107 protein-coding genes and 2 tRNA genes (1 of these 109 running past the window's edge) are annotated in these 115,343 nt (G+C 74.3%); 67 read left to right on the top strand and 42 right to left on the bottom strand.

Features of this window, described 5'->3' with window-relative positions; translation table 11 throughout:
• Positions 1-234, bottom strand: the start of a protein-coding gene (locus ACI79V_RS11100; RefSeq protein WP_456889185.1) for a DUF429 domain-containing protein. 435 nt of this gene lie to the left of the window's left edge; the window shows 234 of its 669 coding nt (coding positions 1-234); the start codon lies at positions 232-234; its stop codon lies beyond the left edge, outside the window.
• Positions 235-259: 25 nt separating this feature from the next.
• Between ACI79V_RS11100 and ACI79V_RS11095 the strand changes: the two genes are divergently transcribed.
• Complete coding sequence (locus ACI79V_RS11095; protein ID WP_456889183.1) at positions 260-751, top strand: ribose-5-phosphate isomerase; 492 nt, start codon at positions 260-262, stop codon at positions 749-751.
• Between the two features lie 3 nt (positions 752-754).
• Here the strand turns inward: ACI79V_RS11095 and ACI79V_RS11090 are convergent, their stop codons facing one another.
• On the bottom strand, positions 755-1,993 hold the full coding sequence (locus ACI79V_RS11090) for a GNAT family N-acetyltransferase (protein WP_456889181.1): 1,239 nt from the start codon (positions 1,991-1,993) through the stop codon (positions 755-757).
• A gap of 64 nt (positions 1,994-2,057) precedes the next feature.
• Here ACI79V_RS11090 and ACI79V_RS11085 point away from each other — a divergent pair, with 64 nt between their 5' ends.
• Positions 2,058-2,486, top strand: coding sequence for a hypothetical protein (locus ACI79V_RS11085; RefSeq protein WP_456889179.1), 429 nt, complete (start codon positions 2,058-2,060; stop codon positions 2,484-2,486).
• Here ACI79V_RS11085 and ACI79V_RS11080 read toward each other — a convergent pair.
• Together ACI79V_RS11080 and ACI79V_RS11075 are read right to left on the bottom strand one after the other, a co-directional pair.
• Positions 2,471-3,136, bottom strand: a complete 666-nt coding sequence (locus tag ACI79V_RS11080) for a response regulator (protein ID WP_456889178.1) — start codon at positions 3,134-3,136, stop codon at positions 2,471-2,473. The genes ACI79V_RS11085 and ACI79V_RS11080 overlap by 16 nt on opposite strands.
• The gene (locus tag ACI79V_RS11075) at positions 3,133-4,467 is read right to left on the bottom strand and encodes a sensor histidine kinase (protein ID WP_456889176.1); all 1,335 of its coding nucleotides are present in this window, start codon (positions 4,465-4,467) and stop codon (positions 3,133-3,135) included. The genes ACI79V_RS11080 and ACI79V_RS11075 overlap by 4 nt, the downstream gene beginning before the upstream one ends.
• 247 nt (positions 4,468-4,714) lie before the next feature.
• Between ACI79V_RS11075 and ACI79V_RS11070 the strand changes: the two genes are divergently transcribed.
• The 3 genes from ACI79V_RS11070 (at position 4,715) to ACI79V_RS11060 (ending at position 9,321) form a co-directional block, all read left to right on the top strand.
• Positions 4,715-6,331: a hypothetical protein gene (locus tag ACI79V_RS11070; protein WP_456889174.1), complete on the top strand. Its 1,617-nt coding sequence runs from the start codon at positions 4,715-4,717 to the stop codon at positions 6,329-6,331.
• 93 nt (positions 6,332-6,424) lie between these two features.
• On the top strand, positions 6,425-8,197 hold the full coding sequence (locus ACI79V_RS11065) for a bifunctional metallophosphatase/5'-nucleotidase (RefSeq protein ID WP_456889172.1): 1,773 nt from the start codon (positions 6,425-6,427) through the stop codon (positions 8,195-8,197).
• Between the two features lie 122 nt (positions 8,198-8,319).
• Positions 8,320-9,321, top strand: coding sequence for a sigma-70 family RNA polymerase sigma factor (locus ACI79V_RS11060; protein ID WP_456889170.1), 1,002 nt, complete (start codon positions 8,320-8,322; stop codon positions 9,319-9,321).
• 10 nt (positions 9,322-9,331) lie between these two features.
• Here ACI79V_RS11060 and ACI79V_RS11055 read toward each other — a convergent pair whose 3' ends face one another.
• Together ACI79V_RS11055 and ACI79V_RS11050 are read right to left on the bottom strand one after the other, a co-directional pair.
• Positions 9,332-10,435 carry a sensor histidine kinase gene (locus tag ACI79V_RS11055; protein ID WP_456889169.1) on the bottom strand — a complete coding sequence of 368 codons (1,104 nt, stop codon included), beginning with the start codon at positions 10,433-10,435 and terminating at the stop codon, positions 9,332-9,334.
• Positions 10,436-10,509: 74 nt separating this feature from the next.
• On the bottom strand, positions 10,510-11,238 hold the full coding sequence (locus ACI79V_RS11050; protein ID WP_456889166.1) for a response regulator transcription factor: 729 nt from the start codon (positions 11,236-11,238) through the stop codon (positions 10,510-10,512).
• A 162-nt stretch (positions 11,239-11,400) separates the two neighbouring features.
• Between ACI79V_RS11050 and ACI79V_RS11045 the strand changes: the two genes are divergently transcribed.
• Genes ACI79V_RS11045 through ACI79V_RS11035 form a run of 3 tightly spaced genes read left to right on the top strand, consistent with a single transcriptional unit; the run spans position 11,401 to position 13,138 of the window.
• Positions 11,401-12,381, top strand: a complete 981-nt coding sequence (locus tag ACI79V_RS11045; RefSeq protein ID WP_456889163.1) for a CPBP family intramembrane glutamic endopeptidase — start codon at positions 11,401-11,403, stop codon at positions 12,379-12,381.
• A complete protein-coding gene (locus ACI79V_RS11040; RefSeq protein ID WP_456889161.1) occupies positions 12,378-12,590 on the top strand; it encodes a hypothetical protein in 213 nt (70 codons plus the stop codon). The genes ACI79V_RS11045 and ACI79V_RS11040 overlap by 4 nt, the downstream gene beginning before the upstream one ends.
• Before the next feature lie 47 nt (positions 12,591-12,637).
• Positions 12,638-13,138: a DUF4396 domain-containing protein gene (locus ACI79V_RS11035; protein WP_456889158.1), complete on the top strand. Its 501-nt coding sequence runs from the start codon at positions 12,638-12,640 to the stop codon at positions 13,136-13,138.
• Between the two features lie 70 nt (positions 13,139-13,208).
• Here the strand turns inward: ACI79V_RS11035 and ACI79V_RS11030 are convergent, their stop codons facing one another.
• On the bottom strand, positions 13,209-13,493 hold the full coding sequence (locus ACI79V_RS11030) for a lipopolysaccharide assembly protein LapA domain-containing protein (RefSeq protein ID WP_456889156.1): 285 nt from the start codon (positions 13,491-13,493) through the stop codon (positions 13,209-13,211).
• Positions 13,494-13,513: 20 nt separating this feature from the next.
• Entirely contained in the window at positions 13,514-14,425 is a 912-nt protein-coding gene (locus ACI79V_RS11025; RefSeq protein WP_456889154.1) for a YhjD/YihY/BrkB family envelope integrity protein, read from the bottom strand.
• A gap of 428 nt (positions 14,426-14,853) precedes the next feature.
• Between ACI79V_RS11025 and ACI79V_RS11020 the strand changes: the two genes are divergently transcribed.
• From ACI79V_RS11020 to ACI79V_RS10985, 8 genes are all read left to right on the top strand, one after another.
• Positions 14,854-15,351: a response regulator transcription factor gene (locus ACI79V_RS11020; protein WP_456889150.1), complete on the top strand. Its 498-nt coding sequence runs from the start codon at positions 14,854-14,856 to the stop codon at positions 15,349-15,351.
• Positions 15,352-15,416: 65 nt separating this feature from the next.
• Entirely contained in the window at positions 15,417-16,385 is a 969-nt protein-coding gene (locus tag ACI79V_RS11015; protein WP_456889146.1) for a hypothetical protein, read from the top strand.
• Positions 16,386-16,406: 21 nt separating this feature from the next.
• Complete coding sequence (locus tag ACI79V_RS11010) at positions 16,407-17,021, top strand: hypothetical protein (protein ID WP_456889144.1); 615 nt, start codon at positions 16,407-16,409, stop codon at positions 17,019-17,021.
• A 36-nt stretch (positions 17,022-17,057) separates the two neighbouring features.
• Complete coding sequence (locus ACI79V_RS11005; RefSeq protein WP_456889140.1) at positions 17,058-18,380, top strand: hypothetical protein; 1,323 nt, start codon at positions 17,058-17,060, stop codon at positions 18,378-18,380.
• Positions 18,381-18,385: 5 nt separating this feature from the next.
• Positions 18,386-18,886, top strand: a complete 501-nt coding sequence (locus ACI79V_RS11000; RefSeq protein ID WP_456889138.1) for a hypothetical protein — start codon at positions 18,386-18,388, stop codon at positions 18,884-18,886.
• Positions 18,883-20,370: a hypothetical protein gene (locus tag ACI79V_RS10995; protein ID WP_456889136.1), complete on the top strand. Its 1,488-nt coding sequence runs from the start codon at positions 18,883-18,885 to the stop codon at positions 20,368-20,370. Before ACI79V_RS11000 ends, ACI79V_RS10995 begins: the two co-directional genes overlap by 4 nt.
• The gene (locus tag ACI79V_RS10990) at positions 20,370-21,518 is read left to right on the top strand and encodes a hypothetical protein (protein ID WP_456889134.1); all 1,149 of its coding nucleotides are present in this window, start codon (positions 20,370-20,372) and stop codon (positions 21,516-21,518) included. The genes ACI79V_RS10995 and ACI79V_RS10990 overlap by 1 nt, the downstream gene beginning before the upstream one ends.
• A gap of 15 nt (positions 21,519-21,533) precedes the next feature.
• On the top strand, positions 21,534-22,793 hold the full coding sequence (locus ACI79V_RS10985) for a DUF2272 domain-containing protein (protein ID WP_456889132.1): 1,260 nt from the start codon (positions 21,534-21,536) through the stop codon (positions 22,791-22,793).
• A 216-nt stretch (positions 22,794-23,009) separates the two neighbouring features.
• Here the strand turns inward: ACI79V_RS10985 and ACI79V_RS10980 are convergent, their stop codons facing one another.
• Entirely contained in the window at positions 23,010-23,951 is a 942-nt protein-coding gene (locus tag ACI79V_RS10980; RefSeq protein WP_456889131.1) for a sugar phosphate isomerase/epimerase family protein, read from the bottom strand.
• A gap of 1,223 nt (positions 23,952-25,174) precedes the next feature.
• Here ACI79V_RS10980 and ACI79V_RS10975 point away from each other — a divergent pair.
• A complete protein-coding gene (locus ACI79V_RS10975; protein WP_456889129.1) occupies positions 25,175-26,512 on the top strand; it encodes a hypothetical protein in 1,338 nt (445 codons plus the stop codon).
• A 305-nt stretch (positions 26,513-26,817) separates the two neighbouring features.
• On the opposite strand, the gene ACI79V_RS10970 is transcribed toward ACI79V_RS10975, so the two are convergent.
• On the bottom strand, positions 26,818-27,291 hold the full coding sequence (locus ACI79V_RS10970) for a hypothetical protein (protein ID WP_456889128.1): 474 nt from the start codon (positions 27,289-27,291) through the stop codon (positions 26,818-26,820).
• 241 nt (positions 27,292-27,532) lie between these two features.
• Here ACI79V_RS10970 and ACI79V_RS10965 point away from each other — a divergent pair, with 241 nt between their 5' ends.
• On the top strand, positions 27,533-29,059 hold the full coding sequence (locus ACI79V_RS10965) for a serine hydrolase domain-containing protein (protein WP_456889127.1): 1,527 nt from the start codon (positions 27,533-27,535) through the stop codon (positions 29,057-29,059).
• On the opposite strand, the gene ACI79V_RS10960 is transcribed toward ACI79V_RS10965, so the two are convergent.
• From ACI79V_RS10960 to ACI79V_RS10950, 3 genes are all read right to left on the bottom strand, one after another.
• Positions 29,060-30,262, bottom strand: a complete 1,203-nt coding sequence (locus ACI79V_RS10960; RefSeq protein WP_456889126.1) for a metallophosphoesterase — start codon at positions 30,260-30,262, stop codon at positions 29,060-29,062.
• A gap of 137 nt (positions 30,263-30,399) precedes the next feature.
• Positions 30,400-30,888, bottom strand: a complete 489-nt coding sequence (locus ACI79V_RS10955; RefSeq protein WP_456889124.1) for a DUF4231 domain-containing protein — start codon at positions 30,886-30,888, stop codon at positions 30,400-30,402.
• A gap of 90 nt (positions 30,889-30,978) precedes the next feature.
• Positions 30,979-31,986, bottom strand: coding sequence for a toll/interleukin-1 receptor domain-containing protein (locus tag ACI79V_RS10950; RefSeq protein ID WP_456889122.1), 1,008 nt, complete (start codon positions 31,984-31,986; stop codon positions 30,979-30,981).
• 128 nt (positions 31,987-32,114) lie between these two features.
• Between ACI79V_RS10950 and ACI79V_RS10945 the strand changes: the two genes are divergently transcribed.
• From ACI79V_RS10945 to ACI79V_RS10935, 3 genes are read left to right on the top strand one after another with little or no spacing between them, the layout of a single operon-like run.
• Complete coding sequence (locus tag ACI79V_RS10945) at positions 32,115-32,405, top strand: hypothetical protein (protein ID WP_456889120.1); 291 nt, start codon at positions 32,115-32,117, stop codon at positions 32,403-32,405.
• Entirely contained in the window at positions 32,398-32,676 is a 279-nt protein-coding gene (locus ACI79V_RS10940) for an SH3-like domain-containing protein (RefSeq protein WP_456889118.1), read from the top strand. Before ACI79V_RS10945 ends, ACI79V_RS10940 begins: the two co-directional genes overlap by 8 nt.
• The gene (locus tag ACI79V_RS10935; protein ID WP_456889117.1) at positions 32,673-33,263 is read left to right on the top strand and encodes a nitrile hydratase subunit alpha; all 591 of its coding nucleotides are present in this window, start codon (positions 32,673-32,675) and stop codon (positions 33,261-33,263) included. The genes ACI79V_RS10940 and ACI79V_RS10935 overlap by 4 nt, the downstream gene beginning before the upstream one ends.
• A 31-nt stretch (positions 33,264-33,294) precedes the next feature.
• Here the strand turns inward: ACI79V_RS10935 and ACI79V_RS10930 are convergent, their stop codons facing one another.
• The 12 genes from ACI79V_RS10930 to ACI79V_RS10875 form a co-directional block, all read right to left on the bottom strand.
• Positions 33,295-33,675: a RidA family protein gene (locus tag ACI79V_RS10930; protein WP_456889115.1), complete on the bottom strand. Its 381-nt coding sequence runs from the start codon at positions 33,673-33,675 to the stop codon at positions 33,295-33,297.
• 624 nt (positions 33,676-34,299) lie between these two features.
• Entirely contained in the window at positions 34,300-35,661 is a 1,362-nt protein-coding gene (locus ACI79V_RS10925; RefSeq protein WP_456889113.1) for a hypothetical protein, read from the bottom strand.
• Between the two features lie 20 nt (positions 35,662-35,681).
• Positions 35,682-36,356, bottom strand: a complete 675-nt coding sequence (locus ACI79V_RS10920) for an ABC transporter ATP-binding protein (protein ID WP_456889110.1) — start codon at positions 36,354-36,356, stop codon at positions 35,682-35,684.
• Positions 36,353-36,904, bottom strand: coding sequence for a PadR family transcriptional regulator (locus tag ACI79V_RS10915; protein WP_456889109.1), 552 nt, complete (start codon positions 36,902-36,904; stop codon positions 36,353-36,355). The genes ACI79V_RS10920 and ACI79V_RS10915 overlap by 4 nt, the downstream gene beginning before the upstream one ends.
• A gap of 948 nt (positions 36,905-37,852) precedes the next feature.
• Entirely contained in the window at positions 37,853-39,070 is a 1,218-nt protein-coding gene (locus ACI79V_RS10910) for a tyrosine-type recombinase/integrase (protein WP_456889107.1), read from the bottom strand.
• 41 nt (positions 39,071-39,111) lie between these two features.
• On the bottom strand, positions 39,112-39,327 hold the full coding sequence (locus ACI79V_RS10905; RefSeq protein ID WP_456889105.1) for a helix-turn-helix domain-containing protein: 216 nt from the start codon (positions 39,325-39,327) through the stop codon (positions 39,112-39,114).
• A 134-nt stretch (positions 39,328-39,461) separates the two neighbouring features.
• Positions 39,462-39,710, bottom strand: a complete 249-nt coding sequence (locus tag ACI79V_RS10900; RefSeq protein WP_456889102.1) for a hypothetical protein — start codon at positions 39,708-39,710, stop codon at positions 39,462-39,464.
• A 52-nt stretch (positions 39,711-39,762) separates the two neighbouring features.
• A complete protein-coding gene (locus tag ACI79V_RS10895; RefSeq protein ID WP_456889101.1) occupies positions 39,763-40,500 on the bottom strand; it encodes a hypothetical protein in 738 nt (245 codons plus the stop codon).
• Between the two features lie 1,785 nt (positions 40,501-42,285).
• A complete protein-coding gene (locus ACI79V_RS10890; RefSeq protein ID WP_456889099.1) occupies positions 42,286-42,915 on the bottom strand; it encodes a terminase small subunit in 630 nt (209 codons plus the stop codon).
• A 267-nt stretch (positions 42,916-43,182) separates the two neighbouring features.
• Positions 43,183-43,629, bottom strand: a complete 447-nt coding sequence (locus tag ACI79V_RS10885; RefSeq protein WP_456889098.1) for a hypothetical protein — start codon at positions 43,627-43,629, stop codon at positions 43,183-43,185.
• Between the two features lie 102 nt (positions 43,630-43,731).
• A complete protein-coding gene (locus tag ACI79V_RS10880) occupies positions 43,732-44,256 on the bottom strand; it encodes a hypothetical protein (protein ID WP_456889096.1) in 525 nt (174 codons plus the stop codon).
• Between the two features lie 1,674 nt (positions 44,257-45,930).
• Complete coding sequence (locus ACI79V_RS10875; protein ID WP_456889095.1) at positions 45,931-46,323, bottom strand: hypothetical protein; 393 nt, start codon at positions 46,321-46,323, stop codon at positions 45,931-45,933.
• A 328-nt stretch (positions 46,324-46,651) separates the two neighbouring features.
• On the opposite strand from ACI79V_RS10875, the gene ACI79V_RS10870 reads away from it, so the two are divergent.
• On the top strand, positions 46,652-47,014 hold the full coding sequence (locus tag ACI79V_RS10870) for a hypothetical protein (protein ID WP_456889093.1): 363 nt from the start codon (positions 46,652-46,654) through the stop codon (positions 47,012-47,014).
• 28 nt (positions 47,015-47,042) lie between these two features.
• On the opposite strand, the gene ACI79V_RS10865 is transcribed toward ACI79V_RS10870, so the two are convergent.
• The 4 genes from ACI79V_RS10865 to ACI79V_RS10850 form a co-directional block, all read right to left on the bottom strand.
• A complete protein-coding gene (locus tag ACI79V_RS10865) occupies positions 47,043-47,408 on the bottom strand; it encodes a hypothetical protein (protein ID WP_456889092.1) in 366 nt (121 codons plus the stop codon).
• A gap of 146 nt (positions 47,409-47,554) precedes the next feature.
• On the bottom strand, positions 47,555-47,704 hold the full coding sequence (locus ACI79V_RS10860; protein ID WP_456889090.1) for a hypothetical protein: 150 nt from the start codon (positions 47,702-47,704) through the stop codon (positions 47,555-47,557).
• Positions 47,705-48,252: 548 nt separating this feature from the next.
• Entirely contained in the window at positions 48,253-49,110 is an 858-nt protein-coding gene (locus tag ACI79V_RS10855; protein ID WP_456889089.1) for a class I SAM-dependent methyltransferase, read from the bottom strand.
• Positions 49,111-49,744: 634 nt separating this feature from the next.
• A complete protein-coding gene (locus tag ACI79V_RS10850) occupies positions 49,745-49,948 on the bottom strand; it encodes a hypothetical protein (RefSeq protein ID WP_456889087.1) in 204 nt (67 codons plus the stop codon).
• Positions 49,949-50,828: 880 nt separating this feature from the next.
• On the opposite strand from ACI79V_RS10850, the gene ACI79V_RS10845 reads away from it, so the two are divergent.
• Positions 50,829-51,293, top strand: a complete 465-nt coding sequence (locus ACI79V_RS10845; protein ID WP_456889086.1) for a hypothetical protein — start codon at positions 50,829-50,831, stop codon at positions 51,291-51,293.
• 11 nt (positions 51,294-51,304) lie between these two features.
• Positions 51,305-52,162, top strand: a complete 858-nt coding sequence (locus ACI79V_RS10840) for a class F sortase (RefSeq protein ID WP_456889084.1) — start codon at positions 51,305-51,307, stop codon at positions 52,160-52,162.
• Positions 52,163-52,419: 257 nt separating this feature from the next.
• On the opposite strand, the gene ACI79V_RS10835 is transcribed toward ACI79V_RS10840, so the two are convergent.
• Positions 52,420-52,493: transfer RNA gene (locus tag ACI79V_RS10835), tRNA-Gly, on the bottom strand.
• A 284-nt stretch (positions 52,494-52,777) separates the two neighbouring features.
• Positions 52,778-53,284, bottom strand: a complete 507-nt coding sequence (locus ACI79V_RS10830) for an ester cyclase (RefSeq protein ID WP_456889083.1) — start codon at positions 53,282-53,284, stop codon at positions 52,778-52,780.
• 131 nt (positions 53,285-53,415) lie between these two features.
• On the opposite strand from ACI79V_RS10830, the gene ACI79V_RS10825 reads away from it, so the two are divergent.
• The 8 genes from ACI79V_RS10825 to ACI79V_RS10790 all read left to right on the top strand — a co-directional run bounded on the left by ACI79V_RS10825 (position 53,416) and on the right by ACI79V_RS10790 (position 61,858).
• Complete coding sequence (locus ACI79V_RS10825) at positions 53,416-54,861, top strand: amidase (RefSeq protein ID WP_456889082.1); 1,446 nt, start codon at positions 53,416-53,418, stop codon at positions 54,859-54,861.
• 38 nt (positions 54,862-54,899) lie between these two features.
• Positions 54,900-54,973, top strand: a tRNA-Pro gene (locus ACI79V_RS10820).
• A gap of 87 nt (positions 54,974-55,060) precedes the next feature.
• Positions 55,061-56,590, top strand: coding sequence for a trigger factor (gene tig / locus ACI79V_RS10815; RefSeq protein ID WP_456889081.1), 1,530 nt, complete (start codon positions 55,061-55,063; stop codon positions 56,588-56,590).
• A gap of 252 nt (positions 56,591-56,842) precedes the next feature.
• Complete coding sequence (locus tag ACI79V_RS10810) at positions 56,843-57,478, top strand: ATP-dependent Clp protease proteolytic subunit (protein WP_456875617.1); 636 nt, start codon at positions 56,843-56,845, stop codon at positions 57,476-57,478.
• A gap of 20 nt (positions 57,479-57,498) precedes the next feature.
• Positions 57,499-58,125: an ATP-dependent Clp protease proteolytic subunit gene (locus ACI79V_RS10805; RefSeq protein WP_456875616.1), complete on the top strand. Its 627-nt coding sequence runs from the start codon at positions 57,499-57,501 to the stop codon at positions 58,123-58,125.
• Positions 58,126-58,434: 309 nt separating this feature from the next.
• Positions 58,435-59,709 (top strand): ATP-dependent Clp protease ATP-binding subunit ClpX, encoded by a 1,275-nt coding sequence (gene clpX, locus ACI79V_RS10800; protein ID WP_456875615.1) that lies wholly within the window; start codon positions 58,435-58,437, stop codon positions 59,707-59,709.
• A gap of 212 nt (positions 59,710-59,921) precedes the next feature.
• Positions 59,922-60,839 carry a DUF559 domain-containing protein gene (locus tag ACI79V_RS10795; protein ID WP_456889080.1) on the top strand — a complete coding sequence of 306 codons (918 nt, stop codon included), beginning with the start codon at positions 59,922-59,924 and terminating at the stop codon, positions 60,837-60,839.
• Positions 60,840-60,928: 89 nt separating this feature from the next.
• Positions 60,929-61,858, top strand: coding sequence for an oxygenase MpaB family protein (locus ACI79V_RS10790; protein ID WP_456889078.1), 930 nt, complete (start codon positions 60,929-60,931; stop codon positions 61,856-61,858).
• 14 nt (positions 61,859-61,872) lie between these two features.
• Here ACI79V_RS10790 and valS read toward each other — a convergent pair whose 3' ends face one another.
• Positions 61,873-64,452: a valine--tRNA ligase gene (valS, locus tag ACI79V_RS10785; protein ID WP_456889077.1), complete on the bottom strand. Its 2,580-nt coding sequence runs from the start codon at positions 64,450-64,452 to the stop codon at positions 61,873-61,875.
• 42 nt (positions 64,453-64,494) lie between these two features.
• On the opposite strand from valS, the gene ACI79V_RS10780 reads away from it, so the two are divergent.
• The 4 genes from ACI79V_RS10780 to ndk are packed head-to-tail and all read left to right on the top strand — an operon-like array spanning position 64,495 to position 67,570.
• On the top strand, positions 64,495-65,835 hold the full coding sequence (locus ACI79V_RS10780; RefSeq protein ID WP_456889075.1) for a bifunctional folylpolyglutamate synthase/dihydrofolate synthase: 1,341 nt from the start codon (positions 64,495-64,497) through the stop codon (positions 65,833-65,835).
• Entirely contained in the window at positions 65,832-66,227 is a 396-nt protein-coding gene (locus ACI79V_RS10775; RefSeq protein WP_456889072.1) for a DUF4233 domain-containing protein, read from the top strand. Before ACI79V_RS10780 ends, ACI79V_RS10775 begins: the two co-directional genes overlap by 4 nt.
• 28 nt (positions 66,228-66,255) lie before the next feature.
• Positions 66,256-67,134, top strand: a complete 879-nt coding sequence (locus ACI79V_RS10770; protein WP_456889071.1) for a proline dehydrogenase family protein — start codon at positions 66,256-66,258, stop codon at positions 67,132-67,134.
• Positions 67,135-67,159: 25 nt separating this feature from the next.
• Positions 67,160-67,570 (top strand): nucleoside-diphosphate kinase, encoded by a 411-nt coding sequence (ndk, locus tag ACI79V_RS10765; RefSeq protein ID WP_456875608.1) that lies wholly within the window; start codon positions 67,160-67,162, stop codon positions 67,568-67,570.
• A gap of 73 nt (positions 67,571-67,643) precedes the next feature.
• Here ndk and ACI79V_RS10760 read toward each other — a convergent pair whose 3' ends face one another.
• The gene (locus tag ACI79V_RS10760) at positions 67,644-69,998 is read right to left on the bottom strand and encodes a putative bifunctional diguanylate cyclase/phosphodiesterase (RefSeq protein ID WP_456889069.1); all 2,355 of its coding nucleotides are present in this window, start codon (positions 69,996-69,998) and stop codon (positions 67,644-67,646) included.
• A 116-nt stretch (positions 69,999-70,114) separates the two neighbouring features.
• Here ACI79V_RS10760 and ACI79V_RS10755 point away from each other — a divergent pair, with 116 nt between their 5' ends.
• The 9 genes from ACI79V_RS10755 to ACI79V_RS10715 all read left to right on the top strand — a co-directional run bounded on the left by ACI79V_RS10755 (position 70,115) and on the right by ACI79V_RS10715 (position 81,008).
• On the top strand, positions 70,115-72,043 hold the full coding sequence (locus ACI79V_RS10755) for a TIGR03960 family B12-binding radical SAM protein (RefSeq protein ID WP_456889068.1): 1,929 nt from the start codon (positions 70,115-70,117) through the stop codon (positions 72,041-72,043).
• 3 nt (positions 72,044-72,046) lie between these two features.
• Positions 72,047-72,814 (top strand): TIGR03936 family radical SAM-associated protein, encoded by a 768-nt coding sequence (locus ACI79V_RS10750; protein ID WP_456889067.1) that lies wholly within the window; start codon positions 72,047-72,049, stop codon positions 72,812-72,814.
• Between the two features lie 296 nt (positions 72,815-73,110).
• Complete coding sequence (locus ACI79V_RS10745; protein ID WP_456889065.1) at positions 73,111-76,191, top strand: Rne/Rng family ribonuclease; 3,081 nt, start codon at positions 73,111-73,113, stop codon at positions 76,189-76,191.
• 195 nt (positions 76,192-76,386) lie between these two features.
• On the top strand, positions 76,387-76,698 hold the full coding sequence (gene rplU / locus ACI79V_RS10740) for a 50S ribosomal protein L21 (RefSeq protein WP_456875603.1): 312 nt from the start codon (positions 76,387-76,389) through the stop codon (positions 76,696-76,698).
• 7 nt (positions 76,699-76,705) lie between these two features.
• Positions 76,706-76,957: a 50S ribosomal protein L27 gene (gene rpmA, locus ACI79V_RS10735; RefSeq protein ID WP_456875602.1), complete on the top strand. Its 252-nt coding sequence runs from the start codon at positions 76,706-76,708 to the stop codon at positions 76,955-76,957.
• Between the two features lie 141 nt (positions 76,958-77,098).
• Positions 77,099-78,589 (top strand): GTPase ObgE, encoded by a 1,491-nt coding sequence (gene obgE / locus ACI79V_RS10730; RefSeq protein ID WP_456889063.1) that lies wholly within the window; start codon positions 77,099-77,101, stop codon positions 78,587-78,589.
• Positions 78,586-79,722, top strand: a complete 1,137-nt coding sequence (gene proB, locus ACI79V_RS10725; protein WP_456889061.1) for a glutamate 5-kinase — start codon at positions 78,586-78,588, stop codon at positions 79,720-79,722. Before obgE ends, proB begins: the two co-directional genes overlap by 4 nt.
• Positions 79,719-80,201, top strand: a complete 483-nt coding sequence (gene def / locus ACI79V_RS10720; RefSeq protein ID WP_456889059.1) for a peptide deformylase — start codon at positions 79,719-79,721, stop codon at positions 80,199-80,201. Before proB ends, def begins: the two co-directional genes overlap by 4 nt.
• 24 nt (positions 80,202-80,225) lie before the next feature.
• A complete protein-coding gene (locus tag ACI79V_RS10715) occupies positions 80,226-81,008 on the top strand; it encodes an isocitrate lyase/PEP mutase family protein (RefSeq protein ID WP_456889057.1) in 783 nt (260 codons plus the stop codon).
• A gap of 9 nt (positions 81,009-81,017) precedes the next feature.
• Here the strand turns inward: ACI79V_RS10715 and ACI79V_RS10710 are convergent, their stop codons facing one another.
• Genes ACI79V_RS10710 through ACI79V_RS10700 form a run of 3 tightly spaced genes read right to left on the bottom strand, consistent with a single transcriptional unit; the run spans position 81,018 to position 82,315 of the window.
• A complete protein-coding gene (locus ACI79V_RS10710; RefSeq protein WP_456889055.1) occupies positions 81,018-81,323 on the bottom strand; it encodes a hypothetical protein in 306 nt (101 codons plus the stop codon).
• Between the two features lie 33 nt (positions 81,324-81,356).
• Entirely contained in the window at positions 81,357-81,662 is a 306-nt protein-coding gene (locus ACI79V_RS10705; RefSeq protein ID WP_456889054.1) for a hypothetical protein, read from the bottom strand.
• Positions 81,659-82,315: a maleylpyruvate isomerase family mycothiol-dependent enzyme gene (locus ACI79V_RS10700; RefSeq protein WP_456889052.1), complete on the bottom strand. Its 657-nt coding sequence runs from the start codon at positions 82,313-82,315 to the stop codon at positions 81,659-81,661. Before ACI79V_RS10700 ends, ACI79V_RS10705 begins: the two co-directional genes overlap by 4 nt.
• 72 nt (positions 82,316-82,387) lie before the next feature.
• On the opposite strand from ACI79V_RS10700, the gene ACI79V_RS10695 reads away from it, so the two are divergent.
• A complete protein-coding gene (locus ACI79V_RS10695) occupies positions 82,388-82,864 on the top strand; it encodes a MarR family winged helix-turn-helix transcriptional regulator (RefSeq protein WP_456889050.1) in 477 nt (158 codons plus the stop codon).
• Here the strand turns inward: ACI79V_RS10695 and ACI79V_RS10690 are convergent.
• From ACI79V_RS10690 to ACI79V_RS10675, 4 genes are read right to left on the bottom strand one after another with little or no spacing between them, the layout of a single operon-like run.
• Entirely contained in the window at positions 82,855-83,265 is a 411-nt protein-coding gene (locus ACI79V_RS10690) for a Fur family transcriptional regulator (protein ID WP_456889048.1), read from the bottom strand. The two genes, ACI79V_RS10695 and ACI79V_RS10690, sit on opposite strands and share 10 nt — an antisense overlap.
• Positions 83,262-84,323: a metal ABC transporter permease gene (locus ACI79V_RS10685; RefSeq protein ID WP_456889047.1), complete on the bottom strand. Its 1,062-nt coding sequence runs from the start codon at positions 84,321-84,323 to the stop codon at positions 83,262-83,264. The genes ACI79V_RS10690 and ACI79V_RS10685 overlap by 4 nt, the downstream gene beginning before the upstream one ends.
• Positions 84,307-85,113 carry a metal ABC transporter ATP-binding protein gene (locus ACI79V_RS10680; RefSeq protein WP_456889046.1) on the bottom strand — a complete coding sequence of 269 codons (807 nt, stop codon included), beginning with the start codon at positions 85,111-85,113 and terminating at the stop codon, positions 84,307-84,309. Before ACI79V_RS10680 ends, ACI79V_RS10685 begins: the two co-directional genes overlap by 17 nt.
• On the bottom strand, positions 85,110-86,072 hold the full coding sequence (locus ACI79V_RS10675; protein WP_456889044.1) for a metal ABC transporter substrate-binding protein: 963 nt from the start codon (positions 86,070-86,072) through the stop codon (positions 85,110-85,112). The genes ACI79V_RS10680 and ACI79V_RS10675 overlap by 4 nt, the downstream gene beginning before the upstream one ends.
• A gap of 65 nt (positions 86,073-86,137) precedes the next feature.
• Here ACI79V_RS10675 and ACI79V_RS10670 point away from each other — a divergent pair, with 65 nt between their 5' ends.
• The 14 genes from ACI79V_RS10670 (at position 86,138) to holA (ending at position 102,577) form a co-directional block, all read left to right on the top strand.
• Positions 86,138-87,391 (top strand): glutamate-5-semialdehyde dehydrogenase, encoded by a 1,254-nt coding sequence (locus ACI79V_RS10670; RefSeq protein WP_456889043.1) that lies wholly within the window; start codon positions 86,138-86,140, stop codon positions 87,389-87,391.
• Between the two features lie 44 nt (positions 87,392-87,435).
• Positions 87,436-88,323: an AAA family ATPase gene (locus ACI79V_RS10665; protein WP_456889041.1), complete on the top strand. Its 888-nt coding sequence runs from the start codon at positions 87,436-87,438 to the stop codon at positions 88,321-88,323.
• A complete protein-coding gene (locus ACI79V_RS10660; RefSeq protein ID WP_456889040.1) occupies positions 88,323-89,771 on the top strand; it encodes a vWA domain-containing protein in 1,449 nt (482 codons plus the stop codon). Before ACI79V_RS10665 ends, ACI79V_RS10660 begins: the two co-directional genes overlap by 1 nt.
• Positions 89,772-89,949: 178 nt before the next feature.
• Positions 89,950-90,633: a nicotinate-nucleotide adenylyltransferase gene (nadD, locus tag ACI79V_RS10655; RefSeq protein ID WP_456889039.1), complete on the top strand. Its 684-nt coding sequence runs from the start codon at positions 89,950-89,952 to the stop codon at positions 90,631-90,633.
• On the top strand, positions 90,630-91,208 hold the full coding sequence (gene rsfS / locus ACI79V_RS10650) for a ribosome silencing factor (protein WP_456889037.1): 579 nt from the start codon (positions 90,630-90,632) through the stop codon (positions 91,206-91,208). Before nadD ends, rsfS begins: the two co-directional genes overlap by 4 nt.
• Positions 91,205-91,942 (top strand): histidine phosphatase family protein, encoded by a 738-nt coding sequence (locus ACI79V_RS10645; protein ID WP_456889036.1) that lies wholly within the window; start codon positions 91,205-91,207, stop codon positions 91,940-91,942. The genes rsfS and ACI79V_RS10645 overlap by 4 nt, the downstream gene beginning before the upstream one ends.
• A 65-nt stretch (positions 91,943-92,007) precedes the next feature.
• Positions 92,008-92,910, top strand: coding sequence for a DegV family protein (locus ACI79V_RS10640; protein ID WP_456889035.1), 903 nt, complete (start codon positions 92,008-92,010; stop codon positions 92,908-92,910).
• 138 nt (positions 92,911-93,048) lie between these two features.
• Positions 93,049-93,882 carry a ComEA family DNA-binding protein gene (locus ACI79V_RS10635; RefSeq protein ID WP_456889033.1) on the top strand — a complete coding sequence of 278 codons (834 nt, stop codon included), beginning with the start codon at positions 93,049-93,051 and terminating at the stop codon, positions 93,880-93,882.
• Positions 93,879-96,206: a ComEC/Rec2 family competence protein gene (locus ACI79V_RS10630; RefSeq protein ID WP_456889030.1), complete on the top strand. Its 2,328-nt coding sequence runs from the start codon at positions 93,879-93,881 to the stop codon at positions 96,204-96,206. The genes ACI79V_RS10635 and ACI79V_RS10630 overlap by 4 nt, the downstream gene beginning before the upstream one ends.
• A 58-nt stretch (positions 96,207-96,264) precedes the next feature.
• Positions 96,265-97,617 (top strand): ABC transporter substrate-binding protein, encoded by a 1,353-nt coding sequence (locus ACI79V_RS10625; protein ID WP_456889028.1) that lies wholly within the window; start codon positions 96,265-96,267, stop codon positions 97,615-97,617.
• Positions 97,618-97,630: 13 nt separating this feature from the next.
• Positions 97,631-98,575, top strand: a complete 945-nt coding sequence (locus ACI79V_RS10620) for a carbohydrate ABC transporter permease (protein ID WP_456889026.1) — start codon at positions 97,631-97,633, stop codon at positions 98,573-98,575.
• A 5-nt stretch (positions 98,576-98,580) separates the two neighbouring features.
• Positions 98,581-99,489 (top strand): carbohydrate ABC transporter permease, encoded by a 909-nt coding sequence (locus ACI79V_RS10615; RefSeq protein WP_456889023.1) that lies wholly within the window; start codon positions 98,581-98,583, stop codon positions 99,487-99,489.
• On the top strand, positions 99,486-101,516 hold the full coding sequence (locus ACI79V_RS10610; protein WP_456889021.1) for a beta-galactosidase: 2,031 nt from the start codon (positions 99,486-99,488) through the stop codon (positions 101,514-101,516). The genes ACI79V_RS10615 and ACI79V_RS10610 overlap by 4 nt, the downstream gene beginning before the upstream one ends.
• A gap of 56 nt (positions 101,517-101,572) precedes the next feature.
• Complete coding sequence (gene holA, locus ACI79V_RS10605) at positions 101,573-102,577, top strand: DNA polymerase III subunit delta (RefSeq protein WP_456889020.1); 1,005 nt, start codon at positions 101,573-101,575, stop codon at positions 102,575-102,577.
• A 67-nt stretch (positions 102,578-102,644) separates the two neighbouring features.
• Here the strand turns inward: holA and rpsT are convergent, their stop codons facing one another.
• The gene (gene rpsT, locus ACI79V_RS10600) at positions 102,645-102,905 is read right to left on the bottom strand and encodes a 30S ribosomal protein S20 (protein ID WP_456889019.1); all 261 of its coding nucleotides are present in this window, start codon (positions 102,903-102,905) and stop codon (positions 102,645-102,647) included.
• Positions 102,906-103,085: 180 nt separating this feature from the next.
• On the opposite strand from rpsT, the gene lepA reads away from it, so the two are divergent.
• Together lepA and ACI79V_RS10590 are read left to right on the top strand one after the other, a co-directional pair.
• Entirely contained in the window at positions 103,086-104,915 is a 1,830-nt protein-coding gene (gene lepA / locus ACI79V_RS10595) for a translation elongation factor 4 (protein WP_456889017.1), read from the top strand.
• Positions 104,912-105,601 (top strand): MOSC domain-containing protein, encoded by a 690-nt coding sequence (locus ACI79V_RS10590; RefSeq protein ID WP_456889015.1) that lies wholly within the window; start codon positions 104,912-104,914, stop codon positions 105,599-105,601. Before lepA ends, ACI79V_RS10590 begins: the two co-directional genes overlap by 4 nt.
• Here the strand turns inward: ACI79V_RS10590 and ACI79V_RS10585 are convergent.
• Positions 105,580-105,990 (bottom strand): hypothetical protein, encoded by a 411-nt coding sequence (locus ACI79V_RS10585; RefSeq protein ID WP_456889013.1) that lies wholly within the window; start codon positions 105,988-105,990, stop codon positions 105,580-105,582. The two genes, ACI79V_RS10590 and ACI79V_RS10585, sit on opposite strands and share 22 nt — an antisense overlap.
• Positions 105,991-106,102: 112 nt before the next feature.
• Between ACI79V_RS10585 and ACI79V_RS10580 the strand changes: the two genes are divergently transcribed.
• The 5 genes from ACI79V_RS10580 (at position 106,103) to ACI79V_RS10560 (ending at position 115,064) form a co-directional block, all read left to right on the top strand.
• Complete coding sequence (locus tag ACI79V_RS10580; protein WP_456889012.1) at positions 106,103-106,795, top strand: LppX_LprAFG lipoprotein; 693 nt, start codon at positions 106,103-106,105, stop codon at positions 106,793-106,795.
• A 16-nt stretch (positions 106,796-106,811) separates the two neighbouring features.
• Positions 106,812-108,494, top strand: coding sequence for an MFS transporter (locus tag ACI79V_RS10575; RefSeq protein ID WP_456889011.1), 1,683 nt, complete (start codon positions 106,812-106,814; stop codon positions 108,492-108,494).
• Between the two features lie 52 nt (positions 108,495-108,546).
• Positions 108,547-112,164, top strand: a complete 3,618-nt coding sequence (locus ACI79V_RS10570) for a BTAD domain-containing putative transcriptional regulator (RefSeq protein WP_456889010.1) — start codon at positions 108,547-108,549, stop codon at positions 112,162-112,164.
• Positions 112,161-113,561, top strand: a complete 1,401-nt coding sequence (locus tag ACI79V_RS10565; protein ID WP_456889009.1) for an FAD-binding oxidoreductase — start codon at positions 112,161-112,163, stop codon at positions 113,559-113,561. The genes ACI79V_RS10570 and ACI79V_RS10565 overlap by 4 nt, the downstream gene beginning before the upstream one ends.
• An 87-nt stretch (positions 113,562-113,648) precedes the next feature.
• Positions 113,649-115,064 carry an FAD-binding oxidoreductase gene (locus ACI79V_RS10560; RefSeq protein WP_456889008.1) on the top strand — a complete coding sequence of 472 codons (1,416 nt, stop codon included), beginning with the start codon at positions 113,649-113,651 and terminating at the stop codon, positions 115,062-115,064.
• Positions 115,065-115,343 lie beyond the last annotated feature (279 nt).

The following is a 115,343-nucleotide window of genomic DNA, read 5'->3' as shown; positions in this document are numbered from 1 at the left end:
GGGGGCCGGGAACACCGAGCTGCCGGCCCGCCCGAGGCGGGCGCGGGCGGCGACGTCGCAGGCGCGCGGGCCGTCGTCGGACAGCCCGATCGGCATGTCGACGGCGACCACCTCGACACCGGGCACCGCGAGCACCGCGGCGGCGTCGGGCAGGTCGAGCAGCCGCACCGACCGGCCCTCGAGCAGGGCCCCGACCCAGCGCCCGCGCCAGCCGTCGACCCCGAGCACCGCCACGGGCCGACCCTGACAGACTCGCGCCATGCGCGTCTTCGTGGGCACCGACCATGCCGGGCTGGAGTTCAAGGAGCACCTGAAGCAGGCGCTCGCCGACGCCGGGCACGAGCCGGTCGACTGCGGCGCCTTCGACTACGACCCGCAGGACGACTACCCGCCGTTCTGCTTCGAGGTGGGCGAGCGCGTCGTCGTCGAGCCGGGCAGCCTCGGCGTCGTCATCGGCGGGTCGGGCAACGGCGAGCAGATGGCGGCGAACAAGGTGCCCGGCGTGCGCGCCGCGCTGGTGTGGAACACCGCGACGGCCCAGCTCGCCCGCCAGCACAACGACGCCAACGTCGTCTCCATCGGCGCCCGCCAGCACTCCGTCGAGGAGGCCACCGAGCTGGTGCTGGAGTTCCTGCGGACGCCGTTCAGCGAGGACGAGCGGCACGTCCGCCGGATCGGGCTGATCCACGACTACGAGCAGAACCGGCACCGCCCCGCCGGCGGCCTGCCGACCCGGGGCGACGCCGTCTGACGCTCAGAACTCGTCCGGGCACCAGGGGGTGACCGGCCAGCGGAACGCGGTGCTCGCCTGGGTCACCGCCCCCGGGCTGACCTCGGTGACCCGGCCGGCCGCCTGCAGCGTCGCCAGCGAGACGCCGCCGAGGTAGGCCGCGCCCAGCGCCTCGACGTCGACCACCAGGTCGGGGTCGGCCTCGGTACGGGCGCACCACGCCCCGGCGGGGTGGCCCCGCAGCCACCAGCGCCCGTCGTTCCACGGGCAGGAGGAGTCACGCACCTCGACGACCAGCTCGACCACGGCGGGGTAGCGGCGGGCGGCCAGGGCGCGGCCGACGTCGACCAGCCGGACCCACAGCGCGTCGACGGGCTGCGAGCGCAGCGCCCGCGGCTCGGCCAGCAGGTGCCGCAGCGGCTCGTCCGGCGAGGCGCCCGGCGCGCGCACGGTGCGCACCAGGTCCAGCGACAGCACGAACCGCCACAGCGCCGCGTACGCCGTGGGTGAGGCGCCGCGCAGCTCCTCGACCTCGGCGGTGCCGTCGGGCTGGCCGTCGTCGGTCCACCGCCCCTTCACCCGGTAGGCGGCGTAGCCGGTGACCGTCCCGTTGGTCTCGGTGTGCAGGAGGTACCGCCGCTCGGTGGCGCCGCGGCGCTGGCCGGGGTCGTCCTCGAGCAGGCGGCTCCACCAGCGGTCGTCGCGGGCCAGGTTGCCCGGCACCGTCCGCCGCAGCCGGTCGTGCAGGCCCACGACGGCCGCGCGGTAGGCGTCGGCGTCCACCCGGTCCACCCGCCCGGTGCCCGGGTCGACGTCGGGCCGCAGCCGCATCCGCGCGACGTCGCCGGACAGGCCGCCGCGCCAGGTGGCCGGCGCGTAGCCGAAGCGGCCGTAGATGGCCGACTCCGACGCCCACAGCGCCGCCACCGGCTCCCGCTCCTGCTCGTGCAGCTCGGTGAGCTGCCGCCGCATGATCGCCGTCAGCACCCCGCGCCGCCGGTGGGTCGGGGCGACGCTCACCCAGGTGACCCCGGCGCAGGGGACGACGCCGCCGGGCACGGTCAGCTCCCGGCTGTAGACGCCCGAGGTCGCCACCACCCGGTCGCCCTCCCACAGCCCCAGCGACCGGTCGAGCTCGGCGGTCACGGGGACGGTGTCGACGAACGAGGCCGGGGGGTCCTCGCCGAAGGTGTCGAACAGGGCGCGGCCGAAGGCCGGCCACTCCTCGGCGGTGGCGGGGCGGAGGTCGGCGGGGTCGGTCACCCCTGCTGTCTACCGGGCGGGGACGACCGTCCGCGACCGCGTTCCGCGGTGCCACGATGCCCCCGTGCAGGGTCAGGGACGGGTGGGGTGGTGGGCCAGGCGGCTCGACGAGCTGCTCGAGCAGGGCCTCGACGGCGTCGTCGCGGGGGAGGGGCTGACCCGGCGGCACTGGCAGCTGCTGCAGTCGGCGGCGGACGGGCCGGTGTCCCGCACGGACCTGCACACCGCGCTGGGCGGCTTCGCCGGTCCGCGGGCCCTCGACGCCGTGCTCGCCGACCTGGCCGCGCGGGGGTGGCTGGCCGACGACGGCGGGACGCTGTCGCTGACCGCGGAGGGGCGGACCGCGCACGGCCGGCTGGCCGGTGCGGTCGCGGCGTTCCGCCGCCGCGTGGCCGACGGGATGACCGCCGAGGAGTACGCGCAGGTCGTCGCGGGGCTGGCGCGGATGGTGGGCAACCTCGAGCGGGCGCTCGGGGATCAGCCGCGCAGGTAGGCCAGCGTCGCCATCACCCGGCTGTTGCGGTCCTCGTCGGGCGCCAGGCCCAGCTTGGCGAAGATCCGCTGGGTGTGCTTCTCCACCGCGCCGGGGGTGACCACCAGCAGCCGGGCGATCGCGGTGTTGGAGTGCCCCTCGGCGATGAGTCCGAGCACCTCGCGCTCCCGCGGCGTCAGCCGGCGCACCGGGTCGTCGGCGCGGCGGCGGGCGAACAGCTGGGCGACCACCTGCGGGTCGAGCACCGTCCCGCCGGCGACGACGTCGTCGAGCGCGGCCAGCAGCTGGTCGAGGTCGGTCACCCGGTCCTTGAGCAGGTAGCCCGCGCCACCCCGGCCGTCGGCGAGCAGCTCGTCGGCGTAGGCGACCTCGACGTACTGCGAGAGGACCAGCACCGCCGTCCCCGGCACCGCCCGGCGCACCTCCACGGCGGCGCGCAGCCCCTCGTCGGTGTGCGTCGGCGGCATCCGCACGTCGACGACGGCGACGTCGGGACGCAGCTCGGTGACCGCGCGCACCAGCGACGGGCCGTCGCCGACCGCGGCCACCACGGTGGTGCCGGCCTCCTCGAGCAACCGGACCAGCCCCTCGCGGAGCAGGACCGAGTCCTCGCCGAGCACCACCCGCAGCGGCCGGTCGGCCGGGCTCACGCCCACGGCAGCTCGGCGGTGGTCCGGGTCGGGCCGCCGCGCGGGCTGTCCACGGTGAGCACGCCGTCCACCGCGCGCAGCCGGTCGGCCAGCCCCGCCAGGCCGTGGCCGGGCACCAGCAGCGCCCCGCCGTCGCCGTCGTCCTCGACGACGACCCGCAGCAGGTCCCCGGCCCGGCCCATCTCGACCCGGCACACCCTCGCCCCGCTGTGCTTGGCCACGTTGGCCAGCGCCTCGCTGACGACGAAGTAGGCGGTGTTCTCGGTGACCGGCGCCAGCCGCTGCTCGGGCAGGTCGACGGCGAGTTCGACGGGCACCGGCGAGCGGGCGGCCAGCGCGGCCAGGGCGGCGGTCAGGCCGCGGTCGGCCAGCACCGGCGGGGCGATGCCGCGGGACAGCGCGCGCAGCTCCTCCAGCGCCTCGCGGGCGAGGACGCCGGCCTCGGCGATCGTGGTGCGGGCGGCGGCGGGATCGCGGTCGAGCTGCCGCTGCGCGCGGGAGAGGTCCATGCCCAGCCGCACCAGGTGCTGCTGCGGGCCGTCGTGGATGTCGCGCTCGAGCCGGCGCAGCGCCACCGCCTCGGCGGCGACCGCGGCGTCGCGGCCGCGCGACAGCCGGCCGATCTCGGCCTGCGCGGCGGCGCGGGAGGTCAGCAGCGCCCGGCCCAGCTGCGCCTGCAGCAGGGCGACGGCGCGGACGACGAACGGCAGCGCCACCGCGGCCAGCAGGCCGATCACGGTGTAGCCGAGGATGCGCAGGCCGGGGGAGGACTCGAGGCCGAGCAGCTCGAACAGGTCGTGGTTGTCGGGGTCGGCGGAGGGGTCCGGCAGCGCCCAGTCCCAGGCGCCGTAGGTGATGCCGCCCAGTGCCAGCGCCCAGAACGTGACGGTGACCGAGAAGGCGAGCACGCCCAGCGGCAGGCGGAGCACCGCGTGCAGCGCGTCCAGCCAGGACTGTGGGTCGCGCAGGGGGGTGAGCAGCCGGCGCACCCGCCCGCCCTCGGGCCTCAGGTAGGCCGGCCGGGGGACCGGGCGCCCCAGGACCGCGGGCAGCTGCGCCCGCTCCAGGCCGGCGAGACCGCGGGCGGCGAGCAGGGTGCCGGCGAGGACCGCGACCCCGACCCAGATCACCAGCGTGCCGACGCCGAGGGCCACGCCGGTGACCACGACGACGAAGGCGAGCACGCCGAGCGGCAGGGACAGCAGCGCGTAGCCGGAGTCGACGAGCGCCTGGCGCACGAGGCGCGAGCGGGAGTGCGGCGGCGCGGTCACGGAGGGCACGGGGAGGGTCTCGCCGATCGGGGTGTCGCTGGTCAGGGTCTCGCTGGTCATGGGACGAGCCTGGCGACGCGGCGCCGTCCGGCCGATCCCGTCACCCGGTCGATCCGCTGTCGGGCTGGCCCGACACCCGCTGCTGCACCGTCCATGTCGGCCGCCGATGCTCCCGGCGCGCGCGGGCGGTGTCCAGGACCTCGTTACTGTCGGGCGAGCCGGGTGCGCCGCCGTCGTCACGTCCTCCCGTGACCGGGTGCCCGGCGGACGGAGGTGCCGCGTGCGCCATCGGGCCGCCCCCCTCGCCGTGAGCGCTGTCCTGCTGGTCGCCGGGTGCACCTCGTCGGCCGCCGACGAGGGCGGGGGCGACGGCGGACCGGCGCAGGCCGCCACCGCGGCTCCCGGCGAGAAGCTGACCGTGGTCGCCGACGGCGAGCCCGCCGCCGCGGCGGTGAGCACCAGCCGGGCGCTGTTCGAGCAGTCCGGCGTCGTCGTGGTCGCCCCGGACGGCGACGCCGCCGCCACGCTGCTGGGCGCCTCGGCCGCCGTCGGCCTGGGCGTGCCGCTGCTGCTCGACCCCGAGGGCGAGGGCTCCGCCGACGACGCGGTCGCCGCCGAGATCGACCGGCTCGGCGCGGGCACCGTCCTCGCGGTGGGCGCCGACACCGCGCCCGGGGACGCCGAGGTGGTCTCCGCCCCGGCGACCGCCGACGCCGTCGCCGCGGCCACCGGCCTCGATCTCGCCGGCGCCGATCCCGTGCCGGACGGCGGCGAGGTGGCCGCCGTGGCCGCCCTCGACCCCGACGCGCCCGCCGCGCTGCAGCCCGAGGACGCCGGCGACCCGGGCGAGGGCGAGGCGTCGGGCGAGCTGCCCGAGGTCGAGCGCGCCGAGCCGCTCCAGGGCACCGTCGTCCTGGCCGACGGCGACCCCGCGGCGCTGGCCGGCGTGGCCACCGCCCGGGCCGCCGGCGCGCAGGTGCAGGTCACCGACGGCCGGACCGACCCGCGGGCCTCGGGCGACGTCGTCGAGGCGGTGTCGGGCGCGGACACCGTCGTCGCGCTGGGCGCCGGCTTCGGCGCCGAGGACGGGCTGGACTGGAAGCTCGAGACCGCCGCCACGGGCACCCAGCTGCCCGCTGGCGGGCAGGTGCTGTTCCCCGAGCACTTCCTGGTCGCCCTCTACGGCCACCCCGGCACCGGCGCGCTCGGCGTGCTGGGGGAGCAGGACGTCGACGCGGCGGTCCAGCGCGCCCGCGACCACGCCGCGCCCTACGAGCCGCTGGTGCCGGACGCGACCGTCGTCCCCGCCTTCGAGATCATCGCCACCGTCGCCTCGGAGTTCCCGACCGAGGGCAACGACTACTCCTACGAGGCGCCGCTGGAGCAGCTGCGGCCGTGGGTGGAGGCGGCCGGCGCCGCGGGCCTCTACGTGGTGCTCGACCTGCAGCCCGGGCGCACCGACTTCGTCACCCAGGCCGAGCTGTACCGGCCGCTGCTGGAGCTGCCCCACGTCGGCCTGGCGCTGGACCCGGAGTGGCGGCTGGCCCCGAACCAGGTGCACCTGACCCAGATCGGCTCGGTCTCCATCGAGGAGGTCAACCGGGTGGTCACCTGGCTGGCCGACCTCACCCGCGAGAACCGGCTGCCGCAGAAGCTGCTGGTCCTGCACCAGTTCCGGGTGGACATGATCCCCGGCCGCGAGCAGGTCGACCTGTCCCGCGACGAGGTGGCCGTCATGGTGCACGCCGACGGGCAGGGGCCCCAGGGCAGCAAGCAGGACACCTGGCGGGTGCTGCAGGGCGTCGGTCCCGAGGGGCTGGCGTGGGGCTGGAAGAACTTCTACGACGAGGACGCGCCGATGCTCACCCCCGAGGAGACCATCGCGCAGGTCTCGCCGCGCCCGCAGCTGATCAGCTACCAGTAACGCGCCGGGTACGTGGCGGAACCCTCCGTCACGGGTTACCGTCCCCCGGCGCCCGCGACCGCCGGGCGGCACCGCGAGGGGGACGACATCCACATGCCACGACGCAGGTACTGGGCCGTGAGCGCGGCCGTGCTCGCCGTGACCGCCGGGGCGGCGACGCCCGCGGCGGCGGCGCCGCCCGGCCCGTCCGACGAGCTCGACATCACCCTGCTGGCCACCACCGACCTGCACGGCCGGGTGCAGGACTGGGACTACTTCAAGAACGCGGCCTACACCGAGCGCTCCGGCGACGCCACCGGCCTGGCGCGGGTCGGCACGGTCGTCGACCGGGTGCGCGCCGAGCAGGGCGAGGAGAGCGTGCTCGTCGTCGACAACGGCGACTTCCTGCAGGGCACGCCGCTGAGCTACTACTACGCGCGGCAGGAGCCGGTCACCGAGACCGGCGCCGAGCACCCGATGGCCGCCGCCTACGACGCGATCGGCTACGACGCCCAGGTCGTCGGCAACCACGAGTTCAACTACGGCCTGGACCTGCTCCAGGCCTACGCCGGCGACGTCGACCACCCGGTGCTCGGCGCTAACGTGGTCGACGCCGTGACCGGTGAGCCGTACCTGCCGCCCTACACCCTCCAGAAGATGGAGGTGCCCGGGCACAAGCCGGTCACCGTGGGCATCCTGGGCCTGACCACGCCGGGCTCGGCGATCTGGGACCGCGGCAACGTCGAGGGCCGGGTCGAGTTCCAGGACATGGTCGAGGCGGCGCGGCGCTGGGTGCCGATCGTCGACCGGCAGGCCGACGTCGTCGTGGTCCTGTCGCACGCCGGCGTCGGCGGGACGTCGTCCTACGGGCCCGACGCCGCGCCGACCGAGAACCCCAGCGACGTCATCGCGCGCACGGTGCCCGGGATCGACGCGATGGTGGTCGGCCACTCGCACCGTGACGTGCCCTCGCAGGTCGTCGAGAACGAGGTGACCGGCGACGACGTGGTGCTCACCCAGCCCTACCGCTGGGGTGCCACCGTCAGCCGGGTCGACGTCTCGCTGGCCAAGACCCGCGGGCAGTGGGACGTCACCGGCGTCACCGCGGCGGCGCTGCGCACCAAGGGCGTCCCCGAGGACCCCGACGTCCTCGCCGTGACCGACGAGGCGCACCGGACGACGGTCGACTACGTCAACCAGGTGGTGGCCCGGTCCACCGAGGAGCTCTCGGCGGCGACCAGCCGGTACGAGGACACGGCGATCCTCGACTTCATCCAGCAGGTGCAGACCGAGACCGTCGACGTCGCGCTCGAGGGCACGCCGCAGGCCGACCTGCCGGTGCTGTCGATCGCCGCGCCGTTCAGCCGCGACGCGGTCTTCCCGCAGGGGGACGTGACGATCCGGGACATCGCCGGGCTCTACGTCTACGACAACACCCTGCAGGCGGTGGAGCTGACCGGCGCCGAGGTGCGCGCGTACCTCGAGTTCTCGGCGAAGTACTTCGCCCAGGTGCCGGCCACCGGTGACGTCGACCCGGAGACCATCACCGGTGCCGGGAGCACGCCGGACTACAACTACGACGTCCTGTCCGGCGTCGACTACGACCTCGACGTGTCCAAGCCGGTCGGGCAGCGGGTCACCCGGCTCGAGGTCGACGGTGTCGCGGTTGCCGACGGCGACCGGTTCGTCGTGGCGGTGAACAACTACCGCCGCTCCGGCGGGGGGAACTTCCCCGGCATCGCGGCCGCGCCGCTCATCTACGACGAGCAGCAGGAGATCCGCCAGCTGCTCATCGACTGGGCGCAGGAGCGCGGCGTCATCGACCCGGCGGACTTCGCCGTCGACAACTGGCGCCTCGTGCGCGACGGCCAGCCGCTGCTGCCGTGAGCAGGACGCTCCCCGCCCACCCGGGCGGGGAGCGGTCCTCGCGGGTCTCCCGTTCCGTCGGTCCCGCGTGGTGGACTGTCGCCCCAGTCGACGGGGATGCCGAACGAGGAGGGTGGTCCGGGGTGACCAGCGTGCTGAGCGGGGTGTCCGGTGAGATCGACCCGCGGTTGCTCGAGCACCGGCGCGAGCTGACGGGGTACTGCTACCGGATGCTCGGGTCGAGCTTCGACGCCGACGACGCGGTGCAGGAGACGCTGGTCCGCGCGTGGAAGAGCCTGGCCGACTTCGAGGGCCGCTCCTCGCTGCGGTCCTGGCTCTACCGGATCGCCACCAACGTCTGCCTCGACCAGCTCGCCGGCCGCCGGCGCCGGGCCCTGCCGATGGACCTCTCCGGGCAGTCGTGGTCGCCGGTGGAGGCGTCGCTGGCGGCCAAGCGGCCGGCCGAGGCCTGGGTGGAGCCGGTGCTCGACCGGCAGGTCCTGCCCGAGGACGGCGACCCGGCCGAGCGCGCGGTGGCCCGGGAGTCGGTGCGGCTGGCGTTCGTCGCCGCGCTGCAGCACCTGCCGCCGCGGCAGCGCGCCGTGCTGCTGCTGCGCGACGTGCTGCGCTGGCGGGCCGACGAGGTGGCCGACCTGCTCGACAACACGGTCGCCTCGGTCAACAGCGCGCTGCAGCGGGCCCGGGCCACGCTGGCCGCGATGGGCGGCACCCCCGAGGAACGGCCGCTCGACGCCGACCACCGCGACCTGCTCGCCCGCTACCTCGACGCCTTCGAGCGCTACGACATCGACGCCTTCGTCGCGCTGCTGCACGAGGACGCCACCCAGCACATGCCGCCGTTCGAGATGTGGCTGGGCAGCGCCGCCGACATCGGCACCTGGATGCTGGGCCCCGGCAGCGGCTGCCGGAACTCGCGGTTCGTGCAGACGGAGGCCAACGGCAGCCCGGCGGTGGCCCAGTACCGGCCGACCGCCGAGGGTGGCCACGCCCCGTGGGCCCTGCACGTGCTGGAGATCGAGGGCGACCGGATCCGGCACATCACGAGCTTCCTCGACCTCGACAACGACCTGTTCGCCCGGCTCGGCCTGCCCGCCGCCGAGGAGCTGGACGCGGCACGGGCCTGACGGCCGGCGGTCACCGCCCCGGATCGGCCGGGAGGCGGACGTCGAACTCGGCGCCGCCGGTGGGCTGGCCCCGTGCCCGCACCCGGCCGCCGTGCGCCTCGACCAGGACCCGGACGACGGCGAGCCCCTGACCGGTCCCGCCCGTGTCCCGTGACCGGGACGGACCGGCCCGCCAGAAGCGGTCGAAGACGTGCGCCGCGTCCTCGGGAGTCAGGCCCGCCCCGGTGTCCCGGACGGTGAGGCGGACCTCGCCGTCGCGCCGGTCGAGCCCGACGTCGACCCGGCCGCCCGCCGGGGTGTGGCGCAGCGCGTTGTCGAGGAGGTTGCCGAGCACCTGGGTGAGCCGCTCGGGGTCCGCGGCGACCTCGAGGGCCCCGGTCCCGTCCCGGGGCGGGTCCAGGTGCAGTCCGATCCCGGCGTCGACGGCGCGGGCGCGGAAGCCGGCGAGCACGGTGGCGGCGAGCGCGGCGAGGTCGACCGGACGCCGCCGCAGGGAGAGCTGACCGGCGTCGGCCAGGCTGAGGGTCTTGAGGTCCTCGACGAGCCGGGCGAGGGTGCGGGTCTGCTGCACCAGTCCGGCGAGGCCCGCGGCGTCGAGGGGCAGCACGCCGTCCCGCACCGCCTCCAGGCGGCCCTGCAGGATGGTCAGCGGGGTGCGCAGCTCGTGGGCGACCGCGGCCGCGGTGACCCGCCGCTCGGTGTCCAGCCGCTCGAGTGCGGCGGCCATGCCGTCGAAGTCGCCGACCAGCCGGGCAGCCTCGTCGCGGGCGTCCGCCGGGGCCGCCCGGGGCCGCCACCGTCGCCGGCCGCCCGCGGGCAGCAGGGGCCCGGCCCGGGCGGAGAGGTCACCGGCGGCGACCCGGCGGGCCGCGGCGGAGACCGCCTGCAGCGGGCGGGCCAGCCGCCGGGCGACGAGCAGGCCGAGCAGTGCCCCGAGCCCCGCGGTGAGGGCGGTGAGCAGGGCCAGCTCGGCCGCGCCGTCGAAGTCGCTGCCGCGGATCTGGGCCTCGACGAGGTCGGCGGTCTCCGGCGGCAGCCGCCGCTCGAAGTAGACCAGCGTCACCGGCAGGGCGAGCAGCGCGGTGAACGCCGCGACGGCCGCCATGGCCGTCATCAGCCGCACGGCGATGCTGCGCCGCGGCCACCGGAGCCGGCGTCGGGGTCCCGGGGAGGCCGCGTCGTCCGGGTTCACGGCGGTGGCGGCGCGGGTGCGCGGCGCAGCCGGTAGCCCGCGCCGCGCACCGTCTCCAGCAGCCGGTCCTCGCCCGCGGCGGCCAGCTTGCGGCGCAGGTTGGACAGGTGCGCGTCGACGACGCGGTCGAGCGCGGCCGACCCCGGCAGGGCGGCGTCGAGCAGCTGCGCGCGGGTGAGGACCCGGCCCGCGGACCGGGCCAGGTGCTCCAGCAGCCGGTACTCGCTCAGCGTGAGCGGCAGCGGCCGGCCGCCGACGGTGGCGGTCAGCGCGGCGGGGTCGACCTCCAGCGGGCCCACCCGCAGCACCCGCGGCGGTCGCGGGCCCGGTGCGGCCCGGCGGAGGACGGCCCGCACCCGGGCGACGACCTCGGGCGGGCTGAACGGCTTGAGCACGTAGTCGTCGGCGCCCATGTGCAGCCCGAGCAGCTTGTCGACGTCCTCGTCCCTCGCGGTCACCATGATCACCGGGGTGGGTGCCGACGCGCGGATGCGGCGGAGCACCTCGAAGCCGTCGAGGCCGGGCAGCCGCACGTCGAGCAGGACCAGGTCCGGGCGCAGGCCCCGGTGGCGTTCCACGGCGCTGACCCCGTCGGCGGCGCGGGCGGTGCGGTACCCGTCGCGGTGCAGGTAGGCCTCGAGGACCTCGGCGATCTGCGGCTCGTCCTCGACGACGAGCACCAGGGGTTCCGGCCCGGCCGGCGGGGCGGTCGCGGGGACGCTCACGGCAGCGACCGTAGCGACCGGCCAGGCCCGCCGGAGGTCCGCGACGGCCGTCTTCACCGGGCCTTGACACGGTCTTCGACCGGCCTCGACGCGCCGTCCCCACGCTTCCTCCCGTCCCTGCCGCGGAGCGGTCGCGGCGGGCCGAGGCGAGGGGAGGACCGGGTGGTGCGACGGGTCTTCCGGCGGCACCCGGTGGCGTCGCTGTGGACGGTGGCGGTGCTGCTGGAGGTGGCGCTGATCGCCGCGTTCCTGCTCAACGGCGCGCAGGCGACGGCGGACCGGGCGCTCGAGGAGTCGGGCATCGGGTTCAACACCGACCTGGTGACCGCCGTGCGGCTGGTGGTGGAGGCCCCCTACGCGGCAGGCGCGGTCGGGCTGGCGATCGCCCAGGTCGCCGCGCCGGACCTCGCCCTGCTCGTCGTCGCCGGCCTCGGCTTCGGCTCGGCCGGCCTGCTGGCCGTGCGGCGCCGCTGGCGGCCGTGGTCGCGTGAGGTGGGACGGCGGCGCGGGCTGCGGGTCTGGGTGGTGACGGTCGTGGTGTTCTCGGCGATGAACCTGGCCTCGGCGGGACTGCACTGGCTGACGCTGCGCGACGCCGGGTTCGTCCACTCGCCGCCGTCGCTGTCGCTGTCGTTCGCCGCGGCGTTCCTGGTGGCGATGTTCCTCGACGCCGGTGCGGTGTTCGAGGAGAGCGCCTGGCGGGGGTTCGCGCTGCCGCTGCTGCAGGCCCGGTACGCGCGGGTGGCCGCCTCCGTGGTGCTCGGGGTGCTGTGGTCGGCGTGGCACGTGCCGGTGAAGTTCGACCTGGCGCTGCTCTACGGGCCGGGTGGCTTCGCGGGCCTGTTCGCGGTGCTGACCGTGAAGTTCGTGCTGCTCAGCCTGGTCATGGCGTACTTCTGCAACCGCGTCGGGATCAGCGTCCCGCTGGCTGTCGTCATGCACGGGCTGTCCAACGACTCGGTGCGCCTGGGCGGGTTCGTCGACACCGACGTCTACGCCCACGTGCTGCTGAGCGAGGTGGACCTGATCGTCCCGATGGCGGTCGTCGCGGCCGTGCTGGTGTGGCGCACCCGGGGCCGGCTGGGCCTGCCCGCCGAGCCGGCCGCGGTCCGGGCCCCGCTCACGGCGGGAGCCCGACGGTGAGGGACCGCGCCGATGCCGTCCGGGCGCTGGAGGAGGCCGCCGCCGCGGCTCGCGCGGCCCTGATGACCGTGCCGGCGGCTCCCGCCGGCGACGGCATCCGGGAACGGCGGGCGCAGGATGACCGGCTGCGTGACGCCGCCGACCTGGTGGGGTCGTGGGCAGACGCCGTGGACGCGCTCGCCGACGTCGTGGAGGAGGGCGTTGACTAATACCCCCGTGGGGTATACAACGGGCGACGTCGACGGAGGAGGCCGAGATGACGACGCACACGGCGCACGAGAACGGCACCCACCAGACGCCGCCTGCTCCGGGCCGGGTCCCCTGGGCCGCGGCGGTGCAGGCGACGCTGCACTGCCTCACCGGCTGCGCCATCGGCGAGGTGCTCGGCGTGGTCATCGGCACGTTGCTGGGGTGGTCCACCGCGGCGACCGTCGTCCTGGCGGTCGCGCTGGCGTTCGTCTTCGGCTACGCGCTGACGATGCGCGGGGTGCTGCTGGCCGGCCTGCCGTTCCGCCGGGCGCTGCGGGTAGCGCTGGCCGCCGACACCGTCTCGATCGCGGTGATGGAGCTGGTCGACAACGGCGTCCTGGTCAGCGTCCCGGGTGCGATGGAGGCCGGCCTGACCTCGGCGTTCTTCTGGCTCTCGCTGGCCGCCGCCCTCGCTGTGGCGTTCGTCGTCACCCTGCCGATCAACCGCTGGATGATGAGCCGCGGCCGCGGGCACGCCGTCGTCCACGCGTCCCACGTCCACCACTGAGCGCGGGAGCGGCGACGCGGTGGGGACCGCCCGGGGACGGCGATCGCTCCTCCTGCCGGCTGGCTGCGCCTCAGTCGGCCCGGGCTGCCCGCCGCGCCTTCCGGCGGCGGTGGCGCCGGAGGACGCCCACCCCGATCCACACGACCCCGCCGAGCACCGCGCTCACGAGCACGAGCAGCCACAGCGGCCAGGTAGAGCTCCAGAAGAGGAACCGCACCGTCACGTCGTCGCGGTTCTGCACCATGAAGGCGACCAGCAGCCCGCCGCCCGCCAGGGCGGCGATGGTCGCGCCGCTGAGACGTGCACCGTCGCGACGCGTACCGTCCGGGCTGCTGATCTCCGCCTGTCGGGCCATGACGTCCCTCCTCGGCGCCATCAGACCCCGGGTCGGGCTCGGGCGGCATCCTCCTCGGAGGACGAGGCCGGGCGCCCCGGTCCGGGACCACCGGCCGGGTCCGTCGCCGGTCCGAGCGCGGCTCGGAGCCGCCGGGCCCAGGGTTCGGGTGCGCGGTCGAGCTCGGCCCCGACGATCGTCGTGACCACGATGATGACCGCGACGCAGAGCAGCCAGCCCACCAGCGCGAGGGTCACGCCGAAGAGGCCGTACCTGCGGCTGTAGGACTCCATGAGCAGCGGCATGTAGACCGCCGTGGCCAGTGCGTAGGCGGCCGAGCAGACGGCCGCCAGGACGCCCGTGGGCAGCAGCCGGCGCCACGGGAGGCGGCCGCCGAGCAGCAGCCAGGGGATCGCGGCCCACAGCAGGCAGCCCGCCAGCACGTGGCCGGTCCAGCCCAGCACCCGGGGGACGGCTCCGGGAGCCGCCACCCCGTGCAGGAACGACAGCAGCAGGATCGTCAGGACCAGGGCCGCGATGCCCAGCAGCGCGTCGACCGACGCGCGGAGGCCGGCGCGTGCCGGGAGGCGCCAGGCCTGCTCGTACAGCCGCTGCAGCCGGCGGGCCAGCGAGACGCCGGAGAACACGAGCAGGACGACGCTCAGCGCGCCGGTGCCGGCGTCGCCGGCCACCGCGAACACCTGTCGCACGTCCTCGGCGGCCGCACCGCTCAGCCGGAACCGCTCGATCACCCCGTCGGCGACCAGGGAACCGTCGTCCCCCGGGGCCAACAGGGACGCCAGCAGGAGCAGCGGGATCAGCGCGGTGAAGGACTGGGCGGAGACGGCCATGGCCCGGTCGACGCCGCGCTGCTCCAGGAAGGCGGTGACGCAGCGGCCGGTGAACGTCGTCTCCAGCCGCCGGAGGACCGCCCCGGACCCGCGGACGACCACGCCGGCTCACCCCCGCGCGGCGGGCAGGGAGCGGGTCGGGACGAGGCACCGCGGGACGACGGGCGGCTCCCAGTGCGTCACCGGTCGACCCTGACCACTGCCGCGAGGCCGGCGCATCGTCCCGGCCGCATGATCCGGCGGACGGTCCCGCCAGGGAGCGCGGGAGCGGTGACGCGGTGGTGACGCTCCGGTGACGGCGGCGGTGCATCCTCGCCGGGCGGACCGTCGCGCTGTCGGCCGGGGCCGGTTCCCGACCTGCCCGGGAATGGCGGCGCGATCCATTTCGTGCGTGCCTGGAAATCGAGCCGGAATGGTCGCCGCGGGCCCACGAGAACGGGCGGGTCCCGAAGACGTGTGACACGAGGTCGCATTACCCCGCGGGATACCGTCGGCGCCGTCCGACCGGAGCGAGCCGAGCGGAGGCCGGGGTGCGAGCGACCGCAGCAGCCAGCCGGACACCGGAGCCCCCGCTCGCCCCTGCCGACGTCGGGCCGTCCGCGGCGGTCGTACCAGGACCCCTCCCCGAGGACGACGACCCGACCGCCGCGGCCGTGGGCGAGCTGCGCCGCGCCGTCCGCGCGCTCCTGCGCCAGCGGTCCGGCGCGGGCGGGGAGATCCTGGTCCGCTTCGACGTCGACGGCCTGACCTGCCAGGTCGTGGTGGACCACGGTCCCGCGGAGCCCGGCGGGGTGTCGCTCAGCCCCCGCGAGGAGGAGATCGTCCGCATGGTGGCCCGCGGGTGCACCAACCGCATGATCGCGTCGGTCCTCGACATCAGCGAGTGGACGGTCGGGACCCACCTGCGCCGCGTGTTCTCCAAGCTCGAGGTGAACTCCCGGGCCGCCATGGTCGCCCGCCTCCTCGCCGACGGCGGCCGGCGTCCCCCGTCCGAGCGACGTGGGGACGTGCGACCCGGGAACGTGTGAATGGGCCGGCAAAGGCGTCCTCCTTAGTCTCGGGCGGCCAGGAATGCACGATGAGGGAGGGCCTCATGAGCGTTTCGCAGGACGGCGCGGTCGGGTTCGAGGCGCTCGATCCGGAACTGGCGGGCGAGCCCGAGGACGAGTTCGAGGACGAGATGTTCGGCGAGCCGTCGACGGAGAGCCCGCTCGGCGAGTACGAGGACGAGTTCGAGGACGAGGGCGAGGAGTTCCTCGGCGGACTGCTCAAGGGCATCGGCGGCGCGCTCGGCCTGGGCGGCGACGGGGAGCTCGAGGACGAGTACGAGGACGAGTACGAGGACGAGGTCCTCGGCGGGCTCCCGGCGGTCCAGCAGGAGTACGAGGACGAGCAGTTCCTCCCGCTCCTGGCCGCGGCGGCGCCCCTCGCCGCCAAGGCCCTGCCCCTGGCCGCCAAGTTCCTGCCCGGCGCCATGAGCGCCATCAGCGGCCTGTTCGGCCGCCGCCGCAGGCGGGTCCGTCGCCGCGAGGGTGAGTACGAGGGCGAGTACGAGGACGAGCTGGAGTACGAGCTGGAGTACGAGGACGAGTCCCCGGCCGCGCCCATGACGAAGAACGAGGCGATCGCCCAGACGATGGCCGCGGCGGCCGCCCGGACGCCGTCGACCCACGAGGCGGAGGCGCTGATCGGGGCCGCGACGGTCATGATGATCACGCCGCGCGAGCAGGCCGTGCTGCAGCGGCTGGTCCCCGACATCGTGCCCAAGCTGGTGCAGGTCAACAGCATCCTCACCCGCATGGCGCGGCGGCGGCAGGGGACCCAGCCGATCGTCACGATCCTGCCGACGGCGGTGACCCGCGCGACCGTCCGGCCGCTGGTGCGCCGTGCCCGGCGCGGGCAGCCGGTGACCCGGAGCACCGTCGGCCGCGTCGTCCAGACGCAGACCCGGCGGGCGCTGACCCAGCCGACGGTGGCCGCCCGCGCCGCGCAGCGCAACCAGCGGGCCGTCCGCCGGATGACCCAGCCCCCTCGTGCGCGCCGCGGCGCGCTGACCGGCTGACGACCCCGAGGAGACGCGGCGATGTCGATCACGATGGAGGACCTCCTCCCGGCCGCCGGCGAGCTCGAGCCCTACGGCGACCCCGAGGACGAGCTCTTCGGCGACCAGGAGTACGAGGCGGGGACGTCACCGGCCGCCGAGATCCGGCTCATGGAGCACCTGGCGGCCATGGCGGCGCAGACGGAGTCCGAGTCGGAGGCCGAGGCCTTCCTCGGCGCGCTGCCGGCGCTGGCGGCCCGGCTCGCCCCCGCGGCGGCCCGCTGGGTCCCGGAGCTGACCAAGCGGGCGGTGCAGCTGGGCCGGCAGCTGTGGAACAGCCCGGCGGCCAAGCCCTACGTCCAGGCGCTGCCGCACGTCGTCCGCCGCACCACGGCCGATGTCGCGGGGCGGTACTCGCGCGGCGCCCCGGTGTCCCTGGACCTGGTGAGCCGCCGGTTCGCCCACCACGCCTCCCAGGCGCTGCGGCACCCCGACCGGCGCCGCCGGGTGATCCAGCGGGCCCGCCGGGCGGACCAGGCGTGGCTCGCGGAGGCCCGCCGGCGCGCCGCGCAGGCCAACGGCGGGGGACCGGGTCGCCCGCCCGGTGTCCCGCGCCGGTCGATCGTCGTCAACGGGCAGCGCTGGTGCCGGTGCTGAGACGCACCCGGCCGGGTCCAGTCGAGGAGCGTGGTCATGAGCGCGCCAGCCGCAGCGGCGACGCACCGCGGGCGGGGGAGCGACCCCCGCCCGTCGCCGCCGCGGCCGCCCGCGGTCCTCGGCCGGTGGACCAGCGCGCAGGCCCGCAACCTCGAACGCCACGCGCTGGCGCTGCGCCCGTTCACCCGTGAGGAGTTCGGCACCGGGCACGCCGCACCCACCCAGGGGCACGTGGAGGCGGTCAACGCGCTAATCACCCGGCTGCGCGAGCCGCTGCTGACGCTCAACCGGCGGGTCGCGGCCCTCGCCTCGCGGGCGCAGGCCGACCCGACCCCGGAGCGGCTGCGGCGGCTGGTCGCGGCCGGGGAGGTCGCGCACGAGCACGTGCGGGCGGTGGAGCGGGTCTGGGACTTCTACATGGCGTTCTTCGGCCAGCGGCAGGGCCGGTTCGGCGAGTGGCTGCTCGGCTGCGACCGGATCGCGCTCGACTGCTACCAGGACGCCTTCCTGGGCCTGGGCACCGCCCGGTCGGTCCCGCAGCCGGCGCCGATGTGCTGCATGGAGGCCGGACCCACCCCGGCCACCTTCCGGCGGGACGTCCGGCTGCGGCGGCTGGGGTTCCAGCGCAACCCCTTCCCGCAGATCCAGCTGCCCTACCACCGGCTGGTGAACCCCTGGACGCTGGGCGCGGTCCTCCACGAGGTCAGCCACAACCTGCAGAACGAGCTCGGCCTCGCCCGGGTGGTCCCGGAGACCCTCGAGCGCCGGCTGGTCGAGGCGGGGCACCAGCCCGAGGTCGCCCGGGTGTGGCGTCGGTGGAACCGGGAGACCTTCGCCGACCTGTGCGGCCTGCTCCTGGGCGGTCCCGCCGTCGTCGCCTCGCTGATGGACATCCTGGCCCGCGGCCCGGTCAGCGTCTGGACCTACAACCCGACGGCGGTGCACCCGACGCCGTACCTGCGGCTGTTCATCAGCGCCGAGCTGCTGACGCGGATGGGTTTCCCCGAGGAGGCCGAGGGCTCGCGGCGGGCGTGGCGGCGCACCTACGGCCGGCGTGCGGCGCCGTTCCCGCAGGCGCTGCTGGAGTCGGCCGACGACGCCGTGCGCCTCGTCGTCGACACCATGTGCTTCCGGCCGTACGAGGCCCTCGGCCGCCGGTCGCTGGCCCAGGTGATCCGCTTCGCCCCCAAGGAGCAGCAGATGATCGAGGAGGCCGCGGGGCGCCTGGCCCGGGGGATCGACCCGGGCATCCTCCCGGAGCGGTTCCTCATCGGGGCCGCCCGGCTGGCCTTCGACCGGCGGCTGGCCCCGCCCGAGGTCGTCACCCGCCACTTCTACCGCGACCTCGCCCGGCGGTGAGCGCGATGAGTGTCCCGACCGCGCTCGCCGAGCTCACCGAGGGCTGCCGGCAGCTCCGCGCCGAGCTCCGCTCGCTCGGGTTGACGCTGGGCGAGGACGCGCCGGCGGACCTGTCGGTCGTGGACCGGCTCGGGCGGGCCGTGGACGACCTCGACGGGCGCGCCGAGGAGGCGTACTACAGCACGCTGCTCGCGTCCGAGGCCGCGGAGCGGCTCGACCTGGTCGGCGCCCAGCGCCAGCTGGCGGCGGCGCAGACGGCGCTGACCGTGCTCGCCGACCGCTTCCGGGACGACCTCGTCTCCTACGACGCCCTGGAACCGGTCGCCGCGCTGCGGCACCGCGGGGGTGCGTGGCCGGCCTGGGTGCGGGTGGTCCGGCAGGGGATCGACCGCTGCCGGCCGCGGGTCGCCGCGGTCCAGGAGGCGCAGTGCCGGTGCTGGCAGGAGCTCGCTGACCGCGCCCCGGTGGGGCCGGTCTACGTACACACGCCGGGGAGGACGGGATGAACTACCCAGCCGGGAACGGGAGAGGGGACAAGGAGCTGGCCGATGCCCTGCGCCAGTTCCTGGCCTACCCGGTGCAGACGACCGCCACGGCGCCTGCCCGCGAGCGGGAGGAGGGCGGAACCGGCGACCTCCAGGACTCCGTCGACCGCGTGATCGGCAACGTCCTGGGCTGGCGGCGCCGGCCCACCCGCATCGACGGTGTCCTGTCCGCGCTGGAGCAGGCCTTCGAGCCGTACGAGAAACACGGGCGGGTGCTCTATCGCCACAAGCCCGGCATCGCCAGCTTCCACAGCGAGCTGGAGGGCGGGGTCGTGGGCGCGCAGGCGAGCCTCCACGTCCGGGCCACGGAGTCACTGAGTCGTTCCGTCGGCCTCCTGCGAGACCTCGCTCCCCTCCTCGAGACCACGGACGACGAGGTCTGCGCCGCGTTGAAGAGCGTCATCGAGACCGAGTTCCGCGAGCTGGTGGAGGAGCTCGGCCGGTTGGGCGGGCCCCGCGTACCGCGCGTGGACCAGCTCTGGCGGGTCCTCCTCGGCTACGAGAGCACGGCGGTCACCGATCCCGACCTCGTGGAGGGCCGGCTGGGGGAGCTCCGAGAGGAACTGGGCCTGCGGCAGGCCGGCTCGGACGACCGGGTCAACAACGCCGCAGAGGAACAGCAGTTGACCAGCTTCCGCATCATCGTCGACGACCTCGTGTCCCTGCGGACGAGCTGGGACCGGGACAAGCGCTTCTTCGGGGGAGGGGACGACAACCCCTTCCTGGGACTCCAGCTGGTTCGGCTCGAGCGCCAGCTGTCCGTCGTGGCCGGCTCGGTCGACGAGCTGCGCGCGGCGCTCGATGCGGTGCTCATCGACGTCGACGAGCGCCGGACGTTCCGGATCCCCATCTCCGGCGGCAGCATCATCCTCGAGGACCTGCTGGACTGGGCCGTGGACCTCGCCACGCAGGAGGGCCCGCACCTCATCCGCGGTGGTGGCCGCCTGGCGATCCCGAGGGCGCTGCTCCCGGCTGCACTCGAGCTGCGTGACCTCGTGGACCAGGCCATCGACGACGAGGGCGACCAGGACGGCGACCTGGGAATCCACTCGGTGCGTGTCCAGGAGGCACTGCGGTCACTGTGTCGTCACCTCCACGAGGTGGTCCTCGCGTCCTCCCAGGCGACACCGGACACGAAGCTCCCCCCGACGTACGTGATCAAGGGAGGTGGAGCGCGGATGGGCAACTGGCGGGGACAGATCCGGATGTACCGGGGCGCGGACGGCCTCTACCGGTCAAAGCGCCTGGACCTGCCCATGGGGGCAGTCCAGTACAAGGTCCACCGCCTGGAGTCCGACGGCGGCGTGACCGAGTACCCCGAGCAGGGCCCTCGTAAGGACTATTCGGGTGTCGTCGGGACCGAGGGACCGCACGTCATCACCTTCGATCCACGAGCGGCCGAGACCACGCCCTATACAGCCTCTAGCGTGAGGCAGGTCTTCTGATGGCGACCGAAGCGCAGTACCAGGCTCTCCTCGACCGGTTCGCCCAGCTGCGTCAGGACGCGATCGACCAGCTGGGTGTCGACCTGCTCGAGACCCCGCGGCTGGCCGACGCCCTCGTCGACCAGATCGACGACTACGTGCGTCAGGCGGAGGAGGCCGACAAGGCCGCGCCGATCCCGCCGGACAGCGGCCTGGCCCAGCTGGTCGGACTCGGCCCGGAGGCCGCGCGGCAGTTCGGTCAGACGCGCATCCCCCAGGGGGTCGAGCACTACGACGAGACGGTCACGTCCGAGCGGATCATCGCGATCGGCGACCTCTACTACATCTACCAGCACGAGCGCGTCGGGGTGTTCCGCGTCGTCCGCAAGCTGCGGGAGCTGTTCCGCAACGGCGCCGTCCGGCTGTCGTCGGGACCGGGCGCCTACGGGCTGTACCAGTTCGACCGGCGGGAGGTCCTGCGCGGGACCCGGTACGAGCGGGCCGCCGCGTACCGGCGGGCGTTCGGCTACGGGGTGAGGACGCCGCAGGGCGACGCCCGCCCGAACCGGGAGTTCCACCCGCTGTTCACGCTGTTCAACCGGCACGTCGCCCAGTACTGGCGGGACAAGCGCATCTCGGACGTGATCCGCGACCGCGCCAACGACCCGACGTTCGGCAGCATCGCCGTCGTCCGGCGGGCCGGCCTCGACCTGCGCAACAACCTGAAGTTCGTGTCCTACGGCAACATCAACGTGCTCCGCGTCGAGGTCATGCAGCTGCTCGAGGAGGCCTTCCGCATCCTCGACGCCGACGACGTCAAGCGCGTCTTCGGGGCCGACAACGCGTGGGACGTCGTGGAGGAGGTCCTGACGCGCTACTTCCACGAGCCCCTGATGACCTCGCCGCGGCAGCGGATGGCGGTCACCGGCCGGGAGATCCTGCGCTGGCTGGCCCAGCCGCACGTGCTGCAGAGCGGCCGCACGGAGTTCGAGGCGCTGCTGCTGCAGGTCGCCGAGGACTCGGAGGAGTGGCTGACCAGCGCCCAGGCGATCGGTGTGGTCACCGACCGGGCGGCGCCGCAGGTCACCGCCCTGCCGGCGCAGGATCGCCGGCCGCGCCCGGTGGCCCCGGTGCGATCCGGCCGGCGTCGCGACCTGGCACTCGGGTGACGGGGGAGGAGCACCGTGCACCAGCAGACGCTGCCGGGGCGGCGGGACCACTGGTACGCCGCCGAGTCCCAGGCTCGGACCCGGGCGGTGCGCCGGGCGCGGGCCCTCGGGCCGGGGTGGACCGTCGTCCACGATCCCCAGCCGCGGCCGCACTACCACCTCGCCCGGCTGACCCGTCGTGCGGACGGCCGGCTGGCTCGGCGGCGGGTGGGGACGCGCTGGTTCTACGGCGGACGGTCTCCGTACGTCGACATCGCGTCCACCGACCGGGCCGAGGAGGCCGAGCCGGGCAGAGGAACGGGAGCGTTACCGGTCGACACGGGGCTCGCGCTCGTGGAGGCGCTCAGCGAGGCCGGGGGCGGCAACACCGTCGAGATCGCCGCGTTCGCGTTCGGGGACGCACCGCTCCGTCGCGGGTCCCGCGGTCCCGGCGTCGTGGCGCTGCAGAGGGCGCTGACCACCCTCGGCACGCCGCTGACCGCCGACGGCGTGTTCGGCCCCGCCACCGAACGTGCGGTGCGCGACTTCCAGGCATCGGCCGGCCTCGTCGTCGACGGCGTCGTGGGGTCGGGGACGAGGGCCGCGCTGGCCGGCGCACTGGCTCGTCGAGGCGTCGGGCCGGCCCCGGCGCCCAGACCGGCGGCGGGGTCATTGGCGGTGGCCATCGCGCGCGTCGCCGAGGCGGAACACGCCCGCTGGCGACCCGGAGGGGGTCCGGCGCTGGTGGAGACCGACCGGGCGGCCGGGCCGATCCTGCAGGAGTACTACCGGACCGGGGTCGGCATGGAGGTCCCCCTGGCCCAGCTGGCGCGCGCCGCCCATCAGCAGGGCAACCCGTGGAGCGCCGTGTTCGTCTCCTACGTCATGCGGACCGCCGGTGCCGGAGGGCACTTCGCCTACTCCCGGGCGCACCAGACCTACATCCGCGCTGCTCGGCGCAACCGGCTCGACCGCAACGCCGGCAACCCGTTCTGGGCGTACCGGGTCACCGAGATCGCGCCGCAGGTCGGCGACCTCGTCTGCGCCGAACGGAGCAACAGCGGCGCCACCTACGACAACATCGGTGACGCCACGATCCGGGCCACGCACTGCGACATCGTCACCGCCGTCCGGCCGGGGCGGGTGTGCACCATCGGGGGCAACGTGTCGCAGACCGTCGGACACAAGTGGGTCCGCACGCGCCCCGACGGGCGGCTGCAGACCGACGGCAACCAACGGCGCTACTTCGCCGTCATCAGCAGTTCGGGGAGCCGAGCCGTGGCCCGGCCGGCATAGCCGCCCCTTCGGCGCCACCCGTCAGGGACCTGCTCGACGTGTCGTGTCGTTGCTCGCCACGGCGGTAGCGCGGATGGCCGAGGCGGCACCGGCCGGACTGACGGTCCACGACCGAGGGAGTGGTCCGTGACGGGTGCACCGGGCCGCGCCTCCCCCGGCACGCGCGAGGGGACGGCCCCGGCGAACCGGGACCGTCCCCAACGGGGCGCTACTCCCTCAGTAGGTCGTGCAGGTGAGGTACTCGAGGCCCACCCGCGCGGCCTCGAAGGGGTCGAACGTCAGGTCGTCGAAGCGCGGGTCGTGCTCGACGACGAAGTAGCGGGTGCTGCCACCGGCAGCGGCGAAGATCGACGGGAACTCGATGGTGCCGCGGCCGACGATCTCGATCCGCCGGTCGCCCGCCCGCATGTCCTTGACGTGGAACAGCTGGATCCGGTTGCCGTACTCCTCGATCACATCGACCGGATCGAGCCCGGCGTAGGACACCCAGTAGAGGTCGAGCTGCGAGACGACGTTCTTCGCCTGGGTGTGCTGCATCAGGATGTCGAAGGCGGTGCGGTCGCCGAAGGCGGTCGTGAACTCGAAGTCGTGGTTGTGGATCATCAGGGTCTGACCGGCCTTGCGCGCCTGCTCGCCGACGGCGTCCAGGTACTCGGCGTAGGCGACCCAGTCGGCCTCGGTCGGCAGCGGTTGGGTCCACGGAGCCCCGGCGCTGCTGCCGGAGCCGAAGTACTTGATGCCGAGGACGCGGTTCTCCTCGAGGATCTGCCCGATGTCCGCGGGGTCGGTGTGCGTGCCGACCTCGACGTGGCGGGCCGACGCCTTGAGGCCGTACTCGTCCAGGACGGCCGCGTACTCCTCGGCGGTCCAGCCGCTCAGCGTGAACGGCTCGACGTTGCGGTAGCCCATCTCCGCGAGGGAGCGCAGGACGTCCTCGTGGCGTGCCTGCGTGTCGGCGTCGGCACCGAAGCCGATGTGATCGGCGAAGGTGTACAGCTGGATCGAGATCTTGCTGAGCGGCACGCCGCGGCCGGCGCAGTCGGAGGCACCCTGGGCCTGGGCGGGCGGGGCGGCGCTCGCCGTGCCGGCGAGGCCGACGAACACCAGCGCCGACAGGGCGGCAACGAGGACGGCCCGCAGGCCGGTCGTCAAGTTCATGGAGCTCCCTTGGCTCGTCACGTGGGTGCACGTCATCGCCGCAGGAGCGGTCACCTCAGGTCCCGGGGTGGTTGCTCTGCGTCGACTGTGTGCGGTGCCTCACAACGTAGCGGGACTTAAGCGCCTCGCAAAGCAGAAGTTCGCCCAAGGCAGGGCGCAAGACCTCCAGGCGCCTGACTGGTGCGGCGACCGCCCCCGGCGGCTCCATCGGTCGTGCTGGACCACGCGGCCCGCATCGGGCGAGGACTGTCCGGTGTCCACCTGCACGAGGTGCCCGCGCGCGACCGGGTCGAGCACCACGACACCGAGCGCGCCCGTACGCCGACGCCTGCCGGCAAGGGCACCCGAGGGCTCACTCGGCTCCGCGGTGCTGGACGGCGGCCGACCGGGCCGCCGCACTGCGCACACTGCGCCACCGGCACCCGTGGCCGGGCAGCTGGCGGTGCCGGTGGGCGAGATGGCTCGGCGGGTCGCTGTCCAGCGCGGCCCAGGTTCACTGCCTGGTCGAAGGGCGCTGCAAGGGGGCCGCAGGGTCCTGCGGTCGAGTGCCCCACGGTGCTCCCCGGCGGCCGGCGTCGAGAGCGACTGTCCGCTGCGGGCGCCCTCGGCGTACTCCCGGACGAGCTCTCGCTTGGGCCGGAACCGCCAGTCCCCGCGCGCCAGCTCTTCCATGAGGCCGAACGCGTGAGCCGGCATGGGTGTGTTCCGGACACCTGGGCCTCCCCGAGGTCGTGCAGCCGGGGCCTGCGGCCCGGTATGCCGGCTGCTGTCCCACCGGTTCGGGGGGAGGGCAGTACTGACCCCGATCCGGTCCCCAGCCCGTCACCCTGCGTAGTTCTCCTCGGCGTACCGATGCCTCAGGGGACTGCCGGACAGACGGACCCACGGGTCGAGTGTGTTCCGGTTCTACGGTGGATCGGTGGTGACCCAGCAGCGGGTCGCGAGCGAGAGTCCACCCCCGTCGGCGGGCCGCCGACCACGACGGGGTGCGCTGCTCCTCGGGGCCGCGATCTACCTGCTCGGCTCCCTCGCCCTCCATCGGGACCTGCTGGGCCGGATGACGACCGCGACGGCGGGTTGGGTGTCGGCCGACTCGGACGCCTTCGTCTGGTGGCTCCAGTGGTTCCCGACCGCCCTGGAGCGCGGCGAGGACCCCCTGGTCACGACCTACCTGCGTTTCCCCGAGGGCGTCAACGGCATGTGGAACACCACGGTGCCCGGTGTTGAGCGCCCTGATGGCACCGGTGACGCTCACGGCCGGCCCAGTGGCCGCGTACAACGTCGCGATGGTGCTCGGGCCGGTGGTCTCCGGGGTGCTCATGGCGGTGGCCCTGGTCCCCTGGACGCAGCGCTGGACCTCCCGCCTCGTCGCGGGCGGCCTCTACGCCTTCTCCCCGTTCCAGGTCGCCCACCTGTCGGTGGGACACGTCAACGTCGTCTGGGCCGTCCTGCCACCGTTGGTCCTCGTCGCCGTGCGGGCCCTGGCCGTGGAGACGCCGCACCGTCCGACCCGGGCCGGAGTGCTGGCCGGGGGCGTCCTGGCGGTCCAGACCGGCCTGTACACACAGACGCTCGCGCTGACGGCGCTCGTCCTCGCGCTGGTCACGGTGGTTCTCGCCGTGCGGTGGCCGCACGGCCTGCTCACCCGGGGGCCCGCCGCGGCCCGGATGACGGTGGCCTGCGTCGTCACCTACCTCGTGCTGTGCGCCTATCCGCTGTACCTCGTGCTGTTCGGTCCAACCCGCCCGGGTGGGCCCATCCACCCGGCCGTCGACGTCCGCGCCGATCCGCTGAACGCCGTCATCCCCACGTCGCTGACCGCCACCGGTGGCGGTTCCACGACCGCCGGGCAGCTGAACTCGTACACCGGCGAGCAGGGCGGCTACGTCGGCGTGGTGGTGCTCCTGCTGCTGGTCGTCGCCTGCCTCGGGGCCCGGTCCACCGTCGCCCGAGTCGTGACGGTCGTCGGTCTGCTCGCATTCACCTTCTCCCTCGGGTCGAGCCTGACGACGCGGAAGCAGGACCTGGAGGTGTGGCTGCCGTGGCAGCTGCTGGATGACCTGCCTCTGATCTCCCAGGCGGATCCGGTGCGGCTGCAGGTCTTCGTCGCCGCCTGTGTGGCCATCGTGGTCGGCCTCTGGATCGATCGGGTCGCGAGCATGCGTCCTGGAGCAGGCCGGATCACCGGAGCGGCGCTCGCGATCGGCGCCGTGGTCTCGTGGTTGCCGGCGGCACCGCTGCCGATCGCCGCGGCCGAGACGCCCGCCTTCTTCCGGTTGCGGGCCAGCACCTGCGCACGACCGACGTCGTGGACGTCTGCCCCCGGACCACCGGTGTCTGGGAGGGCGGTGCACTGCCGATGCTCTGGCAGGCCGAGAGCGGGATGGCGTACCGCACGACCGGTGGCTATGCCCTCGGCTCCGAGCCGACTCACCCCGTCCTGTGGGAGACGCCGGAGAACCTGTTCGAGGGGGCGTGTCGAGGGTTGCTCGAGGGCCTGCCGCCGCCCGACGACGCCTACACCGAGGCAGCGCGTCAGGAACTGGAACGGACCGGGGTGACCGTGCTGATGGGCGTGCCACGGGGCGGTGTCGACCACACACCCGTGTTGACGTGGGCGGCGCGTGTCGCCGGTACGTCGGGGGAGGAGATCGGCGGTGTGTGGCTCTACCGGTTCCCCACCCGATGACCGCGGCAGCGGGGCGCCTGCCGCTGGTGGCAGCGGGGAACCCGCGCCTTCCCTGGCGTGATCCACCACCTCCACCCGCAGGAACCGTGACGCCTCCTGTGCCTGCGGCTCCGTCATCGCAGCCGCTCCTCGGTGGATGCGTTGCGCCGATGAACCGCTTGCTCGTCCGGATCGCCGTCAGCCCAGCCAGACACCGCTGACGACGACCCAGATCCCGCCGTCGCCCTCGCGGACCGGCTGGCGGAGCTGCAGGGTGACGATGCGCCCGTCCGCGGGGTTGGTCACCTCGGCGGTGTGGGGGTCGGCGAGGGCGACGTCGGCGTCGTCCCAGAGGAGCTCACGCGCCACGAAGGCCGCGGCCACGGCCGCGACGTCGGTGCGCCAGGGCTGCGCGCCCCCGTCCACCGCGTCCTGCAGTGCCTCGGCCTGCTCGCCGGAGAGGCCCTCGCCGAGGATCGCCGTGCCGGGCGGGGGCTCCTCGCCGTCGCCGGGTTCCTCGCCGTCGGGTGCCTCGTCCGTCGGGGACGGCTCGGGGCTGGGGTGGGGCGTGGACGGGGTCGTCGAGGACGTCGCCGCCGGTGGCGTGGTGTCGTCGCCGCCGCCACCGCATCCGCCGAGGAGCGCCACGAGCAGGACGACGAGGAGCGCCACGACCCGGTCCGGTCGTGGGCCCGCGTGCCGACCGCCGTGCCCGGCACCGGATGTGTCCATGGCGTCCTCCGCCGCTGCCCCGGGGACGAGCCTGGGTCCGCGCGGTGGGCACCGCCCAGGGCCGTCCGTCGGCGGTCGGTCGGGTCTCCCGCCCTCTCCGCGGTGACCCGGCGCCGGGCAGCCTGGACACAGTCCCCGTGGCGTCGCGGGACACCGGTCGTCTGTCTGCACGGGAGGGGCCATGACCGCCTTGGACGAGCTCCGGCTCGAGACGCGGGTCGCCGAGGTGCGGGGCCGGCAGCCGTGTGTCGGCCTCGCGGTGGGCGTCGTGCGGAACGGAGCCCTCGACTCCTTCTCCGCGCACGGGCTCGCCGACATCCCGTCACGCACACCGGTCACCGAGGACACCGTCTTCCGCATCGGCTCGATCACCAAGACGGTCACCGCGATCGCGGTGATGCAGCTGGTCGAGCAGGGACGGGTCGACCTGGACGCGCCGGCGAACGACCACCTGCGGGCCTACCGGCTGGTGCCACGGAGGCCCGACTGGCGGCCGGCGACGGTGCGCCACCTGCTCACCCACACCGCCGGCATCGCCGAGGAGGTGCCCCGCTCGGCCGCCGTCCGCCGGCAGTACGGCATCGGCTTCCCGCCCGGACGGGTGCCGACGCCGGCCGAGTACTACCGCGGCCGGGTGCGGCTCGACGTCGAGCCGGGCACCCGGTTCCGCTACACCGACCACGGGCCGACGGCGGTCGGGCAGGTCGTCGAGGACGTCAGCGGCCTGCCGTTCGACCGGTACGTGCGCGAGCGCGTGTTCGCCCCGCTCGGCATGACCGACTCCGACCTGGTCCTGACCGACCGGCTGCGGCCGCGCGTGGCCACCGGCTACCGGCTGTCGCCGGCCGGCCCCCGACCGGTGCCGCGGCGGGACGCGGTGACCGCCCCGGCAGGCAACGTCTACTCCACCCCGCGGGACATGGCCCGCTACCTGGCGGCGCTGACCGGCGGCGGTGCCAACGCGCACGGCCGGGTGCTCCAGCCGGCGACGCTGGACACGGTGTTCGAGCCGCACTACCGGCCCGATCCGCGGATCCCGGGCATGGGACTGGCGTTCTGGCGGGTCGACGGCCGCGGTCACCGCGTCGTCGAGCACCAGGGCACGATGCCCGGCTTCGACGCGCAGGTCTTCGTCGCACCCGACGACGGCGTCGGTGTCATGGCGTTCACCAACGGCACCCACCAGGGCCCGTTCTGGCTGCCGGGGGAGATCGGCGGACTGCTCGAGGACCTGCTCGGCATCCCGCACCGCGAGCCGCGCACGGACGTGCCGCAGCACCCGGAGGTCTGGGGGGAGCTGGTCGGCCGGTACCGCGTGCCCGGCCCGGTCACGGACGTGCGGGCGACCGCGTTCCTCGGCGCGGGCCTGGAGGTCTCCGTCCGCCGCGGCCGGCTGTGGGTGCGCTTCCTGACCCCGGTGCCCACGCTGGCCCGGGGCTTCGAGCTGCGTCCGGACGACGAGGCGGACCCCTACGCCTTCCGGCTCGACCTCGGCCTCCCCGGCACCGGCGGCATCCGCGCGGTGTTCGGCCGTGACCCCGCCGGGCGGACGACGGGGCTGGCCCTGGAGATGCAGCCGGTGTGGGCGGAGCGGCGGACGGGCGCGGTGTCCTCGCGTCGCTGGGCCGAGGTGGCGCTCGCGGCCGCCGGTGCCGCCGTCCTCACGCGGTCGGTGACGAGGGCCCGGCCGGGACGCCGGGCCGCCTGATCAGAGCGCGCGCAGCTCCACCACGACCACCTCCGGCCGGGCACCCACCCGCATGGGCGGTCCCCAGAAGCCGATCCCGGAGGTGACGTACAGCTGGGTGTCGCCGTGCCGGCTGTACCCCTCGACCGCCGGCTGGTCCCACCGGATGCCGTAGTCGAGGGGCCAGAGCTGGCCCCCGTGCGTGTGCCCGGAGAGCTGCAGGTCGACCCCGGCGGCCTCGGACTGCACGACCGCCACGGGCTGGTGCGCCAGCAGGACCACCGGCGTCGACTCGTCCCGGCCGTCGAGGGCGGCGTCCAGGTCGGTGCGGTGACCGGGGAACCCCGAGTCGGCCGCCGACACGTCGTCGACACCGGCCAGGTCGACGGTCGCGCCGTCGCGGCCGAGGGCCACGCGCTCGTTGCGCAGGGTCCGCACGCCCAGCGTCTCGAGGTGGCGCACCAGGGCCACCGGGTCCGCGTAGTACTCGTGGTTGCCGGTGACGAAGTAGACCCCCTGGGCGGCCACCAGGTCGGCCACCGGAGCGACCTCCTCGCGCAGCCGCGTGAGCTCGCCGTCCACCAGGTCCCCCACGATCGCGACCGCGTCCGGCCGCTGGGCGTCGACCAGCTCGACGACCCGCTCGAAGCGGCGCCCCGAGTACGTCGACGAGAGGTGGGCGTCGGAGAAGGTGACCAGGCGGAACCCGTCCAGCGCCGGGTCGAGGCGGGGCAGGGTGATGGGCACCCGCCGCACGACGGGGGCGCTGTTGGCGTCGCGCGCCCCGTTGCCGGCCACGCCGAGTGCGACCGTGCCCGCTGCCACCGCCAGGCCGCGGGCGAGGAACAGGCGCCGGGACTCCTCCGGCGGGCTCTCCGGCCCGCTGGTCGACGTCCGGGCACCGGGACGGCGGCGCCGGCGCAGCCACCAGCCGGCGCCCGCCCTGACCGGCTCGAGCAGCAGGAGCGCGAGGGTCGCGTAGAACGCGACGCCCAGCCAGCTGTACCCCGCCCACTGCACCGGCACCAGCACGACCGGGGGGTACGGGAGGACGAAGGCGGCGGTGAGCAGGAGCGCCAGCACGGCGAGCAGCACGGTGAGCCCTCGCCGGACCCGGCCCGGGCGGGTGGTGTCCCGCACCAGCCGCCACCACAGGTAGAGGTGCGTCACGAGCACGACGACGAGGGCGACGACGTCGAAGCCGGACAGGCGGACGTCGGGCACGGCGCCTCCCTGGGACCTGCCCCGGGGTCGAGGGAGCTGCAGGGGTCCGGAGGATCCCACGGCCGGGGGCGTCCGGTCTGCGGTGACCGGGTGGTCACCCCGTGACGGTGCGGTGCCGCGAGCGGCTGCACCCCGGGTCAGCCGGGGCGCGGGGGACCGACGCCGGGCTCGGCGACGGCCTGGTGCCGTCCCTCGGTCCACTTGGCGTGCTCCTGCGAGACGAGTCCCTCCACCCGCTCGGCCAGGACCTGGTGCCTCTCGAGGCCGCTGTAGGGCCCGGCGCCGGCCAGGAAGAGGAACTGCTCGTGCCGCAGCGACTCGTGCGTCGACCGGTAGAGCACCCAGTTCGTCTGCCACTGGTACAGCTGCTGGATGCCCTCGAGGACGACGACGAGGGCGCCCAGCAGCGCGGTCACCAGGCCCGGCGCCGCGCTCGCCACGGCGACCGGTACGCCGGCGGCCAGGAGGAGTTGCACGATCTTGGTCTGCTTGTACGCGTGCTGGGCGGCGAGGCTCCTGCGGTCGTACCAGGCCAGCTGGTCCTGGAGGCGGTCCCAGGTCGGGTCGGTGCCCGGGGGTGGCTCGCCCGTGTACCGCCGCGGCGGCGCCGGAACGTCGTGGGTCATCCCGCCCCCCTGGTGCTGACGACGCCGTGCTCGGAGGTCCTCCGATGATGGCCTCCCCCCGCGCGGTTTCGGCCGTTCCGCGTCGCGGCCTCAGCACCCACCCGGTTCGAGGGCGGGATCGGTGACGTCGATGCGGGCCGCGTCGTCCTCCAGCCGGAGCTGCACGTAGCCGACCGGCTCGCAGGTGACGTCGAAGCCGACGAGTGCGTCGCCGACCGTCTCGGGGTCCACGAACTCCGGGGTCGGCGAGAAGCACGTCACCGCGAACTGCCGCTGGCCGACGACGAGGGAGTCGTACCGCCAGTCGCCGTGGTAGGCGCCCTCCGGCACCGCGGCCTCCATGCTCGTCGCGAGGACCACCTGCCACGCCGTCCCGTGCGGGCGCCAGCCGGCGGCCTCCACGGCGAAGGTCAGGGACCCGCCGTCGACCTCCTCGGTGCCACGCGGGTCCGTGCTGAGTGTGATCTCGGTCCAGGCGTCGCCGGTAGGTGGCGCACACGACGCGATCTCCGGTTCGGTCTCCCCGTCGTCCCCGCTGCTGTCGGCGGGCCTGGACAGCCACCACGCCCCCGCACCCAGGACGGCGAGCAGGACGGCGATGCCGAGCGCCGCCCACCAGGGGAAACGGCGCGCGGTCGGGAGCGCCGGCTCGCCCCGCAGCGCCCGCAGGAGACCGTCGACGTCCCGGTGCCAGGTCTCGTCGCGCAGCACCACCGCCTGCCGTTGCGGCAGTCCCTGCAGGTCGGCGGGCAGCGCTCCGGCCGGAGGCAGCGAGGCGCCGCCGACGAGCACGGGGACGACGCGGACGTCGCGGTGCAGCGCGCGGGCGATCTCCAGGCGGACGTAGTCGTCGGGGGCGGACAGCCGGGGGGAGCCCTGCGGGGTCGACGCGGTGAGCCAGCTCGGCCCGATGACCGCCAGGAGCGCGTCACTCCGGTCGAGGGCACCGTCGATCACCGCGGTGTAGTCCTGGCCCGGGGCGATGTCGAGCACGTCCTGGAACACGTTCCTCGTACCGATGCGCTCGTGCAGCGCATCGGCCAGCCGCCCGGCGTACCCGCCGGCGTCACCGCGCCGGTAGCTCAGGAAGATCCGCACCGCACGCCTGCCCTCGCGCGCCCCGGCGGCGCCCGGCCGCCCCCGCAGAGGGTCCCACCGCGGGCACGGCGCGGGCAACGAGCGGAGTTCCCGGGCGACCGACCGCCCCGGCACGGTAGGAAGGGTGGGTGAGCCGCATCAATGACGTCGGCGGGATGGCCGGGTTCCCGGCGATCGTCGAGGAACCGGACGAGCCGCCGTTCCACGCCGACTGGGAGGCCCACGTCTTCGCCCTCAACGGGGCGCTGATCAAGCGGGGCGTCTACAACCTCGACGAGTTCCGCGACGCGATCGAGCGGATGCCGCCGGAGGAGTACCTCGCCGCCTCCTACTACGAGCGCTGGTTCTCCGCGATCACCACGCTGCTCGCGGAGAAGGGCGTGGCCTCGCCGGGCGAGCTGGAGCTGTCACGTGACTGACCTCGCTCCCGGCGTGCGGGTGCGGACCCGCACCGCCGACCCCGACGGCCACACCCGGCTGCCCCGGTACGTCCGCGGCGCCGTCGGTGTGCTCGTCGAGGAGGCCGGCCGCCACCCGCTGGCCGATGACCGCGCCCGAGGTCGTGCCGGCACACCCCAGCCGGTGTGGCACGTGCGGTTCGCGGCTGCGGACCTGTTCGGCTCCGGCGACCACACGGTCACCGTGGAGTTGTGGGCCGACTACCTGACCCCGATCGAGGAGCCTGCATGAGCGGCGACCACTCCAGCTCGGTGATCTCGGCGCGGGTGCGCCACGTGGAGGCGCTGCTGGAGAGCCGGGGTCTGCTCGACGAGGGCGAGATCGACGGACGGATCGACGAGTTCCTGGCCGGTGGCTCACCGGCCAACGGCGCCCGGATCGCCGCCCGCGCGTGGGTCGACCCGGGCTTCGCCGGGCGGCTGCTCGCCGACGCGAACGACGCGATCCGCGAGGTGGGCCTGTCGATGGCCGGGGGCCTGCAGGAGCAGCGGCTGAAGGTCGTCGCCAACACCGCCGACGAGCACAACGTCGTCGTCTGCACGCTGTGCTCCTGCTACCCGATCGCGCTGCTGGGTCCCTCGCCCGGCTGGTACAAGAGCGAGGCGTACCGCTCGCGGGTGGTGCGCGACCCCCGGAGCGTGCTGCGCGAGTTCGGGCTGGAGCTGCCCCAGACGACGCGGATCTCGGTGTGGGACGCCAGCGCGGAGTCGCGGTACATGGTGGTGCCGCGCCGGCCCGAGGGCACCGAGGGACTCTCGGAGGAGCAGCTCGCCGCCCTCGTCACCCGGAAGGGGCTCATCGGGACCGCCGCGGTCTGACGCCGGAGCGGGTGACGGGGACCGAACCCGTTCAGGAGACGATCGCGGTCATCCGGATGGACACGAGGACCCCCGGCAGTTCGACGCCGAGCTTGGCGACGTAGCGCGCGGGCGGGTCGGTCGGGAACGCCCGCGCGTACTCCTCGTTGAGGCCGGCGAAGTCCGTCGGGTCGGTCAACAGGACGCCGACCTCCACGATGTCGGAGCTCTCGCCGCCGCCGGCTTCCAGGACCGCCATGCAGTTGGCGATGGCCTGGCGGGTCTGCTCCTGGATCGTCTCGCCGGCGAGGGCGCCCGTCGCCGGGTCGGTGCCCGTCATCCCGGAGACGTGGACGTGGTCACCGACCCGGACACCCTGGCTGTAGAGGGGTGACTGAGGGGCGCGGTCGGTGCGGATGAGCTGTCGACCCATGCCGGGATCGTCGCAGTGGGCACCAGACGCGACAACGTGTCGCGGTCGTCCACGTGCACGCGGCAGGTGGAGTGGCCTCCAGCGGCCGGACACCTCCGGACTCGGCAGCAACCAGGGGGGACGCCCCGGGCGGGCAGGGTCAGCACGCGCTCCGGGAGGTCCGCCGACGGCCCCTCCGCAGTGGCTCTCCAGAGTTCCTCCGGAGGGGTCGACAGGCCGGTCGACCTGCAGGAGCGCGTGGAGCGGAGAGTGTCCGGAGCAGCGGCGACGTGACATACCAGGTGGTCCTGCCTCGGAGCTTCGTCGGCGTCCTCCAGTACGCCTCCGGTCGTCCTGCTCCGGCCGGGCCGTTCTGCGCCGCGGTGTCCGGTGTGACGATCGGTGCCCGTCGGTCGGCGGCCATGTTCGACCGGCTCTGCGCTGTTCACTCCCGTGGTGGCTCGGGTGCTGCCGGACGTGCGGTCGGCGGCGGGCCGCCATCGACCGTGCGTCGCCGGAGCTGTCTGCGGCGTAGAAGGGCCGGAGAAGGGCTGGCCGTCATGCCTGGATCGGTGCAATCGCGTCGTGTGCGGGCGTCTGCGGCGAGCTGGCGGGCAGCGATGACGCTGGCGGGTTCGTCGCTGGTCATGCGACGCGGAGGTTGGCCGGGTCGATGGCCGCACGGGTGCGGCTGCTCAGAAGCCGCACGATCCCCGCGTTCGCGAGCACCAGGAGGGCGACGGCGATCGGGCCGACGATGAGCAGCGGCCACGCGTCGACGGCGGGAGCCGATCCTGGGGTCGCGCTCAGGGCCCCGTAGCCGAGCCCGCCGATGAGCAGGCCGCAGACCAGAGGTGCGACCGTCGCTGCCCGCAGCCGCCGCCGCTGCACGACCTGCAGCGTGGCCACGTCGGCGCCGACGGCGGCCATCGCGGCCAGGGCCCGGCGGGTGGTGAGCAGGTCGTCGACCGCGGCCAGGGTGAGGGTCGCCAGTCCGGCCAGTCCTGCCAAGCCGGCGGCGACGGCGGCCAGCACGAGCCCGGGGAGGGAACCGCCGGAGCCGAGGGCAGTGCCCTCGCGCAGGGTGATGCCCAGCAGCACGGTGGCGACACCGGTGGTCAGGCCGGCACCCAGCAGCACCCCGGCGGCCCGTCCCGCGGGTCCCGCGAGGGTGCGCAGGCCGCCGGCGGCCAGCACGTCCGTGGTGCTGGTGCGGCGGCTCATCCTGGCGGCCTTGCCCCGGACCCAGGGCGTGCCGCTGCCCAGCGCGGCCAGCAGCAGCAGCGTCACCGCGGCGGACATCAGCGCCACCTGCACCTGCCGGTCGGCGATCTGGCTCAGTCGCGGAACGGCGAACATGCCGGTGAGCGCCACGGCCGCGAGCGCCACCCACCACCAGCCGCGGAGCGGACGCCGGCGGCGTCCGGTGCTCGAACGGGCGCCGGCGGCGGCGGCCAGCCCCGCGGACACCGGCACCAGGCACGCCCAGGTGAGGAGGTCGGCCGGTGCCAGCGCGGGCAACAGCCGGCTGGCCGCCGGCTGCGCGGGTCCGAGGACCAGCCACAGCAGCAGGTAGGCCGGCCCGGCCAGCAGTCCCCCCGCCGCGCCGGCGACGGCGGTCTCGAGCGCGCCCAGCCGCCGCAGGTCGCCCGGCGTGGCCCCCACGGTCGCCAGGGCCCGGTCGCGGCGGTGGCGGCGCGCGCTGCCGGCGGACACGGCCTGCCACGCCAGGACCACGGCGGTGGCGGCGACCAGCAGCACCGCGGTGGCCACGCCGATGCGGGTCTCGGCGCTGGTGACGATGCTGGCGAAGCGGGGGTCGTAGGAGACCTCGTAGACCTCGGTGGTGTCGGGAGGTGGGAGGGCGAAGGCCGGTACCCGGAACAGCGCTCCGGTGGCCAGGACCAGCGCGCCGGCCGCGCCGGTGCCGCCGGCCACCAACGTCGCCCGGGTGCGGGAGGCCCGCACACTCGGGGCCGCCAGCTGCCACAGGGCGGCAGGCCTCATGACAGACCTCGTGACAGGGCTCATGACAGGGCCACCTGGTGGGCGATGGCGCCGCGGCGCAGCCGGATCTCACGGTCGGCGCGGGCTGCGACCGCGTTGTCGTGGCTGACCAGGACCACCGACCCGCCGGCCTGCACCGTGGTGCCCACCAGCAGGTCGAGCAGCGCCCGCCCGGCGGTGGTGTCCAGGCTGGCGGTCGGCTCGTCGGCCAGCAGCAGCTGCGGCCCGGTGACCAGGGCGCGGGCGCCGGCGGCCAGTTGCGCCTGGCCGCCGGACAGGTCCGCCGGCATCGTGTCGGGCCCGACGTCCAGCCCGACCCGGTCGAGCCAGCCGTCGGCCGCAGCGCGGGCCTCGGCCGGCCGGTGGCCGTCCAGCAGCAACGGCAGCGCGACGTTGTCCCGCACCGACAGATCCGCAACCAGCTGCCCGAACTGCAGCACCAGGCCGATGTGCCGGCGCCGGAACCGTGCGCGCGCGGCGTCGTCGGCCCCGGACAGCTCGGTGCCGGCGACCACGACGCGGCCGGACTGGGTGCGCAGCACTCCCGCGGTCAGCAGGAGCAGGGTCGACTTCCCGCAGCCGCTGGGCCCGGTCACGGCGACGACCTCCCCGGGTTCCACGCTCAGCGACACGTCGCTCAGCGCCTGCGTGCGGCCGTAGGCATGGCTGACACTGGACAGCTCCACCGTGCTCATGCGCGGTTCTCCTCCTGATCGGGGCGGACGGTCTGCCGGCCGTCAGGGGCCGGCAGCAGGTCGGTGGCCAGCTCGAGCCAGCGCAGGTCGGCGTCGAGGTGGGCGATGAGGTGTTCCCGGACCAGTCGCTCGGCCGCGCCGGCGCCCGGTGGAGTGGCCTGCAGCTCTCGGATGCGCCGCAGGTGCGCCGCTCGCTGGCGGGCGACGAACCCGGCGACGTCGATGCCGGTGTGCAACGCGGCCACGGTCTTTCGGACGATCTCCTCCGCGCCCACCCCGGTGGGCGCCGCGGGCTCGGCCAGCCAGGCCCGCAGCCGCGCGGCACCCTCGGCGGTCAGCGCGTACACGGTCCGCTCGGGACCGCCCTCTACACGGGTCTCCACGACTTCGGCCAGCCCGTCGCGCTGCAGACGCGCCAACGTCGCGTACACCTGGCCATACGGCAACGGCCGGGTGTCCGGGAACCACGAATCGTGCTCCTGCTTGATGTCGTAGCCGTGCCGCGGCGAGCCCGCCAGCAAGGCCAGGTGGAGCTCGGTCAACGACATGCAGGATGTCTACACCCTGAGTAGGTACCAAGTGAATAGCCCAGCCGCGTTAACTGCACTGACTCTTCAGCCGATGAGGGATCTCGTTGGGGTCTGCCTGGCTCGGGCGCTTGCGGCGTTGACGCTCGCGCTCCCGGCGGCGTGCTCGGTCGTCGACTCTGTCCCTTCTCGCCAGGCCCTCACCGTCTGCGGCGGTCTCCGGTAACCCGTCACAACGACTTCCGGGACGCCGAGTGCACGAGGTGTATCCCTCTTGATCTTGACGAATGACGGCGGCGTGCACGTGCAGTCAGCCCATCCGCTGCCCTTGCCGGGCTACCCACCCGACCGGCCTGCCTGGGTCTCGGCGCAGCAGACCGCGTTCGACCCAGGGCACTGGCGCCGGCACCTCGGCGACGACGCGGTTCCGCCTCCGGAGTCTGCAACGCTCCGCCTCTACCAGGGGGCCATCGGCTCTTCACCCGGCAGGACGTGCCCCGGATCGCCGAGCGCGCCGGCGAGCCGCTTGCTGCGCTGCATACACACGTTGCCGCGGCCGCGTAGGTCGGAGGGCTGACGGTGGCGACGCGCTGGCGCATCGTGGGGCCGGCGTGGGCTCAACGAGTCGGCGAACTGGGCCGGGTGGCCGTCAACCTCGGCGGCCCCCAGTCGGGAGGAACTGCCGCGTGACCCACTTGGGTCATGAGGTCGGTCCCGCTGCCGTTGACGAGGGTCCTCACCGGGCCGTTTCAGGACAAGCGCGTGACCCACTCACTACCCACACGGCCGAAGACAGGGGTCCTGAAAGGGTTCGAACGGGCCGTCCGGAGGGTCCTCCAGACCTTCTCCGGGAGGGCTGACGGGCCGTGGAGCTGCGGAAACGCGTGGAGCGGGTGACCGGGATCGAACCGGCATGGCCAGCTCGGAAGGCGGGATCTCGTGACCCTGTCTGTGCTGGTCAGCGGCCTGTTAGGGCCTCCGCGCGGGGGCTCGTGACCCAGACATGACCCAGGGCTTCGGCGTGACCCAGGCGTGACCCACCGTCCCCCGGGCGTACCAGCTGTCCCGGTCCGGATCGTCGTCCGATGACTCGCCGGCGGCACCCAGCATGGCGTCGAGGGCGCGGGCGATCTCGGCGTCGCGATCGTCCGCGGCGTGCTGGTAGAGAAGCGCGGCGGCGGGGGAGGAGTGGCCGAGCTGGCGCATGAGCTCCTTGGTGGTCGCTCCAGTGGCCGCGGCCAGGGTGGCGCCGGTGTGGCGGAGCTCGTGAGGCCGGACCGCCGGCAGGCCGATGGCGTCGGCGGCCCGGTGGAAGGTCGTGTTCCAGTTGCTGCGGGCGAGGTAGCCGCCGGAACTGGTTGCGAACAGGAGGGCGTTCGGAGAAGCGGCGACGTGCCTCTCCAGGTGGTCCTTCAGTACGGCTGCGATGGCGGCGGGCAGTGTCACGGTGCGATATCCGGCGTCGGTCTTGGGATCGCCGACCACCCACCGGCCGCCGACGCGTCGGACCGAACGCTCGACACGCAGCCGGCCACCAGGCAGGACGTCGGACCGGCGCAGCGCGGTGGCTTCACCGAACCGGAGCCCGCCGAAGGCGAGGACGAGTAGCAGGGCGCGGTAGCGCTCGGTCCTCCGGTCCTTCCCCAGTTGCTCCGCCAGCTGCAGGGCCTCGACCGCGGTGAGGGCGCGGGACGGCCGGGAGGCCTTCGGTGTGCCGGCGCCGCGCAACCGGCAGGGATTGGAGGGGATGGCCTCGTCGGCCACCGCGACGTTGAGGATGGCGCGCAGGAGCCGGTACGCCTGCGCCAGCGCCGTCGGGCCGGTCGTCCGGCCGGCCTGGGCGTGCCAGGAGCGGACGGCGGCGGGGGTGACCTCGTCGACGGGCACGTCGCCCCATCTCCTGGCGAGGTGGTGACGCCACAGGCCCGCGTAGAGAATGCGGGAGCTCTCGCGGAGGTCGTTGCGGGCGAGGTAGTCCTCGGCGTAGTCGCCCACCGTTCTTCGGCTGGCGGTTGGAGCCCGCCAGGCCCTCCGGAGAAGGTCCGTCTGCTGGGTGGCCAGCCAGGCCCAGGCGTCGGCCTTGGTGCTGAAGACCTTGGCGTGGCGCCGACCGTCGGAGCCGCGATACCGAGCGCGAAAGCGACCGCTCGGCAGTTCGTCGACGGTGCCGAACGTCCGCTTGGTCACGTCGCGACCCTGGCGGGCAGATCAGCGGCTGCCTGTCGGAATCACCGCTGGCTGGGGACGCGGCCGCTGTCCACAAGGGCGTCTAGCGTCGCGCGCTCCAGGCGCACATACTTGCCGATCTTGACGTAGGCGATGCGCCGCTCGGTGATGAGCCGGCGGATGAATCGCTCGCCGGTGCCGAGGTACTCGCCAGCCTGCGCGACGGTCAGAAGCGGATTGCTCGGGGACCGCTGCTCGGTTGTCCGGTGCGCCGTCATGACGAGAGCCTCGGCAGCAGCCTCCAGTGGACCTCCAGCACCGTCTCGCCCTGCGGCCTAGCTGCAGTCCAGTGGCGCGTCACAGCCCATGGTCGGTGTCCTCAAGCGGCCCACTTGAGGACACTTCCTCGGCGTCAGTTGGGCCGAATCGATCCGTTGGCCGGCGGCCAAGGGTGCCCGCCGTAGGTTCCCGAGATCCGCAGCGCGTCGCGGACTGCCGGATTCTTTCGGTCACTGCCGAGGCCGATGTGCACCTGGGTGAGGGTTCGGTGGCTGGCGAGTACGGCGACGTCTTCCGGTTGCAGGTGCTCCATCTCGATCAGCGAGAGCAGCCGCAGTGCCGGGGCGTCGAGTAGCGGGCCGAGGTCGCTCAGGCCGCGCATGTGCTCAAGAGTCACCGTCGCCAGCGATCGGGCGTCGAGGAGCGGGGGCAGTTCAACGACCCCCCCGCAGTTTGGAGAGGTGAACATCCTCAAGCTGCGGCAGCCGCGCGAGGGGACTGACGTCGTCCAGGCCGCGCACAAGCCAAGCGGAAGACCGGCGCAGCGTTGCGAGCTCCGCCATGGGTTCGAGGTCGCTGCACCCGCCGGCCGCCAGGGTGAGGTCCTCGAGGTGGGGCAGCTCGATGAGCGGGGTCAGGTCGGCCGCGGCGCTCTGCAGGCGCAGTGTCCGAAGGTGCGGCAGGCTGCCAAGAACGTCGAGGGTCTTGACGTTCCCAAGATGCAGCTTGGTGACGGGCAGCCCACGGACAGAATCGGGAAGTCGTCGGATCTCGCATAGGCCGAGGATGTCCAGGCTGCAGAAGCGTGCGAGAGCGTCGAGGTGGCTTGGCTGAGGTAGCCGGGCGTTGATGGTCAGGGAGCGCAGCGAGTTAGGCAGAAGGTCCAAGCCGGAGGCGTCGGTGAGGTCGCTGTCGACGGTGAGCGCGGTGAGGTGCGGCTCGGCCCGGAGGAAGTCCAGCGTCGGCGGACGCCCGGCATACACACGCAGCTCCGCGTCGGGATGGTCGGCGAACCAGCTGCCCAGGAGCTCATGCTCGCTCGCGGCAAGCAGACCGCCGAATTGCACGACACAGGGCCCCTGGGGCAGTGACTCCAGCTCCCACGGGCGCAAGGGAGAACTGATCTCAACCTGTGCCAGGTAGGCGTTGGCCCCTTCCATCACTGTGATCACGGACGTGAGCTCGTCCCAAGAGTCGGGGCGGATCGGGCGTACCGCCCCTCCGTGAGGAAGGACATGCGCATGGGCGGCAGGTTAGACAGCGGTCAGACCTCGCTGACCTGAGCTCCGCAAGCTGCGCCCTTGCCCTCCTGGGCATCGCCCTGTGTCCTCAAGCGGCCCACTATGAGACAGGGCTGCTCGGCTCACTGAGCGACACTCGCCATAGCCTCTGAAGGTGGGCACTCAGGACAACCTCGACCATGCTGAGCGGCAGCGGCTGGTGCGCCTCGCCCTGTCCGACTGGTCGTCGGCAGCCGACGCCCGAGTCGACTCGGTGATCATCTCGACAAGCGGGTCGGAGTAAATCTGTTCGTTAACGGCGACTACCAGTACGTCGTCTTCTTCCAGGGGACGAGAACGGGCGGTGGGAACAGGCCGGGTCCTCCAGTGGCCACGCTGACCAGGCCTACATGGATGCTCAGGCTTGAGTCACCTGTCTAGCGAGTTGGCCGGTGTCCCTGAGCGGCCCACTTGGAGACACGCCAGAAATGCAACCTGCCAACCGGTCACAAGGTCGATAGGACTCGGCGAGTCCTCCTGCGAGCCTTATCAGGAAGCCATGAGGGCCCGCGGCCGGGCGCGCTATCGCCAGCACCGGGAGCAGTCCCCAGCCTGCCAGCGAACCGAATGCCACCTCTCGACTGACACCGCCAACGTCCCGCTCGGCCGACGCCTACTTTCCGGGCGCTCTGCTGCTAACCGACTAGCCCCCCGGGGACGGCGTGCCTAGAAGCTCCGTAAGACAGGCGTAGGTGGCTGCAAGGCTGGCGCGAGGTGCGGTCTCGGTCCATCCGTCAAGTGGTGCGGTCGAAACCGCCGGGATCCCCAAATTCCTCCACCACGAGAGCACGGCGTTCTCGGCGGCCAGCACATCGACATGCCGCAGGCCAGTCCACTGGGCCACCAGTCGGTAGCCGTTGAGCGCGTGCCTCCGCACCCTCGCCGCGCTACTGGCGATGCCCACCTTCAGTGCGTCCGCGTCAGGGTGCTCAAGTAGGTAGATGCGGTCGAAGACGGTGACGCACTGCTGGCAAGTCCCCTGCCCTCTTTGCACGCTGCTCGGTTGGGGGGAGCATTTGTGACCGGCGGCGCAGAAGACCGGGACCGGAGTGCCGCTGTTGACGTAGACCGCTCCTGGTGCCGGCCTGCCACCGAGTTCATCCACGCGAGCCCAGAACGCCGCCTCGGCGACCACCGGGTCAATGCCAGCGCAGGTGCGGCAGATCCCGTGCCCCTGCTGCATGTGGCTGGGCAGCGGGGCGCAAGCATGCCCGGACCGGCAGATGAGGGGCACCGGCGTGAGTGCGTTGACGTAGGTCGCGCCCGGCGCCGGTTGGGCTCCAAGCTCGGCGGCCCGCTCCCAGAACGCTGCCTCGGAGATTACGGGGTCTTGTCCCGCACAGGCGCGACAGAGCCCGTTGCCTCGCTGGAGGCTCGTTGGGGTTGGACTACAGGGATGACCTACGGCGCAGATGAGCTTCACCGGGATCTTGTTGTTGACGTAGACGGCGCCCGGTGCCGGCCTCCCTCCGAGGCGCCTGACCCGCGCCCAGAAAGCTGCCTTTGCGGCGCCTCGGTTGTTGCCAGCACAGATTCCACATAGGCCGCGCCCGACGAGCACATGAGCCGGCGTGGGAGCGCAAGGGTGTCCCGCTGCGCATACAAGTGGGACTGGCTTGCTGTTGTTGACATAGACCGCCTCGGGCGCGAGCCGACCACCAAGCTCGGCCACCTTGCCTATGAACGCCTCCCACACCTCGGCCGGAGATCTGCGGAGCGCCACGACGAGAACATAGGTTCGCGGTACGACATCCCCTGGCGGACGGGTAGGCCTACACCCCCAACTGCGGCACGCTCGTGTGGACGGGGCGGCGTCCACGTGGTTGCTACGCAGACGGCATCCTGACCAGCCCCGGCGCCCGCCTGCTGGTGCATCTCGACCTGGTAGTCCTGGATCTCCTGCTGCAGCTGGTCCTCGCAGCGCTTGCGGGGTATCTGCTTGTAGACCGCGTTGGCCTTGAGGATCGCCCTAGCTTGCTGAAGCGTCAGTCCCGCCATCGTCGTCACTGCCGACGACCTTTGTGCCGCGGTCAGAGCATCGGCCCAGCCCTTGCCCAAGGACTCGCCGTCCTTGCCCGTCAGATCCTGGCGTTTGCGCCAGCCGTCGTAGTTGTTCGTCAGGTTGAAGGCCGCGCCGCGGTCGTGGCGGCTGTCGAGCCGGCCCTCCCAAGACGCCTCGCAGCGCTGCTTCGCGCGCGAGATGGAGTCGAGAAACTCGTCGCGGTTCTTGTAGTTGATCAGGCTCTGCCAGCTTAGCCCAATGGCCAGTGCCAAGCCGCTCATCGTGTACGGCTGCTGCTCCGTCATGACCTCGCGCTCGCGCGAGATCGTCCCGCCCTTTCATTGATCCCGTAGTCGACCACGCGGCGTTGTGTATGCGGGTCACATAAGTCGAGGTATGCTTTAATGGCCCGTTCGCGCTCTTCGACGGTCTTGTACTTGAGCGGCCTTCCACCTGGGTGTCTGGCTGGCTCCGCTCATTGACTGGATTGTCGTCTGCCATATGCCCGCAATATGACACGGGCGTCGGACAAATATTCAGACTCTTGACCCGCATGACTGTCTGCGGACTACTCACAAGTTCTTCGGGTAGCGCCCGCGGTGCAGCTTAGGGCGGCGCAAGGATTGCGTCCAGAACCGGTGATCTGCGTCCACATACCAGACAAGTATCTCGTAGCTTGCCGTAGGGCGGTCCAGCTCTTGGGAGACGGCCTCTCCGGACATGAGCTTCTCAGCCGGCCGACCGCCGAATGTTGCATCTCCCCAAACGGGTTCCCGGCGGAAGGTTCTCAACTCGTACGGGAAGGCCAGCACCCAGACATTGCTAATAGGCCGAGTTGAGTCGTTGGTGATGGTAACCTTTAGTCTTCGCCCTTGGTAAAGTTCGCAGTGAACCAGGCGAGCTTGATCGGCCTCGTACTTGCTGCGTTCCCGCTTCAGCGTCGTCAGTGCGGCATAGACCGACAACGGTGTCAAGACGGAAGCCGCCCATGTCGGAACATCCCCCCAGTCGACCCCCACAGCTGCAGGCTCTCAGGGCTAGCCGTGCGGACGCGGAAGGCGTAGCCCTTGCCGCCCAGGGTGTCGGACATGCGTATCGCGAGTGACCGAGGGGCCTGCCGATTAAGCCTTGATTCCATGAGATGCCAGGAAGCCTCGCCAGGCAGCAACACTGCGCTCTGCCAGCTCCAACGCCTCAATCGTCTGTTGCGGCTTCGTGGATGAGAAGTACACGACAGGAACACTGACGTTGCCCGGCTCGAACCTGGCCTTGTCCACGTATGCGGTCAGTCTCGTCGGATCGTCGGCGGTGTGGTGCTTGGTCGTGACAGCGAGCGCATTGACGATCTTGAGCGGCTCGCTGGTTTGGTAGTACTGCCAGAGCATCGTCTTCGTGATGCGACTCGCCTCGTCGGCGTCGTACTGCAGGTGGTCAAGGACGTGCCGGCAGGCCACTGCGGAGTCCTGCACGACACGCTTGATTGACGGGTTGCCTTCAAGGGTCTCGCCTGCGTAAGCCCTCCGGAGGCGTTCCAGGTGGTCGAGCATCAGTTGCCACTGTTCGCGCCATGGCCGATCGGCGGCCCAGTCAATCTCGTGAGCAACGCTGTCCGACGAGAGGACCGTCTCATGCAGCGTCACCTCCATGGTCCGGCCGACGAAACCGCACTCGGGGCACGGCGTGTCGGCAACGCTGCGGGCGCGATCGGTTCCGCACTTACTGCATCGAATTGAGGTCGCCATCCGTGAACAATAGCACTTGTTTATGCGTACCCCCGGCCCTTCCCTGCTCACTCCCCTGCCGGAGTGCTAACAGGGGTGGCGGGATGCAAAAGGCACTCTTGTTCGCTTTTCGTTCGGGGCGGGGGAGTAGGCGTAAGCGCTGAACACTAAAGTTGTTCAATCCGCTTACGTAGCCCCGCGTAGACCGGCCTTGTGCCAGCCTGGACAGCCGACGATGAGTACGTTGGCCGCCAAGCCTTCGACGCCTGGCGCTTTGAGTCCAAACGGCTGATCACCTGAGATTGGGCCGACATGGGCGAAGCCGAGCAGTGCCGCTGGATCGAGCGAGCTACTGACCGGATGGCCACGCCGCTCAAGAGCCGGCGTCGACTGCGGCTGGAGGTAGCGGCACCCAGCTAGGCGCAACACGCCCGGGATACAAGCTGCGCGCAACGGCCGTGGGCCGCAACCGTTGAAGACCGTGTGGAGACACCAGTCTCCGGCTTGGAGGACCTGTGATCACGACCATCGGCCTGGCCACTGCTGTGACCCTCGTCGTCCTGGGCGTGCTGGTCTGGGCGGTCCTGCAAAACCCCGGCAAGTTCAAGCTGAGGCTCTCATGCTGGCGGTTATTGAGTCTTGACCTGAGCGCCACGGCAGGTATGAGGCCCAAGCGGAACTATGCCAGCAGGGCAACTCGGCCTTGCTCCGGCCACGTGACCGTGGTCGATTGCAGGCACGGCCAGGGCAGCCGAAGGTCTGCAGAGACCTCAAGGGCCGCCTGAATGCTGATAGTGAGCTCCCGCCGGCGGGTTCAGTAGATCGCCCGGGACCACAGCCGTGTACGGACACGGGCCCAGGGCAACCGGATGGCCACGGCGCTCAAGCGGAAGCGCCGGCTGCGACCGCGCTAGTCCGTCGAGGCGGGTACCATGGTGGTGCGAGCAAGCGGTGCGGCACTTGCCACACGGGACCTGCCCAAGCCCGTGACACGTTTGATCGCTCGGAGGTGACAAGCCTTCGACTGGCGGGTCGATGGTTGGCAATGCGTTCAACCGATGGGTCTCATCCTCCAGAAGCCTAGCGACCGCTTTGCTTCTGGAGGGTTCCCTTGACAATCGCCATCATCGCGACCGCCGCCCTCGTCCTCCTCGTTCTGGCCGTCCTGTGGCGACAGGACCCCGACGAACTTGAGGTGAGCTTCCTCGGCTTCCGGCTCAAGTCGAAGGGCCGGCGCCGGGGCCCAGAAGGCCGGGGTTCCCGTAAGCGTTCCCGATGACCTGAAAGCGGTTGGTCTCCACGCTCAACAGCGCCTCCTGGATGTGGTTAACCTCCGAGTCCCATCCCGGCATTGCATATGGCGGACTGGATAGAACGATCGACGAAGGCGTCAGGCGTGCCGCTCAAGGTCAGCGACCCGGATGCGCTTATTGCCATCGCGGGCATGGTCGTCCATAGTTAAGCGGAAGCGGCGGGTTAATCCGCACAGCCTGTCGTCTAGCACATTCCTCGGTACTTCGAAGCCCGGTCGGCTCGCTGGCCAGCCAATTAATCCCGGATCAAACTCTTGCTTGCCAGATGTAGGACCGGGCTCGTTTATTACTCGACTTCCGGATCGTCCGATGGTTCAGTCTCATGAGAACCCTCGGGATCCGCATCGGCGTCCCGCTGACGATCCAGCTGGCGGTTCAGCAACTCCGTCATCGCCTTGATATGCTGAGCCGAATACCCCTTGAACTTGATCGGCTGGCCCTCAGCGGTCAGCTCGATCTCCTTATCCTTATTGCGTTCCAGGGCAGCCCTCGTGATACCCGTGAAGGCCGCTGCCGCGGAGCCGGCCGCAGCGGTGTACCCGAGGACGGCTGCGATCGCGTCGGAGGAGATGCCTACGGCATGCCCTTCTCCAGAGACTCGGCCAATCGTGATCCCGATACCGGTGTCCCGCGCGGGCTTCGGCTGCTCCTCGGCGGAGCAGTCATCAGTGCTGCTCATGCAAAGAGGGTCCACCTCGACGGGACGTTGGACCAGAGCCTCCGCCGTCAGTCCTCAAGCGAGCCAGACGACCTCCACGTCCTCGGGCTTGAAGACCCAGCAGTGCCGGTACTCGGCCTTCGCATGCCAGTGATGTCGGACGGATGGATGACGACCTGCGCGGGGTCGTTCGCGATGCTGCGACGTCCACAGTGACGGATGCGTGACGCTGTGGTGACGGCTGTACGTGAAGGTGATGCTGTCAGCTAGACCTGCGGCGCTACACCTGACCTTGCCTGCGTTCATGCGGGGCGCGCGAGGCTGGTGCCGATCCCTCGGGAGATGAGTTATGGCCGTAACCGTCGTTCGCAATATTACGAACATCACCGGGCATCGAATCCTCTTCATCAACTCCGAGACCTCGCGAGACAACAGGTACATCGATGACAACTCCACGGTGTCTGTCGACGCTTGGACCCCGTGGTGCACCAAGGAACGGGACTTCCCGGCCCATCACTTTGAGATCATCAACGATGAGAACGAGCAGATCCTTTGGTACGTCTGGCAGCGGAATGTCGGTGGGGACGACCGTGTCCGAGCCTCGCGAGGAGGCTGGGAAGATCCAGGTGGACGCATCGAAGGCAGGTCTCAGGTCGGTGGAAGCTGCAACCTTTTCGTGCGCCCCGACGGTTTGTCCGCCAGTGAGGCGTAGCGGCTGCCTCACCTAGCGATGAAGGAGTTCAGGCGCTCCACTCCACGGCGATGTCCTCAGGCTTGAAAACCCAGCCGTGCCAGCGCTCGGCCTTCGTCATCCCGGTGATGTCCGACGGACAAATGACGATCTTCTTGATGAGCAGGGTCAGTACGCGGCGCTTCCACTCAAGGTCGCTGGCCTCCCAAACCTCGCGGACCCGCGGTCCGGCATACAGCAGCTGGCGGGCGGCGAGAAGCCCGTTCAGCGTGCCGATCTCCCGGTCGATCGCTGCCAGGCGGGCGTCAGCGGTGTCCATGGCCTGCCGGTAGTTCTTGGCCGTCATCTCGCCCGCGCCGACCATCCGGTTCAGCATCTCGATCGTCTCGGACTGCTGCCGGTGCTGTTCCAGCAAGTCGGCCAGCTTGGCCTTCCGACGCGCGCAGTCGGTCGCGGTGCGGGACGAGGTCGGTGAGCGGCCGGTCGATCTCCCGGTCGCCCATCGGCTCCCCCGAGGCGTAGGCGTGGATGCGGCCGCTGAGCATGCTCAGTCGCTCCATGTCAGGTCCCAGCCAGCCGGATGCGGACCGGAGCGCGCGGGTGCACGAACCCGAACCCGACCCGCATGGTGGCCCGGACCGCGATCCGGTCGGACGTGAAGTAGACCGTGGCGTCGGACTGCACCTCGGCCTCGCGGCTGACGGCCACCACGACCCGATCGGCAGCGACGACCCCAGATCGTCCCGGCGGGCACGTCCGGCGACGCGGCCAGTGGCACCCCCGAGACGGTCGACCGGCCCGGCTGCGACGGGTCCGGCTGGAGGAGGGCCTTTTGCGAACCGGTGGCCTCCTTGATCTGCCGGAAGGTCAGCGCGTTGGTCGGGTTCACGAAAAATGCGGTCGTCACCGCGCCTTGCTGCGCGGCGAGGCTCTGCGCCTGCACGAAGGCGTCGAAGTTGGTCGGCGTCGTCCCGGCCGGGATGTCCTGCACGTTGCCGACCCGGCCCGGGTGGTCAGGCTGCCGAGCCCGGCCGGACCGTTGGCCTTGGTGTTGGCGAAGAACGCGGCGTCGGCCTTGCGGGCGAGGTCGCGGGCCAGCCCCCGGCCGAGCTCGGTGGTGGCTTCGGGTGAACTGTCCTCGGCCAGCTCGGAGGTGACGACGGAGAGGCCGGCCGCTGTCGCACTCGCCCTGGGTCAGCAGCGCCTGCGACTGTGTCGGCTGACGGGGACCGAGCTCCGCCAGCGTCGCTGACGCCCATTCATGTGCCGGAGATGTCCTGCCGCTTCGGTGATGGTGGGCTCGTGTGCCGGCGGGTCCGCAGGACGGCGCAGTAGCCGGGGATCGGCTCAAGGCGCTCGGGCGTGCGTGTGGGCACCGCGTCGATGACGGCCGGGCCGCTGGCCACGGTGACCCAGCCCGCGGACGGGAAGGCCTCGGCCAGCTGGGCGGGTCCGAAGTCCGAGGGCCGGGGCAGCCCGGCGGCCAGGACCCGTTCCAGAGGCCGGGGCAGGTGGGTCGGGGTCGCTCCCAGGTGCTGGAGGTAGTCCAGCGGGCTGCCGGGGAAGTGTGTCTCGGCGAGCAGCAGCGTGCCGCGCACGCCCAGCAGGTCGTGCAGGTTGGCGGCCAAGGCGCAGCGGGCCGGGCCGGGCAGCACGTGGAAGACCCCGCGCACGAAGACGTTGGCGTCGCCGAGCTCGGCGGCCAACCGCTCCCCGGCGCCGGGCGCAGTCATGTCCACCGCGCGGAAGGCGACACCGCTCCGGCCGGCGGACTCCGCGGAGGATTGCGCACTTGCCTCTGCGGTGGCCCGGGCGACGGCGTTGGGGGACAGGTCCACGCCGAGTGTGCCAGAGGAGTGCTGCGCCAGCAGCCGTGTGAACCGGCCGTTGCCGCAGCCGACATCGACCAGCGGCAGGGCGGCGTCGGCGTGGCGGCGCATCTGGGCCAGGTAGGACTGCCCCTCCCGGTCGCTGCCGGAGTCCCACAGCACGTCCCCGCCCGGTCCGGTGGCGCGCACGGCGCCCCAGTAGGCATTCCACCGCTCCGTGGTGTCCCGGGGGGCGCGCCGTGCCAGGCGGGCGACCTTGGGGACGAGCAGCGCCTTCTTCCACGACACGGCGGCCTCCCACTGCGCAACGGGGCGGCGGAACGGACGCCGGCGACCGGCGACGTCGGCTGGAACCTAGAGCAGATCGCCGGCTCGGCGTCGGACGTGTACGTACCGTGCGAATCCTGGCCGCGCGGACTTCACAGGCCGGGGTGGCGGTGTCCCAGTGTCGACCGCCGCGTGCTGGCCGAGGGGTCCATCCACGTCATCGACTACTCCGAAGTCAATCGGAGGTGGCAGTGGTCGACTGCGGCTCGGAGGTCCTGAGCCGGCCCACTCCCTGACTGGCCGCTCCACTGTGCCCCAGAAGCCGCCATTAGGGACACCCACGCCGGGCGCCCAGGCGCCGCCCCTAGCGAGTGCTCCGTTGCTGAGGAGCCGCAAGATCAAGTGGGACACACCTCATGCATTCGGGGCTCCGCAACTCGTTGTGACGAGTGGACGGCGACGTGGGTGGACGGGGGTGCAGACCCGCTGGCGGTCGGGCGGGACGGTGCGTCACCGGCGCTCAACACCCTCCCGCGTGATCGTCGTGCAGGTCAGAACGCTTGGCCGGGGCTCACCTACCGTCCAGCAACGCCAAGGGGCCACACTGCCGGCGACGACGAGCGGCGCGCCGCTGGAGAGGTGCTGCTGCTCGGGCTTAGTGCAGGTCCGGGGCGCCGGTCCGCCGGGCCCGCCATCGGTAGGACTGCAGCACGGGCTGCAGTGCCCGGCCGAGGCCGGGGAGGTCGCGGTCGTAGACGCGGCCGTCGTCCAGTTGGCCGGCGAGCTCACCGAGCAGCTTCGCCCAGTCTCGGCGGGTCGGCTCGAGGGGGACACCGATCTCGACCCGCCGCTCGACCACTTGCACCGCGGTCCGGTCGGAGGCCGCAGCGCGGGTTTGTTCCCAGGCTCGGTGGCGGCAGGTGGCGGAACACCACTTGGGGATCGGTCCCCGGCTCTTCGGGGTGATCGGCCCACCGCACCACCCACAGTTCCGTGCCGCGGCCCGCCGCTCGCGACCGGCCACATCCGCATCAGGGGCTCTCGACCGAGCCACGCTGGCCGGGGTTGGCTCCGCCCGCTGACGCCGTCGGGACTCCGGCTCTCGCCGTTGCCGCTCACGTTCACGCTGTCGGGCTCGGTACCCCGGGCTCCCGCTGGTTCCCATGCCATAGACGCTGCAGATGAGCCTTCAGTAACTCGTCACCACGAGTCTCGGGACCGCAGGTGCAAGACGTGTGTGCCACTTCGTCGTGGGGCTTCTGTAGTGCCGTCCATGCGGCGGAGTGAGCCGGTAGTGGCGGAGTTGCGGCCAGCAGGATCTGTGGTCGCGTCGGAGGCGAGGGGCCACGTTGCTTACCGCTCTGCCACGCGACGGCCGCTTTAGTGACTGTCCTTACGAGCAGCTGGCCGCTGTGTCCCGAAGTGCTCCTCGGCATGAGCACGGTTGACGTGCTGGCTGGCCCACTCGGGGACGCTGCGCCGAGAGATGTGCACTCGGTCGTAGGGCGTGGTCATCAGAGTCGACCAAAGCGCGCCGCGCCGTGTCAGCGAAGGTCAGGACGTCCGGCGGTGTAGCGAGTCCCCTGGGACGCATGGGGCTCATGCGAGTCCGGCTGGCGAACATCGCTAGCTAGTTGGCCGAGGATCAGCACAAGTGCTCCGACTACGTGCCGTATCGGAACGGAACCGCTGTGTGAAGGTGGCAGCCGCCTCACACACAGATTCCTGGAGTCCAGATCATGCGTCGTACCACCTCCGCCGCCACTGGTGTCCTGTTCACCGCGGCCCTGTCCTTCGCTTTCGCCGGCACGGCCCACGCAGCCGACCGATACAACTGCCCGGACTTCGTCTCGCAGGCGGACGCCCAGGCTGTCTACGACGCCGACACGAGCGACCCGAACGGCCTGGATGGCCCCATCGGCACCGGCTCCGAAGGCGTTCCTGGCGTGGCCTGCGAGAACCACGACTACATCGCCAACCCGGGGACCGTCACCGCCGCCATGGCCCTCGGTACCACGAACCAGGTGGCCCCCAGCACCACGAGCCAGGTGACCACCCGTCCGGCGGGCGCCGTCGCCGCCGGCGACGGCAGCTCGTCCGGCGACGACGCCGGCGCCCTGCCCTACGTCCTGGGCGGCGTCGCCCTGACCGCGGCTGGTGGGGCTGCGTTCGCTGCCCGGCGCAGCTCCCGCGCGACCGTCTGACCTCCCACGACGTGCGGCACCGCGCACCCGTCACCCACCCCGGCCACACGCTGGCCGGGGTGGGTGACGCGGTGCGCATCGTCGCGGCGTACCCGCCACCGCCGCCACCAGGTGCGAGGGCGTCGGGCACCGACGCGGAGCTGGAGGCTCTCCTCGCCCGGCCTCCTCGCGTCACCCGCTACGGACGGCCCCGTCGCCCCACCGCCCGGCCCCGCGCGGCCCGGGCCTGGGCCGGCACCTCCGCCGTGCTCGCCGCCGCGGGCATCTCTGCGATCGTCGTCCTGCCCCAGGACGTGAGTGACCCCGTCCGACTCGACGTCCCCCTCGCCGTGGACGCCCCCCCGGTAACCGCGACCGCAACTCCGTCCGCGCCTCCTGCCGAGGCGGTCAGTCCGGCGGCCAGCGCACGGCAACTGCCAGCCAGCACTCCCAGTCGGGTCCAGATCCCGGCGCTCGGGGTGACCTCCCGGATCATGCAACTCGGCCTGGAGCGGGACGGCTCCATGGAGGTCCCGCCGGGCGCCTATCCGGTCGGCTGGTACGACGGCAGCCCCACACCCGGTCAGCTCGGGCCCGCGGTCCTCGCCGGCCACGTGGACTGGGAGGGCGAACCGGGAGCCTTCTACGGGCTGCGGGAGCTGCGCCCCGGGGACACCGTCGTCGTCGACCGCGCCGATGGCACTGCGGCCACCTTCCGGGTCGACCGCGTCGAGGAGCACGCCAAGGACGACTTCCCGACCGAGGAGGTCTACGGCGACATCGACCACGCCGGCCTCCGGCTGATCACCTGCGGCGGGACGTTCGACGAGGACACGGGCGACTACCTGGACAACGTCATCGTGTTCGCCAGCCTCGCGACGGTTGGCTGACACTCAAGCTCTGGGCGCAGTCCCTGCGTCTGCCCTCCGTCGGGAGCAGCCGAGGGTCGTGACCCACTTGGGTCACGACCCTCCCTCCGGTGGGCCCGAGGAGGTCCTCAGCAGGCTGTATGGGCTCAGCGGCGTGACCCATTCATGACCCACGCAGCGGAAAGCAGGGGTCATGAAAGGGTTCAAACGGGCCGTCCGGAGGCTCCTCCAGAACTTCTCCAGAGAGCCTGACAAGTCGGTTGACCTGCGGTTTTGCGTGGAGCGGGTGACCGGGATCGAACCGGCATGGCCAGCTTGGAAGGCTGGGGCTCTGCCATTGAGCTACACCCGCGAGACCGTGGGAGCGAACGTGTGGAAACCCGTCCCCTCGCCACGAGAACCCAGGCGACCAGGATCGACCGGGGTTCAGTCCGGCACGAGGGTAGCGTGCGCCGGATCCGGAGCGCGCCCCGCTCCGTGACTACTTGCCCTACGGCGCCCCAGGACTCCGGTTCCGGGCTGGGTGTGTCTGCCGTCCTGGAGGACCTCGCGGAGGAGCGCGCGGTGGTCCGCGCCGGCATCGACCTCCGGCCGACGGACGGGCCCCAGCGCTGCCGGCTCGGCGCCGTCCGCGCGTCAGCCGCGCAGCCGGCGCTTCAGCTGCGTCCGGGCGTTGAACATCCTCTTCATCAGGCGGTCGGCAGGCGAGCCGTCAGCCGGGACCATGCCCAGCTGCCGTGCGTACTCCATCTGGTCGAACGCGACGAAGCCGGTGCGGATGCGGCCCTCCCGGACGACGAAGTGGTCCATGCCCTCGAGCGTGATCGCCTTCCCGGTCGGCGCGATGCCCTGCAGCGTGCCGCGTTGGGTCCCCGTCATGCGCCAGTGGACGAACACGTCATCACCGTGCCCGGCGAGAGTGAGGATCTCGACGTGGAAGTCGGGCATCCCGGTGAACGTCTCCACCCAGAAGCGCACGATCTCGTCCGCGCCCCGGCAGACCCGCTGCGGGAAGTGGCTCACGGACTCGTCGTCGTAGAGCCGCCGCAGTGACGAGGAGTCGTGCGCGTTCAGCCGGTCGAACGTCCAGCGGATGACCGACTCGGGCGAGGTGTCAGCGGTTACCGGGACGGGCGAGGTCATGGGACAGCCTGGCACCGGGCCGTCGTCGTGCCAACCTCCTTCTGACGCGGCACCCGTGAGCCGAAAGGCGCGCCTGCCCGTGGGCTGACCCGGCCCTCCCGGTGGCCGCCGTGGCGCTAGCGTCCGATCCCGTGACCGAGACCACGTGGCTGGACGCGACGGCGCAGGCGGAGCTGGTGCGGCGGGGCGAGGCGAGCCCCGCCGAGCTGGTCGAGGCGGCCATCGCCCGCATCGAGAAGCTCAACCCCGAGCTGCACGCCGTCGTCCGGGACCGCTTCGAGGACGCCCGAACGGAAGCCGCCGGGGAGCTGCCCGACGGCCCGTTCCGCGGCGTGCCCGTGCTGCTCAAGGACATCGGCTGCCACGTCGCCGGCGAGGAGACCCGCTACGGGACGTCGTTCCTCGCCGGCGTGCGCTGGCCGCACGACAGCCACCTCGGCCGGCTCTTCCGCGAGGCGGGCCTGGTCACCGTCGGCCGCACCAACGTGCCGGAGTTCGGCACCACGGTCACCACCGAGCCGGCCTGCAACCCGCCGGCGCGCAACCCGTGGGACCCGGCGCACTCCGCCGGCGGCTCCTCGGGCGGCTCGGCGGCCGCGGTCGCCGCGGGACTCGTGCCCATCGCGCACGCCAACGACGGCGGCGGCTCGATCCGCATCCCCGCCAGCGAGTGCGGGCTGGTCGGGCTCAAGCCCACCCGCGCCCGCGTCAGCCAGGGCCCCGACGTCGGCGAGGGCTGGGCCGGGGCCACGATCGACGGCGTCGTCACCCGCTCGGTGCGCGACACCGCCACCGCCCTCGACCGGATCGGCCGCCCCATGCCCGGCGATCCCTACACCGCCCCGCCGCTGCCGCGCCCGCTCGCCGAGGAGGTCGGCGCACCGGTCGGCCGGCTACGGGTGGCGCTGCTCGACACCGACCCGCCGGGCGCCTACCTCGACTCCCCGCACTGCCGCGCCGCCGTCGAGCACGCCGGCCGGCTGCTGGAGGACCTCGGCTGCGCGGTCGAGCCCGGCACGCCCACCGGCATGTTCGACGAGCGCTTCCCGCGCTTCTTCACCGCGACCATCGCCGCCGACGTCGCGCTGACCATCGCCGCGTTCGAGCGGGTCCTCGGCCGCCGGGTCGCCGACGAGGAGCTCGAGCCGCGCAACGCCGTCTACCGGGCGGTCGGGGCGGAGATGCCGGCCACCGACTACCTCGGCGCGCGGACGTGGCTGGGCCACTGGGTCCGGCGGATGGCCGCCTTCTGGGCGTCGCCGGAGGAGGGCGGCAGGGGAGTCGACCTGCTGGTGACGCCGACGGTCGGGGCGCCGCCGCCGGAACTGGGCTGGTTCACCGCGGAGGGGCCCGAGCAGGAGGGCCGGCGGATCAACAGCTACATCCCCTACACCGCGCAGTTCAACGTCACCGGCCAGCCGGCGGTCAGCCTGCCGCTGCACTGGACCGACGACGGCCTGCCGGTGGGCGTGCAGCTGGTCGCCGCCTACGGCCGGGAGGACGTGCTGGTGCGGGTGGCCGCGGCGCTGGAGCAGGCCGCGCCGTGGGCGGGCCGCCGTCCGGCGGTCGCCGCCTGAGCCGTCCCGGGGGGCGCGCCTAGACTCGGGAGCCGCCACGGGGTGTGGCGCAGCTTGGTAGCGCACCCGCTTTGGGAGCGGGGGGCCGTGGGTTCGAATCCCGCCACCCCGACCCCGCCCCCGGCGTCTCTAGACTCGGGGGTCGACCCGGCGCCCGTCCCGGCGTCCCCCTTCCGTCGTACCGAGGAGCACTGCCGCTGTGAAGAGCACCATCGAGGAACTGGGCCCCACGCGGGTCCGGATGGCGATCGAGGTGCCGTGGGGCGACCTGGACCACGCCTTCGGTGAGGTCTACAAGGAGCTCAAGCGGCAGGTCCGCGTGCCGGGCTTCCGGCCCGGCAAGGTGCCCGAGCGGGTCCTCGACCAGCGCGTCGGCCGCCCGGTGGTCCTCGAGCAGGTCGTCCAGCACGCGATCCCCGAGGTCTACTCCGAGGTCGTCCGCGAGAACCAGGTCCGCGTGATCGGCCAGCCCGACATCGAGGTCACCCGCCTCGACGACCGCGACACCCTCGCCTTCACCGCCGAGGTCGACGTCGCCCCCAAGATCGACCTCCCGCCGCTGGAGGACCTGTCGGTCACCGTCGACGACGTCGAGGTCACCGACGAGGAGATCGACCAGCAGGTCTCGGTCATGCGCGAGCGCTTCGCCATGCTCACCGCCGTCGACCGCCCGGCCGAGGACGGCGACCACGTCTCCCTCGACCTCGAGGCCCGCGTCGACGACGAGGTGCTCGAGGACGGCACGACCAGCGGCATGTCCTACGAGGTCGGCTCCGGCTCGCTCATGGCCGGCCTCGACGACGCCGTCCGCGGGCTGTCGGCCGACGAGTCGGCGACCTTCGAGACCGACCTGCACCAGGGCCCGCACGCCGGCCGCCAGGCCCAGGTCACCGTCACCGTCCGCTCGGTCAAGGCCAAGGACCTGCCCGAGCTCGACGACGAGTTCGCCTCCACCGCCAGCGAGTTCGACACCCTCGCCGAGCTGCGCGACGACGTCCGCACCCGGCTGGGCCGCGCCAAGACGATGCAGCAGGGCGCCCAGGCCCGGGACAAGCTGGTCGAGCACCTGCTCGAGGTCACCGAGGTCCCGATCCCCGAGGGCCTCGTCGAGCGGGAGCTCGAGTTCCGCAACAAGGCCCTGGAGCGCGAGCTGCAGCAGGCCGGCATGGACTGGGACGCCTTCCTGTCGATGTCGGGCACCGAGGGCGGCCGCGAGGCCTACGACGCCGAGATGCGCACGAGCATCGAGGAGGCGGTCCGCACCCAGTTCGTCCTCGACGCGATCGCCGACGCGCGGGAGGTCACCGTCGACAACGACGACCTGTCGGCGCAGATCATGGCCCAGGCCTCGCGCAACCGGGTGAGCCCCGAGCAGTACGCCCAGCAGCTGCAGCAGAGCGGCAACATCGCCGAGTTCGTCGCCGACGTCCGCCGCACCAAGACGCTGGCCCAGCTGCTCGAGCAGACGACGATCACCGACGCGTCGGGCAACGTCGTCGACCTCGACGCGCTGCGCCCGCAGACCGTCCGGGCCGGCCAGGCCGCCGCCCCCGAGGCCGAGGTCGCGACCGCCGAGGACGCGACCGAGGACGCCGCCGCGACCGAGGACGCCTCCGCGACCGAGGACGCCACCGAGGACGAGGCCCCCGACGCCGAGGTCGCCACCGCGGTGGCCGTCGAGGCCGCCGAGGGCGCCACCGAGGACAGCGAGGACGTCACCAAGGGCTGACGCCGCCACCCCTCCTCGACGGACGCCGTCCTGCCCCGATTGCGCGGGGGAGGGCGGCGTCCGTCGTCTCCGCCTCCGGCGCTGCGCCCACGGCGAACACCGCCCCGCGCCGGGACTGCCCGCCGGGGGGTGCGCGTTAGGGTCGACGTGACTCGGGGCGGACGCCGGGGGTACGGCCCGCTCGGGCCGCCGGCCCCGATCCCTGCCCACCGAGAGACCGACTCGACCACGCCAACGGAGGTCACCACACCCGTGAGCACCGACCCGAACCCGGCGTACTCCCCGCTCCTGCGGGGTGGCGCCGGTGGGATGAACCTCAACGACTCGGTCTACGAGCGCCTGCTGCGCGAGCGCATCATCTTCCTGGGCACCCAGGTCGACGACGTCATCGCCAACCAGCTGGCCGCCCAGATGCTGCTGCTGTCGGCCGAGGACCCCAAGCGCGACATCCACCTGTACATCAACTCGCCCGGCGGCTCGGTCAGCGCCGGCATGGCCATCTACGACACGATGCAGTTCATCGACTGCGACGTCGCCACCTACGGGATGGGCCTGGCCGCCTCGATGGGCCAGTTCCTGCTGACCGCCGGCACCAAGGGCAAGCGCTACGCCCTGCCGCACGCGCGGATCATGATGCACCAGCCCTCGGCCGGCGTCGGCGGCACCGCGGCCGACATCGCCATCCAGGCCGACCTGTTCCGCCGGACGAAGCGCGAGCTCAACGAACTGCAGTCCTTCCACACCGGTCAGAGCATCGAGCAGATCGAGAAGGACTCCGACCGCGACCGCTGGTTCACCGCCCAGGAGGCCCTGGAGTACGGGTTCGTCGACCACGTCGTGACCCGCGCGGCCATGACCGACCAGTCCAACCCGGTCACCGACAACTGACGGTTGAGAGGAGAACTGCCATGAGCTTCGAGATGCCCTCCAGCCGTTACGTGCTGCCCTCCTTCGTGGAGCGGACCAGCTACGGCATGAAGGAGTCCAACCCGTACAACAAGCTCTTCGAGGAGCGCATCATCTTCCTCGGGGTGCAGATCGACGACGCGTCCGCCAACGACGTGATGGCGCAGCTCATCACGCTCGAGTCCGCCGACCCGGACCGTGACATCACGATCTACATCAACTCGCCCGGTGGCTCCTTCACCTCGCTGATGGCCATCTACGACACGATGATGTTCGTCCGGCCCGACATCCAGACCGTCTGCATGGGCCAGGCCGCGTCGGCCGCCGCCGTGCTGCTGGCGGCCGGGACCCCGGGCAAGCGGCTGGCGCTCCCGTACTCCCGGGTGCTGATCCACCAGCCCTCCGGTGAGGCCGGCGGCCAGGTGTCGGACCTGGAGATCCACGCCGCGGAGATCGAGCGGGTGCGCACGCAGATGGAGCAGATCCTCGCGCGGCACACCGGCCGGACCGCCGAGCAGGTCCGTTCCGACATCGACCGCGACAAGATCCTCACGGCCGAGGAGGCCAAGGAGTACGGCATCGTCGACCAGGTCATCCAGAGCCGGAAGCTCAACGCGCTCCCGGCATGACCGCCGTCGTCCCCCGAACGGGACGGGGAGAAACCCGCGCGTGTCGCGGTCGTACCCCGTACCGTTCGGGGGGCAGTGCCGGGAGTGACGAGCGAGCCGAGCGCCCCCGGCGCACCGGGGCGTCGGAGCCCCGCGGCGTCGGCGGCGACAGGTACGGTCGGCGAGCGCCCGATCCCCGGCCAGCAGCGCCGGGAGGACCGTCCTCACGGCACCCGTCACCAGCGGGACCGAGCACGGGCACAGAAGTGACACACAATCGGCAGGTCCGCTTCCCCAGGGCCTGCATCCCCCCGAGGTGGAGGTCAGCAGGTGGCACGAATCGGTGAGAGCGGTGACCTGCTCAAGTGCTCGTTCTGCGGGAAGAGCCAGAAGCAGGTCAAGAAGCTCATCGCGGGCCCCGGCGTCTACATCTGCGACGAGTGCATCGACCTCTGCAACGAGATCATCGAGGAGGAGCTCTCGGAGTCGTCGGACCTGAAGTTCGACGAGCTGCCCAAGCCCCGGGAGATCCACGACTTCCTCGAGCAGTACGTCATCGGCCAGGAGAAGGCCAAGCGCACGCTCGCCGTCGCGGTCTACAACCACTACAAGCGGGTGCAGGCCGGCGGTGAGCGCTCCAGCCGCGACGACTCCGTCGAGCTGGCCAAGTCCAACATCCTGCTGATGGGCCCCACCGGCTGCGGCAAGACGCACCTGGCCCAGACGCTGGCGCGGATGCTCAACGTGCCGTTCGCGATCGCCGACGCCACCGCGCTCACCGAGGCCGGGTACGTCGGCGAGGACGTCGAGAACATCCTGCTCAAGCTGATCCAGGCCGCCGACTACGACGTCAAGCGCGCCGAGACCGGGATCATCTACATCGACGAGGTCGACAAGATCGCCCGCAAGAGCGAGAACCCGTCGATCACCCGCGACGTCTCCGGCGAGGGCGTGCAGCAGGCGCTGCTGAAGATCCTCGAGGGGACGACGGCGTCGGTGCCGCCGCAGGGTGGGCGCAAGCACCCGCACCAGGAGTTCATCCAGATCGACACGACGAACGTGCTGTTCATCGTGGGCGGTGCCTTCGCCGGCCTGGAGAAGGTCATCGAGCAGCGGGTCGGCAAGCAGGGCATCGGCTTCGGCGCGGAGATCCGCGGCAAGAAGGAGATCGAGGCCTCGAGCGCCTTCGCCGAGGTCATGCCCGAGGACCTGCTGAAGTTCGGGATGATCCCCGAGTTCATCGGCCGGCTGCCGGTGATCACCAGCGTGCAGGCCCTCGACCGCGACGCGCTGATCCAGATCCTCACCGAGCCGAAGAACGCGCTGGTCCGCCAGTACCGGCGGCTGTTCGAGCTCGACGGGGTGGAGCTCGACTTCACCGACGACGCGCTCGAGGCGATCGCCGACCAGGCCATCCTCCGCGGCACCGGCGCCCGCGGGCTCCGGGCGATCATGGAGGAGGTGCTGCAGTCGGTGATGTACGAGGTGCCCAGCCGCGACGACGTCGCCTCCGTGGTGATCTCCAAGGAGGTCGTGCTGGAGCACGTCAACCCGACCATCGTGCCGCGCAAGCCCGCCCGCGAGCGCCGCGAGAAGAGCGCGTAGGCCCTCCCACTCCACCCGACGAGCCCGTCCCCGACCTGCGGGGGCGGGCTCGCTCGCGTTGGTGGGACCTGCCGAGCGTGTGCGCTGACGCCGGGTTCGGCGGCCCGGAACGCGGCGCCGGCGCACGCACTCGGTTGTCCACCGGGGGCCGGATCTCCACAGTCCGGCCCGCCCCGGCTGGCCGACCCCGCGTCCCGGCGAGCCTCGCGGGTATGGCACACGACCTCGACACCGTCGTCGGTCCGGACGGGTGGACGACGTGGGAGTCGCTCACGGCCCGCGTGGACCGCAGCACGCTCACCCACTGGGTGGCCTCCGGCCGGCTGCGACGGGTGCAGCCCGGCGTCTACGCCCTGCCGCACGCCGTCGAGGACTGGCGGGCGCGCGTCGAGGCAGCGGCGCGGTCCTGCGGTGGCGTGGTCAGCCACCGGTCCGCGCTGGCGCTGTGGGGGCTCGCGCCCTCCGGTGGGCCGGTCCACCTGACGGTGCGGCACACCCGCAGCGGACGGGGGACTCCGGGCGTCGTCCTGCACCGCACCCGCCAGCTCGACGACAGCATCCGCCGGGTCGAGGGCCTGCCGGTGTCCTGCGCGGCGCGGGCGGTGGTGGACGCGTGGGGGAGGCCCGGCGGGCTGACCCGGGCGGAGGTCCGCGCCGCCGCGATCGACGCCGTCCGGCGCCGGCTGTGCCGACCCGACGACCTGGTCCGAGAGGTCAGGCGCCGACCCTGCCTGCCCGGACGGGCGGCCCTGGTCGAGCTGGTCCGGTTGCTGGCCGAGGGCTGTCGAAGCGAGCTGGAGGTCTCGGGCTGCCTGACCGTGCTCCGCGAACCCGGCATGCCGGCGTTCACCCTGCAGCGCCGGCTGGCAGTCGCGGGCGAGGTCTACGTCCTCGACGCCGCCTACGAGGACGCACTGCTCGCCGTCGAGATGGACGGCGCCGCCTGGCACGGCTCGCAGGCACAGCGCGAGCGGGACATCCGGCGCGACGCACGGGTGGCGACGGCGGGCTGGCAGACGCTGCGGTTCGGCTATCGCCGGCTGACCGGTGAGCCGGACGCGTGCCGGACGGAGATCCGCGCCGTACACGCCGCGCGCCGCCGCCTGCTGAGCCCGGAGTGTGTGCGCTGACGCCGCACCCGCAGGCCGGGAACCCGGCGTGAGCGCACACGCTCCGGTCCACCCGGCGGGGGGCGCGCCGGGCTGGCACCCTCGACGACGTGCGCGTTCTCACCGCCCTCCCCGATGCGGCGCGCGCGGCGTTCCGCTCCCGGGTCTCCGGGGACCCCACCGGGGCGCCGGAGTGGGTCCGCGACATCGCCCGGGTCGGCACGGGGCCGGGCTGGTTCGAGCCCGACGGCGTCGTCTGGCGGGTGCACGGCGACCTCTCGACACTCGTCGGCGGCGTGGCCGCGCTGCTGGGCCAGGCGGCGCACCCGCTGGCGCTGGCCGGCGTGCAGCAGCACTCGGCCTACCGCGAGGACCCGTGGAAGCGCCTGGCCGGCACCGCCCGCTGGCTCGTGGTGAGCACCTTCGGCTCCGCCGAGCTCGCCGAGCGCGAGGCCGCCCGGGTGCGCGGCATGCACGAGAGCGTCCGCGGCCGGGTCCGGGGCCGGGCCTACTCGGCGTCGGACCCGCAGCTGCTGCGCTGGGTGCACCTGGCCTTCACCGACGCGTTCCTCGCCGCGCAGCAGGCGGTCGGCCGCGACCTCACCGCCCGCTTCGGCCCCCGCTGGCCCGACGTCTACGTCGCCGACTGGGCGCGCAGCGCCGAGGAGCTCGGCGCCACCGACCTGCCGCACAGCGCCGCCGAGCTCGCCGACGCCCTCGCCGCGTACCGCCCGCAGCTCGCGCCCGTGCCCGACTCGCTGCGCGCCTTCCTCGCCGCCCCGCCGGGGCTCAGCCCACCCGAGCGGGTCTTCTACCGCGGCCTGTCCGGCGCCGCCGCGCAGCTGGTCTCGCCCTCGCTGGCCGGGTGCGCCGGTGTCCCGGGTCGCGGCCGCGGCGGGGCCGCGCAGGTCGCCGTCGCCCGGACGCAGCTGACCGCGCTGCGGCTCGCGCTCGGGGACCGCAGCCCCTCGGAGGAGGCCGCCCGCTGGCGGCTGGGCCTGGGCCCGGCACCCGACTGGGCGGTCGAGGACGCCGCCTAGCCAGGGAGCCGGGCTCAGCCCTCCGCGGGTGGCGCCAGGACGACGTCGACCGACAGCGGGCCCTCGCCGGCGACGACGGTCAGCGACGCGATCCGCCCGGCGTCGGTCAGGTCACCGCGGCCGGCCTCCACCAGCGCGACGTCCGGCGTGGTCACGGTCGCGGACTCGACGTCGGCCCGCATCGACACCTTGGCGTCGGACTTGGCCTTGCGGACCCCGGCCAGCGCGGCGGCCACCGCGGGCAGCACCTCCGGGTCGCCCCCGGCGGGCAGCTCGGCGGCGGCCGGCCACGACGCGCGGTGCACCGAGCCGCCCTGCCACCAGGACCAGACCTCCTCGGTGACGAACGGCAGCACCGGCGCGAACAGCCGCAGCTGCACCGACAGCGCCAGCGCCAGCGCGGCCTGCGCCGACTCCGCCGCCGCCCCGCTGCCGTAGGCGCGGGACTTCACCAGCTCCACGTAGTCGTCGCAGAACGACCAGAAGAACGTCTCGGTCACCTCGAGCGCGCGGGTGTAGTTGTAGGCCTCCATCGCCGCGGTGGCCTCGTCGACGACGTCGGCCAGCCGGCGCAGCAGCCCCCGGTCGATCGGCTCGGTGACCTGCTCGGCGGAGAGGCCGGCGGTGACCCCGAGCCCGAGCACGAACTTGCCGACGTTGAGGATCTTCATGGCCAGCCGCCGGCCGACCTTCATCTGCGCCTCGTCGAACGGCGAGTCCGCGCCCGGCCGGGCACCGGCGGCCCGCCACCGGACGGCGTCGGTGCCGTAGCGCTCGAGCACGTCGATCGGGGTGACGACGTTGCCCTTCGACTTCGACATCTTCTTGCGGTCGGGGTCGACGACGAACCCGGAGATCGTGGCGTGCGTCCACGGCACCGTGCCGTGCTCGAAGTGCGAGCGGACGACAGTGGAGAACAGCCAGGTGCGGATGATGTCGTGCGCCTGTGGCCGCTGGTCCATCGGGAAGACGTGCGCGAACAGCTCCGGGTCGGTGTCCCAGCCCGAGGCCACCTGCGGTGACAGCGACGACGTCGCCCAGGTGTCCATGACGTCGGGGTCGGCGACGAACCCGCCGGGGACGCCGCGCTGCGACTCGTCGAACCCGGGCGGCACGTCGGACGACGGGTCGACCGGCAGCGACTCCTCGGGGGCGAGGATCGGGTCGTCGTGCACGGGGTCGCCGGCGGCGTCGAGCCGGTACCAGACCGGGAACGGGACGCCGAAGAACCGCTGCCGGCTGATCAGCCAGTCGCCGTTGAGGCCCTCGACCCAGTTCTCGTAGCGGTACCGCATGTGCTCGGGCACCCACTGGATCTCCCGGCCGCGGGCGACGAGGGCGTCGCGCAGCTCGGCGTCGCGGCCGCCGTTGCGGATGTACCACTGCCGCGTGGTGACGATCTCGAGCGGGCGCTCGCCCTTCTCGTAGAACTTCACCGGGTGGGTGATCGCGGTCGGCTCGCCGTGCAGGTCGCCGGACTCGCGCAGCATCTCCACGATCCGCTGCTGGGCGCCGTACGCCGTCTTCCCGGCCAGCTCGGCGTAGACCTCGGCGGGCACGTCGGCCGGGGCGTCGGGCACCAGCCGGCCGTCCCAGCCGATCACCGCGCGGGTGGGCAGCTGCAGCTCCCGCCACCAGGTGACGTCGTTGAGGTCGCCGAAGGTGCAGATCATCGCGATGCCCGAGCCCTTGTCCGGCTCGGCCAGGCGGTGGGCGACCACCGGCACCTCGACGCCGAACAGCGGTGTCCGCACGGTCGACCCGAACAGCCCCTGGTAGCGCTCGTCGTCGGGGTGGGCCACCAGTGCCACGCAGGCCGGCAGCAGCTCGGGCCGGGTGGTCTCGATGAACACCGGCCCGTCGGCCGAGTGGAAGGAGATCCGGTGGTAGGCGCCGGGGCGCTCGCGGTCCTCCAGCTCGGCCTGCGCCACCGCGGTGCGGAAGGTGACGTCCCAGAGGGTCGGCGCCTCCTGCGCGTAGGCCTCGCCGCGGGCGAGGTTGTGCAGGAAGGCGCGCTGTGCGGTGGCGCGGGAGGCCTCGGAGATCGTCCGGTAGACGTTGGTCCAGTCCACGGACAGCCCGACGCGGCGCCACAGCTGCTCGTAGGCGGCCTCGTCCTCCTCGGTGAGCCGCATGCACAGCTCGACGAAGTTGCGCCGCGAGATCGGCTGCTGGTCCTTGCCCGGCTTCGCGGGGGGCTCGAACGACGCGTCGTAGGGGAGCGAGGGGTCGCAGCGGACCCCGTAGAAGTTCTGCACCCGGCGCTCGGTGGGCAGGCCGTTGTCGTCCCAGCCCATCGGGTAGTAGACGTGCCGGCCGCGCATCCGCTGGTAGCGGGCGACGACGTCGGTGTGGGTGTAGCTGAACACGTGCCCGACGTGCAGCGACCCGCTCGCGGTCGGCGGCGGGGTGTCGATGGAGTACGTCTGCTCCCGCGGTGCCGACAGCGCCGCCGCGCGGTCGAAGGCGTAGGTGTCGGCCTCCGCCCAGCGGGCGGCCCACTTCTCCTCGAGACCGTCGAGGCTCGGCTTGTCGGGTACGCCCGCGCCGGCTCCCGGAGCGGTGCTGACCGGGGTGCGGGTGTCGGCGACCATGGGCTCCATCCTAGGAACCGCCCGGCTGGCATCCTGGGGAGGATGAGCAGCGACCTGACCCGCGTCGAGGAGGAGCTGCTGGCCCGCTGGCCGGAGACCCGGCTGGAGCCCTCGCTCACCCGGATCGCGGCCCTGGTCGACCTGCTGGGCAACCCGCACCGGGCCTACCCGGTGGTCCAGGTGGCCGGCACCAACGGCAAGACGACGACGGCGCGGATCGTCGACGAGCTGCTGCGCGGCTTCGGCCTGCGCGTGGGCCGCTTCACCAGCCCGCACCTGCAGTCGGTACGCGAGCGGATCGTGCTCGACGGCGAGCCGGTGGGCGCCGAGCGGTTCGTCGAGACGTACGCCGACATCGCGCCCTACGTGCAGATGGTCGACGCCGCCGGCGAGCACCCGATGAGCTTCTTCGAGGTCATGGTGGGCATGGCCTACGCGACCTTCGCCGAGGCCCCGGTCGACGTCGCCGTGATCGAGGTCGGCATGGGCGGCACCTGGGACGCCACCAACGTCGTCGACGCGCGGGTCGCCGTCGTCACCCCGGTCGCGCTCGACCACGCGGAGTACCTCGGCCCCGACGTCGGCACGATCGCCGGGGAGAAGGCCGGGATCATCACGGCCGACGCGATCGCCGTCCTGGCCCACCAGCAGCCGGCCGCCCTCGACGCGCTGGTGCGCCGCGCCGTCGAGGTGGAGGCCGTCGTCGCCCGCGAGGGCACCGAGTTCGGGGTGCTGGAGCGCAAGGTCGCCGTCGGCGGGCAGCAGCTGCGGCTGCAAGGCCTCGGCGGCGAGTACGACGAGCTCTTCCTACCGCTGTTCGGCGCGCACCAGGCGCAGAACGCCGTCACCGCGCTGGCCGCCGTCGAGGCGTTCCTCGGCGCGGGCGCGGCCACCGGCCCGATCGACGTCGACACCGTGCGCGCCGCCCTCGCCGCCGTCCGCTCCCCGGGCCGGCTCGAGCGGGTGCGCACCAGCCCCACCGTGCTGGTCGACGCCGCGCACAACCCCGCCGGCATGGCCGCCACCGTGGAGGCGATCCGGGAGTCGTTCGACTTCACCCGGCTGGTCGGCGTCGTCGGCTGCGTGCGCGGCAAGGACGTCGAGGGGATGCTGCGCGAGCTGGAGACCGTCTGCGCCGAGCTGGTGGTCACCCAGAACGGCTCGCCCCGGGCGATGCCGGCCGACGAGCTGGGCGCGCTGGCCGTCGACGTCTTCGGCGCCGACCGGGTCAGCGTCTCCCCGCGGCTGCCCGAGGCGATCACCGAGGCGGTCGAGCTGGCCGAGGCCGGTCCCGACGACGCGCTCGGCGGCTCGGGCGTGCTCGTCACCGGCAGCGTGGTCACCGCCGGCGAGGCCCGCACCGTGCTGGGCGGGAAGCCGTGACCGCGCCCGACCCGGTCCGGGCGGGGCGGGCGCTGCGCGGCGCCGCCGCGGCCGTGCTGCTCCTCGAGGGCATCGCGGTGCTGTTCGTGCCCCGGGCGATCGCCCAGACCGAGGCCGGTCTCGGCGGGGCCCGCCTGACGGTCCTGCTCGTTCTCGCCGTGCTCCTGGTGCTGGCCAGCGGGATCCAGCGGCGGCCGCGCGGGCTGGAGATCGGCACCGCGCTGCAGGTCCCGCTGCTGCTCACCGGCCTCATCGACGGCGCCATGTGGTTCGTCGGGGGCGTCTTCGTGCTCATCTGGCTCTACCTGCTGCAGATCCGCAAGGAGCTGCTCGGCTCGCCGTTCCGCGAGCCGGCCGCGCCGCCTGACCAGGACGCCCCGCCGCCGGTCTGAGCCGCCCGCGCTCTGGCAGGGTGACCGGGTGGGCCTCGACCGCGCGGTGCTGTTCCGGCTGGCCACCAGCGCGCGCTTCGAGAGCGCCGTCCGCGCGCTGCCGGCCGGCGAGCGGCTCGGCTGGCGGGCGGCGTCCCGCTACGTGGCCGGCCGCACCCGCGAGGAGGCGCTGGCGGTCACCGGGCGGCTGCTCGCCGACGGCCGGGGAGTGAGCGTCGACCTCTTCGGTGAGCACGTCGCCGACGTCGCGGTCGCCCAGCGGGTCGTCGAGGAGTACCTGTCCCTGGCCGCGGCCCTGCCCGGCCCGCCGGCCGACACGTGGCTCGCGGTCGACCTGAGCCACCTCGCGCTCGACACGGACCCGGCCGGCACCGCCGACCGGCTCGCCGCCGTCGCGGGCACCCTGCCGCCGGGGCGGCGGATCCAGGTGGGCGCGGAGGAGGCCGCCCGCACCGACGCGGTGCTGTCCTGCGTGCTCGCCGTCGCCGGCCGCGGCCTGGCCGACCGGCTCGGCGCCACCGTCCAGGCCAACCTGCGGCGCTCACCCGAGGACGCCGACGCCCTCGTCACCGCCGGCGTCCACGTCCGGCTGGTCAAGGGGGCCTACGTCGAGCGGGCGGGGGTCCACCGCTACGGGGAGCCCACCGACGTCGCCTACCTCCGGCTGGGCGCCCGCCTCGCCGAGCGCGGGGCGGACTGGTCGATGGCCACCCACGACGGGCGGCTGCGCGAGGCGCTGCTCCTGCTGGCGGGGCGGCCGGTGACCGTGGAGCAGCTGCTGGGCGTGCGGCCCGACGTCCTCGACGACCTGGCCCGCCGCGGGATCCCGACGCGCGTCTACGTCCCCTACGGCTCCGACTGGTTCCGCTACTGGATGCGGCGTGTCGCCGAGTCGCGGGGCGCCTGACCGGCGTCCCGTAGGCTGCCGCCCCGTGACTGATCGCACCCTGGTCCTCGTCAAGCCCGACGGCGTCGCCCGCGGCCTGGTCGGCGAGGTCGTCTCGCGGCTGGAGGCCAAGGGCCTGCGCCTGGTCGCCGCCGAGCTGCGCACGCTGCCCCGCGAGGTCGCCGAGCAGCACTACGCCGAGCACCGCGAGAAGCCGTTCTTCGGCTCGCTGGTCGAGTTCATCACCGGCGGCCCGCTGCTGGCCCTCGTCGTCGAGGGGCCGCGCGCCGTCGAGGCCTTCCGCGCCCTGGCCGGCGCCACCGACCCGGTGAAGGCCGCACCGGGCACCATCCGCGGCGACTTCGCCCTCGAGGTGCAGTCCAACATCGTGCACGGCTCGGACTCCGACGAGTCCGCCGCGCGCGAGATCGGGCTCTTCTTCCCCGACCTGGGCTAGCCGGCGCGAGGCCCTTTGGCCCCCTCGTAGGGCCCGCCACGAGCCTGCGAGTGGTGGGGGGCGAGGGGGTCCTTCAGCAGGCGGCGCCGATGAGCGGGCGGCCGGCGCGCACCATCCGCTCGACGGCCGCGGCCGGCACCGGGGCGCCGAACAGGTGCCCCTGGGCCACGCCGCAGCCCAGCGCGCGCAGCGCGGCGAGCTGGCCGGGCTGCTCGACGCCCTCGGCGACGACCTCCAGGCCCAGGCTGTTGCCCAGCGCGATGACGGCGTCGGCGAGCGACCCGCCCGCCGCCCCGGCGGCCAGCCGCGCCACCGAGGACGGGTCGATCTTCAGCCGGTGCAGCGGCAGGTCCCGCAGCCGGGCCAGCGACGACGAGCCGGTGCCGAAGTCGTCGATCACCACGTGCACGCCCAGCGCGTGCACGTCGCGGATGCCGGCCGCGGTGTCGGGCCCGGACGCCACCGCCTCGGGGACCTCGATCTCCAGCCGGCCGGGGTCGACCCCGGCGGCGCGCGCGGCACCGGCCAGCGAGACGGCGAGGTCGCCGGTGGCCAGCCGGCGCGGGGACACGTTGACCGCCATGCGCAGCTCCGGCAGGCCCGCCGCGTCCCACGACCGCAGCTGGCCGCACGCCTCGCGGATGACCCAGTCGTCGATGGCGTCGATGACCCCGGCGGCCTCCGCGACCGGGATGAAGCCGGCCGGCTCGACCAGCCCCCGGCTGCCCGACTGCCAGCGGGCCAGCGCCTCGACGCCGGTGACCGCGCCGGTGCGCAGGTCGACCTGCGGCTGGTAGAGCACCCGCAGCTCGCCGGCGTCGACGGCGGCGCGGAGGTCGCGCACCAGCTCGTCCTGCGCGGCGACCTCCTCGCGCATCCCGCGCTCGAACACACGCACCCGGTTCTTGCCGCCGGACTTGGCCACGTACATCGCGAGGTCGGCGTCGCGCAGCAGGTCCTCCATGCCGCGGCGGTCGTTGGCGTCGGTGAGCGTGACGCCGACGCTGCCGCCCACGGTGAAGCGCTCGTCGCCCCACGCCACGGGCTCGCGCAGCGTCCGCAGCAGTCGCTCGGCCACCGTGACGACGTCGCGGCGGCCCTCGACGTCCTCCATCAGCACGACGAACTCGTCGCCGCCGAGGCGGGCGACGGTGTCGGCCGGGCGCACGCTGGACTCCAGCCGCCGCGCGACCGCGGTCAGGACCGCGTCACCGGCCTCGTGCCCGTAGTCGTCGTTGACCGCCTTGAAGTCGTCGAGGTCGAGCAGCAGCACCGCGTGCCGGCGGGCGCGGCGGTCGGCGAGGGCATGCTCGAGGCGGTCCTGCATCAGCGCGCGGTTGGCCAGCCCGGTGAGCGGGTCGTGCAGGGCCAGCCGGGCCAGCTCGCCGGCCTGCTGCTCGAGCTGACGGGCCGCCGCGTGCGCCTGGGCCTCGCTGCGCTTGCGCCCGGTGATGTCCCGCGCGATGCCCGCGACGCCGGTCGGCCGCCCGTCGTCGTCCCGGATGAGCGAGAAGGTGACCAGCGCGTCGAAGGCCGAGCCGTCCCGCCGGCGGTGCCGCCGCTCGTGGCTGCCGGGAGGCAGCCTCGTGAGGTCCGCCGGCAGCGGCGGGCCGGCCGACAGCAGCGAGACGTGCCGGCCGACGATCTCGGCGGCCGACCAGCCGTAGAGCCGCTCGGCGCCGGGGTTCCAGCTGGTGATCGTGCCGTCGGTGGTGGTGGTGACCACGGCGTCGTCGGTGGTCTGCACGACGGCGGCCAGCCGGGCCAGCTCGTCGCGCTGGGCGGCGAGCTCCGCGGTGCGCTCGGCGACCAGCGCCTCGACGACCTCGCGCCGGTCGTCGAACCGCCGCCAGGCCACCAGACACGCCCAGCTCTCCACCAGCACGAAGGCGGCGTGCAGCAGGGCCATGGGCAGCGGCGCGACGTCGTGCTCGAACACCGCGTGCGGCACCAGGGTGCCCAGCACGAGGTGGTGCGCGCCGACGAAGGCGATCGCGAGCAGGAACGGCGCCCGGGCGGCGTAGAGGGCGGCCAGCGGCAGCAGCGCGAAGAAGAGGAAGTGCGCCTCGGTGGCGCCGGAGGACAGCTGCACGGCGAGTGCGGCGGCGGTCATGAGCGCGAGGGCCGCGGCGGCCGCCCGGGTGCTGCGGCGCAGGGCCGGCGCCCCCGCGAGCAGGACCAGCACCGCCAGGGGAGCGGTGTGCAGGGCCGCCGACACCGGACCGGCGCCCCGGACCAGCGCGTACACCGGCACCGCGGCCAGCAGGACGGTGAGCGTGCGCAGGACGAACGCGTGGTGGGCGGCCCACTGCTCGGCGGGCATCACGCGCCCCGGGGGGAGGGTCAGCCAGGACCCGCCGCCGGGTCGGGTGGGGAGGACGCCGTCGGCGTCCCGCAGCACACCGGTGGCCCCGGCCGGCTGGGTCATGGTCCCCCTCGCAGACGCCCCCGTCGGTCACGGCGAGTTTAGGTGCAGTGACGGAGTGCTGCAGCTCGGCGAACGGGTCCGGCACCGGGGGACGGCGCGTCTACCCTGGACCGGTCATGACCGGACAGAGCCTCTACCCCCGACTCGAGCCGCTGCTGGCCCAGGTGCAGAAGCCGATCCAGTACGTCGGCGGCGAGCTGAACGCGCAGGTCAAGGCGTGGGACGACGTCGCCGTCCACTGGGCGCTGATGTACCCCGACGCCTACGAGGTGGGGCTGCCCAACCAGGGCCTCATGATCCTCTACGAGGTGCTCAACGAGCGCCCCGACGCCCTCGCCGAGCGCACCTACGCCGTCTGGCCCGACCTCGCCGCGCTCATGCGCGAGCACGGCGTCGGCCAGTTCACCGTCGACGCCCACCGCGCCGTGCGCGACTTCGACGTGCTCGGGGTGAGCTTCGCGACCGAGCTCGGCTACACCAACCTGCTCGAGGCCCTCGACCTCGCCGGGATCCCGCTGCACGCGGCCGACCGCGACGAGACCCACCCGGTCGTTGTCGCCGGCGGGCACGCCGCCTTCAACCCCGAGCCGATCGCCGACTTCGTCGACTGCGCGGTCCTCGGCGACGGCGAGCAGGCCGTCGGAGACATCACCGACGTCGTCAGGGCGTGGAAGGAGCAGGGCCGCCCCGGCGGCCGCGAGGAGCTGCTGGCCCGGCTGGCCCGCGTGGACGGCGTCTACGTCCCGCGCTTCTACGCCGTCTCCTACGGTCCCGACGGCGCGATCGCGGCGGTGTCCCGCACCCGCGACGACGTCCCGGCGCGGGTCGGCAAGCGCACCGTGATGGACCTCGACGAGTGGCCCTACCCGAAGACGCCGCTGGTGCCGCTGGCCGAGAGCGTGCACGAGCGGATGAGCGTGGAGATCTTCCGCGGCTGCACGCGGGGCTGCCGGTTCTGCCAGGCCGGGATGATCACCCGTCCGGTGCGCGAGCGGACCATCACCGGCATCGGCTCGATGGTCGACCAGGGCCTGCGCGCCACCGGCTACGAGGAGGTGGGGCTGCTCTCGCTGTCCAGCGCCGACCACTCCGAGATCGCCCAGGTGGCCAAGGAGCTCGCCGACCGCTACGAGGGCACCAACACCGGGCTGTCCCTGCCCAGCACCCGCGTCGACGCCTTCAACGTCACGCTGGCCAACGAGCTGTCCCGCAACGGCCGGCGCTCCGGGCTGACCTTCGCGCCCGAGGGTGGCAGCGAGCGGATCCGCCGGGTGATCAACAAGACCGTGTCCAAGGAGGACCTGGTCCGCACGGTCACCACCGCCTACGCCAACGGCTGGCAGCAGGTGAAGCTCTACTTCATGTGCGGGCTCCCCACGGAGACCGACGAGGACGTGCTCGAGATCGCCGAGCTCGCCGTCGAGGTCATCCGCGCCGGCCGGGAGGCCAGCGGCCGCAAGGACATCCGCTGCACCGTCTCCATCGGCGGCTTCGTGCCCAAGCCCCACACGCCCTTCCAGTGGGCCGGCCAGGCCAGCGCGGAGACCATCGACCACCGGTTGAGGGTGCTGCGGCAGGCCATCAACGCCGACCGCCGGATCGGCCGCTCGATCGGCCTGCGCTACCACGACGGCAAGCCCGGCGTCATCGAGGGGCTGCTGTCCCGTGGTGACCGCCGCGTGGGCCGGGTCATCGAGCGGGTGTGGCGCGACGGCGGCCGGTTCGACGGCTGGAGCGAGCACTTCTCCTACGAGCGCTGGACCGCCGCGGCCGCCGAGGAGCTCGGCGCCCTCGGCGTCGACCTCGACTGGTTCACCACCCGCGAGCGCACGCAGCACGAGGTGCTGCCCTGGGACCACCTGGACTCCGGGCTGGACAAGGAGTGGCTCTGGGACGACTGGCAGGAGGCGCTGGCAGAGGAGGAGGTCGCCGACTGCCGGTGGACCCCCTGCTACGACTGCGGCGTGTGCCCGACCATGGGCACCGAGATCCAGATCGGCCCCACCGGGCGCAGCCTGCTGCCGCTCACCGTCGTCGGGCGCTGACCGGTGGCCCGCTCCCCGGAGGGCCCGCCTCCGCCGCCGACCGTGCAGCGGCTGCGGCTGCGCTACGCCAAGCGCGGTCCGCTGCGCTTCGCCTCCCACCGCGACCTCGCCCGCGCGCTGGAGCGGGCGCTGCGCCGGGCGCGGGTGCCCATGGCCTACTCCGCCGGCTTCACCCCGCACCCGAAGATCAGCTACGTCGGGGCGGCGCCGACCGGGGCGGCCAGCGAGGCGGAGTACCTGGAGATCGGCCTGGCCGAGCGGCGTGACCCCGAGCAGGTCCGGGCGGCCCTCGACGACTCGCTGCCGCCGGGCATCGACGTCCTCGAGTGCGTCGAGGCCGCCGAGGGCGGTGGGTCGCTGGCCGACCGGATCGACGCCGCCCGGTGGAGCGTCGAGCTGCCCGGGATCGAGCCCGCCGAGCTGTCCGCGGCGCTCGCCGCGTTCCTCGCGCGGGACGAGGTCACGGTGGCCAAGCGCACCAAGAACGGCCTGCGGGACGTCGATGCGCGGGGTCCCGTGGCCTCGGCGTCCGCGGGCGGTGCGGCAGGACGTGCCATACTGCACATGGTCGTCCGGCAGGTGACGCCCGCCGTTCGACCCGACGACGTGGTGGCCGCTCTCGCTGCCGTCGCCGACCTGCGCCCGCCGTCGCCCCCACGGGCCGTGCGTGAGGCGCAGGGCCGGCTCGACGACAACGGGACCGTGGCCGATCCGCTCGGTCCCGACCGAGCGGCGCGCACCCGCTGCCAGGGGGAGCACGCCGCGGTCTGACCGGCGACCCCGGGCGCCACCGCGCCGTCGAGCGGCACGGCTGCCAGACGTGACGCGCCCCGCCCGGCACGAGCCCAGACCACCGGCACCACCCCGGACCACCGCACCACCGCACCACCTGCAGTCCGGTCCCGACCGCGGCCACCGCCGACCGGGACCGACCACACAGACTTCGCGAGCCGAGCACGCCGCCGCACCCCGAGCGGTCGCCCGGCCCGCCCAACCCGTGCTCCTGCGCGGCCGCCTGTCCCCGAGGGGACCGGCGCCCGGGAGCACCACACAGGAGGCGAGCCCTCGTGGCCGACCAGGACAACGACACCACCAGCGAGACGACCAGCACGGACGGCACCCCCGCCCCGGACACCTCCGCCGGCGACTCCGCCGCCGTCGCGGAGGTGCTCACCGGAGAGGCGGCGGACGGCGAGAACGCCGGCGAGCCGCTCCCCGAGGTGGACGAGCAGGCCGAGGCTCCCGCCGAGCCCGAGGCTCCCCCCGGACCCGAGGCCGAGGAGGAGCCCGAGGAGACGCTGCCGGCGCCGTTCGGCGCGCAGTTCAGCTCACCCGAGCCCACCGCCGTGATCGCCCGGCCCCGCCGCCGGGCCACCCGCCCCGCCGGGTCGGCCGACCCCGTGGCTGCCCCGCCCCCGCTGCCGGTCGCGCCGGTGGCCCCGGCGTTCGTGAGCTTCGTGGCGCCCCCCGAGGCCGAGGTCGCGCCCGCACCCCGCCGGCGCAGCCGCCGGCCGCTGCCCGAGTCCCCCGAGGTCGAGGACGCCGGCCCGCCGGCGGAGGACGAGGAGCAGGCGCCCGCGCCCCGCTCGCGCCGCGGTCGGTCCCGCCGCCGCGGCGGGTCCGCGGACGCCGAGGGCCCGGCCGACGAGACCGTCGCCCCCGAGGACGGGCTCGCCGAGGACGCCGTCGACGACACCGAGACCGACGCCGACGAGACCGACCGCGACGACGCCGACCGCGACGAGGCCGGCGGCGGCAGCCGGCGTCGCCGCCGCGGCCGCCGGGGCCGCGGCCGGGGCCGCACCGGCGACGACGCCGACGAGGAGTCCGGCGACCGGGCCTCCGACGAGGACACCGACGACGAGGACGCCGACGCCACCGAGGACGCCGACACCGAGGGCGAGGACGGCACCGACACCGAGGACGAGGGCGCCGACGCCGAGGCCGGGTCGGGCACCCGCCGCCGGCGCCGTCGCCGCCGCCGTGGCGGTGAGGCCACCGCCGAGTCCGGCGCCGAGGACGACGACGACCGCCCGGAGCGGGCCGGCCGCAACGGCCGCGCGACCAGCGATGACGACGTCCGGGGCGTCACCGGCTCCACCCGGCTGGAGGCCAAGCGCCAGCGCCGCCGGGAGGGCCGCGACACCGGGCGCCGCCGCGCGCCGATCCTCACCGAGGCCGAGTTCCTCGCCCGCCGCGAGTCGGTGGAGCGCCGGATGGTCATCCGCCAGCGCGGTGAGCGCACCCAGATCGCGGTCCTCGAGGACGGCGTCCTGGTCGAGCACTACGTCACGCAGGCGCAGGCGACGTCCTTCGCCGGCAACGTCTACCTCGGCCGGGTGCAGAACGTGCTGCCCAGCATGGAGGCGGCGTTCATCGACATCGGCAAGGGTCGCAACGCCGTCCTCTACGCCGGCGAGGTCAACTGGGAGGCCGCCGGCCTCACCGGCAAGCAGCGCTCGATCGAGCAGGCGCTCAAGTCCGGCGACAAGGTCCTCGTCCAGGTCACCAAGGACCCGATCGGCCACAAGGGCGCCCGGCTCACCCAGCAGGTCAACCTGCCCGGCCGGTTCCTGGTCTACGTGCCCGGCGGCTCGATGACCGGGATCAGCCGCAAGCTGCCCGACACCGAGCGGCAGCGGCTCAAGGACATCCTCCGCACGATCGTCCCGGAGGACGCCGGCGTCATCATCCGGACCGCCGCGGAGGGCGCCTCGGAGGAGGAGCTCACCCGCGACGTCGCCCGGCTCAAGGCGCAGTGGGAGGTCATCCAGACCAAGGCGTCGTCGTCGAACAACGCCCCCTCGCTGCTCTACGGCGAGCCCGACCTCGCCATCCGGGTCATCCGCGACGTCTTCAACGAGGACTTCACCGAGCTCGTCGTCCAGGGCGACGACGCGTGGGACACCGTCGAGGCCTACGTCGCGCACGTCTCCCCGGAGCTCACCGGCCGGCTGACCCGGCACACCGGCGAGGGCGACGTCTTCCGCGACCTGCGCATCGACGAGCAGCTGGCCAAGGCGCTCGACCGCAAGGTGTGGCTGCCCTCGGGTGGCTCGCTGGTCATCGACCGCACCGAGGCCATGACCGTCGTCGACGTCAACACCGGCAAGTTCACCGGGTCCGGCGGCAACCTCGAGCAGACCGTCACGCGCAACAACATGGAGGCGGCGGAGGAGATCGTCCGCCAGCTCCGGCTGCGCGACATCGGCGGCATCATCGTCATCGACTTCATCGACATGGTGCTCGAGAGCAACCGCGACCTGGTGCTGCGCCGGCTCACCGAGTGCCTGGGCCGCGACCGCACGAAGCACCAGGTGGCCGAGGTGACCTCGCTGGGCCTGGTGCAGATGACCCGCAAGCGGGTCGGGCAGGGCCTGCTCGAGGTGTTCTCCGAGCCGTGCGAGCACTGCCGCGGCCGGGGCGTCCTCGTGCACACCGACCCGGTGGACGAGAAGCGCCGCGGGAGCTCCGGCGGGAACGGCTCCGGCGGCGGCAACGGCGGCCGCCGGGACGCGGGCCGCCGGGACGAGCGCAAGCCGGACTCCGAACGCAAGGAGGCCGAGCGCAAGGAGGCCGAGCGCGAGCCGGTCGAGGCCGCCGCGACCGAGTCGTCCGGCCCCGACGCCGACGCGACCCCCGGTGACGGGCAGCGCTCCGGCGGCCGGCGCAACCGTGGCCGGCGCAACCGCGGGCAGTCGGGGGAGGAGCGGGCCGCCGAGGACGCCGCCGTGCTCGCCGTCGCCTCCGGTGCCGACCCGGCCGCGGAGGACACCACCGCGGAGCCCGCCGACGACGCACCGGCCGGGGCCGACGCCGCCGAGGCGCCCGCCACCGAGCCGGCCGTGACGGCCGCCGAGGCCCCCGAGGTCGAGGTGACGGTGCAGATCGGCGCCGAGGTGCCCGGCGGAGAGGTCACCGAGCCGGTCGCCGACGAGCCGGTCGCCGAGGAGCCGGCCGCCGGTCCCGTCCCCGGGGACGACGACGAGGCGCTGCCACCGGGGGCCGGCGTCGACGACCCCGGCCCGGTCGACGATGACCCCGCCGACGGCGGGGCCGCAGGCAACGGTGCCGGTGCGGTCGCCGGCGCCGTGCGCCCGCGGCGCCGCCGCGCCGCCAGCCGCCCGGCCGGCCCGCCGGCGAGCTAGCAGCACCCGGAGCGGCCGGGGCCGCGTTCGACCCCGTCCCGGCCGCTCGGGTACGCTGGTCGGGTTGCACCGCCCCGACCGGGCTCCGCCCCGGGGTCGAGGAGGCGGTGCGGCCCGTCCAGCACCCGGCGCCCGCGCCGGGGTGCGCTCGGGGACGATTCGCGGGACTGACAGCAGCGATCGAGGAGTTCAGTGGTGTACGCAGTCGTGAAGGCCGGTGGCCGGCAGCACAAGGTGGCCGTGGGCGACCGGTTCACGGTCAACCGTCTCGCGGGTGAGGCGGGCGACACCGTCACCCTCCCGGCCCTGCTCCTGGTCGACGGCGAGACCGTCACCAGTGACGCGCAGGCGCTGGCCGGCGTGACCGTGACCGGCGAGATCGTCGGCCACGGCAAGGGCCCGAAGATCCGCATCCACAAGTTCAAGAACAAGACGGGCTACCACAAGCGTCAGGGCCACCGTCAGCCGCTGACCGACGTGGTCATCCGCGACATCACGAAGGGCTGACGACGACATGGCACACAAGAAGGGCGCCTCGTCCTCCCGCAACGGCCGCGACTCGAACGCCCAGCGCCTCGGCGTGAAGCGCTTCGGCGGCCAGGTCGTCAAGGCCGGCGAGATCATCGTGCGCCAGCGCGGCACCCACTTCCACCCGGGCCTGGGCGTCGGCCGTGGCGGCGACGACACGCTGTTCGCGCTGCAGCCCGGTGCGGTCACCTTCGGCACCAGCCGCGGCCGCAAGACCGTCTCGATCACGACGGTTTAAGGACCGCCTCGCCCCCCGCGCCTCGCAGGCTCGGCGCGGGCCCCTGCAAGGGGGCCGTTCCAGTACGTCACCTACGAGCGCACGGGCCGGCCGGCCCGTGCGCTCGTGGCGTTCCCGAGGCAGTGAGCAGGTAGAGCAGACATGGCCGCGTTCGTCGACCGCGTCGTCGTGCACGTCACCGCGGGCAACGGCGGTCACGGCGTCGCGTCCGTGCACCGCGAGAAGTACAAGCCGCTCGGCGGCCCCGACGGCGGCAACGGCGGCAACGGCGGGGACGTCGTCCTCGAGGTGGACCCCAACGTCCACACCCTCCTGGACTTCCACCACCGCCCGCACCAGAAGGCCGGCAACGGCCGCCCCGGCGCCGGCAGCCACCGCAACGGCGCCAACGGCGAGGACCGGGTGCTGCGGGTCCCCGAGGGCACCGTCGTCAGCACCCCCGACGGCGAGGTGATCGCGGACCTCGTCGGTGCCGGCACCCGGGTCGTGCTCGCCCAGGGCGGGAAGGGCGGCCTGGGCAACGCCGCGCTGGCCAACCCCCGCCGCAAGGCGCCGGGCTTCGCGTTGCTCGGCGAGCCCGGGGAGGCCCTCGACGCCGTCCTCGAGCTCAAGAGCATCGCCGACGTCGGCCTGGTCGGGTTCCCCTCGGCGGGCAAGTCCTCGCTGATCGCGGCGATGTCCGCGGCCCGGCCGAAGATCGCCGACTACCCGTTCACCACGCTGGTGCCCAACCTCGGCGTGGTCCGGGCCGGCGACACCGTGTTCACGATGGCCGACGTCCCCGGGCTCATCCCCGGCGCGTCCGAGGGCCGCGGGCTGGGCCTGGAGTTCCTCCGGCACGTCGAGCGCTGCGCGGTGCTGGTGCACGTGGTCGACATGGCCACCCTGGAGCCCGGCCGCGACCCGGAGAGCGACATCGACGCGCTGCAGCACGAGCTCGCGCAGTACCGCGAGGACCTCGTCGGCCGGCTGCGGTTCGCCGTCCTCAACAAGATCGACGTGCCCGACGGGCGGGAGCTCGTCGACCTGGTGCGCCCGGCGCTGGAGGCCCGCGGGCTGCAGGTGTTCCCCGTCAGCGCCGCCACCGGCGAGGGGCTGCCCGAGCTCGGCTACGCGCTGGCCGCCGCCGTCGAGCGCTACCGGGCCACGCTGCCGGCGCCCGAGCCCGCCCGGGTGACCGTCGTGCCGCGCGCGGTCGACGACTCCGGGTTCACCGTCACCCCCGACCCCGACGACGCGACCACGTTCGTCGTCCGCGGCGTCAAGCCCGAGCGGTGGGTGCGGCAGACCGACTTCACCAACGACGAAGCCGTCGGCTTCCTCGCCGACCGGCTCAACCGCCTCGGCGTGGAGGACGAGCTGGCCCGGCTCGGCGCTCAGGAGGGCGACACGGTCGTCATCGGCGACGTCGCCTTCGACTTCCAGCCCAGCCTGCCCGCCGGCACCCCGCTCGCGGAGGAGACCGCGGGCCTCGGCGGCCGGGGCACCGACAGCCGCATCGACGCCCCGCACCGCGTGCGGGCCGCCGAGCGGCTGGCGGCCAAGAAGGCCCGCCGGACGCCCTACGAGCTCACCGAGACCTGGACCGACGACGACCTGCCCGACGACGACCTGCCCGGGGACGGCGCGTGACCGTGCGCCCGGAGATCGCCGGCGCCGCCCGGGTCGTGGTCAAGGTCGGGTCGTCGTCGCTGACCACGCTGCCCGGTGGGCTGGACCCCGCGCGGCTGAGCGCGCTGGTCGACGTCCTCGCCGCCGTGCGGGCGGCGGGCCGGGAGGTGGTCCTGGTGTCCTCCGGCGCGATCGCCGCCGGCCTCGCGCCGCTCGGCGTCGAGGGCCGGCCTCGTGACCTCGCCACCGCGCAGGCGGCCGCCAGCGTGGGGCAGCTGCGCCTGGTGCAGACCTACGCCGACGCCTTCGACCGGCACGGCATCGTCGTCGGGCAGGTGCTGCTCACCGCCGACGACCTCACCCGCCGCGGCCACTACCGCAACGCCCGCCAGACGGTGGAGCGGCTGCTCACCCTCGGCGTCCTGCCGATCGTCAACGAGAACGACACCGTCGCCACCGAGGAGATCCGCTTCGGCGACAACGACCGGCTCGCGGCGCTGGTGGCGCACGTGGCCGCCGCCGACGCGCTGGTCCTGCTCTCCGACGTCGACGGCGTCTACGACGGCGACCCGCGCACCGGCCCGGCGCGGCTGGTCGACCGGGTCGGCGGCCCGGGCGACCTCGCGGCGGTCACGCTCGGCACCGCCCGGCGCAACGGGGTGGGCACCGGCGGCATGGCGACCAAGGTCGAGGCGGCGTTCATCGCCTCGGGCGCCGGCGTGCCCGTCGTCGTCACCTCGACGCAGCAGGCGGCCGCGGCCCTGGCGGGGGAGCGGGTGGGCACGCTGTTCGCGCCGACCGGCCGCCGTCCCTCGGGCCGGCAGTTCTGGCTGCGCTACGCCAGCCGGCCGCGCGGGCGGCTGCTGCTCGACGAGGGCGCGGTGCGCGCGGTCCGCGAGCGGTCGGCGTCGCTGCTGGCCGCCGGCATCACCGGCGTGGACGGCGACTTCCTGGCTGACGACCCGGTGGAGCTGGTCGGGCCTGACGGCGCCGTCGTCGCCCGCGGGCTGGTCGCCTACGACGCCCGCGAGCTGCCCGGGCTGCTCGGCCGGCGCACCCCCGACCTGGACCCGGAGTACCGGCGCGAGGTCGTGCACCGCGACGAGATGGTGCTGGTCGGGCGCCCGCGGGCGGCTGGGAGACTGCCCGGGTGACGATCCGCCCCATCCGCGAGCTCGGTGACCCCGTGCTCCGCACGCCCGCCGACGAGGTGCGGGCCTTCGACAAGGAGCTCGCCGCCCTGGTGCGCGACCTCGTGGAGACCGTCGACCACCCCGGCCGCGCCGGGCTGGCCGCCCCGCAGATCGGGGTGAGCGCCCGGGTGTTCAGCTACAACGTCGACGGCGAGATCGGCCACCTGGTCAACCCGCGGATCGTGGAGCTGTCCGAGGAGACCCAGGACGGCGACGAGGGGTGCCTGTCCATCCCCGGCATCTGGGCGCCGACCGTGCGGGCGATGCACGCCGTCGTCGAGGGCTTCGACGTGCACGGCGAGCCGCTGCAGCTGTCGGGCTCGGGGCTGATGGCGCGCTGTCTGCAGCACGAGGTCGACCACCTCGACGGGAAGGTCTTCCTCGACCGGCTCACCGGCGAGCCCCGCAAGAGCGCCCTGCGCGCACTGCGGTCCCGCTAGACGCCAGCCGTACGGTCGGGAGCCGTGACCGACCTCGCGACCCGCGCCCGGACCCTGCTCGACCTGCACACCGCCCCCGAGATCCTGGTCCTCACCAACGTGTGGGACGTGGTCTCGGCGCAGGTGGTGGCCGCCACCGACGGCGTGCGGGCGCTGGCCACCGCCAGCCACGGCATCGCCGCCACGTTCGGCTACGAGGACGGCGAGAACATCCCGCTCGACCTGCACCTGGACATGGTCGGCCGGATCGCTGCCGCCGTGGACCTGCCGGTGAGCATGGACATGGAGGCCGGCTACGGCGACGCCGGCGAGACGGCGCGGCGGGCCATCGAGAAGGGCGTCGTCGGCGGCAACCTCGAGGACCAGATGAAGCCGCTCGACGAGGCCGTGGCCGCCGTCGAGGCCGTGCTGCGGGCCGGGCGCGACGCCGGCATCGACTTCGTGCTCAACGCCCGCACCGACGCCTTCGTCCGCGCTCCGAAGGAGGCCGAACGCGGCGAGCTGGTCGCCGAGGCGATCCGCCGCGGGAAGGCGTTCCTCGAGGCAGGCGCACCGGTGGTCTTCGTGCCGCGGCTGGTCGACCGCAACGAGATCGCCGAGGTGGTCGAGGGCCTGGGGCGCAACCGGCTGTCGCTCATCAGCGTCCCCGGCGCGTCGCTCCCGGCCCGCGAGATGCAGGAGCTCGGCGTCGCCCGCGTCTCCACCGGCCCGTTCACCCAGCGGGTCGCGCTGACCGCGCTGCAGGACGCCGTCGTCGACATGGTCGGCGGCGGCGTCCTGCCGCCCGGCACCCGCGCCCTCAACTGACGCCGGGCCTCAGCGGGCCGCCACGCCCGCCGGGACCACCAGGCCGCGGACGTCGAACGGGGTGACCACCACGGTCGGCCACGGCCGCCCCGCGAGGACCTCCGCGACCAGCGGCCCGATGCCCTCGCGGCCGTAGCGGTCGTACTGCTCGCGGGACTCCCGCACCTCGGTCATCCGGAAGCCGTCGGCGGTCGGCCGGGTCAGGTGGACCAGCCGGCCGTCGACGACCCCTCCGGTGCGCTCCAGCAGCAGCCGGTGCACGGTGTCGTACAGCTCCACCGCCTCGGACAGGTCCGTGGCCACCGCCCAGGTCATCCTGTCCTTCTCGTCGGGCCGGGAGGCGTGCGGTCAGACGGCGACGCCGGCCTTCGGCAGCACGAGGCCGCGGACCTCGAACTCGGTGACCACCCTGGGCGGGGGCTCATGGCCGCCGAGCGCCTCGAGGGACGCCGGGCCGACGATCTCCTGGATCCCGCGCTCGTAGGCCTCCCGCGACTCCCACACGTCGATCACCTGGAAGCCACCCGCGGTGGGCCGGGCCAGGTGCAGCAGCAGGCCGTCGACGGCCGGGCCGGTCTTCTGGAGCATCACCGCGTGCACCGCGTCGTAGGCCTCCACGGGTGCGGACACGTCCGTGATCACGCCCAGGGTCATGTCGTCCTCCTCGTGTCCTCCCGGCGGCCCGTCGCCGCCGGCAGTCGGTGCACGCCCTCGCCGGAGAGCCGGTGCAGCGTGGCGGTGCGTCCGGTGACCAGCAGCAGCAGGTCGCCGGTCGTGCCCTCGATGGGTGCGCCCTCGCCCAGCACGAGGTCGCTGTCGGTGGCCCGCAGCCGCAGCCCGGCCAGCCGCCGCTGCGCCCGGAACGGCACGCGCAGGTCCCACGCCTGCCGCGCCGCCACAGCCGCGGGGGCCGGTGGCACCGGCCGCTCACGGCCCAGCGGCACGGCGACGTCCTGCCCGTGCACCAGGACGTCGAGGAGCGGCGCGACCGGGCTGACGAACGGCACCCGCCGCCGGGAGCCGAGCATCGCCCGGATCCGCCGGCCGTACTCGTCGGCGGGGAGCGGGCCGACGCGCAGCGCGGAGTCGCGGATCATGCGGTCGAAGCTGCCGCCGGCCCGGATCGCCGGCACGATCGCCTCCCGCAGTCGCGTCTGCGAGAGGGTCAGGTGTGCGGCGACGTCGCGCACCCGCCAGGCGTCGCACAGGGACGGTGTCTCCCACTCGGCCGGCGACAGGTCGTCGAACAGGTCGGCCAGGCTCGAGCGCTGGGCGTCGATGGTGCGCCACACGTCGTCGAGGTCCACGGCGGCCCCCTCGGCATTGGTAAGATGATCGGACTATTCAGTCAGAACATCTGACTACCGTCAAGGGGGATCGTGAGCCTGCGCGACGAGGTCCGGCAGAACGGTGACAGCCGCGGTCGGGACCACCAGAACCTGGCCCTGCTGTGTTTCTACCCGGCCCGGGCGATGGAGGCCCGGGTGCTCGCGGCACTGGCGGCGGAGGGCCACGGCGACCTCACCCTCGCCCAGGCGCGCGTCGCAGCCCGGATCGGCCCGGCCGGGACCCGGCTGACCGACCTGGCCGCACAGGCGCTGGTCACCAAGCAGACCGCTGGTCACCTCGTCGACCAGCTCCAGCGCGCCGGCTACGTGCGTCGCGTGCCCGACCCGACCGACGCCCGCGCCCGGCTGGTGCAGATCGCCGAGCGGGGCCACGAGCTGGTGGCGATCGCCCGCCGGGTGGAGGCCGAGGTCGAGGCGGAGTGGACCGCCCACCTGGGCGAGGAGGCCACGGCCCAGCTGCGCGCGGCGCTCACCCGGCTGCGCGAGGTGACCGACCCCTACCGCTGAGCGGGGGTGCAGCGGCCGCAGGTGCCGAACACCTCCAGTTGGTGCTGCACGTCGGCGAAGCCGTGCTCGGCGGCCACCCGGGCGGCCCAGCGCTCCACCGGCGGGTCGGCGACCTCCACGGTGAGCCCGCAGGACCGGCACACCAGGTGGTGGTGGTGCACGGGCGAGCACCGCCGGTAGGCCGCCTCGCCGTCCTCGCCGCGCAGCACGTCGACCAGGCCGTCGTCGACCAGTGCCTGCAGCGCGCGGTACACGGTGGCCAGGCCGACGGCGTCGCCGCGCTCGCGGAGCAGGGCGTGCAGGTCCTGCGCGGTGCGGAAGCCGTCGAGCTCGTCGAGCAGGGTCAGCACCGCCGTCCGCTGCCGTGTCTGCCGGCGGACCGGGACCTCGGGGGCGCTCACGGCCGCTCCGTCCCCACCGGGGGCGTCGCCGTGTGGTCGTGGTCCCTGTGGTCGTGGCCGCTGTGCTCGTCGTAGTGCGTGCCGGTTCCGGTCCGGTGCGGCGCGTGCAGGTGCCCGTCGTGGTCGTAGTCGAGGTGGTCGCCGTGCGGTACCGCCCGGTGGCCGCAGCCCTCGCCGTGCTCGTGGGGGTGGGCGGCGTGCACCTCGACCCGGCGGACGTGCCGCCGCCGCGCCGTCGCCTCGCGCAGCGCGGCCCCGGCGGTGACCACGAGGAACAGCGCGATGGCCAGCAGCACTATCGTGCCGCCCGAGGGGGTGCCGGTGTAGTAGGAGCCGGCGGTGCCCGAGACGCTGACGACGACGCCGATCGCGCAGGCCAGGTACAGCGTGCTGCGGAAGCTGCGTGCGACGAGCTGGGCGATGGCGCTGGGCAGGATCATCAGCGCGCTGATCAGCAGCAGGCCGACCACCCGCATCGAGAGCACGACCGTCGAGGCGACCAGCACGGCCAGGACGACGTTGAGCGCCAGCACCGGCAGGCCGACGGCGCGGGCGTACTCCTCGTCGTCGCTCACCGCGTACAGCCGCTGCCCGAGCAGCCACACGACGGCCAGCACCACCACGGTGATGACGGCGAAGACGGCGACGTCGGCGCCGGTCGTCGTGGTGATGGCGCCGAAGAGGTAGGCGTCGAGGTTGGTCGCCTGCCCGCGCGGGGCCAGCGAGAGCAGCACGACGCCGCCGGCGATGCCGCCGTAGAACAGGACGGCGAGCGCGACGTCGCCGCTGGTGCGGCCGCGGGCGCGGACGAGCTCGATGAGCACCGCGCCGAGCACGGCGGCGACCAGCGCCGTCCCCACCGGCGCGGTGGAGGTGAGCACACCGACGGCGACGCCGCTGAGCGCGACGTGGCCCAGCCCGTCACCGAGCAGTGACAGCCGCCGCTGCACCAGGAAGACCCCGACGGCGGGCGCGGCCAGGCCGACCATCAGCGAAGCCAGCAGCGCCCGCTGCATGAACCCGTACTCGAGCAGCTCCACCTCAGCGGCTCCCGTCACGCACGCGGACCGCGTCGGGGGCAGGCCGCGGCTGGTCGAGCCGGTACCCGCGCACCGGCGGGGCCGCGGCCTCGTCGGGGTGGTGGCAGTCGGCGCCGGCCACCGGGCCGACGGCGGCGAGCGGGCCGTCGTGGGTCAGGCGCCCGGAGTCGACGACGACCGCGCGGGTGAGCACGCCCGACAGCGGCCCGGTCTCGTGGGTCACGACGAGCAGGGTCGTGCCCGCCGCCGACACCCGCGCCAGCACGGCGGCCAGCGCGGCCTGGCTGGCCGCGTCGACCCCGGCGGTGGGCTCGTCCATGACCAGCAGCTCCGGCTCGGCGGCCAGCGCGCGGGCCACGAGCACCCGCCGCTGCTGGCCGCCCGACAGGGCGGCCACCGGGTCCTCGAGCCGGTCGGCGAGGCCCACGGCGTCGACCGCCTCGGCGACCGCGGCCCGGTCGCGCGGGCCGGGCCGCCGGAACAGGCCCAGCCGGGGCAGCCGGCCCACGCCCACCACCTCGCGCACGGTGGCCGGCATCGCGCCGCTGACGGTGTGCCGCTGGGGGACGTAGCCGATGCGGCCGTGCTCGCGCTGGCGGCCGACCGGGGCGCCGAGCACCTCGACGGTGCCGCCGAGGACGGTGGCCAGGCCGAGCAGGCCGCGGGAGAGCGTCGTCTTGCCCGAGCCGTTGGAGCCGAGCACCGCGACCGCCTCGCCGCGCCGCACCGTCAGGTCGGCGTCGCGGACGATCGCGACGTCGCCGTAGCCGATGGTGGCGCCGGCCAGCCGGAGCGCGAGGTCGGTCACGCGCAGCCCTGCCCCTCCTGCAGCGTGGCCAGGTCGGCCCGCATGACCTCGAGGTAGTCGTCGCCGGCCGACTCGTCGGTCAGGCCCTCGATCGGGTCGAGGACGGCGGTCTGCACACCGGCCTCCTCGGCGACGGTCTCGGCGACGGCGGGGTCGGCGAGGGTCTCGGTGTAGACGGTCGTCACGCCGCGCTCCCGGACCAGCGTAGAGATCTCGGCCAGCTGCTCGGCGGTGGGCTCGGCCGAGGGGCTCAGCCCGCTGACGCCGACCACCTCCAGGCCGTAGCGGTCGGCGAGGTAGCCGAAGGCGTCGTGGCCGGTGACCAGCGTGGTGACCGCGCAGTCGGCGAGCCCCTCCTGCATCTCGGCGTCGAGGGCCTCGAGGTCGCCGCGCAGCGCCTCGGCGTTCGCCCTGTAGGTGTCCGCGCCGTCGGGGTCGACCTCGGCGAGCCGGTCGGCCAGTGCGTCGCCGACGTCGGCCAGGCGGGTGGGGTCGAGCCAGAAGTGCGGGTCGGTGACCTCATCGCCGGTGTGCTCCTCGTCGGCGTGCTCGGCGTGCTCCTCCTCGCTCTCGCCCTCGTGCTCGTGCGCCTCGGTCGTCAGCGAGAGGTCGGCGGCCTGTCCGGCGTCCCAGGCGGCGTCGCCGGCCTCGGTGACCGCGTCGTCGAGGGCGGGCTGGAAGCCCTCCAGGTAGACGACCAGGTCGGCCTCGGTCAGCGCGGCGACGTCCTGCGGGGTGAGCTCCAGGTCGTGCGGCTCGGCGCCGGGCGGGGTGAGCGAGGCGACGTCCACCCGGTCGCCGCCGACCCGCTCGGCCGCCCACTGCAGGGGGTAGAAGGCGGCCTGCACCCGGACGCCGTCCTCGGCGGCGGCAGCCTCGTCACCGTCGGAGGAGCCGCAGGCGGCGAGCAGGAGAGCGGTCGCGGCAGCGGCGGCGACTCGCACCGCGGTCCTGGTCATGAGAACCATTCTCACACGAGTCGGGACGTGCCCGGGGAGGAGGGGCGGCGCGTACCCTCCGGGACGTGTCCGACGCCGTCGAGCTGCCGCTGATCGGGGCCGCCGTCCTGCGCGCCCGCGCCGCCGCCCGCGTACTGCGCACGCTGCCCACCGATGTGAAGGACGCCGCGCTCGCCGCCATGGCCGACGCGCTGGTCGAGCGCACCGACGAGGTGCTGGCGGCCAACGCGCTCGACGTCGAGGCCGCGGCGGCCGACGGGACCCCGGCGTCGGTGCTCGACCGGCTGCGGCTGGACGCCGGGCGGGTGGCCGGGGTCGCCGGGGCGCTGCGCGAGCTGGTCGCCCTGCCCGACCCCGTCGGTGACGTCGTCCGCGGCTCCCGGCTGCCCAACGGGCTGGAGCTGCGGCAGGTGCGGGTGCCCTTCGGCGTGGTCGGCATCGTCTACGAGGCGCGGCCCAACGTGACCGTCGACGCGGCGGGCCTGTGCCTCAAGAGCGGCAACGCGGCGCTGTTGCGCGGCTCGGCGTCGGCGTACCGCACCAACACCGCGCTGGTCGCGGTGCTGGCCGAGGCGGGGCAGAAGGCCGGTCTCCCGGAGGGCGCCGTCGAGCTGCTCCCGGCCGACCGCGCCTCGGTGGGCGAGCTGCTGTCCGCGCGCGGGCACGTCGACCTGGTCATCCCGCGCGGCGGGGCCTCGCTCATCCAGCGAGTGGTCCGCGAGGCGCAGGTGCCGGTGATCGAGACCGGCGTCGGCAACTGCCACGTCTACGTCGACGCCTCCGCCGACGCCGCCGTCGCCGAGGCGGTCGTGCTCAACTCCAAGACCCACCGGGTGAGCGTCTGCAACGCCGCCGAGACGCTGCTCGTGCACCGCGACGTGCCGTTCCTGCCGCGACTGCTCACCGCCCTGGCCGACGCCGGCGTGACCCTGCACGGCGACGACGGCGCCCGCGCCGCGCACGACGCCGTCGTCCCGGCCACCGACGAGGACTGGGCCACCGAGTACCTGTCGATGGACATGGCGGTGCGCGTCGTCGACGACCTGCCCGCGGCGCTCGACCACATCGCGCGGTGGGGGAGCGGGCACAGCGAGGCGATCGTGGCCGACTCCGCGACCGCGATCGCGGCGTTCACCGCCGGGGTCGATGCCGCCGCCGTCCTGGTCAACGCCTCCACCCGGTTCACCGACGGCGGCGAGTTCGGTTTCGGCGCCGAGATCGGCATCTCCACCCAGAAGCTGCACGCGCGCGGGCCGCTGGGGCTGCCCGAGCTGACCAGCACCACCTACGTCGTCACCGGGAACGGCCACACCCGCTGACCCGCCCGCGCCCGGGCCGCCCGGGCCGCCCCCCGAGGAGCCGCATGCCCCGCCCGCCGACGCAGTCGCCGCAGTTCTCCTCCGTCGCCGACGTCGGCAAGCGGCTGTCGACCGCCGGCTACCTGCCCGACGAGCGGATCGCGACGACGGTCTTCCTCGCCGACCGCCTCGGCAAGCCGCTGCTGGTCGAGGGGCCCGCGGGCACCGGCAAGACCGAGCTGGCCAAGGCCCTGGCGACGGCGACGGGCGCGGAGCTGATCCGGCTGCAGTGCTACGAGGGCCTCGACGAGGCGCGGGCGCTCTACGAGTGGAACTACAAGAAGCAGCTGCTGCGCATCCAGGCCGCGCAGGGCGGGGACGGCGCCGACTGGGACACCGTGCACGACGACATCTTCGGCGAGGAGTTCCTGCTCTCCCGGCCGCTGCTGACCGCGATCCGGCGCAGCGAGCCGACGGTCCTGCTCATCGACGAGACCGACAAGGCCGACGTCGAGGTCGAGGGCCTGCTGCTGGAGGTGCTCAGCGACTTCCAGGTGACCATCCCCGAGCTCGGCACGGTGACCGCCACCCGCCGGCCCACGGTCGTGCTGACCTCCAACGCCACCCGCGAGCTGTCCGAGGCGCTCAAGCGGCGCTGCCTGTACCTCTCGCTGGACTACCCGTCGGCCGAGCGGGAGCGGGAGATCGTGCTCTCGCGGGTGCCCGACCTGGCGCCGGGCCTGGCCGAGCAGCTGGTGCGCACCATCCGCGCGCTGCGGGCGATGGAGCTGAAGAAGTCGCCGTCGATCTCCGAGACCCTCGACTGGGCGCAGACCCTGCTGGAGCTGGGCCTGGACACCCTCGACGAGACCGCGGTCCGCTCGACGCTGGGCGTGGTGCTCAAGCACGCCAGCGACCAGGACCGCGCCGCCGCCGAGCTGCGGCTCAACTGATGTCCGCGCCGTCGGCGGCCCCGGGAGGTCTGGCCGGGCACCTGGACGGCTTCGTGCGCGCGGTCCGCGAGGCCGGCATCCCGGTGGGGATCAGCCAGGCCGTCGACGCCGCGGAGATCCTCACGGTGGTCGACCTGCTCGAGCGCGAACAGCTGCGGCACGGGCTGGCGGCGGTGCTGCTGCAGCGGGCGTCGCAGCGGCCGGCCTACGACGTGCTGTTCGACCTGTGGTGGCCGCTGTCGGACCGTCCCGCCGACCCCGGCGACCCCTCCTCTGACGACGAGTCCGGGGACGACGGCCTGACGCTGGACCTGCCCGACGGGCACGGCGACGGCGACCCGCGGGACCTGGCCGACCGGATGCGCGAGGAGCTGGCCCGGCTGCTGCTGGAGGGCGACGACGAGGCGCTGCGCCGCTTCGCCCGGCAGGCGGTCGAGCAGCTCGGCCGGGCGCCGGCCTCGCCGTCGGGGCAGTCCTACTTCGGCTACCGGGTGATGCGGGCGCTGTCGCCGGACACGCTGGTCGCCCAGCTGCTGGCCGGGCTGCTCGGCGGGGGTCCCGGCGAGGGCGGCCGGGGTGGGCTGGCCGAGCAGGTGGCCCGGCAGACCGTGCGGGAGCGGCTGGCCGCCTTCCGGGCCGCGGTGGAGGCCGAGGTCCGCCGGCGCAGCGCCGCTGAGCGCGGCCGCGAGCGGGTGGCGCGGAGCGCGGTGCGGCCGCTGGCCGAGCAGGTCGACTTCCTGCGGGCGCAGCAGTCCGACCTCGCCGAGCTGCGCCGCGCGGTGGCCCCGCTGGCGAGGCGGCTGGCGGCGCGGCTGTCGGCGCGGCGGCGGATGGGCCGCGAGGGCCGGCTGGACTTCCGCCGGACGGTGCGCGCCTCGCTGGGCACCGGCGGGGTGCCGGTGGTGACCCACCACCGGCCGCGCGTGGTGCACAAGCCCGAGCTGGTGGTGCTCTGCGACGTCAGCGGCTCGGTGGCCGGGTTCAGCCACTTCACGCTGATGCTCACCCAGGCGCTGCGCGAGCACTTCTCCGGCGTGCGGGCGTTCGCGTTCGTCGACTCCACCGACGAGGTGACCCGGTTCTTCCGCCCGGGCGCCGACGTCGCCGGCGCGATCGCGCGGATCGGGCGCGAGGCCGACGTCGTGGCCTTCGACGGGCACAGCGACTACGGCAACGCCCTCGAGGTGTTCGCCGACCGCTGGCCGACCGCCGTCGGGCCGAAGACCTCCCTGCTGGTGCTCGGGGACGGGCGGACCAACTACCGCCAGCCGGGGCTGCCGGTGCTGGCCGACCTGGTGCGCCGCGCCCGCTCGGCGCACTGGCTCAACCCCGAGCCGCGGCGGCTGTGGGGCAGCGGCGACTCGGCGGCCGATCGCTACGGCGAGGTCGTCGACATGGTCGAGTGCCGCAACGCCACCCAGCTGGCCGACTTCGTCACCACCCTCTGAGCCACCCCGGGGGAGCGCCCGGCCCGGGACCGACGCGCCCGGTCCCGGTGGCCGGGTGCGGTGGCCGGCCGGGACCGGGTGTCCCGCGACCGCCGGGCCCGACCGCTGGCGTGACCGCGGGCCCCGGCGTGACCGGTCCGGCCCGGCCCGGGCAGTCCCGCCCGGCTAGGCTCGATCGGTGACCGGCACCCGGATCGGCGTGATGGGCGGGACGTTCGACCCCGTCCACAACGGCCACCTGGTGGCGGCGAGCGAGGTGGCCGGCCTGTTCGGGCTCGACGAGGTCGTCTTCGTGCCCACCGGTCAGCCCTGGCAGAAGACCGACCGGGTGGTGAGTCCCGCCGAGGACCGCTACCTCATGACCGTCATCGCCACCGCCTCCAACCCGCGCTTCACCGTCAGCCGCGTCGACGTCGACCGCGAGGGCCCGACCTACACCATCGACACGCTCACCGACCTGCACCGGGAGCGGCCCGACGCGGAGTTGTTCTTCATCACCGGCGCCGACGCCCTCGCGCAGATCCTCACCTGGCGCGACAGCGAGCGGTTCCTGCGGCTGGCGCACTTCGTCGGGGTCACCCGCCCCGGGTTCACCCTGGCCGACGGGCACCTGCCCGAGGGCGCGGTCAGCCTGGTGGAGGTCCCGGCGCTGGCGATCAGCTCCACCGACTGCCGCGACCGCGTGGCCCGCGGCATGCCGGTCTGGTACCTCGTGCCCGACGGGGTGGTCCAGTACATCGAGAAGCGCCGCCTCTACCGATCAGACGCGGGCCCGCGGCGGCCCGGCGCCCCACGCGCCGACCGGCCGGACGCCGGTCCGTCCGACCCACCCTCGACCCCCCTCCAGGAGGTGCCCCGATGACCGCCTCGGCCGAGGCGCGGGAGACCGCACTGCTCGCGGCCCAGGCCGCGGCCGACAAGCTCGCGACCGACGTGTCGATCGTCGACGTCAGCGACCGGCTCGCGATCACCGACGCGTTCGTGCTGGCCTCCGCGCCCAACGAGCGCCAGGTGCAGTCGATCGTCGACGAGGTCGAGGAGCGGCTGCGCGGGCGGGGCATCAAGCCCGTGCGGCGCGAGGGCGTCGCCGAGGCCCGCTGGGTGCTGCTCGACTTCGTCGACGTCGTCGTGCACGTCCAGCACGCCGAGGAACGCGCCTACTACGCCCTCGAGCGGCTGTGGAAGGACTGCCCGACCATCCCGTTCGTCGACCGCGCGGCCCCGGCCGGCGACGGCGCCTCCGCCGGCACCCTGTCCGCGGACGACGTGGACCCGGCCGGCTCCGGTCCGGCGCTGCTGGCGCCCGACCCGGACGAGCCGGCGGCGGACGCGACCGGCGGGACCACCGACGAGGACCTGCTCGACGACGACCTGCTCGAGGGGGACCCCCTGCTCGACGGGACGGCGGGGGAGCCCGGGGACGCGACGGGCCGGTGACGGCCGCCGTCCTGCCCGACCTCCCGGTGCCGCGGCTGGTCGTCTGGCGGCACGGGCGGACCGAGTGGAACGCCACCGGCCGGTTCCAGGGCCAGCTGGACCCGCCGCTGGACGCCGAGGGCCGGGCGCAGGCGGTGCGCACCGCACCCCACCTGGTCGCGGGCGGGCTGGGTCGCGGGTCGACCGCCGTCGTCTCGAGCGACCTCGTCCGTGCCGCCGACACGGCCGCGGTGCTGACCGCCCTGCTCGGCGTCCCGCTGCACCTCGACGAGCGCCTGCGCGAGCACGGGCTGGGCTGCTGGGAGGGGCTGACCCGCGAGGAGGTGGCCGAGCGGTTCCCGGGCCAGTACGCCGACTGGCTCGCCGGCAGGCCGGTCCAGGGCCGCGGCGGTGAGGAGAACGCGGCCGTCGTGGCCCGCGCCCTGGCCGCGCTGGCCGACCTGCCGGCGGTGGACACCGCCGTCGTCGTCACCCACGGCGGCACCGCCGGACGGCTGATCGAGGCCCTGCTCGGGCTCGGCCCGCAGCACCGGCGGGTGTTCGGGCCGCTGGCCAACTGCGGCTGGAGCGAGATCGCCCGGCAGGGGGAGCGGTGGCGGCTGCTGCGGCACAACTGCTCCGTCGCCGTCGTCCCCGGGGCGGAAGGGGACGGGCGGGCCGGACGCTCCGGGCTCGACGCCGGTGCCACCCCGGAGGGCGCCCCGCCGGCCCAGGACGCCGACGCGCTGACCTGAGGCCGGCGCCTCGGCCGGTCGGCACCCCAGCGGTCGTCCGGCCGGACGCGGACTAACCTCGCCGGATGCCCGTCGCCGTGGTCACCGACTCCACGGCCTACCTGCCTCCCGAGGTCGTCGCCCGGTACGGCATCGAGGTGGTGCCCTGCTACGTGGTGCTCGCCGGCCGGTCGGGACGCGAGGGCGAGGAGATCACCCCCGGGGACGTCGCCCGGGCGCTCAGTGTCCGCGGGCAGCGGGTGTCGACCTCCCGGCCCACGCCCGGTGACTTCGTCGCGGCCTACCGCCGGCGACTGGCCGCCGGCGCCGACCGGGTCGTCTCCGTCCACCTGTCGGCCGACCTCTCCGGCACCTGGGACGCCGCCCGGCTGGCCGCCGCCCAGGTCGGGGAGCACGTGGTCACCGTCGTCGACACCCGGTCGACGGCGATGGGCACCGGCTTCGCGGTCCTGGCCGCCGCGCGCGCCGCCGCGGAGGGCGCGGACGCCGCCACGGTCGCCGCCGCGGCCAACGGCACCGCGGCGCGCACCCGCACGCTGTTCGTCGTCGACACACTCGAGCACCTGCGCCGCGGTGGCCGCATCGGCTCCGCCGCCTCGCTGCTGGGCACCGCGTTGTCGATCAAGCCGGTGCTGCACGTGGTCGACGGGCGGGTGGTGCCCCTCGAGCGGGTGCGGACCACCGCCCGCGCCATCACCCGCCTGGTGCAGCGGGCGGCGGAGGCCGCGGGCGGGCCGGGCGCCTCCGTGGCGGTGCACCACCTGGCCGCCGCCGAGCGCGCGGAGAAGCTGGCCGCCCAGTTGCGCGAGGCGATCCCCGGGATCCGGGAGCTGCACGTCAGCGAACTGGGCGCGGTCATCGGCGCGCACGTCGGACCCGGCGCGGTCGGCGTCGTGGTGGCACCGGCGGAGCAGGGACCCGATCAGGGCGAGGAGCCCGGCACCGGCGCGGAGCGGCGCGGGGACTGACCGGAGGAGGTGGGGCACCGGCGCAGCGTGCACCCGGGTGCCCGGATCCGGCTCCGGCCCGTCCACAGGCGGGGAGGCCGTCCACAGGCGCCCGCCGGACGGTCCGCGGCGGCCGACGTCGTCTCTAGCGTCCGCCGGGTGCGCCTGACCTCCCGCCGCGACGACGCCGACGTCATCCGCGCCCGGCTCCGGGTGCTCCTCGACGAGGGCCGCCGGTCCGGCTGGCTGCCCGACGACGACCCCCGCGACGACACCGACGACCACACGCCTGACGACCACGCGCCTGACGACCACGCCGACGACGGGCCCGCCGAGGCCGCGGACGAGGGACCGCACGACCCGGGACGGCACCTGGCGGCGGCGCGGGCGGTGCGCGTCGACCCGGGCCGGCGCGGCACCTGGGCGCTGTGGGCGGCCGGCCTCCTCGCCGCCCTGGCGGTGGCCGGCTGGACCTGGCTCGACCGGCCCAGCGTGCAGCCCGCGCCGCCGGCCGTGACCTCCGCCCCGGCGGCACCGGACCCGCCCGCGGTGGGGGAGGCCGCCGGGACACAGGCGACCGTCGTCGTCTCCGTCGTCGGCCTGGTGGTGCGGCCCGGCCTGGTGACCCTGCCCGAGGGCGCGCGGGTGGCCGACGCGGTCGCCGCGGCCGGCGGGCTGCTGCCCGAGGCCGACCCCGCGTCGGTCAACCTGGCCGCGGTCGTGACCGACGGCCAGCAGATCGCCGTCGGCGTGCCCGGCGCCGCACCGGCGGCCGCGCCGGCCGGGACCGGACCCCCGGGCGGGCCGCTGGACCTCAACACCGCCACGGCCGCCGACCTCGACGCCCTGCCCGGCATCGGCCCGGTCCTGGCCGAACGGATCGTCGACCACCGTGACCGGAACGGCCGCTTCACCAGCGTCGAGCAGCTCGACGACGTCCCCGGCATCGGTCCGACCATCTACGCCGAGCTGGCCGACCTGGTGCGGGTGTGACGGTCCCGCCACCGGTCCGCCGGACCTGGCTCGACCTGCGGCTGGTCCCCGTCGCCGTCGCCGTCTGGACCGTCACCCTCGGCGCGGTCCACGTCCCCCCGGCCGCATCGGCCGCCGTCGCGGCCGGGGCGGTGGCCGGCGCCGCCGTCGTGGCCCGCAGGCGGGACCGGGCCGGTGCGCTCGTCGTCCTCGCCGTGCTCGGCGCGGTGGCGACCGCGTCCGGGATCGCGGCCGTGCGGGGGGCCGCCCACGCCGCCTCCCCGCTGGCCGGGGTCGGCGCGGACGGCACGGTGGCCGTGGCCCTCGAGGTGGACGGGGACCCCCGGCGGGTAGGGAGCGCGGCCGCGCCGCGCCTGGCCCTCGACGCCACGGTCACCGCGTTCGACGACGGCCGTTCGACGGTCGACCTGACCGCGCCCGTCGTGGTCTTCGCGCCCGTGGACGGCTGGACCGACCTGCTGCCCGGTCAGCGGGTGCGGGCGCGGGTCGCCGTGCGCGCGGCGCCCGCCTCCGAGGGGATCGTGGCCCGGCTCTCGGCGCGTGGACCCCCGCACCCGGTCGGCGAGCCGCCGTGGGTGCAGCGCCTGGCCGGCGGGGTGCGCGACGGGCTCGCCGGCTCGGCGGCCCGCGTCCTGGACCCCTCCGCGGCCGGCCTGCTGCCCGGCCTGGTCGTCGGGGACACCCGCGCCATGGACCCGGTGCTCACCGAGGACTTCCGTCGCGCCGGGCTGTCCCACCTCACCGCGGTGTCCGGCGCCAACGTGGCGATCGTCCTCGCCGGGGTGCTCGCACCGCTGCGCCGCCGGGCCGTCGACCGCCGCGTGCAGGCGCTGGTGGCCCTCGTCGCGCTCGCCGGGTTCGTGGTGCTGGCCCGGCCGACCGCCAGTGTCGTCCGGGCGGCCGCCATGGGCGGCGTCGGCCTGCTGGCGCTGGCCTCCGGCCGCTCCCGGGTGGCGGTGCCGGCACTCGCGGCCGCGGTGACGGTCCTGCTGCTGCTCGACCCGCGGCTCGCGTGGGACGCCGGCTTCGCCCTGTCGGTGACCGCGACGGCGGCCATCGTGCTGCTCTCGCCCGGGTGGTCCCGCGCGCTGCAGCGGCGCAGGTGGCCCGTCGTGCTCGCCGACGCGGTGGCGGTGGCCGCGGCCGCCGGCCTGGCCACCGCGCCGCTGGTCGCCGGGCTGTCGGGCCTGGTCAGCCCCGTGTCGGTGCCGGCCAACCTGCTCGCGGCCCCGGCCGTGGCGCCCGCGACGGTGCTCGGGTTGCTCGCCGCGCTCGTCGGCCCGGTCGCGCCGCCGGCGGGTGACGCCCTCGTCTGGGTGGCCGGCTGGCCGGTGCGGTGGCTGGTGGCCGTCGCCCGGACGGCCGCCGGCCTCCCCGACGCGGCCACCGGGTGGCCGGCCGGCACCCGGGGCGCGCTGCTGCTCACCGCGCTGCTCGTGGCCGCCGGGCTGGTGCTGTGGCGCTCCCGGCGGCTGCGCGCCCTGGCCCTCGCCGTCCTCCTCGGGGTGGTCCTGCTCGGCTGGCCGCTGCGCCAGGTGGCGGGCGGCTGGCCGCCGTCCGGTGCCGTGCTGGTCGCCTGCGACGTCGGCCAGGGGGATGCCCTCGTCGTGCCCACCGGCCCCGGGGAGGCCGTGCTGGTCGACGCCGGGCCGGAGGTCGGCCCGGTCGACGCGTGCCTGCACCGGCTGGGGGTCGACACCCTCCCGCTCGTGCTGCTCTCCCACCTCGACGCCGACCACGCCGGGGGCCTGGCCGGCGCGCTGGCCGGGCGGGAGGTCGGGACGATCGCCACCGGGACGCTGTCCCCGGCCGACGACCGCGGGGCCGCGCTGGACGCGCAGGCCGCCCGCGCCGGAGCGCGCCGGGAAGTGCTCGAGCCGGGCGACGTGCGGACGGTCGGCGGAGCACGGCTGGAGGTCCTCGCGCCGCCTCCCGAGATCGCCACGGCGGCCGCCGAGCCCAACGACCTGTCCCTGGTCGTCCGGGTCACCCACCGGGGCCTGCGGGTGCTGCTCACCGGGGACCTCGGCGCCTCCGCCGAGGCGCGGCTGCTCGACCGCGGGGTGGACCTCACCGCCGACGTCCTCAAGGTGCCCCACCACGGCAGCGCCGACGCCGACCCGGCGTTCCTGGCCGCGGTCGGCGCCCGGGTCGCGATCGTCTCGGTGGGGGCGGACAACACCTACGGCCACCCGGCGCCGGATCTCGTATCGGCCCTGGTCAGAGCCGGAACGAGGGTGCACCGGACCGACCTCGAGGGGGATCTCGCCGTCGTCGGCAGCGCCGAGGAGTGGGGTGTCGCGCGCCACGGCCCGGCTCCTTGACTCCGCCTCAGCGCAACCGTCACCCTCTGCCGGACCCCCCAATGACGAGGAGTTCTCTGTGAAGCACCAGCGCCGCCTGATGGTGGCCGCCATGACCCTCCCCATGCTCGCCCTGGCAGCCTGTGGCGGAGGCGGGGACGACGACACCGCCGCGGGCGGCGGCGGAGGCGGTGGCTCCACCGACTGTGCCGCGTCCGACGGCGAGGTCACGCTCAACTTCGTGACGTGGGTGCCCGGCATGGACGAGGTCGTGGCCATGTGGAACGAGGAGAACCCCGACGTCCAGGTCGAGGTGGAGACCACCCCGGCCGGCAACGCCGGCACCTACAGCAACCTGTTCAACGGCCTGGAGGCCGGGACGGCGCCGGACATCAGCCAGATCGAGTACGACTCGCTCGCGAGCTTCCGGCTCCAGGACGGGCTGCAGGACATCAGCGCCTGCGAGGGCGTCGAGGACGCGTCGGCCGAGTTCGTCGACTGGACCTGGTCGCAGGTGCAGCTCGGTGACGAGGGCGTCTACGCGATCCCGCAGGACACCGGCCCCATGGCGCTGTTCTACCGCGAGGACCTCTTCCAGCAGGCCGGCATCACCGAGCCGCCGGCGACGTGGGACGAGTACTACCAGGCCGCCCAGCAGCTCAAGCAGGCCACCGGCGCCTACATCACGCACTTCCCGCAGGGCGACGCGAACTGGTTCACCGGTCTGCTGTGGCAGCGCGGGGCGAGCCTGTTCGAGCTCGACGGCGACCAGGTCCAGGTCAACGTCGACAGCCCGGAGGCGCAGGAGGTCGCGGAGTACTGGCAGCGGATGATCGACGAGGACCTCGTCGCCACCAACCTGCAGGGCTTCTCGCCCGACCTCTACGCCGCGTGGAACTCCGGCCAGGTGGCCAGCTGGCCGTCGGCGGCCTGGGGCTACTCGACCATCCGGGACAACGCGGCCAGCACCGCGGGCCTGTGGCGGGTCGCTCCCCTGCCGCAGTGGGCCGGCGGTGAGGAGGCTGCCGGCAACTGGGGCGGCTCGACCACCGCCGTCCTCTCCGGTACCGAGCACCCCGCCGAGGCGGCGCGCTTCGCGCTGTGGCTCAACACCGACCCCGAGGCGCTGGCCATGGCCAACGAGCTCGGCGGCCTCTTCCCGGCGGCTCGTGCCGGCGCGGACGTCCCGGCCCTGCAGCAGGGAGTCGAGTTCTACGGCGGCCAGGAGATCTTCGACATCTTCAACCAGGCGTCGGAACAGGTGAACACCGACTTCACCTGGGGCCCGACCATGACCGACACCTACACGGCCATGAGCGACGGCTTCACCGCCGCCCTCAACGGTCAGGGCACGCTCTCGGATGCGCTGACCGACGCCCAGGCCGCGTCGGTGGAGTCCCTGGAGAGCCAGGGCGTCCAGGTCGCGGACTGACCTCGCACCGGCCATGACCGCCGTCGCCCCGCCGGCCAGCCCGTCCTCCCCTGCCGCCGCACCGCGGCGGCAGGGGAGGACGGCGGTCAGGTCCCGGGCCTGGATCTGGTTCACGCTGCCGTTCCTGGTCCCGTTCGTCCTCTTCTACCTGCTGCCCATCGGCTACGCGATCGGTCAGAGCCTGACCAAGACCGAGCGCACCGGCGGGATCTTCGGCGAGACGACCACCACCTTCGCCGGGCTGGAGCAGTACTCCCGGGTGGTCACCGACCCGGCCTTCCTCGAGGGGGTCGGCCGCGTCCTGCTGTTCGGCGTCGTGCAGGTGCCGATCATGCTCGGGTTCGCCCTGCTGCTCGCCCTGCTGCTGGACTCGGCGGTGGCCCGGCTCAAGCGGACCTTCCGGATCGCCTTCTTCCTGCCCTACGGCATCCCCGGGGTCATCGCGGCGCTGATGTGGGCGTTCCTCTACAGCCCGCAGCTGAGCCCGATCGTGGGTCTCCTGGAGGACGGCGGGCTCGAGGTCGACTTCCTCGGCTCGGGCACCATCCTGTGGTCGATCGCCAACGTCGTGACCTGGACCTACACCGGGTACAACATGCTGATCATCTTCGCGGCGATGCAGGCGATCCCGCAGTCGGTCTACGAGGCCGCCAAGGTCGACGGCGCCGGCGGCATCCGCACCGCGTGGTCGATCAAGATCCCGCTCGTGCTGCCCGCGCTGGTCCTCACCGGGGTGTTCTCGATCATCGGCACGCTGCAGCTGTTCACCGAGCCGGTCGTGTTCCGGGCGATCTCGACCAACGTGACGTCGAGCTACACCCCGAACCTGCTCGCCTACACGACGGCGAGTGCCAACAACTACCCGCTGGCCGCCGCCATGTCGGTGGTCCTGGCCCTCGCGACCTTCATCCTCTCCTTCGCGTTCCTGCGGGCGACCTCGAGGCGGTCGGGACTGTGAGCACCGTGGCGCCCGTCCAGGGCGGGAAGCAGAGCACCACCCCGCCGCGGTCGCGGCTGGCGCGCAGAGGGGCCACCCAGGAGTCCCCGGTCTCGGTGACCGCGGCGATGGTCGTCCTGGTCGCCGCGGCCGTGTACTTCCTGCTGCCGGTCTACTGGCTGGTCGTCAACTCGACCAAGTCCCAGCCGGACCTGATCAACAGCAACGGCTTCTGGTTCGCCGACTGGAACCTCGGGGCCAACCTGGCGGCGCTCTTCGCCCGCGAGGACGGCATCTTCCTGCGCTGGGCGCTCAACAGCCTCCTGTACGCGGGGCTCGGCGCCGCGGTGGGCACGCTGCTGGCGGCGATGGCCGGCTACGCCATGGCCAAGTACGAGTTCCGCGGCCGGGAGCTGCTGTTCTCCATCGTCCTCGGCGGGGTCCTGGTGCCGGCGACCGCGCTGGCCCTGCCGCTGTTCCTGCTCTTCGCGCGGGTGGACCTCACCAACACCTTCTGGGCGGTGTTCCTGCCGAGCATCGTCAGCCCGTTCGGGGTGTACCTGTCCCGGATCTTCGCGGCCGCCTCGGTCCCCGACGAGCTGATCGACGCTGCCCGGCTCGACGGTGCCAGCGAGTGGCGGATCTTCTCCACCATCGCCGTCCGGCTGATGAGCCCGGCGCTGGTGACGATCTTCCTGTTCCAGTTCGTCGTCATCTGGAACAACTTCCTGCTGCCGCTGATCATGCTGCGCAACAACGACCTCTGGCCGATCACCTTCGGCCTGTTCTCCTGGCAGTCCCAGGTATCGCGCGACCCGCAGCTGCAGATCCTGACCGTCGTCGGCTCGCTGGTCTCGGTGGTCCCGCTGATCATCACCTTCCTGGTCCTGCAGCGGTACTGGCGGGCCGGGCTGTCGGCGGGGTCGGACAGGTGAGCCGCTGGCCCACCGACTCCATCTCCTTCGGCGGGGACTACAACCCCGAGCAGTGGCCGCGTGAGGTGTGGGCCGAGGACGTCGCCCTGATGCGGGAGGCCGGCGTCGACCTGGTCACCGTCGGGGTGTTCAGCTGGGCCCTGCTCGAGCCCGAGCCGGGGCGCTTCGAGACCGGCTGGCTCGACGAGGTCGTGGACCTGCTGCACGAGGGCGGCATCCGGGTCGACCTGGCCACCGCGACGGCGTCGGCGCCGCCGTGGCTGGCCCGGCTGCACCCGGAGGTGCTGCCCGTCGCCGAGGACGGCACCCGCTTCGCCATCGGCGGGCGGCAGACCTGGTGCCCGTCCTCGCCGGTGTTCCGGGAGCGCTCGCTGGCGCTGGTCGAGCACCTGGCCCGGCACTACGCCGGGCACCCCGCGCTGGCCATGTGGCACGTCAACAACGAGCTCGGCTGCCACAACGTGCACTGCTACTGCGACGTGTCCGCCGAGGCGTTCCGCAGGTGGCTGCAGCGCCGCTACGGCACCGGCACCGACGGGCTGGCGGCGCTCAACGAGGCATGGGGCACCGCGTTCTGGAGCCAGCGCTACGGCGACTGGGCCGAGATCGGCGTGCCGCGGCGGACGACGGCCACCGGCAACCCCACGCAGCGGCTGGACTACCTGCGCTTCTCCTCCGACGAACTGCTCGACCAGTACCTCGCCGAGGCCGAGGTGCTCCGCCGGATCACCCCGGACGTCCCGGTCACGACCAACTTCATGGTCACCAGCCACCAGTGGGCCATGGACTACGGCGTCTGGGCGCCCACCCAGGACGTGGTCTCCAACGACCACTACCTCGACCACCGGCTGCCCGACCCGCACGCCGAGATGTCCTTCTGCGCCGACCTCACCCGTGGCCTGGCCGGGGGCGGGCGCTGGCTGCTGATGGAGCACTCGACCTCCGCGGTCAACTGGCAGCCGGTCAACGTCGCCAAGCGGCCCGGAGAGGCGGTGCGCGACAGCCTCGTCCACGTCGCCCGCGGGGCCGAGGGCGTCTGCTTCTTCCAGTGGCGGGCCAGCCGGGCCGGCGCGGAGAAGCACCACTCGGGCCTGCTGCCGCACGCGGGCACCGACTCGCGGACCTGGCGGGAGGTGAAGGAGCTCGGCCGCACGCTGCGCAGCCTCGACGAGGTCCGCGGCACCCGGGTCCAGGCCGACGTCGCGCAGGTGTTCGACCACCAGGCCTGGTGGGCCTGCGACGCCCCCTCCCGGCCGACCGAGCTGCTGCGCTACCTCGACGCCGGCCGCGCGGTGCACCGCGTGCTGCGCGCGGCCGGGGTCACCAGCGACGTCGTCCCCGTGGCCGCCGACGACCTGGCCGAGCGGCTGGCCGCCCACCGCGTCGTCGTCGTCCCGACCCTGCACCTGTGCACCGACGCCACCGCCGAGGCGATCGCCGCCGCGGGCGCCGCGGGAGCCCACGTCGTCGTCACGTGCTCGTCGGGCGTCGTCGACGAGCACGAGCACGTCCGCCTCGGCGGCTACCCGGGCGCCTTCCGCGACCTGCTCGGGGTACGGATGACCGAGGTGCTGCCCCTGCTGCCCGGTGAGGTGCTCGAGCTCGAGCACGGCTGGCGGGGGACGGTCTGGTCCGAGGAGGGCACGGTCGGCGACGACGTCGAGGTCGTCGCCCGGGTGCTCGCCGGGCCGGTGCCCGGCCAGCCCGCGGTCACCCGTCGCCCGCTGCCCGGCGGAGGGGTCGCCTGGTACGTCGCCACCCAGCTCGACGACGCCTCCTGGGACGCGTTGCTGCGCCGGGTGCTCGAGGAGGCCGGCGTCGGGCCGGTCGCCGCCGTGCCGCCGGGCGTGGAGGTGGTCCGCCGGGTGTCCGACGACGGCGCGCGCTCCTACCTGTTCTGCCTCGACCACACCGGCCGGGAGCAGCGCGTCCCGGCCCGCGGGACCGAGCTGCTCACCGGCCGGGAGGTCGACGGCGAGGTGGTCGTGCCGGCGCGGGGAGCCGCCGTGGTCCGCGAGGACGCCTGACCCGCCACCCGGCGGAGGACCGCGGGGCTGTCGGCGGCGCGTGACACCATGCCGGGGTGACCGCCGCACCGCCCCCGCCGACCTCCCGCCTGCGGGCCGTCGTCGGCGAGGAGGAGCTGCTGCGCTCGCGCGCGGTGGCCGCGGTGCGGGCCGCCGTCCTCGAGCGGCACCCGCAGGCGGAGCTGCACGAGCTGACCGCCCTCGGCCTCCCGGTCGGGCAGCTGGCCGACGTGCTGGCCCCCTCGCTGTTCGGCGAGCACCGCCTCGTCGTCGTCAGCGGGGTGCACGAGGCGGCGAGCGCGCTGGTCGACGCGCTGACCGGCTACTGCAAGGACCCCGACCCCGACCTCACGCTCGTGGTCGTGCACCACGGCGGCAAGCGCAACGAGGCATTGCTCAAGGCCCTGAGCGCCGCCGGCGCGGCCGTCGACGAGTGCGCCAAGATCTCCTCACCCGGCGACCGGGCGGCGTTCGTGCGCAACGAGGTGCGCGGAGCCGGCGGGCGGATCACCCCGGACGCGGTCACCGCGCTGGTCGACGCCGTCGGTGGCGACCTGCGGGCCCTCTCCTCGGCGGCCACGCAGCTGGTCGCCGACGTCGGCGGCGCCATCGACGCCGACGCCGTCGCCCGCTTCCACCGCGGTCAGGCCGAGGTCAGCGGCTTCACCGTCGCGGAGCGGGTGCTGGTGGGGGACCGGCAGGGGTCCATCGAGACGCTGCGCTGGGCGCTGGAGCGCGGCGTCGCACACGTGCTCGTCGCCGACGCGATCGCCGACGGCATCCGCACCGCGGCCCGGGTCACCTCGCTGAACACGTCGAACACCGGCGAGCTCGCGCGGGCGCTCAAGCTGCCGCCGTGGAAGGTGAAGAAGGCGCAGTCCCAGGCGCGGGGCTGGAGCATCGAGGGCCTCCAGCAGGCGATCGGCGTGGCCGCCGAGCTCAACGCCGACGTCAAGGGCGTGGCGGCCAGCGCCGACTACGCGCTCGAGCGCGCGATCCGCCGCATCGTGGACATCCGCGCCACCACCGGCCGCGACCCCCGCGCCCGCGCCCGGTACTGAGCCGGAGAAGCGACGGGCCCCCGTCCTCCGGCGAGGAGGACGGGGGCCCGGGAGCGCGGGACGCAGCTCAGAGGCTGGTCAGCTGCTTGGCCATGCCCGACTTGCGGTTGGCGGCCTGGTTCTTGTGGATGATGCCCTTGCTGGCGGCCTTGTCGAGGGCCTTGCTGGCCCGCTGCAGGGCGGTGGTCGCGGCGTCGGTGTCGCCGGCGGCAGCGGCCTCGCGGAAGCGGCGGACGGCCGTCTTCAGGGCGGACTTGACGGCGACGTTGCGCTGCCGCGCCTTCTCGTTCGTCTTGTTCCGCTTGATCTGGGACTTGATGTTCGCCACGCGTGAGCCTCGGTGTCTCGCAGGAAGGGTGCAGGTCTGTCGGTACGTCCGGACGGCAGGCGTCAGCGGACCGGCCTGCCAGGTTACCAGCGTCCCGGGGGCCGTCCCACCCCGGCCGCGGGTGTGCCCCGGCACGGTGCTCCGCACCGTCGCGCCCGGCCGTGGGACGATGGCGGCACTGTGACGACTCCCGCTGCCACCGATCCCGCCCGGATCCGGAACTTCTGCATCATCGCCCACATCGACCACGGCAAGTCGACGCTGGCCGACCGGATGCTCGAGGTCACCGGGATCATCGAGGCACGGCAGATGCGCGCCCAGTACCTCGACCGCATGGACATCGAGCGCGAGCGGGGCATCACCATCAAGGCGCAGAACGTGCGCCTGCCCTGGACGGTCGGCGCCGACGAGTACGTCCTCGACATGATCGACACCCCGGGCCACGTGGACTTCACCTACGAGGTGTCCCGGTCGCTGGCCGCCTGCGAGGGCGCGGTGCTGCTGGTCGACGCCGCGCAGGGCATCGAGGCGCAGACCCTGGCCAACCTCTACCTGGCCCTGGAGAACGACCTCACGATCATCCCGGTCCTCAACAAGATCGACCTGCCGGCCGCCCAGCCGGAGAAGTACGCCGCCGAGATCGCGCACATCATCGGCTGCGACCCCGACGACGTCCTGCGGGTCAGCGGCAAGACCGGCGAGGGCGTGCCCGAGCTGCTCGACGCGATCGTCGCCCAGATCCCGCCGCCCGAGGGCGACGCCGACGCCCCGGCCCGGGCGATGATCTTCGACAGCGTCTACGACATCTACCGCGGCGTCATCACCTACGTCCGGGTGGTCGACGGGCGGATCGCCAGCCGCGAGCGGATCAAGATGATGTCGACCGGCGCCACCCACGAGCTGCTCGAGATCGGCGTCATCTCACCGGAACCCAAGCCGGTCGACGGTCTCGGCGTCGGGGAGGTCGGCTACTTCATCACCGGGGTGAAGGACGTCCGCCAGTCCCGCGTCGGCGACACCGTCACGCTGCAGCACCGCCCGGCCGCCGAGCCGATCGGCGGGTACAGCGACCCCCGGCCGATGGTCTACTCCGGCCTCTACCCGATCGACGGCAGCGAGTACCCGCTGCTGCGCGAGGCGCTGGACAAGCTGCTGCTCAACGACGCCGCGCTGACCTACGAGCCGGAGACCTCCGCGGCGCTGGGCTTCGGCTTCCGCGTCGGGTTCCTCGGCCTGCTGCACCTGGAGATCGTCCGCGAGCGCCTCGAGCGCGAGGCCGGCATCAGCCTGATCTCCACCGCGCCCAACGTCGTCTACCGCGTGGTCATGGAGGACGGCACCGAGCACACGGTGACCAACCCCAGCGACTGGCCCGAGGGCAAGATCGACACGGTCTTCGAGCCGGTCGTCAACGCCACGATCATCGCGCCCAGCGACTACACCGGCACCATCATGGAGCTCTGCCAGAGCCGGCGCGGCCAGCTCGGCGGCATGGACTACCTCAGCGAGTCCCGCGTCGAACTGCGCTACACGCTGCCCCTCGGCGAGATCATCTTCGACTTCTTCGACGCGCTGAAGTCGCGCACCCGCGGCTACGCGTCGCTGGACTACGCCGAGGCCGGTGAGCAGGAGTCGGCGCTGGTCAAGGTGGACATCCTGCTGCAGGGCGAGGCCGTCGACGCGTTCAGCGCGATCGTGCACAAGGACAAGGCGTACAGCTACGGCGTGATGATGGCCGGCAAGCTGCGCGAGCTCATCCCGCGGCAGCAGTTCGAGGTGCCGATCCAGGCCGCCGTCGGCTCGCGGGTGATCGCCCGCGAGACCGTGCGCGCCATCCGCAAGGACGTCCTGGCCAAGTGCTACGGCGGTGACATCACCCGCAAGCGCAAGCTGCTGGAGAAGCAGAAGGAGGGCAAGAAGCGGATGAAGATGGTCGGCCGGGTCGAGGTCCCCCAGGAGGCCTTCGTCGCCGCGCTGTCCACCAGCGAGCCCTCCTCCGCCAGGAAGTGACCGCGCGGCTGCTGGCCGTCTGCGTGTCCGGCCCCGATCTGCTGCCCCTGCCCGGGCGCCGGCCCGACCGCAGCGGCATCGACAAGCGGCCGGTCGGCGGGCGGGTCGCGGTCGGGGCGCTCGGCCTCGCCGGCGACGTCCAGGCCAACCGCAAGCACCACGGCGGCGAGGGGCAGGCGGTCTACGCCTTCGCCCAGGAGGACGCCGACGGCTGGGCCGCCGAGCTCGACCGCGACCTGCCGCCGGGCCGGTTCGGGGAGAACCTGCGGACGGCGGGGATCGACCTCACCGCCGCCGAGATCGGCGAGCGCTGGCGGGTGGGGACGGCGCTGGTCGAGGTGACCGCGCCGCGGACCCCGTGCGCCACCTTCGCCCGGTTCTGGGACGTCCCAGACCTGGTCAAGCGGTTCACCGCGCGCGGCGCCACCGGTGCCTACCTGCGGGTGCTGGAGACCGGCGACCTCGGGGCGGGCGACGAGGTCACCGTCGTCGAGCGCCCCGGTCACGGCGTCACCACCGGCCTGGCGTTCCGCGCGCTGACCACCCAGCCGTACCGGATCGCCCAGCTCGAGCCGGCGTTGGCCGCCTTCCCGGTGAAGGCGCAGGCCAAGCTCGCCGGACGCATCGCCCGCGCCCGCGCCCGCGCGGAGAGCGCACCCGGCGCTCAGTGCAGCCAGGGCGCGTAGGACAGCCCCACCACGAGTCCCTCGGCGCTCTGCAGCCGGGCCACGGTCTGCCCCCACGGCTCCGTGCGCGCCCCGTGCAGCAGCTCGACGCCCCGGCCCTCCAGCTCGGCCGCGCCGGCGGCCACCGCGTCGGTGCCGGCGAGCTCGAACTCGACGCTCGCCTGCGGCACCGGCCGCCCGGCCGGCCAGTCAGGGGTGCCGAAGCAGGCCTGCGCGGCCTCGCGCAGCGGCCAGACGCCGAAGTGCCTGCTGCCCTCGATGCGCTCGCTGGCGAAGTAGTCGCCGTCCAGCCGTTCCAGGGGCAGGCCGAGGGCGTCGACGTAGAGCGAGCGGCTCCCCACCGGGTCCGGGGCGATCACGCTGACGCTGGCGATGAACAGGATCTCCATGCGCACACCCTGCCCCCGGCCGCCGACAGGACCGGACGCTCCCGCTGGCGCGGCTCCCGGCGCGCTACCGTGCCCGCGCCGGGCCCGCCGGCACGGACGGGGAGGGACGTCGATGCCGCTGCTGCGCACCGCCGCACTGGCCGCCGGGCTGGTGGTCGCGCTGGCCGGCTGCGGGGGAGGGGAGCCCGAGGAATCCGCCGGCGAGCTGCTGACCCGGGCGAAGACGACGCTCGACGAGACCAGCAGCCTGCACTTCGTGCTCACCAGCGAGGGCGCCCCGACCACCGGCACCGCGCTCACCGGCGGGGAGGGCGACGTGCTGCGCCCGGCGTCGTTCGAGGGCACCCTGCAGGTCCTCGCGGCGGGGGCGTCGCTCGACCTCGCCGTCGTCTCGGTCGACGGCACCGTCTACGCGCAGCTGCCCTTCACCAGCGGGTTCAGCGTCGTCGACCCCGCGCAGTTCGGCTTCGGCGACCCCGGCGCGCTGCTCGACCCCGACACCGGCATCTCGCAGCTGCTGGCCGAGGCCGACGCCGCCGAGCTGGGGGAGGAGCGGCGGGTCGACGGCGAGGTCGTGCGCGAGGTGACCGCCCAGCTGCCCGGGGACCTGGTCGAGCAGGTGCTCACCAGCGCCGACCCCGCCCAGCCGGTGGACGCCCGCTTCTCGGTGGCCACCGACAGCGGCCAGCTGCGCCGCGCCGAGCTCACCGGCCCCTTCTACGCCGCCGACCAGGACGCCACCTTCACCATCGAGCTCTCCGACTTCGGCGCCGATGTCGAGATCACCGCACCACCTGCCGGCTGACCCGGCGACCCGCACCGTGCCGGGGCTGCCGCTGGTCGCCCTGGCGACGCTGGCGGTGCTGGTCACCGCGGCCGACACCTACGTCGTCGTCCTGGCCCTGCCCGACATCCTCACCGGGGTCGGCGTCGGCATCGACGAGCTGCAGCGGGCGACGCCGATCATCGGCGGCTTCCTGCTCGGCTACACCGCCACGCTGCCGCTGCTGGGCCGGCTGGCCGACCTGCGCGGGCGGGTGCCGGTGCTGGCCGGCTGCCTGCTGCTGTTCGCCCTCGGCTCGCTGCTGACCGCGACGGCGGCCGGACTGGGCCCCGCCGTCGCCGGCCGCGGCCTGCAGGGGGTGGGCGCCGGCGGGCTGGTGCCGGCCACGCTGGCGCTGGTGGCCGACCGCTGGCCGCCCGAGCGCCGCGCGGTGCCGCTGGGCGTCGTCGGCGCGGTGCAGGAGGCCGGCGCGGTGCTCGGGCCGCTGGCCGGCGCCGCGGTGCTCGCCGTCGCCGACTGGCGCGCGGTGTTCTGGCTGAACCTGCTGCTCGGGCTGGCCCTCGCCGCCGGGGTGGTCGTCACCGGCGGGCGGCGGCCGGACCCGCTGGGGCTCCTGCTGCTCGCGGTCACCGGCGTCGCGGCGGGCCTGCAGCTGGCCGAGCCGCCCGCGCTGGCCGAGGACGTCACGCTCGGCCTGGCCTGGGTGCCGCTGCTCGACGGCGTCCCGCCCGCGACGCCGCTGGTGCTCGCCGCCGTCGTCGCGGGGGCCGCGCTGGTCGCCCGCAGCCTCACCGCTCCCGGCGGCGCGGTGCTGCCGCTGCGCGGGGTGCCGCGGCTGCTGCGCGAGGTCGACGTCGCCGGCTCGCTGCTCGTGGTGGTCGCGCTCGGGGCGCTGGTGTGGGCCTTCGCCGCGGCCGACCCGGCCACCGAGGTCGTCGCGCACGGCCCGGTGCTGCTGCCGGTCGCCGCGGCGGCCGCGGTCGCGTTCTGGCTGCACGAGCGGCGCACGCCCGACCCGGTGCTGCCGCTGGCCGAGCTGCGCCCGGCCGGGGCGTGGGGCGCCCTGCTGGTCAACCTGCTCGTCGGCGTCGCGCTGGTGGCCGCACTGGTCGACGTCCCGCTGTTCGCCCGGGCGACGACGACCCCCGGCGACCAGCTCGGCGCGGCGCTGGTGCTGCTGCGGCTGCTCGTCGCCGTCCCGGTCGGTGCGGTGGCCGGCGGGTGGCTGTGCCGGCGGGTGGCCCCCCGGCTGGTCGCGGCCGCCGGCACGGCGCTGGCCGGGCTGGCGCTGTGGGCGATGACCGGCTGGGGCGAGACCTCGCTGGACGAGTGGCCCTCCACCGTCGTGCTGCTCGCCGCGGGCCTGGGCTTCGGCCTGGCGATCGCGCCGGTCAACGCGGTGCTCCTGGCGGTGACCGGCGCGGCGGTGCACGGCAGCGCCAGCGCGCTCGCCGTCGTCGCCCGCACCGTCGGCATGCTCGTCGGGCTCTCGCTGCTGACCGCCGTCGCGCTGCGCCGGTTCACCGCCGAGGTCGAGGCCATCGGCTCGCCGCTGACCCTCTGCCCGGCGACCCCGGCCGACTGCCCGGCGTACGAGGCGGCCACCGACGCCGCCGTGCTCACCCAGCTGCACACCGTGTTCGCCGGCGCGGCCGTGGCGGCCGCGCTGGCCGCGGTGGCGGCGCTGGGGCTGCTGCGGGAGGACCGCGCCGCGCGCTGACCGATACCCGCGGGTCGGCGTCTGCTCTACCGTGCGCGGGGGAGGGACGCCGGTGGACGACACGCAGCAGCTGCGGATCGGCCTGCTGGGCCCGGTGACCGCCTCGTCCGCCGGGGTCCCCCTCGACCTGGGCGGTCCCCGCCAGCGCGCCGTCCTGGTGGTCCTCGTCCTGGCCCGCGGCGAGGTGGTGCCGGTCGGCAGCCTGGTGCAGGCGGTCTGGGGCGACGACCCGCCGGAGGACGACGTCGGCGCGCTGCAGGCCTACGTCTCGCACCTGCGCCGCCGGCTGCAGCCCGGCAGCGCCGCCCGGACCCGCTCGGCGGTCATCGTCCGCGAGGGCCGCGGCTACGCCGTCCGCCTGCCGCCCGACGCGGTCGACGCGTGGCGCTTCGAGGCGCTGGTGCAGCAGGCCGGCGCCACGGAGGACCCGGTGGCCGCGGTCGCGCTGCTGGACCAGGCGCTGGCGCTGTGGCGCGGGCCGGCGCTGGCCGAGTACGCCGACGAGCCGTGGGCGGAGGCCGCGACCGGCCGGCTGGCGGAGCTGCGCGCCGTGGCCCGGGAGCGGCGGGCCGACGCCCGGCTGCGCTGCGGCGAGGCCGCGCTGCTCGTCCCCGACCTCGAGGCGATGGTCGCCGAGGAGCCGCTGCGCGAGGAGCGCTGGCGGCTGCTGGCGCTGGCGCTGTACCGCGCCCACCGGCAGGCCGACGCGCTGGCCGCCCTCCGCCGGGCCCGGACCGCGCTCGCCGAGGAGCTCGGCGTCGACCCCGGCCCGGCCCTGCGCGAGCTCGAGCAGCAGGTGCTCGCCCAGGCGCCCGCCCTGCACGGCCCGCCGGCCGGCCGCCGGCCGGCCCCGCCCGCCGCGCACGCCTCCGTGCCCGGCTCCGGCGCCGGCGCCGGCGACGAGCTGCTCGACCGCGACCGCGAGGTCGCCGCCGTGCACGCCGCCCTGGACGACCTCGCCGCCGGGGAGCACGGCGTGCTGCTGGTCGAGGGGCCGGCCGGCATCGGCAAGTCGCGGCTGCTGGCCGAGACCCGCCGGCTGGCGGCGGAGCGGTCGGTGCGGGTGCTCGCCGCTCGCGGCAGCCAGCTGGAGCGGTCCTTCGGGTTCGGCATCGCCCGGCAGCTGTTCGAGCCCCTGCTCGCCGGCGAGCGGGGCGAGGCGTTGCTGTCGGGCGCGGCGGCCAGCGCCCGCGGGGTCTTCGACCTGGCGCCCGCCGAACCCGCCGACGGCTCCTTCGCCGCCCTGCACGGGCTGTACTGGCTGGTGGTCGACCTGACCGCCGAGGGACCCCTCGTCCTCGCCGTCGACGACCTGCAGTGGTCCGACGGCGCCTCGCTGCGCTTCCTCGCCTACCTCGTCCGCCGGCTCGAGTCCCTGCCCGTGCTGGTGGTGGCCACGGTCCGCACGGGGGAGGCCGACGACGACGAGGCGCTGGTCGGCGAGCTGGCCCTCGACCCGGCCGCCGTCGTCCTCCGGCCGGCGCCGCTGTCGCTGGCGGCCACCGAGCGCATGGTCGGCCGCCGGCTCGGCGAGCCGGTCTCCCCGCTCTTCGCCCAGGCGTGCCACCGGACGACCTCGGGGATCCCCCTGCTGCTGCGCCAGCTGCTGCGCGGGCTGGAGGCCGACCGGGTCCGGCCGGACGCGGCGCACGCCGACACCGTCGTCGCCGTCGGCTCGCGGGCGGTGTCGAGCATGGTGCTGGTGCGGCTGCGGCGGATGCCGCCGGAGGTGGCCGACGTCGCCCGCGCCGCCGCGGTGCTCGGCGACGGCGCCTCGCTGCCGGCCGTCGCCGCGCTGGCCGGCTGTGGCGAGGCCACGGCGGCGGCCGCGCTCGCCGCGCTGGCCCGCGCCGAGGTGGTGCGCGACGAGCAGCCGGTCGCCTTCGTCCACCCGCTGGTCCGCGAGGCGATCCACCGCGACCTGCCGGCGGCCGAGCGGGCGCTGCACCACGAGCGGGCCGCCGCGCTGCTGCGGGCGGCCGGCGCCAGCGACGAGCAGGTCGCCGCCCACCTGTTGCTCGCCCCGCGGCGCCACGACGACGCCACCGTGGCGGTGCTGCAGCGGGCCGCGCGGACGGCCGCCGAGCGCGGCGCCTCCGACAGCGCCGTCACCCACCTGCGGCGGGCGCTGGACGAGCCGCCCTCCGACGCCCGGCGCCGCGACGTGCTCACCGACCTCGGCCTGCTCGAGGCGCTGCTCGACGGCGCGGCCGGCGTGGGGCACCTGCTGGAGGCCCACGCGCTGCACGAGGACCCCCGGGCGCGCGCCGACATCGCCACCGCGGTGGCCCGCACCCTCGTCTTCGCCGGCGAGCGGGGGGTGGCCACCGCGTTCGCCCGGGAGGCGGCGAGCGTGCTGCCCGACGAGCTCGCCGACCACCGCCAGGCGCTGCAGGCCATCGAGATGACCAGCGGCTACATGCACGCCCTCGACCCGGCGGTCTGGCGGCGGGACGTGCCCGACCCCAGCGGCGAGGGGCACGGCGCGCAGATGCTCGCGGCGGCGCTGGCCTACGACGTCACCATCCAGGGCACCGACCGCGCCCGCGCGGTGCGGCTGGCCCGCGCCGCCCTCGCCGGTGACCGGCTGTGGGAGGTCGACAGCGGCCTGTTCTGGGTGGTGGCCGCGATCATCCGGATGCTGGCCGACGACGACGTCGGCGACTTCTGGGACCGCGCCCGTGCCCACGCGCACGCCCGGGGATCGCTGTTCGCCGCCATGTCCACCAACATCTGGCAGGGGTTCTGGCACGGCCGGCGGGGCGAGTTCGACGAGGCGGAGTCCTGCCTCACCGAGGCGCTCGAGCAGGTCGCCATGTGGGGCGGCGCGGCGGTGGGCGCGCCCTTCGCCGCCGCCTTCCGCATCGGCGTCCGGCTGGACCGGGGCGACGTCGCCGGGGCCCGCGCCGCCGCGGACGCGGCCGCGGCGGTCCCGGCCGCCGGCGACGGCGACCGGCTGCTGCGGCTGGCCGGGGCCCGGCTGCTCGTGGCCGAGGGCCGCTGCGCCGACGCGCTGGACGCGCTGGCCGCGATCCCCGCGCCGGTCCCCATCCCCAACCCGGTGTGGAACCCGTGGCGCGGGATCACCGCCGCCGCGCTGGCCGGCCTCGGCCGCACCCGCGAGGCGGCCGACCTCCTCGAGACCGAGGCCGACCTCCTCCGCCGGTGGGGCGCGCCGAGCGCCCTGGGCCCGGCGCTGGTCCGGCTCGGCCGCCTCCGCGGGGACGACGGGGTCGACCTCCTCCGCGAGGGCGTCGCGCTGCTGGAGGGCACCACCGCGGCCGTGGAGCTGGCCCGCGCCCGCTGCGCCCTGGGCGGCGTCGCGCGGCTGCCCGACCGGGAGGCGGTCCCGTTGCTGCGCGACGCGCTGCGGGCCGCGCGCGAGCACGGCGCCGCGGCGCTGGCCGAGGAGGCGTGCGCGGCGCTGCGGGCCCGCGGCTGCACCGACGACCCGGCCCGGGACGCCGTCCGCCGGCCCTCGCCGACCGAGCGCCGGATCCTGCAGCTGGCCGGGGACGGGTACGGGACGCGCGAGGTGGCGCAGCGGCTGTTCCTGACCCCGGGCACCGTGCGCGCCGTGCTCGAGTCGGCGGCCACCGACGGCGGTCTCAGGTTCTCCTCAAGTGCCGACCGGCAGCGTGTGGGGACACCGACGGGAGGACCGCCGTGACCCAGCACCAGGTGACGACGACCCTGCGCTCCCGCGCGGACCTGTTCCGCGGCCTGTGCGGCGGCGCCGTCCACCTGCCCGGCGACCCCTCCTACGACCTGGCCCGCGCCGCGTGGAACGTGCAGGTCGACGACCGGCCGGCCGCCGTGGTCTACCCGGCCTTCCCCGACGAGGTCGCCGACGTGCTGTGCGCCGCGGCCGCCGCCGGCCTGTCGGTGGCCCCGCAGGGCACCGGGCACGGGGCGCCGCCGCTGGAGGGCCGGCTCGCCGACGCCGTGCTGCTGCGCACCTCGGCCATGCGCGAGCTCGACGTCGACCCCGCCCGGCGGACCGCCCGGGCCGGCGCGGGCGTGCTGTGGGGCGACCTGACCGAGGTGGCCGGCCGGTACGGGCTGGCCGCGCGGCACCCGTCGTCGCCGGACGTCGGCGTCGTCGGGTACTCCCTGGGCGGCGGCATCGGCTGGTACGCCCGCCGGCTGGGCCTGCAGTGCAACGCGGTGACCGCGGTGGAGCTCGTGCTGGCCGACGGCAGCGCCGTCCGGGCCACCGCCGACCGGGAGGCGGACCTGTTCTGGGCGCTGCGCGGCGGCGCCGCGCCGCTCGGGGTGGTCACCGCCCTGGAGTTCGACCTGTTCCCGCTCGACACCGTCGTGGCCGGCTTCCTCGCGTGGGACGCGGCCGCCGTCGAGGAGGTCCTGCCCGGCTGGGTGGCCTGGTGCGCGACCGCGCCGGAGGAGGCCACCACGGCGTTCCGGCTGCTCGAGGTGCCGACCGGCCCCGAGATCCCGGCCGAGCTGCGCGGCCGCCGGCTGGCCATGGTCGACGGCGCGGTGCTCGGCGACGACGCCACCGCCGCGGACGTGCTCGCCCCGCTGCGCGCGCTCCGCCCGGAGATCGACACGGTCACCCGCGTCCCGGCGTCGTCCCTGGTGCGGCTGCACCTCGACCCCGAGGGGCCCACGCCGGCGTACGCGAGCAGCATGCTGGTCTCCGACCTGCCCGACGCGGCTTTGGCGGCCGTCGTCGACGCCGCGGGGCCGCGGTCGGGGAGCCGGCTGGCCGCCGCCGAGCTGCGCCAGCTCGGCGGCGCGCTCGGCCGGCCCGCGCCCGACGGCGGGGCGCTGTCGCTGCTGGAGGGCCGGTTCCTCGCCCTGGGCCTCGGCCTGGGACAGGGGCCCGACGACGGCGCCGCGCACTGGGCGCAGCAGCGGGCCGACGCCGCGCGGTTCCTGTCCGCTCTCGAGCCCTGGGCGACCGGCCGGCACTACCTGCCGATGCTCGACGAGCGCACCGACACCCGGAAGGTGTTCCCGCCCGGGGTGCACGCGCGGCTGTCGGCCGTCCGCCGGGCGGTCGACCCCGGCGCGCTCTTCGTCGCGGCGCACCCCGCCGCTTGAGACCGGGTCTCAGGGCCGTCCCAACTCCGCCTCAGGCGCCCGGCGCCACGGTTCCTCCCGTCAGCGACACCCGACCTGGAGGACCCCGTGACCAGCATCCTCGACGCCCCCGTCGACACCATCGTCGACGTCGACCCGGACGTCTGCCTCGACGCGCTGCGCGACCGGCTGACCGGCTCGGTCCACGCGGCCGGCGAGCCCGGCTACGACGCGCTCGTCTCCCCGTGGAACCTCGCCGTCCCGATGCGGCCGGCCGCCGTGGTCGACGCCCGCACCGCGGAGGACGTCGCGGCCGCGGTCCGCTTCGCCGGCGAGCACGGCCTGACCGCGGGCGTGCAGGCCACCGGCCACGGCGCCGAGAGCTCGCTGGCCGGCCACCTGCTGGTCGTCACCCGCGGCCTCGACGAGTGCACCGTCCACCCCGAGGGCTGGGCCCGGGTGGGCGCCGGCGTGAAGTGGGCGCGGCTGGTCGAGGCCGCGGCGCCGCACGGCCTGGCCGGGCTCAACGGCTCGACCACCGACGTCGGCATCGTCGGCTACACCACCGGCGGCGGCGTCGGCCCGCTGGCCCGGACGTTCGGCCTGGCCGCCGACCGGGTGCGCGCCTTCGACGTCGTCACCGGCGACGGCGTGTCCCGCCGGGTGACCCCGACCGAGCACCCCGACCTGTTCGCCGCGCTGCGGGGCGGGAAGGGCGCCGCGGGCATCGTCACCGCCGTCGAGTTCGACCTGGTCCACCTGCCGACCTTCTACGGCGGCGCGGTGTACTTCGACGGCCCGGACATCCCGGCGGTGGTCGACCGGTGGCGGGACTGGGCGGACGCGCTGCCCGAGCAGGGGACGACGTCGTTCGTGGTCTTCCAGCTGCCCGAGGCGCCGGAGGTCCCGCCGCCGCTGGCCGGGAGGATGACGCTCGGCGTCCGGCTGGCCTGGACCGGCGACCCGGCCGAGGGGGAGCGGCTGCTCGACGAGATCCGCGCCGTCGCGCCCGTGCTCCTCGACGACGCCATGCTGCGGCCCTATCCCGAGATCGACCACGTGCACGCCGACCCGGTCGACCCGATGCCGGTCACCGACCCGGCGATCCTGCTGCACGACTTCCCGGCCGCGGCGGCCGAGCGGCTGCTCGCGGTGGCCGGCCCCGGCTCGGGCTCGGTGCAGGCCATGGTGGAGGTCCGGCACCTGGGCGGCGCGTACGCCCGCCCGCCGCGGTACCCGGACGCCTTCGCGCACCGGTCGGCGCGCTTCAGCGTGCTGACCGTCGGCGTGGCGCCCGACCCGGTGGCCGAGGCGACCACGCTGGCGCACGCGGCGGAGGTCTTCGCCGCGCTGGCCGACTGGGACACCGGCGGGGTGTGGCCGAACTTCGGCATCCCACACGACGCGACGTCGGCCCGGCGGTGCTACGACCCGGCGACCCTGGCCCGGCTGCGCGACGTCGTCGCCACCTACGACCCGCAGGGCGTCCTGCAGGCCGGCCACTACACGCGGGCGGGAGCCTGACCCCCGACGCCCGGGAGCCCGGGGGGCGACGGCCTCCGGGCTCCCGCCGTGCCGGCCGCCGGTCACGGATCGGCGGCAGGTCGGACCCGCCTGTGGTGCCGGGGAGCGACGCGTGTCACAGTTCGCCGGATCCCCCGGCGCAGGAAGGAACTCTCATGGCCGCCATCACCTACGACCACGCGACGCTGACCTATCCCGGTGCCACCGCACCGTCGGTGAGCGGGCTGGACCTGGACGTCGCCGACGGGGAGTTCCTGGTCCTGGTCGGCCCCTCGGGCA

The sequence above is a fragment of the Geodermatophilus sp. SYSU D00700 genome (assembly GCF_054050255.1).
The sequence above is the reverse complement of the archived record's forward strand: the minus strand, read 5'-3'. Positions and strand labels throughout refer to the sequence as shown.

Bases quoted from the DNA above. Each gene is read 5' to 3' on its own strand.
- ACI79V_RS10710 (WP_456889055.1), bottom strand. From the start codon at position 81,323: ATGACCTGGGCGGTGGCCACGGACCTGTCCGAGGCGGTGGAGCTGTAC.
- ACI79V_RS10980 (WP_456889131.1), bottom strand. From the start codon at position 23,951: ATGAACTTGACGACCGGCCTGCGGGCCGTCCTCGTTGCCGCCCTGTCG.
- ACI79V_RS10890 (WP_456889099.1), bottom strand. From the start codon at position 42,915: ATGACGGAGCAGCAGCCGTACACGATGAGCGGCTTGGCACTGGCCATT.
- ACI79V_RS11065 (WP_456889172.1), top strand. From the start codon at position 6,425: ATGCCACGACGCAGGTACTGGGCCGTGAGCGCGGCCGTGCTCGCCGTG.
- ACI79V_RS10955 (WP_456889124.1), bottom strand. From the start codon at position 30,888: ATGACCCACGACGTTCCGGCGCCGCCGCGGCGGTACACGGGCGAGCCA.
- ACI79V_RS10905 (WP_456889105.1), bottom strand. From the start codon at position 39,327: ATGACGGCGCACCGGACAACCGAGCAGCGGTCCCCGAGCAATCCGCTT.
- ACI79V_RS10580 (WP_456889012.1), top strand. From the start codon at position 106,103: ATGCCGCTGCTGCGCACCGCCGCACTGGCCGCCGGGCTGGTGGTCGCG.
- ACI79V_RS10990 (WP_456889134.1), top strand. From the start codon at position 20,370: ATGGCGACCGAAGCGCAGTACCAGGCTCTCCTCGACCGGTTCGCCCAG.
- valS (WP_456889077.1), bottom strand. From the start codon at position 64,452: ATGGTCGCCGACACCCGCACCCCGGTCAGCACCGCTCCGGGAGCCGGC.
- ACI79V_RS10925 (WP_456889113.1), bottom strand. From the start codon at position 35,661: ATGAGGCCTGCCGCCCTGTGGCAGCTGGCGGCCCCGAGTGTGCGGGCC.
- ACI79V_RS11015 (WP_456889146.1), top strand. From the start codon at position 15,417: ATGAGCGTTTCGCAGGACGGCGCGGTCGGGTTCGAGGCGCTCGATCCG.
- rpmA (WP_456875602.1), top strand. From the start codon at position 76,706: ATGGCACACAAGAAGGGCGCCTCGTCCTCCCGCAACGGCCGCGACTCG.
- ACI79V_RS11095 (WP_456889183.1), top strand. From the start codon at position 260: ATGCGCGTCTTCGTGGGCACCGACCATGCCGGGCTGGAGTTCAAGGAG.
- ACI79V_RS11010 (WP_456889144.1), top strand. From the start codon at position 16,407: ATGTCGATCACGATGGAGGACCTCCTCCCGGCCGCCGGCGAGCTCGAG.
- ACI79V_RS11055 (WP_456889169.1), bottom strand. From the start codon at position 10,435: ATGACGGCCATGGCGGCCGTCGCGGCGTTCACCGCGCTGCTCGCCCTG.
- ACI79V_RS10665 (WP_456889041.1), top strand. From the start codon at position 87,436: ATGCCCCGCCCGCCGACGCAGTCGCCGCAGTTCTCCTCCGTCGCCGAC.
- ACI79V_RS10705 (WP_456889054.1), bottom strand. From the start codon at position 81,662: ATGACCCTGGGCGTGATCACGGACGTGTCCGCACCCGTGGAGGCCTAC.
- ACI79V_RS10920 (WP_456889110.1), bottom strand. From the start codon at position 36,356: ATGAGCACGGTGGAGCTGTCCAGTGTCAGCCATGCCTACGGCCGCACG.
- ACI79V_RS10845 (WP_456889086.1), top strand. From the start codon at position 50,829: ATGCGTCGTACCACCTCCGCCGCCACTGGTGTCCTGTTCACCGCGGCC.
- ACI79V_RS10900 (WP_456889102.1), bottom strand. From the start codon at position 39,710: ATGCGCGGCCTGAGCGACCTCGGCCCGCTACTCGACGCCCCGGCACTG.
- ACI79V_RS11005 (WP_456889140.1), top strand. From the start codon at position 17,058: ATGAGCGCGCCAGCCGCAGCGGCGACGCACCGCGGGCGGGGGAGCGAC.
- ACI79V_RS11000 (WP_456889138.1), top strand. From the start codon at position 18,386: ATGAGTGTCCCGACCGCGCTCGCCGAGCTCACCGAGGGCTGCCGGCAG.
- ACI79V_RS10585 (WP_456889013.1), bottom strand. From the start codon at position 105,990: ATGGAGATCCTGTTCATCGCCAGCGTCAGCGTGATCGCCCCGGACCCG.
- ACI79V_RS10875 (WP_456889095.1), bottom strand. From the start codon at position 46,323: ATGAGCAGCACTGATGACTGCTCCGCCGAGGAGCAGCCGAAGCCCGCG.
- obgE (WP_456889063.1), top strand. From the start codon at position 77,099: ATGGCCGCGTTCGTCGACCGCGTCGTCGTGCACGTCACCGCGGGCAAC.
- ACI79V_RS11035 (WP_456889158.1), top strand. From the start codon at position 12,638: ATGACGACGCACACGGCGCACGAGAACGGCACCCACCAGACGCCGCCT.
- ACI79V_RS10915 (WP_456889109.1), bottom strand. From the start codon at position 36,904: ATGTCGTTGACCGAGCTCCACCTGGCCTTGCTGGCGGGCTCGCCGCGG.
- ACI79V_RS10795 (WP_456889080.1), top strand. From the start codon at position 59,922: ATGGCACACGACCTCGACACCGTCGTCGGTCCGGACGGGTGGACGACG.
- ACI79V_RS11075 (WP_456889176.1), bottom strand. From the start codon at position 4,467: ATGACCAGCGAGACCCTGACCAGCGACACCCCGATCGGCGAGACCCTC.
- ACI79V_RS11030 (WP_456889156.1), bottom strand. From the start codon at position 13,493: ATGGCCCGACAGGCGGAGATCAGCAGCCCGGACGGTACGCGTCGCGAC.
- ACI79V_RS10870 (WP_456889093.1), top strand. From the start codon at position 46,652: ATGGCCGTAACCGTCGTTCGCAATATTACGAACATCACCGGGCATCGA.
- ACI79V_RS10830 (WP_456889083.1), bottom strand. From the start codon at position 53,284: ATGACCTCGCCCGTCCCGGTAACCGCTGACACCTCGCCCGAGTCGGTC.
- ACI79V_RS10780 (WP_456889075.1), top strand. From the start codon at position 64,495: ATGAGCAGCGACCTGACCCGCGTCGAGGAGGAGCTGCTGGCCCGCTGG.
- ACI79V_RS10675 (WP_456889044.1), bottom strand. From the start codon at position 86,072: ATGACCAGGACCGCGGTGCGAGTCGCCGCCGCTGCCGCGACCGCTCTC.
- ACI79V_RS10640 (WP_456889035.1), top strand. From the start codon at position 92,008: ATGCCCGTCGCCGTGGTCACCGACTCCACGGCCTACCTGCCTCCCGAG.
- ACI79V_RS10620 (WP_456889026.1), top strand. From the start codon at position 97,631: ATGACCGCCGTCGCCCCGCCGGCCAGCCCGTCCTCCCCTGCCGCCGCA.
- ACI79V_RS10930 (WP_456889115.1), bottom strand. From the start codon at position 33,675: ATGGGTCGACAGCTCATCCGCACCGACCGCGCCCCTCAGTCACCCCTC.
- ACI79V_RS10755 (WP_456889068.1), top strand. From the start codon at position 70,115: ATGACCGGACAGAGCCTCTACCCCCGACTCGAGCCGCTGCTGGCCCAG.
- ACI79V_RS10995 (WP_456889136.1), top strand. From the start codon at position 18,883: ATGAACTACCCAGCCGGGAACGGGAGAGGGGACAAGGAGCTGGCCGAT.
- ACI79V_RS10935 (WP_456889117.1), top strand. From the start codon at position 32,673: ATGAGCGGCGACCACTCCAGCTCGGTGATCTCGGCGCGGGTGCGCCAC.
- ACI79V_RS10965 (WP_456889127.1), top strand. From the start codon at position 27,533: ATGACCGCCTTGGACGAGCTCCGGCTCGAGACGCGGGTCGCCGAGGTG.
- ACI79V_RS10805 (WP_456875616.1), top strand. From the start codon at position 57,499: ATGAGCTTCGAGATGCCCTCCAGCCGTTACGTGCTGCCCTCCTTCGTG.
- ACI79V_RS10880 (WP_456889096.1), bottom strand. From the start codon at position 44,256: ATGGAGGTGACGCTGCATGAGACGGTCCTCTCGTCGGACAGCGTTGCT.
- rsfS (WP_456889037.1), top strand. From the start codon at position 90,630: ATGACCGCCTCGGCCGAGGCGCGGGAGACCGCACTGCTCGCGGCCCAG.
- ACI79V_RS10660 (WP_456889040.1), top strand. From the start codon at position 88,323: ATGTCCGCGCCGTCGGCGGCCCCGGGAGGTCTGGCCGGGCACCTGGAC.
- ACI79V_RS10760 (WP_456889069.1), bottom strand. From the start codon at position 69,998: ATGACCCAGCCGGCCGGGGCCACCGGTGTGCTGCGGGACGCCGACGGC.